Source organism: Amycolatopsis sp. NPDC033938 (genome assembly GCF_055575975.1).
Window position 1 is genome coordinate 22,238 of the sequence record NZ_JBVIRO010000002.1, and the last position, 115,343, is coordinate 137,580.

The 115,343-nt window shown below is 68.5% G+C and carries 76 protein-coding genes, 1 tRNA gene and 1 pseudogene (1 of these 78 cut by a window edge); 54 read left to right on the forward strand and 24 right to left on the reverse strand.

The annotated features are described in order from the left end of the window. Positions 1–141: 141 nt before the first annotated feature. The 3 genes from ACZ5ZX_RS06900 to ACZ5ZX_RS06910 are packed head-to-tail and all read left to right on the forward strand — an operon-like array spanning position 142 to position 9,190. Complete coding sequence (locus ACZ5ZX_RS06900; protein WP_465501079.1) at positions 142–1,725, forward strand: (2,3-dihydroxybenzoyl)adenylate synthase; 1,584 nt, start codon at positions 142–144, stop codon at positions 1,723–1,725. Next, positions 1,722–2,891 carry a cytochrome P450 gene (locus tag ACZ5ZX_RS06905; RefSeq protein ID WP_465501080.1) on the forward strand — a complete coding sequence of 390 codons (1,170 nt, stop codon included), beginning with the start codon at positions 1,722–1,724 and terminating at the stop codon, positions 2,889–2,891. The genes ACZ5ZX_RS06900 and ACZ5ZX_RS06905 overlap by 4 nt, the downstream gene beginning before the upstream one ends. A gap of 14 nt (positions 2,892–2,905) precedes the next feature. Beyond that, complete coding sequence (locus ACZ5ZX_RS06910; protein ID WP_465501081.1) at positions 2,906–9,190, forward strand: amino acid adenylation domain-containing protein; 6,285 nt, start codon at positions 2,906–2,908, stop codon at positions 9,188–9,190. A gap of 16 nt (positions 9,191–9,206) precedes the next feature. Here the strand turns inward: ACZ5ZX_RS06910 and ACZ5ZX_RS06915 are convergent, their stop codons facing one another. Together ACZ5ZX_RS06915 and ACZ5ZX_RS06920 are read right to left on the reverse strand one after the other, a co-directional pair. Continuing rightward, the gene (locus ACZ5ZX_RS06915; protein ID WP_465501082.1) at positions 9,207–9,644 is read right to left on the reverse strand and encodes a VOC family protein; all 438 of its coding nucleotides are present in this window, start codon (positions 9,642–9,644) and stop codon (positions 9,207–9,209) included. Between the two features lie 399 nt (positions 9,645–10,043). After that, a complete protein-coding gene (locus ACZ5ZX_RS06920) occupies positions 10,044–11,300 on the reverse strand; it encodes an HNH endonuclease signature motif containing protein (protein ID WP_465501083.1) in 1,257 nt (418 codons plus the stop codon). 477 nt (positions 11,301–11,777) lie between these two features. Here ACZ5ZX_RS06920 and ACZ5ZX_RS06925 point away from each other — a divergent pair, with 477 nt between their 5' ends. From ACZ5ZX_RS06925 to ACZ5ZX_RS06955, 7 genes are all read left to right on the forward strand, one after another. Next, a complete protein-coding gene (locus tag ACZ5ZX_RS06925; RefSeq protein ID WP_465501084.1) occupies positions 11,778–12,518 on the forward strand; it encodes a class I SAM-dependent methyltransferase in 741 nt (246 codons plus the stop codon). Next, a complete protein-coding gene (locus ACZ5ZX_RS06930) occupies positions 12,499–13,593 on the forward strand; it encodes a FecCD family ABC transporter permease (RefSeq protein ID WP_465501085.1) in 1,095 nt (364 codons plus the stop codon). Before ACZ5ZX_RS06925 ends, ACZ5ZX_RS06930 begins: the two co-directional genes overlap by 20 nt. Next, the gene (locus ACZ5ZX_RS06935) at positions 13,593–14,381 is read left to right on the forward strand and encodes an ABC transporter ATP-binding protein (RefSeq protein WP_465501086.1); all 789 of its coding nucleotides are present in this window, start codon (positions 13,593–13,595) and stop codon (positions 14,379–14,381) included. Before ACZ5ZX_RS06930 ends, ACZ5ZX_RS06935 begins: the two co-directional genes overlap by 1 nt. Continuing rightward, positions 14,378–15,361 (forward strand): ABC transporter substrate-binding protein, encoded by a 984-nt coding sequence (locus ACZ5ZX_RS06940; protein WP_465501087.1) that lies wholly within the window; start codon positions 14,378–14,380, stop codon positions 15,359–15,361. Before ACZ5ZX_RS06935 ends, ACZ5ZX_RS06940 begins: the two co-directional genes overlap by 4 nt. Before the next feature lie 5 nt (positions 15,362–15,366). Beyond that, complete coding sequence (locus tag ACZ5ZX_RS06945) at positions 15,367–16,425, forward strand: cysteine synthase family protein (protein WP_465501088.1); 1,059 nt, start codon at positions 15,367–15,369, stop codon at positions 16,423–16,425. Beyond that, positions 16,422–17,612: an ATP-grasp domain-containing protein gene (locus tag ACZ5ZX_RS06950; RefSeq protein WP_465501089.1), complete on the forward strand. Its 1,191-nt coding sequence runs from the start codon at positions 16,422–16,424 to the stop codon at positions 17,610–17,612. The genes ACZ5ZX_RS06945 and ACZ5ZX_RS06950 overlap by 4 nt, the downstream gene beginning before the upstream one ends. Positions 17,613–17,678: 66 nt before the next feature. Next, the gene (locus ACZ5ZX_RS06955; RefSeq protein WP_465501090.1) at positions 17,679–18,593 is read left to right on the forward strand and encodes an SDR family NAD(P)-dependent oxidoreductase; all 915 of its coding nucleotides are present in this window, start codon (positions 17,679–17,681) and stop codon (positions 18,591–18,593) included. 2 nt (positions 18,594–18,595) lie between these two features. Here the strand turns inward: ACZ5ZX_RS06955 and ACZ5ZX_RS06960 are convergent, their stop codons facing one another. Together ACZ5ZX_RS06960 and ACZ5ZX_RS06965 are read right to left on the reverse strand one after the other, a co-directional pair. Next, positions 18,596–19,189 (reverse strand): hypothetical protein, encoded by a 594-nt coding sequence (locus tag ACZ5ZX_RS06960; RefSeq protein WP_465501091.1) that lies wholly within the window; start codon positions 19,187–19,189, stop codon positions 18,596–18,598. Between the two features lie 55 nt (positions 19,190–19,244). After that, complete coding sequence (locus tag ACZ5ZX_RS06965; RefSeq protein WP_465501092.1) at positions 19,245–19,862, reverse strand: TetR/AcrR family transcriptional regulator; 618 nt, start codon at positions 19,860–19,862, stop codon at positions 19,245–19,247. A 94-nt stretch (positions 19,863–19,956) separates the two neighbouring features. Here ACZ5ZX_RS06965 and ACZ5ZX_RS06970 point away from each other — a divergent pair, with 94 nt between their 5' ends. Continuing rightward, positions 19,957–20,661, forward strand: a complete 705-nt coding sequence (locus tag ACZ5ZX_RS06970) for an SDR family NAD(P)-dependent oxidoreductase (protein ID WP_465501093.1) — start codon at positions 19,957–19,959, stop codon at positions 20,659–20,661. Positions 20,662–20,882: 221 nt separating this feature from the next. Here ACZ5ZX_RS06970 and ACZ5ZX_RS06975 read toward each other — a convergent pair whose 3' ends face one another. The 3 genes from ACZ5ZX_RS06975 to ACZ5ZX_RS06985 are packed head-to-tail and all read right to left on the reverse strand — an operon-like array spanning position 20,883 to position 23,070. Beyond that, positions 20,883–22,148, reverse strand: a complete 1,266-nt coding sequence (locus ACZ5ZX_RS06975) for a WXG100 family type VII secretion target (protein ID WP_465501094.1) — start codon at positions 22,146–22,148, stop codon at positions 20,883–20,885. Continuing rightward, the gene (locus ACZ5ZX_RS06980) at positions 22,145–22,447 is read right to left on the reverse strand and encodes a hypothetical protein (RefSeq protein ID WP_465501095.1); all 303 of its coding nucleotides are present in this window, start codon (positions 22,445–22,447) and stop codon (positions 22,145–22,147) included. Before ACZ5ZX_RS06980 ends, ACZ5ZX_RS06975 begins: the two co-directional genes overlap by 4 nt. Positions 22,448–22,473: 26 nt before the next feature. Further along, entirely contained in the window at positions 22,474–23,070 is a 597-nt protein-coding gene (locus ACZ5ZX_RS06985; protein WP_465501096.1) for a YbaB/EbfC family nucleoid-associated protein, read from the reverse strand. A gap of 288 nt (positions 23,071–23,358) precedes the next feature. Here ACZ5ZX_RS06985 and ACZ5ZX_RS06990 point away from each other — a divergent pair, with 288 nt between their 5' ends. From ACZ5ZX_RS06990 to ACZ5ZX_RS07010, 5 genes are all read left to right on the forward strand, one after another. Then, positions 23,359–23,850 carry a GNAT family N-acetyltransferase gene (locus ACZ5ZX_RS06990; RefSeq protein ID WP_465501097.1) on the forward strand — a complete coding sequence of 164 codons (492 nt, stop codon included), beginning with the start codon at positions 23,359–23,361 and terminating at the stop codon, positions 23,848–23,850. A gap of 209 nt (positions 23,851–24,059) precedes the next feature. Further along, entirely contained in the window at positions 24,060–24,656 is a 597-nt protein-coding gene (locus ACZ5ZX_RS06995; protein ID WP_465501098.1) for a toll/interleukin-1 receptor domain-containing protein, read from the forward strand. Continuing rightward, positions 24,653–26,278 carry a KGGVGR-motif variant AAA ATPase gene (locus tag ACZ5ZX_RS07000; protein ID WP_465501099.1) on the forward strand — a complete coding sequence of 542 codons (1,626 nt, stop codon included), beginning with the start codon at positions 24,653–24,655 and terminating at the stop codon, positions 26,276–26,278. Before ACZ5ZX_RS06995 ends, ACZ5ZX_RS07000 begins: the two co-directional genes overlap by 4 nt. Continuing rightward, positions 26,217–26,900 (forward strand): hypothetical protein, encoded by a 684-nt coding sequence (locus ACZ5ZX_RS07005; protein WP_465501100.1) that lies wholly within the window; start codon positions 26,217–26,219, stop codon positions 26,898–26,900. Before ACZ5ZX_RS07000 ends, ACZ5ZX_RS07005 begins: the two co-directional genes overlap by 62 nt. Beyond that, positions 26,897–29,992 carry an ATP-binding protein gene (locus ACZ5ZX_RS07010; RefSeq protein ID WP_465501101.1) on the forward strand — a complete coding sequence of 1,032 codons (3,096 nt, stop codon included), beginning with the start codon at positions 26,897–26,899 and terminating at the stop codon, positions 29,990–29,992. Before ACZ5ZX_RS07005 ends, ACZ5ZX_RS07010 begins: the two co-directional genes overlap by 4 nt. Before the next feature lie 43 nt (positions 29,993–30,035). Here the strand turns inward: ACZ5ZX_RS07010 and ACZ5ZX_RS07015 are convergent, their stop codons facing one another. After that, positions 30,036–30,917, reverse strand: a complete 882-nt coding sequence (locus tag ACZ5ZX_RS07015; RefSeq protein ID WP_465501102.1) for a hypothetical protein — start codon at positions 30,915–30,917, stop codon at positions 30,036–30,038. A gap of 238 nt (positions 30,918–31,155) precedes the next feature. Here ACZ5ZX_RS07015 and ACZ5ZX_RS07020 point away from each other — a divergent pair, with 238 nt between their 5' ends. After that, positions 31,156–31,335, forward strand: a complete 180-nt coding sequence (locus ACZ5ZX_RS07020; RefSeq protein WP_465501103.1) for a hypothetical protein — start codon at positions 31,156–31,158, stop codon at positions 31,333–31,335. Positions 31,336–31,425: 90 nt separating this feature from the next. Further along, positions 31,426–32,604 carry a helix-turn-helix domain-containing protein gene (locus ACZ5ZX_RS07025; protein WP_465501104.1) on the forward strand — a complete coding sequence of 393 codons (1,179 nt, stop codon included), beginning with the start codon at positions 31,426–31,428 and terminating at the stop codon, positions 32,602–32,604. Here ACZ5ZX_RS07025 and ACZ5ZX_RS07030 read toward each other — a convergent pair. Beyond that, positions 32,590–35,517, reverse strand: a complete 2,928-nt coding sequence (locus ACZ5ZX_RS07030) for an AfsR/SARP family transcriptional regulator (protein ID WP_465501105.1) — start codon at positions 35,515–35,517, stop codon at positions 32,590–32,592. The genes ACZ5ZX_RS07025 and ACZ5ZX_RS07030 overlap by 15 nt on opposite strands. 145 nt (positions 35,518–35,662) lie before the next feature. On the opposite strand from ACZ5ZX_RS07030, the gene ACZ5ZX_RS07035 reads away from it, so the two are divergent. Both ACZ5ZX_RS07035 and ACZ5ZX_RS07040 read left to right on the forward strand, forming a co-directional pair. Continuing rightward, a complete protein-coding gene (locus tag ACZ5ZX_RS07035) occupies positions 35,663–36,322 on the forward strand; it encodes a vWA domain-containing protein (protein WP_465501106.1) in 660 nt (219 codons plus the stop codon). Further along, positions 36,319–37,206, forward strand: coding sequence for a hypothetical protein (locus ACZ5ZX_RS07040; protein WP_465501107.1), 888 nt, complete (start codon positions 36,319–36,321; stop codon positions 37,204–37,206). Before ACZ5ZX_RS07035 ends, ACZ5ZX_RS07040 begins: the two co-directional genes overlap by 4 nt. Here the strand turns inward: ACZ5ZX_RS07040 and ACZ5ZX_RS07045 are convergent. Next, positions 37,179–37,481, reverse strand: a pseudogene (locus ACZ5ZX_RS07045) (hypothetical protein); the annotation flags it as partial. The gene ACZ5ZX_RS07040 and the pseudogene ACZ5ZX_RS07045 sit on opposite strands and share 28 nt — an antisense overlap. Before the next feature lie 224 nt (positions 37,482–37,705). Continuing rightward, positions 37,706–38,362 carry an SRPBCC family protein gene (locus tag ACZ5ZX_RS07050; protein WP_465501108.1) on the reverse strand — a complete coding sequence of 219 codons (657 nt, stop codon included), beginning with the start codon at positions 38,360–38,362 and terminating at the stop codon, positions 37,706–37,708. Between the two features lie 260 nt (positions 38,363–38,622). Here ACZ5ZX_RS07050 and fabG point away from each other — a divergent pair, with 260 nt between their 5' ends. Continuing rightward, positions 38,623–39,321 (forward strand): 3-oxoacyl-ACP reductase FabG, encoded by a 699-nt coding sequence (gene fabG / locus ACZ5ZX_RS07055; RefSeq protein WP_465501109.1) that lies wholly within the window; start codon positions 38,623–38,625, stop codon positions 39,319–39,321. On the opposite strand, the gene ACZ5ZX_RS07060 is transcribed toward fabG, so the two are convergent. Further along, entirely contained in the window at positions 39,315–39,746 is a 432-nt protein-coding gene (locus ACZ5ZX_RS07060) for a MaoC/PaaZ C-terminal domain-containing protein (RefSeq protein ID WP_465501110.1), read from the reverse strand. The genes fabG and ACZ5ZX_RS07060 overlap by 7 nt on opposite strands. After that, a complete protein-coding gene (locus tag ACZ5ZX_RS07065; RefSeq protein ID WP_465501111.1) occupies positions 39,743–40,186 on the reverse strand; it encodes an FAS1-like dehydratase domain-containing protein in 444 nt (147 codons plus the stop codon). Before ACZ5ZX_RS07065 ends, ACZ5ZX_RS07060 begins: the two co-directional genes overlap by 4 nt. 609 nt (positions 40,187–40,795) lie before the next feature. On the opposite strand from ACZ5ZX_RS07065, the gene sbnB reads away from it, so the two are divergent. The 14 genes from sbnB to ACZ5ZX_RS07135 all read left to right on the forward strand — a co-directional run bounded on the left by sbnB (position 40,796) and on the right by ACZ5ZX_RS07135 (position 79,278). Then, positions 40,796–41,818, forward strand: a complete 1,023-nt coding sequence (gene sbnB, locus ACZ5ZX_RS07070; protein ID WP_465501112.1) for a 2,3-diaminopropionate biosynthesis protein SbnB — start codon at positions 40,796–40,798, stop codon at positions 41,816–41,818. A 54-nt stretch (positions 41,819–41,872) separates the two neighbouring features. Further along, complete coding sequence (sbnA, locus tag ACZ5ZX_RS07075) at positions 41,873–42,820, forward strand: 2,3-diaminopropionate biosynthesis protein SbnA (RefSeq protein WP_465501113.1); 948 nt, start codon at positions 41,873–41,875, stop codon at positions 42,818–42,820. Between the two features lie 338 nt (positions 42,821–43,158). Then, positions 43,159–45,867, forward strand: coding sequence for an aldehyde dehydrogenase family protein (locus ACZ5ZX_RS07080; protein ID WP_465501114.1), 2,709 nt, complete (start codon positions 43,159–43,161; stop codon positions 45,865–45,867). Between the two features lie 28 nt (positions 45,868–45,895). Next, complete coding sequence (locus tag ACZ5ZX_RS07085) at positions 45,896–47,608, forward strand: thiamine pyrophosphate-binding protein (RefSeq protein WP_465501115.1); 1,713 nt, start codon at positions 45,896–45,898, stop codon at positions 47,606–47,608. A 43-nt stretch (positions 47,609–47,651) separates the two neighbouring features. Continuing rightward, the gene (fabF, locus tag ACZ5ZX_RS07090; protein WP_465501116.1) at positions 47,652–48,914 is read left to right on the forward strand and encodes a beta-ketoacyl-ACP synthase II; all 1,263 of its coding nucleotides are present in this window, start codon (positions 47,652–47,654) and stop codon (positions 48,912–48,914) included. A 77-nt stretch (positions 48,915–48,991) separates the two neighbouring features. Next, the gene (locus ACZ5ZX_RS07095) at positions 48,992–60,088 is read left to right on the forward strand and encodes an amino acid adenylation domain-containing protein (RefSeq protein ID WP_465501117.1); all 11,097 of its coding nucleotides are present in this window, start codon (positions 48,992–48,994) and stop codon (positions 60,086–60,088) included. 5 nt (positions 60,089–60,093) lie between these two features. Beyond that, entirely contained in the window at positions 60,094–71,082 is a 10,989-nt protein-coding gene (locus ACZ5ZX_RS07100; protein WP_465501118.1) for a non-ribosomal peptide synthetase, read from the forward strand. Further along, a complete protein-coding gene (locus ACZ5ZX_RS07105; RefSeq protein ID WP_465501119.1) occupies positions 71,079–75,005 on the forward strand; it encodes an amino acid adenylation domain-containing protein in 3,927 nt (1,308 codons plus the stop codon). Before ACZ5ZX_RS07100 ends, ACZ5ZX_RS07105 begins: the two co-directional genes overlap by 4 nt. Beyond that, positions 75,002–75,211, forward strand: coding sequence for an MbtH family protein (locus tag ACZ5ZX_RS07110; protein ID WP_465501120.1), 210 nt, complete (start codon positions 75,002–75,004; stop codon positions 75,209–75,211). The genes ACZ5ZX_RS07105 and ACZ5ZX_RS07110 overlap by 4 nt, the downstream gene beginning before the upstream one ends. Before the next feature lie 28 nt (positions 75,212–75,239). Further along, positions 75,240–76,013, forward strand: coding sequence for a thioesterase II family protein (locus tag ACZ5ZX_RS07115; RefSeq protein WP_465501121.1), 774 nt, complete (start codon positions 75,240–75,242; stop codon positions 76,011–76,013). 8 nt (positions 76,014–76,021) lie between these two features. After that, entirely contained in the window at positions 76,022–76,846 is an 825-nt protein-coding gene (fabI, locus tag ACZ5ZX_RS07120) for an enoyl-ACP reductase FabI (RefSeq protein WP_465501122.1), read from the forward strand. Then, complete coding sequence (locus ACZ5ZX_RS07125) at positions 76,843–77,433, forward strand: hypothetical protein (protein ID WP_465501123.1); 591 nt, start codon at positions 76,843–76,845, stop codon at positions 77,431–77,433. Before fabI ends, ACZ5ZX_RS07125 begins: the two co-directional genes overlap by 4 nt. Beyond that, entirely contained in the window at positions 77,420–78,484 is a 1,065-nt protein-coding gene (locus ACZ5ZX_RS07130) for an ATP-binding cassette domain-containing protein (protein ID WP_465501124.1), read from the forward strand. Before ACZ5ZX_RS07125 ends, ACZ5ZX_RS07130 begins: the two co-directional genes overlap by 14 nt. Beyond that, positions 78,481–79,278, forward strand: a complete 798-nt coding sequence (locus ACZ5ZX_RS07135) for an ABC transporter permease (protein ID WP_465501125.1) — start codon at positions 78,481–78,483, stop codon at positions 79,276–79,278. The genes ACZ5ZX_RS07130 and ACZ5ZX_RS07135 overlap by 4 nt, the downstream gene beginning before the upstream one ends. 67 nt (positions 79,279–79,345) lie before the next feature. On the opposite strand, the gene ACZ5ZX_RS07140 is transcribed toward ACZ5ZX_RS07135, so the two are convergent. Then, positions 79,346–79,564: a hypothetical protein gene (locus ACZ5ZX_RS07140; RefSeq protein ID WP_465501126.1), complete on the reverse strand. Its 219-nt coding sequence runs from the start codon at positions 79,562–79,564 to the stop codon at positions 79,346–79,348. Positions 79,565–79,596: 32 nt separating this feature from the next. Further along, positions 79,597–79,935 carry a hypothetical protein gene (locus tag ACZ5ZX_RS07145; protein ID WP_465501127.1) on the reverse strand — a complete coding sequence of 113 codons (339 nt, stop codon included), beginning with the start codon at positions 79,933–79,935 and terminating at the stop codon, positions 79,597–79,599. A gap of 166 nt (positions 79,936–80,101) precedes the next feature. On the opposite strand from ACZ5ZX_RS07145, the gene ACZ5ZX_RS07150 reads away from it, so the two are divergent. Together ACZ5ZX_RS07150 and ACZ5ZX_RS07155 are read left to right on the forward strand one after the other, a co-directional pair. Further along, entirely contained in the window at positions 80,102–81,310 is a 1,209-nt protein-coding gene (locus ACZ5ZX_RS07150) for a sensor histidine kinase (RefSeq protein ID WP_465501128.1), read from the forward strand. Next, entirely contained in the window at positions 81,307–81,972 is a 666-nt protein-coding gene (locus ACZ5ZX_RS07155; RefSeq protein ID WP_465501129.1) for a response regulator, read from the forward strand. Before ACZ5ZX_RS07150 ends, ACZ5ZX_RS07155 begins: the two co-directional genes overlap by 4 nt. Positions 81,973–81,979: 7 nt before the next feature. Here the strand turns inward: ACZ5ZX_RS07155 and ACZ5ZX_RS07160 are convergent, their stop codons facing one another. Then, positions 81,980–83,149, reverse strand: a complete 1,170-nt coding sequence (locus ACZ5ZX_RS07160; protein WP_465501130.1) for a PucR family transcriptional regulator — start codon at positions 83,147–83,149, stop codon at positions 81,980–81,982. 567 nt (positions 83,150–83,716) lie between these two features. Here ACZ5ZX_RS07160 and ACZ5ZX_RS07165 point away from each other — a divergent pair. The 6 genes from ACZ5ZX_RS07165 (at position 83,717) to ACZ5ZX_RS07190 (ending at position 94,580) form a co-directional block, all read left to right on the forward strand. After that, the gene (locus ACZ5ZX_RS07165) at positions 83,717–84,412 is read left to right on the forward strand and encodes a helix-turn-helix domain-containing protein (protein ID WP_465501131.1); all 696 of its coding nucleotides are present in this window, start codon (positions 83,717–83,719) and stop codon (positions 84,410–84,412) included. Positions 84,413–84,732: 320 nt separating this feature from the next. After that, positions 84,733–87,432 carry a helix-turn-helix transcriptional regulator gene (locus tag ACZ5ZX_RS07170; protein ID WP_465501132.1) on the forward strand — a complete coding sequence of 900 codons (2,700 nt, stop codon included), beginning with the start codon at positions 84,733–84,735 and terminating at the stop codon, positions 87,430–87,432. Beyond that, entirely contained in the window at positions 87,429–89,963 is a 2,535-nt protein-coding gene (locus tag ACZ5ZX_RS07175; RefSeq protein WP_465501133.1) for an AAA family ATPase, read from the forward strand. The genes ACZ5ZX_RS07170 and ACZ5ZX_RS07175 overlap by 4 nt, the downstream gene beginning before the upstream one ends. Then, positions 89,897–92,638: an AAA family ATPase gene (locus tag ACZ5ZX_RS07180; RefSeq protein ID WP_465501134.1), complete on the forward strand. Its 2,742-nt coding sequence runs from the start codon at positions 89,897–89,899 to the stop codon at positions 92,636–92,638. The genes ACZ5ZX_RS07175 and ACZ5ZX_RS07180 overlap by 67 nt, the downstream gene beginning before the upstream one ends. Positions 92,639–92,850: 212 nt before the next feature. Next, positions 92,851–93,624 carry a helix-turn-helix domain-containing protein gene (locus tag ACZ5ZX_RS07185; RefSeq protein ID WP_465501135.1) on the forward strand — a complete coding sequence of 258 codons (774 nt, stop codon included), beginning with the start codon at positions 92,851–92,853 and terminating at the stop codon, positions 93,622–93,624. A gap of 47 nt (positions 93,625–93,671) precedes the next feature. Continuing rightward, positions 93,672–94,580 carry a sterol desaturase family protein gene (locus ACZ5ZX_RS07190; RefSeq protein WP_037319987.1) on the forward strand — a complete coding sequence of 303 codons (909 nt, stop codon included), beginning with the start codon at positions 93,672–93,674 and terminating at the stop codon, positions 94,578–94,580. Between the two features lie 67 nt (positions 94,581–94,647). Here the strand turns inward: ACZ5ZX_RS07190 and ACZ5ZX_RS07195 are convergent, their stop codons facing one another. The 3 genes from ACZ5ZX_RS07195 to ACZ5ZX_RS07205 form a co-directional block, all read right to left on the reverse strand. Further along, positions 94,648–95,826 carry a serine hydrolase domain-containing protein gene (locus ACZ5ZX_RS07195; protein ID WP_465501136.1) on the reverse strand — a complete coding sequence of 393 codons (1,179 nt, stop codon included), beginning with the start codon at positions 95,824–95,826 and terminating at the stop codon, positions 94,648–94,650. Positions 95,827–95,858: 32 nt separating this feature from the next. Further along, a complete protein-coding gene (locus ACZ5ZX_RS07200; RefSeq protein ID WP_465501137.1) occupies positions 95,859–96,752 on the reverse strand; it encodes an alpha/beta hydrolase in 894 nt (297 codons plus the stop codon). Between the two features lie 186 nt (positions 96,753–96,938). Then, positions 96,939–97,011 (reverse strand) — tRNA-Arg (locus ACZ5ZX_RS07205). A 196-nt stretch (positions 97,012–97,207) separates the two neighbouring features. Between ACZ5ZX_RS07205 and ACZ5ZX_RS07210 the strand changes: the two genes are divergently transcribed. Both ACZ5ZX_RS07210 and ACZ5ZX_RS07215 read left to right on the forward strand, forming a co-directional pair. Beyond that, complete coding sequence (locus tag ACZ5ZX_RS07210) at positions 97,208–98,332, forward strand: epoxide hydrolase family protein (RefSeq protein WP_465501138.1); 1,125 nt, start codon at positions 97,208–97,210, stop codon at positions 98,330–98,332. 151 nt (positions 98,333–98,483) lie between these two features. After that, positions 98,484–99,401: a cation diffusion facilitator family transporter gene (locus tag ACZ5ZX_RS07215; RefSeq protein WP_465501139.1), complete on the forward strand. Its 918-nt coding sequence runs from the start codon at positions 98,484–98,486 to the stop codon at positions 99,399–99,401. 91 nt (positions 99,402–99,492) lie between these two features. Here the strand turns inward: ACZ5ZX_RS07215 and ACZ5ZX_RS07220 are convergent, their stop codons facing one another. From ACZ5ZX_RS07220 to ACZ5ZX_RS07230, 3 genes are all read right to left on the reverse strand, one after another. Next, on the reverse strand, positions 99,493–99,801 hold the full coding sequence (locus ACZ5ZX_RS07220; RefSeq protein WP_465501140.1) for a hypothetical protein: 309 nt from the start codon (positions 99,799–99,801) through the stop codon (positions 99,493–99,495). Between the two features lie 1,135 nt (positions 99,802–100,936). After that, positions 100,937–101,665 carry a DUF305 domain-containing protein gene (locus tag ACZ5ZX_RS07225; protein WP_465501141.1) on the reverse strand — a complete coding sequence of 243 codons (729 nt, stop codon included), beginning with the start codon at positions 101,663–101,665 and terminating at the stop codon, positions 100,937–100,939. Then, on the reverse strand, positions 101,662–102,447 hold the full coding sequence (locus ACZ5ZX_RS07230) for a DUF3105 domain-containing protein (RefSeq protein WP_465501622.1): 786 nt from the start codon (positions 102,445–102,447) through the stop codon (positions 101,662–101,664). The genes ACZ5ZX_RS07225 and ACZ5ZX_RS07230 overlap by 4 nt, the downstream gene beginning before the upstream one ends. Before the next feature lie 203 nt (positions 102,448–102,650). On the opposite strand from ACZ5ZX_RS07230, the gene argS reads away from it, so the two are divergent. From argS to rho, 6 genes are all read left to right on the forward strand, one after another. After that, complete coding sequence (gene argS / locus ACZ5ZX_RS07235) at positions 102,651–104,345, forward strand: arginine--tRNA ligase (protein ID WP_465501142.1); 1,695 nt, start codon at positions 102,651–102,653, stop codon at positions 104,343–104,345. 5 nt (positions 104,346–104,350) lie between these two features. Beyond that, on the forward strand, positions 104,351–105,784 hold the full coding sequence (lysA, locus tag ACZ5ZX_RS07240; protein ID WP_465501143.1) for a diaminopimelate decarboxylase: 1,434 nt from the start codon (positions 104,351–104,353) through the stop codon (positions 105,782–105,784). Positions 105,785–105,787: 3 nt separating this feature from the next. Further along, complete coding sequence (locus tag ACZ5ZX_RS07245; protein WP_465501144.1) at positions 105,788–107,098, forward strand: homoserine dehydrogenase; 1,311 nt, start codon at positions 105,788–105,790, stop codon at positions 107,096–107,098. Next, positions 107,095–108,156 carry a threonine synthase gene (gene thrC, locus ACZ5ZX_RS07250; protein ID WP_465501145.1) on the forward strand — a complete coding sequence of 354 codons (1,062 nt, stop codon included), beginning with the start codon at positions 107,095–107,097 and terminating at the stop codon, positions 108,154–108,156. The genes ACZ5ZX_RS07245 and thrC overlap by 4 nt, the downstream gene beginning before the upstream one ends. Next, positions 108,153–109,034, forward strand: coding sequence for a homoserine kinase (gene thrB, locus ACZ5ZX_RS07255; protein ID WP_465501146.1), 882 nt, complete (start codon positions 108,153–108,155; stop codon positions 109,032–109,034). The genes thrC and thrB overlap by 4 nt, the downstream gene beginning before the upstream one ends. Before the next feature lie 418 nt (positions 109,035–109,452). After that, complete coding sequence (rho, locus tag ACZ5ZX_RS07260) at positions 109,453–111,486, forward strand: transcription termination factor Rho (protein WP_465501147.1); 2,034 nt, start codon at positions 109,453–109,455, stop codon at positions 111,484–111,486. A 203-nt stretch (positions 111,487–111,689) separates the two neighbouring features. Here the strand turns inward: rho and ACZ5ZX_RS07265 are convergent, their stop codons facing one another. Further along, positions 111,690–112,235: a CHAP domain-containing protein gene (locus ACZ5ZX_RS07265; RefSeq protein ID WP_465501148.1), complete on the reverse strand. Its 546-nt coding sequence runs from the start codon at positions 112,233–112,235 to the stop codon at positions 111,690–111,692. A 223-nt stretch (positions 112,236–112,458) separates the two neighbouring features. On the opposite strand from ACZ5ZX_RS07265, the gene rpmE reads away from it, so the two are divergent. The 3 genes from rpmE (at position 112,459) to ACZ5ZX_RS07280 (ending at position 114,541) form a co-directional block, all read left to right on the forward strand. After that, complete coding sequence (gene rpmE / locus ACZ5ZX_RS07270) at positions 112,459–112,686, forward strand: 50S ribosomal protein L31 (protein ID WP_044852438.1); 228 nt, start codon at positions 112,459–112,461, stop codon at positions 112,684–112,686. 97 nt (positions 112,687–112,783) lie between these two features. Next, positions 112,784–113,854, forward strand: coding sequence for a peptide chain release factor 1 (gene prfA, locus ACZ5ZX_RS07275; protein ID WP_465501149.1), 1,071 nt, complete (start codon positions 112,784–112,786; stop codon positions 113,852–113,854). A gap of 6 nt (positions 113,855–113,860) precedes the next feature. Beyond that, positions 113,861–114,541, forward strand: coding sequence for a hypothetical protein (locus ACZ5ZX_RS07280; RefSeq protein WP_465501150.1), 681 nt, complete (start codon positions 113,861–113,863; stop codon positions 114,539–114,541). Between the two features lie 95 nt (positions 114,542–114,636). Here the strand turns inward: ACZ5ZX_RS07280 and ACZ5ZX_RS07285 are convergent, their stop codons facing one another. Beyond that, positions 114,637–115,343: the 3' portion of a hypothetical protein gene (locus tag ACZ5ZX_RS07285; RefSeq protein ID WP_465501151.1), read on the reverse strand. Its footprint extends 37 nt past the window's final position; the window shows 707 of its 744 coding nt (coding positions 38–744); its start codon lies off the right edge, out of view; it ends in the stop codon at positions 114,637–114,639.

Consider the following 115,343-nt stretch of genomic DNA (forward strand, 5'->3'; position numbering starts at 1 on the left):
GCCCGGTGGGCCGGGGGGGGGGTGGACGGTCCCGGGGTGTGGGTGTGGGCGTTGCGCTTTAACACCTCAACCCCCACCCCCCCACCACCCCGACCCACCCGCCACCGTCACTCACTCACTCACTCTCCGAAGGACCCGTTCATGGAAGGTTTCACCGGCTGGCCGGCCGAGTTCGCCGACCGCTACCGCGCCAAGGGGTACTGGCAGGGCCGTCTGCTCGGCGCGATCCTCACCGACGGCGCCGCGAAGTGGCCGGAGCGCGTCGCACTCGTCGACGGCGACCGCAAGTGGACTTATCGACAATTGGCCGCCTGGGCGGAGCAAGTGGCGGGAGGCCTCCACCGCAGGGGAATCGGCCGGGGCGACCGGGTCCTGGTCCACCTGCCGAACTTCGCCGAGTTCGTGGCGCTGGTCTTCGGCCTGTTCCGGGTCGGGGCCGTGCCCGTGCTGGCCCTTCCGCCGCACCGGGAGAACGAGATCACGCATCTGGCCGACCTCTCCGAAGCGGTCGCTTATGTCGCCCCGGACGTCCACGGCGGCTTCGACCATCGGCCGCTCGCGCGGAAGCTGACCGGGGTCGAGCACGTGTTCATCGTCGGGGAGCCTCAGGAGTTCACGGCGTTCCGGGAACTGGCCGGAGAGACCACTGTGGACATTCCGGAACCGGAACCCGGTGATGTCGCGGTCCTCCTGCTGTCCGGCGGGACCACCGGACTGCCGAAGCTGATCCCGCGCACCCACGACGACTACCACTACAACCTGCGCGCCAGCGCCGAAGCGGCCGGATTCGACGGCGGGACCCGGTATCTCGCCGCGTTGCCCGCCGCGCACAACTTCGCCTTCGCCTGTCCCGGCGTCCTCGGCACATTTTGGGCGGGCGGCACGGTGGTGCTGACCACGACGGCCGATCCCGAGACGACCTTCGGGTTGATCGAGCGCGAGAAGATCACCGCCACCGCGCTCGTACCGCCGCTGGTCCTGGTCTGGCTGGACGCGGCGGAGGAGAGCGGCGTCCGGCTGAGCAGCCTGCGGCTGGTCCAGGCGGGCGGCGCCCGGCTCAAGGACGAGGCCGCGCGCCGGGTCCGCACCGGTCTGGATTGCAGGCTCCAGCAGGTGTACGGGATGGCCGAGGGGCTGCTCAACTACACCGGTCTCGACGATCCCGAAGAGCTGATCACCGGCACCCAGGGGCGTCCGCTCAGCCCGGACGACGAGGTCCGCGTGGTCGATCGCGACGGGAACCCGGTCGCCGACGGCGAGGTCGGGGAACTGCAGGTCCGCAGCCCGTACACGATCCGCGGCTACTACCGGGCCGCCGACCACAACAAGAAGTCGTTCACCGAGGACGGTTTCTATCGTTCCGGCGACCTCGTCCGGCGGCTGCCCGGCGGTGAACTCGTCGTCGAAGGGCGAGTGAAGGACGTGATCAACCGCGGCGGCGACAAGGTCCCGGTCGAGGAGGTCGAGAACCTGCTGCTGACCCACCCCGGCGTGCACGACGTCGCGATCGTCGGCGTCCCCGACGACGTGATGGGCGAACGCACCTGCGCCTTCGTCATCCCCAAGGGCACCCCGCCCACCAGACGCGATCTCGTGGCGCATCTGACCGGACTCGGCGTGGCCGCGTTCAAGATTCCGGACAGGGTCCGCGTCGTCGAGTCCTTTCCCCGCACCGGCCTCGGCAAGGTCGATCGCGCCGCACTCGGACAGGAGGTCCGCTCATGACGCCGTTCGACTATCCCTTCAACACCTTCACCGGGCTGGAACTCGCGGACGGCTACACCGACGCCCGCGACCGGCCGGGACTGACCAGGGTGCGACTACCGCTCGGCGAGCCCGCCTGGCTGGTGACCCGGTACGAGGAGGCCAAACAGGTCCTCGCCGACCGTCGTTTCAGCCGGGCGGAGGCCCACCGGCGTGACGCGCCGCGCACGCTGTCCCGTATCCCCGGCGGGATCGTGACCATGGACCCACCGGAACTGACGAGGATCCGGGGGCTGGCGGTGAAGACGTTCACCCCGCAGCGGGTCGAACGGCTCCGGCCGCATGTCCGGCGGCTGGCGAACGAGCTGATCGACCTGATGGAGGACGTCGGCGCGCCCGCGGATCTGGTCAAGGACTTCTCCCTGCCCATCCCGATTTCGGTGATCTGCGAACTGCTCGGGGTGCCGGCGCGCGATCACGAACGGTTCCGGCTGTGGAACGACGCCCTGCTCGCCACCGATCTCCCGCCGGAAGAGGTGCAGCGCAACCTCGGCGAGCTGGCAGGCTACTTCACGCGGCTCATCGCGGCGCGCCGGGAAGCACCGACCGAGGATCTGATCTCGGCGCTGGTCGAGGCGTGCGACGCCGACGACGAACTGTCCGAAAAGGACCTCATTCTGCTGTGTGTCGCGCTGCTCGTCGCCGGCTACGAGGCGACGGCGTCGCAGATCCCGAACTTCCTCCATGTCCTGCTGCGGAACCCGGAGCAGCTCGCGCGTCTGCGCGCCGATCCGGAGCTGATCCCGGACGCGGTCGAGGAGCTGCTCAGGTTCGTCCCGCTGGCGTCGAGCGCGATGTTCGCGCATTACCCGTCCGAGGATGTCGAAGTCGGGGAAACGCTGGTACGCCGGGGAGAGCCGGTGCTCGTGTCGATCGGCGCGGCCAATCGGGACGCCGCGCGGTTCCCCGCACCGGAAGAGCTCGACCTGGACCGGAACGCCCAAGGACATCTGGCCTTCGGCTACGGGATCCACCACTGCGTGGGCGCGCCGCTCGGCCGGATCGAACTGCAGGAAGCCCTGCGGGCTCTGCTGACCCGGCTGCCGGGCCTGCGGCAGGCGGGCGAGATCGAATGGAAGACCGCGACGTTCTTCCGCGGGCCGCTGACCATGCCCGTCACCTGGTGAGAAAGGACTTCTCCGTGTCTTTCGAAGCTCTGCGCGGGCAGGTCGCCGAACTGCTCGAACTGGACGAGATCGGCGCCGACGACAACCTGATCGAGCTGGGGATGGACTCGATCACGATGATGCGGCTGGCAGGCGGCTGGCGGAAGGCCGGGAAGAACGTCAAGTTCGCCGACCTGGTGACCACGCCGACCCTTTCGGCGTGGGAAAAACTCCTCGCCGACGAGACTCCCGAACCCGAACCGGCACGCCGGTCCACTGTGGATGAATCGGGTACTTTCCCGCTGGCGCTGATGCAGCACGCCTACTGGGTCGGCCGGGAGCCGGGGCAGCGGCTCGGCGGGGTCGCGGCGCACTTCTACCACGAATTCGACGGCGTCGGCGTGGAGCCGGACAGGCTGGAGCAGGCGGTGCGCGCCGTGCTCGCGCGGCACGGGATGCTGCGGGTGGTGATCAACGACGACGGCACCCAGCGGATCGCCGAACCGGGTGGCTGGCCGGGTCTGCGGGTCCACGACTTCCGTGACGCCACCGACCTGTCCGTGCTGGACGATCTTCGCGATCGGCTGTCCCATCGCCGGATGGACATCGGCGCGGGCGAGGTGTTCGACGTCCAATTGTCGCTGCTGCCGGAAGGCCGCACGCGGACGCACGTCAACCTCGACATGGTCGCGGCCGACGCGCTGAGCCTGCGGGTCCTGCTCGCCGACCTCGCCCGTGCCTACCGGGGCGAGCCGTTGCCGCCGCTGGAGTACAGCTACCCGCGTTACCTGGCCGAGCGCCGCCGGGCGGGAGCTGGGGCGGAGTACTGGCGGGACCGGTTGCCGACCCTGCCGGGCGCCCCGCAGCTGCCGGTCGCCGGGCAGCTCGGCGAGACCGCCCGGGTGACCCGGCACCACCGGAAGCTGACCGCGGACGACGTCCGGACCTTGGAGAACGGCGCCCGGCGGAACGGGCTGACCACCGCCATGGCGCTGGCCGCGGTGTTCGCCGAGACACTGACGGCGTGGAGCGCCGAGCCCCGGTTCCTGCTCAACCTGCCGCTGTTCGACCGCGATCCGCTGCACGCGGACGTGGACGCCCTCGTCGGCGACTTCACGTCGTCGGTCCTGCTGGAGTGGGACGGAAGCGTGCCGGGCACCTTCGCCGAACGGGCACGGCGGCTGCAGGACCGGTTCCACACCGACGTCGCCTACACCGGCTACTCGGGTGTCGAGGTGCTGCGCGATCTTTCGCGGGCGCACGGGGAACAGGTGCTCGCGCCGGTGGTCTATACCAGCGCGCTCGGGCTGGGCGAGTTGTTCTCCCGCGACGTCCGCGAGTGTTTCGGTGACGCCGTCTGGATCATCTCGCAGGGGCCGCAGGTGTGGCTGGACGCGCAGGTCACCGAACTCGACGGCGGTCTGCTGGTGAACTGGGACGTCCGCGAGGACGCGTTCGTCCCCGGTGTCCCGCAGGCGATGTTCGACGCCTACGGCCGGTTGCTCGACCGGCTGCTCGCCGGTTCCGAGGCCTGGTCGGAGCCGGTACCGCCGTTGCTGCCGTCGTCTCAGGCCGAGGTGCGCGCGGTCGCCAACGACACCACGATCGAGCGGCCCGCGCATACGCTGCACGAACCGTTCTTCTCGCTCGCCGAGGCGAATCCCGGCGCTCCCGCGTTGTGGTGGGAGACCGATGGAGTCATGACTTACGGTGAACTTTCCGCGCGGGCGCTGGAGGTCGCGGGGTATCTGCGTTCTTGCGGAGCCGAGGCCGGTGACCTCGTGGCGATCTCGTTGCCCAAGGGGCCGGAGCAGGTCGTCGCGGTGCTCGGGGTGCTCGCGGCGGGCTGCGCGTATGTGCCGATCGGGGTGGGCCAGCCGCCCGCGCGCCGCGAACGCATTCTCTCGTCGGCGGGCGTCCGGTTCGCACTCGACTCGCTCCCTTCGTCCGGGGATCCCTTGGCGAGACCCGAGTTCGGCGCGGAACTCGCGTATGTCATCTACACCTCCGGCTCGACCGGGGAGCCGAAGGGCGTCGAGATCTCACATCGTGCTGCGGCGAACACGATCGACGACCTCAACGCCCGCTTCGAGATCGGCGCGGAGGATCGCACGCTGGCGTTGTCCGCGCTGGAATTCGACCTCTCCGTGTACGACATCTTCGGTCCGCTGTCGGCGGGTGGCGCGGTGATCTGCCCGCGTGACACCGGCCGCCGGGACGCGACCGTCTGGGCGGAGCTGGCGCGGCGGCATCACGCGACGGTGCTCAACTGCGTCCCCGCCCTGCTGGACATGCTGATGCTGGTGACCGACAAGCTGCCACTGCGAGTGGTGCTGCTCGGCGGCGACCGCGTCACCACGGATCTTCCCGGCAGGCTCGCCGCCCGCGCGCCGGGCTGCCGGTTCGCCGGTCTCGGCGGGACGACGGAGACCGCGATCCACTCGACGGTGCTCGAAGTCGAGGCCGTCGATCCACAGTGGACTTGCGTACCGTATGGGACACCGCTGGACAACGTCGTCTGCCGCGTGGTGGACGGCCTCGGCCGGGACAGGCCGGATTGGGTTCCCGGCGAGTTGTGGATCGGCGGCGCCGGTGTCGCGCTCGGCTACCGGGGCGATCCGGACCGCACGGCGGATCGCTTCGTCGAGGTCGACGGCACACGCTGGTATCGCACGGGTGACCTCGCCCGGTACCTGCCGGACGGCACGCTGGACTTCCTCGGCCGCGCCGATCATCAGGTCAAGCTTCGCGGGCACCGGATCGAATTGGGTGAGATCGAAGCCGCGGTCACCGAACACCCCGAGGCGTCCCAAGCCGTCGCCGTCGTGACCGAGGACGGGCGGCTGGCCGTCGCGGTGGTCGGTACTCCGGAGGGGCTCACGGACTTCCTCGCGCGACGGCTGCCCACGCCGATGCTGCCGGACGTCGTCGTCACGCTCGACGCGTTTCCCCTGACCGCAAACGGAAAGATCGATCGCACGGCGTTACGGCGGATGCTGGCCGAGCACCGCGACGAGCGTTCGGTCACCGCCCCGGAAGGTGAGATCGAACGACTGGTCGCCGCCGCGTGGGCCGAGATCCTGCCCGGGTCCGAGATCGGCCGCGAGCACGATTTCTTCGCGCTGGGCGGGGATTCGCTGCTGGCCACGCGGTTGATCGGCAGACTGCGCTCCGACGGCCTGAGCGGGGTTTCGCTGAGCGCGTTGTTCGCCGCCCCGGTTCTGGCGGACTTCGCGGCTTCTCTCGCGCTCGACAAGTCCACTGTAGACAGCGGAGTGCTGGTCGCGGACCCGGCGAACCGGCACGAACCGTTCCCGCCGACACCGGTGCAACGCGCCTACTGGCTCGGCCGCGACAGCGGGTTCACCCTCGGCGGTATCGGCTGTCATTTCTATCGTGAGTACGACGTCGACGATCTTGACGTCCCACGGCTGGAGATCGCGCTCGACAAGCTGATCCGGCGGCACGAAATGCTCCGCGCGATCTTCGACGAGCACGGTGATCAGCGGATCTTGCCGGAAGTGCCGTGGCTGCCGGTGGAAGTGACCGACGAGCCGCCAGAGGCACTGCGGGAGTCGTTGTCGCACCAGGTGTTCGACCCGTCTTCCTGGCCGCTCTTCACGGTTCGCGGGGTACGGCGAGGTACCCGGACCAGGCTCGCGATCGGCATGGACAACCTGGTGCTCGACGCGTTGAGCATCCTCACCTTCTACGCCGAACTTTCCGCCCTGTACGAGAACCCGGACGTCGAGCTGCCGCCTGTCGACATGTCGTTCCGCGATTACGTTCTCTCCACGCCACCACCGTCCGAGGCCGCGGAACGGTATTGGAACGAGCAGCTGCCGACGCTGCCGCCCGCGCCGCAATTGCCGCTGGCCAAGGAACCGGCCGAGGTCGGCGTTCCGCGCTTCAGCCGTCGCGCCGCCGTCATCGAGGCAGGCCGGTGGTCGAGGATCACCGATCTGGCACGCGAGCACGGCGTGACCCCGTCCGCGGTACTGCTGAGCGCGTTCTCCGAGGTGGTCGGCCGGTGGAGCGCCCGCGCCGACCTCACCCTGAACCTCACGCTGTTCGACCGCCGCGAGGTGCATCCGGACATCGGCCGGGTGATGGGCGACTTCACGTCGCTGCTGCTCGTCGGTTACCGGCCCGAGCGCGGCGACGGCTGGCTGGATCGCGTCCGCCGCGTGCAGGAGGAACTGTGGGCGGCGCTGGACCACCGCGACGTCTCGGCGGTACACCTGCGGCGAGAACTCGCGCGGACCACTGGTGATGCCGAGATCGTCATGCCGGTGGTGTTCACGAGCGCGCTCGGCTTCGCCACCGCCGATACCGGCGGGTTGTTCGCCGATCAGGTCTGGGGTGTCTCGCAGACGCCGCAGGTGTGGCTCGACCATCAGGTCACCGAGGTCGACGGCGGGATCGCGATCAACTGGGACGCCGTCGACGAACTGTTCCCGCCGGGGCTGCTCGACGCGATGTTCGAGGCGTACCTGAAGCTCATCGACCTGCTGGCGACCGAGGACTGGCGTGCCCCGGTGGCGGAGCTGCTGCCCGCCGCGCAGGCGTCGGTGCGGGCGGCGGTCAACGCCACGGAAGGCCCGCTGCCGGACCGCGCCCTGCACGCCGACTTCTTCCGGCAAGCCGCTTCGGACCCCGGCAGGGTCGCGCTGGTGGGGAGCCTGACGTACGGCGAACTGGCGGAACGCGCCCTGCGGATGGCGTCGGCGCTGATCGCCCAGGGCGCGAAGCCCGGCGACCGGATCGCGGTCGTCCTGCCGAAGGGCCCGGAGCAGATCGTCGCCGTGCTCGGCGTGCTCGCCGCGGGCTGCGCGTACGTGCCGATCGGCGTCGACCAGCCGCCCGCCAGGCGCAACCGCATCCTGAAGCTGGCGGACGCCCGGCTGGCGATCACCGATGACACGTCGCGGGCCGGCACGGCCGTCGCCGTCGTGCCGTCGGCCGCGATGTCGTTCGCGCCGCTTTCCACCCCGGCGGTCCCCGATCCCGACGAGCTGGCGTACGTGATCTTCACGTCGGGCTCGACCGGCGAGCCGAAGGGCGTCGAGATCACCCATCGGGCGGCGTTGAACACCATCGACGACATCAACGCACGCTTCGACGTCGGCCGGGACGACCGGGTGCTCGCGGTGTCCGCGCTGGACTTCGACCTGTCGGTGTACGACGTGTTCGGCCTGCTGTCGGCGGGTGGCGCCATCGTCACGATCGACGAGGACGCTCGCCGCGACGCGCGGCGCTGGCACGAGCTGGTGACCGAGCACGGGGTGACGATCTGGAACACCGTGCCCGCGCTGCTGGACATGTTGCTGGTCGTGGCGCCTTCGGTGCCTTCGCTGCGGCTCGTGCTGGTCTCCGGCGACTGGGTCGGCCTCGATCTGCCCGGCCGGGCCGGCGACCTCCGGTTCGTCGCCTTGGGCGGGGCCACCGAGGCGTCGATCTGGTCGAACTTCACCGAGGTGACCGAGGTCGATCCGGACTGGCGCTCCATTCCGTACGGGAAACCGTTGCGCAACCAGGCTTTCCGGGTGGTCGACGAGTTTGGCCGCGACTGCCCGGACTGGGTGCCCGGCGAACTGTGGATCGGCGGCGCCGGGGTCGCCCGCGGCTATCGCGGCGCCCCGGACCTGACCGCCGACCGGTTCGTCGAGGTCGGCGGCGCGCGCTGGTACCGGACCGGCGACCTCGGCCGATACCGGCCCGACGGCACCCTGGAGTTCCTGGGACGGCGGGATCAGCAGGTGAAGATCCGCGGCTACCGTATCGAGCTGGGCGAAGTCGAGGCCGCACTGCTCGAAGCCCCCGGCGTCACGCAAGCCGTCGCCGCCGTCCACGGCACGGGCGCGGACCGGCGACTCGTCGCGGTGATCACCGGAGAGTCCGATGTGGACGCTGTGCTCGCCGACGCCGGTACCCGGCTGCCCGCGCACATGGTCCCGGACAGGCTCGTCGTGGTGGACCGGATCCCGTTGAGCGCCAATGGAAAACTCGACCGGGCCGCGGTTGCCTCGCTGGCGGCACCGGCTCCTGTCGAGGCCACGGAGATGCCGCGAGGGGAGTGGGAACAGGCGGTGGCGGCACTGTGGCGGGAACTGCTGGGGGTCGAGACCGTCGGACGGCGGCAGAACTTCTTCACGCTCGGCGGGGACAGCCTGCGCGCGACCCGGATGCTGGAGACGGTGCGGCAGCGATACGACGTCGTGCTGCCGCTGCGGTCGCTGTTCGCTGCGCCCACGGTGGAGGGCGTCGCGCGGGAGCTGGCGGCCCTGGTGCCGGAGGAGTCGGAGGAGGGAAGCCTCTGACGCCTCCGGCTCGACGTCAGTTCTTCTTCAGCTCCTCGGCGAGCATCACGAGGATGCCGCTGGGACCGCGGAGGTAGGTGAGCTTGTAGATATCCTCGTAGGTGGCCACGCCGCGAAGCGGATGGCATCCGTGTTTCGCGGCTACCTCAAGAGCTTTGTCGATGTCGTCGACCGAGAAGGCGACGCGGTGCATGCCGATCTCGTTGGGACGGGTCGGCTCCGTCTCGATCGCGTCGGGGTGGATGTACTCGAAGAGCTCAAGGCGGCCGTTGCCGTCCGGAGTCTGGAGCATCGCGATTTTGGCGTGGTTGCCGACCAGGCCGACGGCGGTGTCGGTCCACTCACCGCTGACCGTGTCACGGCCGATGACCGTGAGGCCGAGGTCGGCGAAAAAGGAGATCGCTGCTTCGAGGTCGTGAACGGTGATGCCGACGTTCTCGAGTTTGATGGGCATGTGCCGCATGTTAGCGAGCCAGGCCGATCGGGTCCGGTGATGCGCTGGAACTCGATCGAACAAGTCCGGTGTGTGAGCGTGGCTACGGTGGGGCTGGTCCTCTGTTTGGGAGCGGCCGTTGGGTGAGCGTGGCATGCCAGGCTCCTCAAGCCCAACACTGAGCTCTCAGGGCCCGCCGCGTTTGACTTGTTGGGGCGTCTGGTCGAGGCCGCTGGTTCCCGCTGTGTCGCGAAAGCGACTTTCGCGACATGAGAAGCAGCGGGGGCGGCAACACAGTGTCCATAAAGGATGCCCGATTTCGCATCGTCCGAATAGGGGCGTGTGGCTCGGTACTGGTCTGTGGGCATGCCGAGGGGCCCGTCGCCGGTGTGGCTGGCGGGCTCCTCGGGTCATGCAGGGTTAAGCGGCGCGATGCAGGGTGTTGCGCCGGGGTCTTCGTAACGGATCCAAATACTGGGGTGGTGTGAACTCCGGTAGCCCGTCGGGAGCCATGCGGACTTCCCAATCCCCGTGGTGGATCAGCCGGTGATGAAAACCGCAGAGCAGGGTGAGATTCCGTAGATCAGTGGGGCCGCCATCGGCCCAGTGATCGATGTGGTGGGCGTGGCAGCGCTTCGGCTGCCGGTGACAGCCCGGGAACGCGCAGCCCCGGTCCCGGATGTTCAACGCCCGGCGTTGCCCGGGGGTGACGAACCGTCGCAGCCGCCCCATATCGAGGGGTTCCCCAGAGGCGCTGAGAACGACCGGCAACATCAGGCAATCACAGGCGGCCAGTCGGGCTTCGCGGGCGGTCATCTGGCCGACGAAATCCAGGCACGCGGTCCCGATCCCGGTCTTGAGTTCGTCGAGCCCGATGGTGACGTGGAGCAGGGTGCGGTACCCGCTGGTGCCGGGCTGGTCCGGGCAGGCGATCGCCAAATCCAAAATCTCGGCAAAGGCGTCACCCTGGCGCTCCGCCTTGGTGCGCGGGTCGGCCTGGCCGAACTCATCGACCGGGCGTGGCTTGGCGTACGCGTCGAGCACGGCTGCGGTGCGGGCACCCAGCTCGTCGTCGAGGAGGCCGGTGAGTTTCCAGAAACCGTCCTTGCGGCGTTCCAGGCTGACTTCCCGTGTGGGCTGGGCGGGTTCGGGATCCTTCGGCTCCTTGCCATCCGGGTCGAGCCAGCCCAGCAGGTTCCCCTCGGCCTTCCCGAGCTGTTTCGGCCCTGCCTCCCGGGCAAGATCAGCCAGGATCTTCTCCGCGTACTCCCGGTCCCCTGGGGCCGTATCCGCCGGGATCTTCTTCAGAATCTCGAGGATCTGATCGATCCGATGCTCCCCGATCACACCCTCAGCAGCCGCCGCCGCGGTCGCCGGAGCGAACGCCGGGATCTCGGTGCCATCAAGTGCGCGGGTCGGGTTCAGCGCGATCGCGCGCCGCACGATCGCGCCCGCCTCACCCCGGGTCAACCCCGCCACATCAGCAAGCCACGACGCCGTCGAACCGTAGCCATACAAATCTTTCGGGCCACGAGACTCGATCTCCGCCACAAACCGCCCCAACGCGGCGGAGGCGATCCGGATCACCTGCAGAGTGTGCTGCACGCCATGGGCAAGCTCCAGCCTGCCGGCACGCCACAACTCCTGCGGGAGTTCAGGAAGAAAAGTCTCGGACACCTCTCAATAATACCAAACAATGCTCGAACAGGTGTTCGTAATTTTACGCAACAATGAACCAGGTTCATTGACCACTGAAGAGTGATATCACCAGGTAAACACGGCTACCGTGCGAAGCTCCGCATTTAGCCGACTAAATGCGACGAGAGGGTGACGTGACACCGCACCCGCGTGCTCAGAACCGGAACTCGCGTGCATGGAGCCGAAACACCGAGCGCGGGCTCCAAGCAGGCGAGTTACGTGTTCGGGCACCCCAGCACCCCAGCACCCCAGCACCCCAGCACCCCGGCACCCCGGCACCCCGGCGAACAGGACCGCCCCGCTCACCCGACGACACCTTGGCTCACAGCGGTGCACACAGCGTGGCCAACCGACCGCCCGTGATCACTCCACGAGAAAGGTCGGAACGCCGGGAACCGAGGACCACCTCTCGACGACTTGTGGGGCTGAATCATGCGGCCGGGCGAGCGGAGAGAGATGCACTGGTACGAGGACGACGACCTGTGGGTCGGCTTCGCGGACGTGATGTTCCCGCCCAGCCGGGCCGACGAGGCCGAACGCCTGATGGCCACGTCACCGCTGCTCAAGGTCACCGACGGTACGAAGGTGCTCGATCTGGCCTGCGGCCCGGCGATCCACGTCGTGCCGCTGGCGAAGAAGGGTGCCGACGTGGCGGGCGTCGACCTCAGTCCGGCCATGCTCGAACGCGCGCGTGAGGCCTGCGAGAACGCGGGAGTCGCCGCGAAACTGATCCAGGCCGACATGCTCGAGTACGTCGAGCCGGGCGCGTACGACCTGATCATCAACATGTACACGTCGTTCGGCTACTTCACCGAGCCCGGCGACAACCTCACGGTGCTGCGTAACGCCTTCACCAGCCTCGCGCCCGGCGGCAGGCTGCTGATCGACGTGCTCGGCAAGGAGGTGCTGGCCGGTTGGGTCGGCCGCCCGCAGGCGGTCGACATCGACGGCGGGACGGTGTTCATGCGCGACACCATTCTCGACGACTGGACCCGGCTCAGGACCGACTGGACGCTGGTCCGCGGCGGCGAAGCCAGGCAGGCGTCGATCCTGTCCTTCCTCTACAGTGCCGCGGAACTGAAGACGCTGTTCGAGACGGCGGGCTTCACCGGCGTCGAGTGCTTCGGTGACTTCGACGGCTCGCCCTACGATGATCACGCGCGCCGCCTGATCGTGCGTGGTGAACGTGACGGCTGAGTCTCTCCGCCTCTTCGCGGAGCCCGACGACGAGACCGCCCGTTCGCTCCGGCTCACCGGCCCGGTGATCCTGCTGGCCGCGGCGCTCCTGCTGTCCCTGATCGCGGGCATCGCGCTCGGCCCGACCACCGTCGCCCTCCCGGATGTGCTGCGCTACCTGGGAAAGGCGATCACCGGCGGCACCATTTCCGCCGACGAGGTCACCGGGTACTCGATCGTCTGGCAGGTCCGCACCCCGCGCGTGCTGCTCGCGGCCGTGGTCGGGGCGGGGCTCGCGGTGGTCGGGGTCGCGGTACAGGCGCTGGTGCGCAACGCCCTCGCCGATCCGTTCGTGCTCGGGATCTCCTCCGGCGCTTCGGTCGGTGCCGCCGCGGTCGTGGTGTTCGGCCTGTTCGCCGGACTCGGCGTGCTGGCGCTGTCGACGGCGGCGTTCCTCGGGGCACTGTGCGCGACAGCGCTGGTCTACCTCGCCGCCCGCAGCAAATTCGGGTTGACACCGCTGCGTCTCGTGCTTACCGGGGTCGCGCTCACCTACGCCTTCCAGGCGGTGATGAGCGTGCTCGTCTACCTCTCGCCGAACGGTCAGGCCGCGCAGACCGTGCTGTTCTGGCTGCTCGGCAGCCTCGGCGCGGCGACCTGGGCGTCCTTGCCGCTGGCCGCGCTCGGGGTGGTGGTCGCGATCGTGGTCCTGCTGCGTTACGGCACCGCGCTCGACGTCCTGTCGATGGGCGACGAGACCGCGATGAGCCTCGGCACCGACGCCGCCGCGTTGCGCCGCTGGCTTTTCCTGCTCACCGCGATCGTCACCGGGTTGCTGGTGGCGGTGAGCGGATCGATCGGGTTCGTCGGGCTGGTGCTGCCGCATGTGGTGCGGATGGTCGCCGGTTCGGGGCACCGCCGTGTGCTCGCGCTCGCGCCGCTGGTGGGCGCGGTCTTCCTGGTGTGGGTCGATCTGCTCGCCCGCACCCTCGTCGCGCCGGAGGAACTGCCGCTCGGCGTGATCACCGCGCTGATCGGAGTCCCGGTGTTCCTCGTGGTGATGCGGCGCCGCGGCTACGCGTTCGGGGGCCGCTGATGTTGTCGCTGCGTGAACTGTCGGTCGAGGTGGCCGGGTCGACGTTGATCCGCGCGCTGAACCTGGACGTCGGCGCGGGCGAGGTCGTTGGCCTGCTCGGGCCCAACGGCAGCGGCAAGTCGACCGCGTTGCGCTGCGTCTACCGGGCCTTGGCGCCGTCCGGCGGTGCGGTCCTGCTCGACGGCGCCGACCTCGCGGAACAGGGCCTGCGCGACACCGCACGCCGGATCGCCGCGCTCACCCAGGACAGCCGCGCGGATCTGGACTTCACCGTCGAGGAGGTCGTCGCGCTCGGCCGCTCACCGCATCAGCGCGGCAATCTCCGGCTCTCGGCTCGCGAACGCGCGTTGTGCCGGGAAGCGTTGCGGCGCCTGGACATCACCCACCTGGCCCAGCGCAGCGTGCTGACGCTCTCGGGCGGTGAGCGCCAGCGGGCCCTGGTGGCGAGGGCGCTCGTCCAGGAGCCCGAGGTGCTCGTCCTCGACGAGCCGACCAACCATCTCGACGTCCGCCACCAGGTGGAACTGCTCAAGTTCCTGCGTGACTGCGGGCTCACCGTGCTCGTCGCGCTGCACGATCTGAACCTCGCCGCCGCCGTCTGTCACCGGATCGCGTTACTGCACGACGGCTCCCTTGCCGCCTGCGGCACCCCGGCCGAGGTGCTCACACCCGAAACGGTCCGCGCGGTGTTCGGCGTCGAGGTCACCCAGGTGACCCATCCCGTGACCGGTGCGCTCCAGCTGCTTTACGACCTTCCCGCCGAAGAAACCGAGGGGATCTCACGATGAAGCCGTCCAGGGTGACCGCGCTCTTCGCCGCGGCACTGCTTTTGAGTGCCTGCGGTGCCCAGGTCGAGGCCGGACCGGCCGCGGCAGCGCAGGCCACGGTGACCAACTGCGGCGCGCAGGTCACCTTCCCGGCGCCGCAGCGTCCGGTGGCCTACGACGTCTCCGGTGCCGAGAAGATGTTCGCGCTCGGCCTCGCCGGCCGGATGCGGGGTTACGTCATGAACTCGCTCGGCGACCCGTCGATCGCCGGATCACCGTGGAAGGACGATTACGCGCGGGTCGAACGGCTCGGCACCTCGCGGATCACCCGCGAGATCCTCGTCAACGCCAAGGCCGACTGGGTGATCGCGGGCTGGAACTCGGGGTTCAGCGAAGAACGGGGGATCACCCCGAAGCTGCTCGACCAGGTCGGCATCCGCAGCTATCTGCACACCGAGACCTGTTGGGAATATCCCACCGCGAAGGCCGAGGTGACCCCGCTGGAGGCGCTCTACACCGATCTGCGCAACCTCGGCGACATCTTCGGCGTCCGGCAGCGGGCCGACGAACTGGTCGCGGAACTCAAGGGACGCTTCGACAAGGTCCGCGCCGGGACGCCGAAGACCCCACCCGCCAAGGTGTTCGTCTACGACTCCGGCACCGACCAGCCGTTCACCTCCGGGAAACACGCCGCTCCCAACGACATCATCGACGCGGCGGGCGGTACGAACGTCTTCCTCGACCTCCAGGACGGCTGGGGCAGCGTCGGCTGGGAAGCGGTGGTGAAGGCCGAGCCCGAGGTGATCGTCGTCGTGGACTACGCCGATCAGCCCGCCCAGGACAAGATCGCCTTCGTCAAATCCGCCCCTCAGCTGAAGAACACGCCGGCGGTGCGGGACAACCGGTTCCACGTCATCTCCTACGGCGACCTCGTGAGCGGCCCGCGTAACGCGCGAGGCGCCGAGTCGCTGGCCGCCTACCTGCGCTCGATCGGCCGGTGACCGCGATGCCCGTCGAGACGGTCCCACTGGTTCACGAGCACGTCACGGACGCGATCAAGACCCCGGCACTGATCCGGCTCGCGCCCAACGTCGTACTCCTCCGGTTCGAAACCCTCAAGGTCTACGCGGCGCTCGGCGCGGTCCGCTCGCTGCTCGCCGACGGCATCGTCCGAAAAGGACAGACGCTGATCGACAGTTCCAGCGGGATCTACGCGCTCGCGCTGGCGATGGCTTGTCACCGCCACGGTCTGCGCTGCCATATCGTCGCGTCCACCACCGTCGATCTCACCATGCGTTCCCAGCTGGAGATCCTGGGCGCGACGGTGGACCAGATGCCGCCGTCGGAGGACCTCCGGCTCGACCAGCGGCGCCGCGTGGCGCGGGTACGAGAACTGCTGGAGCGTCATCCGGACATGCACTGGATGCGCCAATACCACGATCCTGTGCACTACCTGGGCTACGGCGAAGTCGCCGACCTCGTCGCCCGCGCGTTGCCGTCCGGGCCGCTGGCCGTCGTCGGCAGTGTCGGCACCGGCGCCTCGACCGGCGGGATCGCGCGGTCGCTGCGCGAACGTGATCCGGACGTCCGCCTGACCGGGGTCCAGCCGTTCGGCAGCGTCACCTTCGGCAGCGAACGGTTCACCGATCCGGACGCGATCATCGCGGGGATCGGTTCGGCCATCCCGTTCGACAACGTCGATCACGAACTGTACGACCGGATCCACTGGCTGGACTTCGTGCACGCGATGGCCGCGACCGTCGGCCTGATGCGCGAACACGCCGTGTTCGCCGGGCTCTCCACCGGCGCGGCGTACCTCGTCGCCGGCTGGGAGGCCGCCCGGAATCCGGACCGGACCCATGTCGTGATCGGCGCCGACACCGGACATCGTTACACGGCAAGGGTCTTCGCCCGGCATCGAGAGGCACTCGACCCGGCGGGCCTCGCGCCGCGCGAGATCGCGTCACTGGACGACCTGACACCGCCGTGGGCGGCGATGGACTGGCGCCGCCGCCGATTCGGGATACCCACACAGCCGCTGTACGGGAAGGAGCGGGCGTCATGAGCGTCGTCCTGTTGGAAGCACTCACCTTCGGCCTTGGCAGGCTGGCCGACGCGGCGGCGGAGGCCGGGCGGAAGCTGGTGCTGTTCACCGGAAACCGGGACATCTACCGCTACGAACTCGGCGCGCTCGCCCCGGGCAGGGTCGAGGTCGTCGACATCGACACCACCGACATCACCGCTTGTGAAGCCGCGTTGCGTGCCATCCCGGACCTCGCCGGGATCATCAACTCGACCGACACCTGGGCACTGCCGGGCGCGGAACTCACCGCCCGGCTCGGCCTGCCCGGCCCCGACGCGGCGGCCGTCCGTGTGCTGCGGGACAAGGGCGCGGTGCGCGATCTGCTGTACGAACACGGGCTCACCCGCGGCCGTCCGGTACCGGTCATGGTCGCCGAAGAGCTCGGGTTTCCTTTGGTGGTCAAGGATTCCTCGGGAACGTCGTCACGCGGAGTATGGCTCGTGCGCGACGCGGCCGAACTCGAGCGAGCCAGGCTGGAAGCGAAGGACACGCCGCTCAAGGGGCATCTGATCGCCGAGCCCTACTTCGCCGGGCCGCTGTACAGCGCGGAAACCGTCACCTGGCAAGGACGGACCCGGCTGCTCGGGATCCTCTCCCGTCAGTTGTCGCCGGAACCCGTGCGCCGCGAGGAGGCCGCCGCGTTCCCGGTGGCCTTCCCGCACCCCGAGCGAGCCGAACTGGCCGGCTGGATCGGCCAGGTGCTCAAGGCCGCCGGACACGAACAAGGCTTCGCGCACACCGAATTCGTCCTCACCGCCGACGGGCCGGAGGTGGTCGAGATCAACATCCGGATCGGCGGGGCGATGGTCGGTGAGGCGCTGTGCCGGTCGCTGGGCACCAACGTCTATTCCGCGATGATCTCGATGGCGCTCGGTGAGGAACCCGCGTTGCTCACCCAGAACCTCGGCGAGGGGCCGGGCATCGGGTTCGTCCTGTCCTACCCGGCCACGGAAGGCGTGCTGAAGGGCTGGTCGGGGCTCGACCGGCTGTCCGGCCTGCCCGGCGCGCCGGAGTGGTATCCGACGGCGAGCCCCGGTGACGAGCTCCGGCACCTCACGGATCAGCGGTCCTGTACCGGGATCGTGCTGGCCGAAGGGCCGACGGCGGAGCTCGCCCTGCATCGCGCGCTCGCCGCGGCGGGCGGGATCACCCCGGAGATCGGTTCTTGAGAGTTCTCTCAGATGGATAGTTCTACTTTCTGTTTCGGGAAGTAAAACTATCCATCTGGAGGGACTGTGGGCGAGGCAGTGGGCAGGCGCGCGGTGCTCGGCGGCGCGGCGGCGGCCGGTGTGGCGATGCTGGCCGCGAATACCGCGACGGCGCAGGAGGCCCAGCGAAGCAAGGGACGGTTCGCGGGCAAGGTCGTGATCATCACCGGGGCGACCTCGGGGATCGGCAGGGCGGCGGCCCTCGCCTTCGCCGCGGCGGGCGCGAAAGTCGGCTTCTGCGGCAGGCGCGAAGAACTCGGCCGAGAGGTCGAGCGGGAGATCCGGCGAGCGGGCGGGGAAGCGACCTACCTCAAGGCGGATGTCCGGGTGCCCGAACAGGTCCAGGCGTTCGTGGACGAGGTCGCCCGCCGGTACGGCAGGCTCGACATCGCGTTCAACAACGCCGGGATCCACCTTGGCAAACCGCTGCACGAGATCACGATCGACGAATGGGAGGACGTCCAGCGCACCAACGCGCGCGGCGTGTTCCTTTCGATCAAGTACGAGGTGCCGCATCTGCTGAAGGCGGGTGGCGGGGTGATCGTCTGCACCGCGTCCGCGCAGGCCGAACAGACCAGGCCGGGGCACGCCGCCTACACGTCGAGCAAACGCGCCGTGCAGGGTTTGGTGCGCGCGGCCGCGCTGGACTACGGCGCCAAGGGGATCCGGGTGCTGGCGATCGACCCTGGTACGACCGACACCCGGCTGGTGCGCCCGCCGGGTATCCCGGACGACCAGTGGGCGCGGTTCAAGCAGGCCTGGGGCCCGCTGAACGTCCATGGCCTGCCGAGGATGGGGGAGGCCACGGAGATCGCTTCGGCCGTGCTCGCGCTGGCGTCAGCGGACTTCGCCTATCTGACCGGGACTTCCGTTCTCGTGGACGGCGGGCTGAACACCGGGCGGCCGATGGTGATGCCGCCCGGGTTCACCCCGCCCGGCTGAGGTCAGGCGGGAACACACTTCTTGGCGGCCGCGGCGGCGGCCATCAGCTCCTGGGTCTCGATCTTGAGTGACGGCATCAGATCAGGAGTTTCCGAGAGCGGCTTCTGGGTGGCGTTCATCGCCTCGATCGCGGCGTCCATGGCCGCCCGGTTCCCGGAGTTCTCCAGTCGCTGCTTCCCGGCGGCCGCCGCGTCCCTCGCCGCGGTGTAGCGGTCCACAAGGGACTTCCGCACCGCGTCACCGCCGGGAATCGGCGACGGGGGCAGCGTGGTCAGCTCGTCGACGGCCTTGCCCGCGAATCCGGCGCGGATTCCGAGCTCTTCCTTCAGCGAGGCGCGGGTCACGTCGGTCTCCGACGGCTGTTTGGTCGCGTAGTCGTTGCTGGCCTTCAGGAAGCCGTACACCGCGCCGCACACCCCGTCGAGCCACGCGACGGTCTTGGTGTCCGGCGCGGCGGGCGAAGCCGGTCCCGACGCCGCGGCCGAGGACGGCGGCGTGACGGTGACCGTGGCCGGTGCCGCCGTCGGCTCGCCGGAACAGGCCGCCGTCGTGAACAGGGCCCCCACCAGGGCAACAAGCAGCAGTTTCGTCTTCATCGAATCTCCCCTCTCGCGGGAAACACGTTCCGGAGGGGCTGGGGGTTGCCTGCTTTCAGTCGCAATTTCCCATGAGCCGCGCCAGCTCTTCGCGGCCCAGCGGCGGTTCCGGCAACGGGCTCGCGGCGGAAGTGCGCATCCCGTCGAAAAGCAGGGCGAGATGGCGGCGCCAGACCTCCGGCCGGACGTGGCCGGTCGCCTCCACGGTGCGCGCGATTCCCCAGGTCACGAAGGCCATGTCCTCGAGGGTGAAGTCGGGGCGCAGCGCCCCGCTCTCCTTGGCGCGGTCGACGACGCGGGTCATCAGTTCGTACCCGCGTTCGTGATCGCCGGTCTGCGGCGGCCGGGTGGAAGCCAGCTCGTTGTAGCCGCGATCGGCCGCCTGCAGCTCGCAGATCCGTTCCACGAAAGACGTCAACCCGGCCCACGCGTCGTCGAGGCTCAGCGCGTGTTCGGCGATGCTCACGACGGTCTCGGTCCGGTCGGCGAACACCGCGCTCACCAGATCCGCGCGCCGGGGGAAGTGGTTGTAGAGCGTGCCGATGCTGACCCCGGCGGTCTTGGCGATCTCTTCGAGCGCGACGTCGAGGCCGCGCGTCGCGTAGAGCCCCCTGGCGGCCTCGACCAGCAGGTCCCGGTTGCGCTGGGCGTCCTTCCGCAGGGGTTTGGGCATGACGACATCCTAGCCAAGTTGAAGGTGGCCTCAAGTTGTGTGTACCTTCGAACAAGTTGAGGTCACCCTCAACTTGACCCTTCTGGGAGGACACATGACCAAGACGCTCGCGATCTTCGGCGCCGGACCGGTGCTGGGGCTCTCGCTCGCCCGCCGCTTCGGCCGCGAGGGCTTCCGCGTCGCCCTCGTCGCGCGGACCACCGAAAACCTCGACGCGCTCGTCGCCGAACTCGACCGTGACGGCATCGAAGCGAGCGGGTTCGTCGCCGACGTCTACGAACCCGCTCAGATCGCGACCGCCGTCGCCGCCATCGGCCGGATCGACGCGGTCGCCTTCAACCCCGGCGGCGGGAACATGGGCGAGGGCATCGCGCCGGTGCTCGACGTCGATCCGGACAACCTGCGGCTGATCCTCGACCGGTTCGTGGTGTCCGCGGTGGCGCTGGTGCGGGCCGTGCTGCCGGCCATGACCGAACGCGGCGACGGCGCGATCCTGTTCACCGCCGGGCAATCCGGGCTGCACCCGGCGCCGTTCCTCGGCAACGCGGGGATGGCACAGGCCGCGCTGCGGAACTACTTCCACAACCTGAACTCGGTGCTCGCCGAGAAGGGCGTCTACGTGGGAGCGGTCAATGTCGGCGCGCTGATCGAGGGCAGCGTTCCACATCGGACGCTGACGGCGGGCCCGCTGGATTTCGAACCCGAGGTGATCCACCCGGACGTCTTCGCCGAGGCCTTCTGGAAGCTCTACGCCACCCGCGAGGCTCCCGAAACACTGGTCGGTTCGTTCGGGAGGTGATCGGCGCGGATTGCGTAGGTCTCGATCTCGACCTTCATCTTCGGGTAGAGCAACGCCGATACCTCGACTGCCGGGGCGAGCCGCACATCATCGAAGGTGCTCACCGACGCGCGCACCGCCCGGCTGTAGCCCGAATCTGCTCGGTGTCGAGCGAGACGAGAGAGAAAGCCCAGCGCGGGAGTCCTGTGTGGACATCCGCGCCGGGCTCGGCGCCTATCGGGTCACTTGTCGCCCTCAGGTGGCTTTTCGTTCGCGGCCGGAGGGATGTTCTTCGTTAGCTCGACGATGGTCTTCCCGGCCATGCCCGACGCGCCGTAAGTCGGGTCGCTGAGCACCTTGACCGTCTTCTCGAGAGCGTCCGCGACCTTGGGGTACTTCCTGTGTAGGTCGCCGATCGGGAAGGCGTTCCAGTAGTCGAATTTCCCCAGAATGGCTTCTCGGTCTTCTTTGGACAGCTTCTCCAGCGACTTCGTCAGCTTCTCGCGCACGACCCTGAGTGGCATGTCACTGAGCTTCTCCGGCTTGCCGCCCGGTGGAACCTCGGGCTTCCCGCCGTCCGGAGTGCCGTCGGCCGGTTTGCCGGGCGGGCCTTCGATCGGCTTCTTGCCGCCGGGCATCGGGTGCGCGCCGGGGTTGGGCTTGGGTTTCGGCTGGGGCAGCTTGACCTTGCCGCCACTGAGCGTCAGCTTGACGACATCGTCGGCCGCCCCGCGCGTCTTGGCGAGAATCTTGATCATCTCGCCGAGCCTCTTGGCGCAGTCGGCGATGGCTTTGGCGATCTTGGCGATCGCCACGCCGACCGTGGTCATGATGGAGGTGATCGCCGCGATGATCGAACCACCGAAAGTGACGGGCGCGAGCGCCACCGCCACGATCGCGGCCTTGAGGATGCCCGCCAAAGTCATGGCGATGATGTCGCGGACGATCCCGCGGACGGCGCCGATGATGGCACCTGCAATCCCCATCTGCTTGCCGGCGAGATTCAGGTACTCCGACAGCGCGTCGATCTGGGCGGTGACGCCCTCCATGTCGGAGCGGAAGCGGTCGGCGGCCTCGCCGTCCCACTGCTCCATGAACCTCTTGGTGGCGGCCGCGTGGTCGTCCGACCACTCCTTCACGGCCTTGCCCTCGTTGTAGATCGCCGTCTTGGCCGCCTCGATGCCCTTCGGGTCACCCAGCAGGAAGTCCAGTGGCCAGCGGAAGATGACGATGTGCTCGATCAGCCAGCCGATCCCGGCGGTGAGCAACGACCCGATCGGATCGACGACCATGCCGAGGATTTCGATCGCCATCCCGGCCGAGGCCAGGCCGACGCTGAGCTGGTCGCCGGAGTCGACGGCTTTTTTCAGCGCGAACGCCGAATCGAAGAAGCCCGCTCCCGCGGTGTCGCCGCTGCCCGCTAGGAAGTTGTTCTTCTCGTCCTTGAAGTCTTCGGCCTTGGTGCCGCTGCCGTTCCCGAAGTCGCCCCTGTGGTACTCGTCGCTCACTTGACCTTCACCTCCTCGATGCCTTCGCCCGCCGTGTTGATCAGCTTCTCCGTTTCCGCTTCATTGGCGTCGTACTTCTTCGCGGCCTCGCGCACCCTGTCGGAGAACTCCTTCACGTTTTCCGAATACTTGTTCAGGTGGTCCCGCGCCTTCCCGCAGTGCATGCTCGCGCCGGCACCGTAGATCTGGCCGCCGAAGATGCCGAAGATGCCGGGATCCGCCACACAGCTGCCCACCATGTCGGCGCTCTTCCGCAGCGCGTCCTCGAGCTTGTCGAGGTGACTGGCGAACTCTGTCATGGCCTCTGTCTTGACACCGAATCCGCTCACCAGGGGCTCATTTCCTCGTCGTCGGGAGTGGCAGACCGCCGGGGCCGGGGTGCCGGGGGGTTCGGCGGCTGGGCGGGACGGCCCGTGTGCGGTGGCGGCGGGAAGCCCGACGGCGGAGGAGGTCGGTACCCGGTCGGTGGCGGCGGCGTCCGGTAGCCGGCCTGCGAACGTGGGTCCTCGTCGTGTGCCTCCGGGGCCCACTTGTTCTGTTCGGGGTTCTCCGGGGCGCCTTCTTCTTCCTCCACCTTCGGCAGGAAGGTGCGGACCAACTGGGCGGCTTCGTCCTCGCCGTTGATCTCGGTGTACGACTCCGTGACCTTCTCGACGGTCTGGCGCTGCGCCTGCCGCACGGTCTGCATGACGAGCGAGGAGAGCCGGGCAGGTCCCAGTGAGGTCGCCCGGTTGCCGAACTCGATGGCGCTGAGCGAGCCGTTGGCCTCGACCGTCACCTTCACCGAGCCGTCGGGGGATTGCACCGTGGACGCCGAGGCGGTGAACGCCGCAGTCAGAGCCTTGGCTTTCTCTTCGAGTTTCTTAGCCTCTCGCTCCAGAAGGAGAGCGAAGTCCTCACCTGCATCGAAATTGGGTTGCATGCGTCGCCTTGGCTCGGTTCGGATCGGGCACGAAGGGTGGGGTTCGCCAGCGGTCGGCACATGCTTGCCGAAGCCGCCGCGGAACACCCTAACTTCCACCTCGGGAAGGTAGACCAGTCGGTTCCGGTCCGCAGCGAACCCCCGCGAAGCTTCCGCGATCGGCCGCAAGCTGGTTCGCTTCGTATCGGTACCACCGTGTGGGAACCCGGACAACCCCACTGATCAGAGACTGCCCGAAAGGTCCTCCGGAGGCGGCCGATCAGGCCAAAGGCGCGGGAAGGGAGCGGGATGGGAATCGAATCGGTCGTGCGGAACGCCCGACGAGACGACGTCATGGCCATCTGCCGTTTCGGAGAGGAGCACGTCCGGGCCCACTACGCGCCGTTGATCGGTGCGGAGGCCGCGGACAAGCAGGTCCGGATGTGGTGGCACGAGACGAACGTCGGCGGGGCTGTGGCCCGTGGTTGGGTCGTGGTCGCCGAGGACGGCGGGCGGCTGGTCGGTGTCGGGCAGCGCGGAAGCGACGGCGACGACCACGTGATCTACAAACTCTACGTGCACCCCGCGCATCGTGGTGGCGGGTTGGGGCCGCGGCTGCTCGACGCTCTCATCGACCAGCTGCCCCCGGACGCCGAGCGGCTGTACATCGAGCATTTCATGGCCAACGAGCGCGCAGGTGCCTTCTATGAGCGCGAGGGCTTCACGGTGGAGCGGATTGAGCAGAGTGTCACCGGAGACCCCGGTCTCGGCGTGGTCTGGCGTGCCCGGAACCTTCGCTAGCGAAGCCATGTTGCCCGCCGGACCGACGCGGCCCTGGGCGGGGCGATCCTCGGAAGCCCGCTGGGCATCACGACGACGTCAACCAGGTCGGCCACGCCGCGTCAGACTTGATCGACTGTCCACTTTTTATCATTTTTTTGGACGGTTTCGCAATTTTGGCAACTTATTTTTCTGGCGTCGCGGCATTTGACTTGCTTATGATCGATCGCGTGTCCGATTACAAGTATGACGTGTTCATCAGTTACAGTCGGCACGGAAGTGCGCCGAAATGGCTGCTCAACCACTTCTATCCGAAGCTCGAGGAATACCTCATCGATGAGATTTACCCGAGTCCGAAGATCTTTCTCGACAAGGGTATGTCGCGAGGTGTCGTTTGGTCTCCGGAGTTGAAGTCCGCCTTGCGGTACAGCAAGATCATGATCGCCGTGCTTTCCGCGCCCTACTTCGGCTCGAACTGGTGTATGGCCGAATGGAGAAGTATGGCGGCCCGCGAGAAAATGCTCGGACTGGCCAGTGATGATCGCCCGCAGGGACTGATCTACCCCGTTCGCTACTCGGACTCGGTGCATTTCGAAAACGAGGGCCGCCTGCGGTCATGGTGGGACTTCAAGGGGCTCGATGGCGCGGACAGGGCGTTTCACGGAAGCAAGGACTGGCACGCGTTCCAGTTGAAGGTCCGGGATTGCGCCCGGGACCTCGCCGAGCTGTTGCGGCAGGTGCCGCCCTGGCAGCCCGACTGGCCCATCATCAAGGAGCCGAACCCCGTGCTGGTCCCGCCGCCGCCCATTCCGAGGTTCGACCCATGACCAGTACCGGCACCGTCGTCACCTTCTATTCCTATAAGGGCGGCGTGGGGCGCAGCTTCACGTTGGCCAACGTGGCGGTGCTGCTGGCACGCTGGGGCTACCGGGTACTCGCCGTCGACTGGGATCTGGAGGCACCCGGCCTTCAGCACTACTTCGGCCCATTGTTGCGCCGGCGGCCGAAAGGCGGCGTGATCGATCTCGCGTATGACTTCCTCAACGGTGCCAAGGCGCCGTCGGCTCACGCGGTCCGGGTCAACATCGATGCCGGTCATCTCGCGCTGCTCGCCGCCGGACGGGACGACGACGACTATTCCCGACGAGTCCAAGGCATCAACTGGGAGGATCTGTACGCGCGGGGTTTCGCCGACTTCCTCGAGCGGTGCAGGGCCAAGTGGATCGGTGACTACGACTTCGTCCTCATCGACAGTCGCACCGGGATCTCGGACATCGCCGGGATCTGTACCGCCCATCTGCCGGACCGTCTCGTGGTGGTGTTCACCGCCAACCAGCAGAGCATCGATGGCGCGGTCAGGATCGCGAAACAGGCGAACGCCGCGCGAGACCGGTTGCCCTACGACCGTCCGCCGCACTTCGTGCTTCCGATCCTCTCTCGGCTGGACAACCGGGTGGAGTACGAGCGAGCCGAGTTTTGGCGGCAGCAGGCCGCGGAATCGACGGCTGTCCTGTTCAACAACTGGCTCGACAAGAATGTGACGCAGCAACTGATGCTGCGCCACACGACCGTGCCCTACGTCTCGTACTGGAGCTTCGGCGAGCAACTACCGGTCCACGAGGAGAAGACACCTTCTTCGGACCAGATCTCGTTCGCACTCGAGACGGTGGCAGCGATCATCGCGCAGCAGTTCGATCGAACTGATCTGCTCGCGGACAACCGGGATGCCTACGTCGCGGTGGCACGGACGCACCAGCAGTCGTACAGCCTGGATCTGTTGGTGTCGGTGCCCAGGCTCGAATCGCGCGTCGCCGACGAGCTGATCAGGACCATGGCGGCACTCGGACTCCGGGTGGACCGGTCACAGTCCGGCGATCTGGAGTTCGAGCAAAGCAGCTTCCCGGCAAAGCACCTGTGTCTCGTCGTGGACGGCACGTTGAGTCGTTGGCAGGCGGTGGAGGCGGAGCGGTTTCTCCGGCAGACCCTGGACGCCGACGGTGACCGGCAGCTGTTCTGCGTGCTCACCAGCCGGACCGATCCCGAAGCCCTGCCGCCGTTCCTTCTCAACCTGCGGCTCTTCAGGCTGGGCGAGAAGTTGCTGCCGCTCCAGGTAGCACGGCAACTGCATGCCATCGTCACCGAGGAACCACCGGGTCGCGACAGTTCGGACCTCGCCACTCTCGAAGACGTCGCCGCCGTGCTGCGCACGGTCCCGGTCGAGGTATCGCATCCCGGTCGCTGGGTGCTCATCGAGCAGACCGTCGATGACCTGGCCGCCGCACTGCGCAGCGACGATCTGCGATTGCTCAAGGACCTGACGGTGGATCTGGCCCAGCTGAACCAAGTTCGCTCGACTGGTGATCGCGTCACGGCTTCGGATGGTCTGCATGCCCGGATCGCTGACCTGCTCGATCGGGTCGACCGCCGGATCAGAGTTTCGACCAAGTGAGGGAGAGGGAATGCCGGAGAAATATGAACCCTATGCGCGCGCGGCTCTGTTCGTGCTGATGCTCAATCGCGGAGAAATGACCAATCCAGACCTCAAGAACGAGCACGGGGTCGACCTCAAGCCCGTCGGCAGGGAGAAGCTGATCAAGGCCGGCCTGCTGGAGACCGAGATGGGCAAGCGGCCCTACGTCCACCGGATCACCCCCGCCGGAAAGGACTGGTGCGAACGGGCACTCGCCGACCTCGAACCTCCGGAGCGGTCCAGCGGTCTTGTCCGGATCGGCTTCGAGTTCCTGCGGCACCTTGCCCGTTATGCGCGGAAGCGCGGCATCTCGATCGCCGATCTGATCGCCGGAGACGAGACTCTCGAAGAGCTGATCCGCCGCGTTTACCGGGAACTCGCGCCCAGGCCTAATGCGCAGGTTCGCTTGGCGCATCTTCGTCCCAAGCTTGATGGGGCGGAGCGGGAAGAGGTGGATCAGACCCTGCTCGCCATGATGAAGACCAGTCCCGTCCACCTCTCCCCGGACTCCGACCGACGGAGTCTCACCGATGCCGACCGTGCCGCGGCCATCCGGATCGGCACCGAGGACAAACACTTCGTGGCGATCGAGGAAATATGAACGAGGACCAGCAACTGCAAGCGCTCGCCGCGGTCCGGTTCAACTCCGCCGAGACACCGGACGATGTCTGGGGTGATTCGCCGTTCCACGTCGAGGGCTTGCACACTCGCGTTAAAGCCCGGATCCGTGCGAGCGTCGCCGACGCCAAGAACAGCCGGGGATCGAGCCCCCTCGGGCTCACGATGACAGGGCAGAAAGGTGCCGGTAAGACCCACCTGCTCGGCGGGGTCCGGCGAACCGTCCAGGACGAGGAGGGCTATTTCTTCCTGATCGAAATCTCGACCGGACCCGCGTTCTGGGACGACGTTGTGCGGGCCATGCGCAGCGAGCTACTGCGGAAGGGAGCCGACTCCCAGCTCCAGCTGACCAACCTGCTGCGGCGGCTGTGCACCTTGGCGAAACCGCCCGAGCCGGTGGTGAACGCGGTGCTGGGGCACACGCCGGTCACCGTCGAGGCCGTCAACGGATTCCTCGGCGCGCTGCGACCGGTCGACACTCAGGTCGCCGTTGAGTGTGCCGACACGATTCGTGCGCTGGTGTTGTACGGGGCAGCCGATATCGAATTGGCCGATATCGGCAAGGACTACCTGTCCGGCGCGGCGGACGACGACAAGAAGCGGAAGGCTCGCCGGGCGTGGGGTCTACCGGTCGAGGCCAAGCCGTCTCTCGAGCTGGCCGCGGAGATCTCCCGGGTACTCGCGCTCACCGGCCCGAGCGTGGCCGCGATCGACCAGCTCGACTCGCTGATCAACAAGGCGATCGACGAACCTCCGGTCGAAAACAGCGAGCTGTCGCTCATCGCGGACGGCTTGATCCAGTTGCGGCAGCGGGCCCGGCGAACGGTGACCATCGTCGCCTGCTTGCCGACCACATGGGAATTGCTGTGCGGTGCGGCCACTGATTCGTTCGACGATCGCTTCACCGACACACCGCAACTCGGGGTTATCACGGATCCGGAACTCGCGCGGACACTGGTTGAGAAGTGGCTCGGCGTGATCTACCGGCGCATCGACTTCACTCCACCTCAGCCGGTCTGGCCCGTGGCCGCGGCGACGTTCGCCGAGCCCTGGCCGGGTTACACCCCGAGACAGCTGCTCCGGCGCATCCAGAAACACGCTGAAGCGTGTCTTCACGGCAGGATCCGCGAACTCACTTCGTTCGAGGACAAGCCGCGTGAAGCTGTCGAGCAGGAGCCACGGCCACCGGCGGAGCCTGGCATCGAACTGGACTACTTCACCGACTTCGACCGCAGGTTCGCCGAGCTGCGTGAGAGCACCGACGTCGACGCCATCCTGAACTATCACACCGAAGACGAGGTGATGCCGGACCTGATGCAGGCCGCGTTGCGGTGCTGGATCACCGAAGTCGGAAACGACGACCGGGCGTGGGAGACCGAGCCGCCGGACGGCGGCGGGAACCTGCACGTCAGTCTGTTGCGGGTGCTGAACGAGGAAGGGGATGTCAAGGAACGGTGGATGTTCCGCGTGTTCGGACCGAGCCAGCACGGCAACCGCGTGCTGCGGCGGATGCGGGATGCGAGGAAGGCAGCCGGGATCGGTGACGGCGCGCGCAACCGACACCTGGTGCTGGTTCACCACGGACTCGGCGGCTGGACCGGAAACGTGACGAACAGGGAGTTCAAACAGATCGAGCGCAACGGCGGCTTCCGGGTCGAGATCAGCAAGGACGACGTCAAGACGTTCTGGGCTCTGAGCCAGCTGCTCACCGAGCAGAGTTACCGGCTCTTGAACTGGCTCGTCGCCAGGAAACCGGCCAGCCGGACGACCCTGCTGCGGAAGCTCTTGCCTGATCAGGGAAAGCCACACGGCAACCAGCGGGAAACCCGTCCTCCGCCGCCGAAACCCGCTAGCGAGGACGAAATCACCCTCGGCGCGGACAACGAGATCCGCATCGAACTCGAGTCCCTCCGCAAACACGCCGTCATCTTCGCCGGCTCCGGTTCCGGAAAGACCGTGCTGCTGCGCCGGATCGTCGAGGAATGCGCGCTACGGGGGGTCTCGGCCATCGTGCTCGACCCGAACAATGACCTCGCACGGCTCGGTGACGCGTGGCCGGACCCGCCGGATGACTGGGGGCCTGGCGACGAGGAAAGCGCCGCCGAGTATCTCGCCGGTACCGAAGTCGTCGTCTGGACTCCGGGACGGGCCAGCGGGCGGCCGCTCAGTTTCCACCCGCTGCCGGACTTCGCCGGGGTACGTGACGACGCCGACGAGTTCACCGCCGCTGTCGAGGCCGCCGTTGCGCGGCTGGTGCCGTACGCCAGGGTCGCCGGTGGCACGAAGGCCGCAGTTCGCGGGAAGGCCGTGCTGAGGGAGGCCCTGACGCACTACGCGCGGAAGGAGTCACGCAGCTTGTCCGGCTTTGTCGATGTCCTCGCGGATTTGCCGGAGGGTGTCAGCCGGCTCAGCACCGCCACCAAGATGGCGGCGGACCTCGCCGAGACCCTGCGGGCGGCCATGGTCAACGATCCATTGCTCGGCGGCACCGGTTCGCCGGTCGATCCGGCGACCTTGCTCACCCCGGCGCCCGGCAGGCGGGCGCGTGTCTCGGTGATCAGTTTCATCGGCCTGCCGTCGGAGGCACAGCGTCAGGGATTCGTCAGCCAGCTCCAGCTGGAGGTGTTCGCGTGGATCAAGCACAACCCGGCGGGGGACCGGCCGCTGGGCGGGTTGTTCGTGATGGACGAAGCGCAGACGATCGCACCGTCCGGGGCGTGGACGGCGAGCACCCAGAGCACGATCATGCTCGCTTCGCAGGCTCGAAAGTACGGGCTTGGTCTTGTGCTCGCGACCCAAGCGCCGAAGGGGTTGCACAACCAGATCACCGGCAACGCCACGACGCAGTTCTTCGGCCGGTTGAACAGTCCGGCTCAAGTGGCCGCCGCGAATGACATGGCGCGGGCCAAGGGAAGTGCCGTCGGGGACATTTCGCTGCTCGAACGCGGAGAGTTCTACGTCACCGGAGAGACTTTTGGCTTCCGCCGCCTGCAGGCGCCTCTCTGCTTGAGCTACCACCCGTCCAGCCCACTGCGGTTGGAGGAAGTGCTCGACAGGGCCCGCGACTCCCGATGACGTGAAGGCCGCGTCCCGAAACGGGACGCGGCCTTCACGCTGATCATCCGGCGGTGGCCGTCAGCACGGAGTCGATCCGCTGCCAGAGTGCGGTGAACAACTCCTCCCGAGTCAGCGTCCGCGGCTCGGTTCGGTCTCGGCCGAACACCGACTGGTCGTGCAGTTCCAGCTTGGCCACGCCGGTTTCGGTGTCATAGATCGGGCGGGCCCAGCCGTTTGTGCACGCGCTCGTGGCGTCATGCAAACCGACGACGAAGTTCAACGTTTCGTCACCGCCGATGCCGCCGCGCTGGACGTCCAGCGCGTAGACGATGTCGCCCGCCCTCTCGATCCGCAGAGCGATCCGTTCATCACCGTGATGCGTGGTGCCGGCGAACCCGCGGCCGCGCAACCTCGGGATCGCCGCGGCGAACTGCTCACCCAAGTAGCGCAGAGCTGCCTCCTGTTCGATGTACCGGCTGAAGGTGACCGGTACCGCCGTGGGCGGTCCGATCTCCCGTGCCCGGGTCACCACGTCCGCGAGCCTGCCTCGTTCCCACCCGGCAGCCTCCGCCCGCTCGACGCGGCCGGCCAGCTCCTCGATCAAGTGTTCACCACTGCGCAGGTAGGACACGTGCGGGTGCAGCAGCTCCGGTGGCACGACGACATCGTCGGCCAGTACCGGGAGCACGTGCCGGTCGCCGGTCGCGACCGCGCGCAGCATGGCTGTGGTGAAGTCGTCAAGGGCCGAGATGACCGGGACGAAGAACCGGATATGGGCGTCGGGGAGATCGCCCGCACTCTTGCGGGCCCACCACTCGTGGGTTCGCTCGGGGTCGTGCAGGACGGTCAGACCTCGCTGCCGGCTCGCGTCCTCCAGTTCGCGGGTAGCTGACTGCCGGTCTTCGGCGAACGATATCGCCAGGTCATAGCTCGGGGTCTCCATGGGCGCGCCTTTCTGCTCTTAACCGGCTTACCGCCGGTCTCCTCGGTCGGATCGGCGCAGCATCGACCTGGCGTGTGGACCAGACGTGAACAAGGCGTGGATGCCTGTACCCCGTTGCCCACTGGTTTCGGGCAACGGTCAACTCCTTGTCGGCGAATCCCTGATCACGAATCCTGGTTACAGGGCGCGGAAATTACGGAAAGCGCTCAATCAACCACCTTCCCATGGAGGATTCGTCATGTACAAGAAGCTTGCTGAATACGGTGCTCACGTCCTCGCGATCTGCGCCGTCCTGGCGTTGTCGATGCTCGGTTCCACCGCGGCGTACGAGGGTGATGACGGCGGAACGCCGCCGCCCAGCACCGTCACATCGGCGCCGTCGACCGTCGACTCCGACGGCAATCCCTGGCACGGATGAGCTTGGCGCGCCGGGCCGGCAGACGTCGGCCCGGCAATTGCGCCGCTCCCATCGGAATGATGTACTCGAAAACTCGGAATGGAGGTCGGCGTGGCCGAAACATTCGGTACGTTGCTGCGGGAAAAACGGAAGGCCGCCGGTATCTCGATGAGTCAACTCGCGAAGCGGGTCAACTACAGCAAGAGCTACCTGAGCAAGATCGAAAATGATCTCAAGCCCCCGAACGCGACGCTCGCTCGTATCTGCGACGCTGTCTTGGACGCCGACGGCGACTTGATCGAGTCGGCGCACTCCGCGCGGGCCGGGGCCCTCGGGCGTCGTCAGGTGCTGGCCGGCGCGGGAGCAGTGCTCGGCGTCGTCCTGGCCGGCGGGCCACGCCCGATCCTCGACGAGAGCGTGGTCAACGGCCTGCGCACGTCGTTCGAGCAACTGCGCGGGCTCGGTATGCAGACCAGCCCGACGGTGGTCCTCGAACCGCTCGTCACCCAGACGCACACGGTCCACACGATCGCCCTCGGGAACCCCGAACCCGTCCGGTCCCAGTTGCTACTGCTCGCCGCTCGCATGGCTGAGTACGTCGGGTGGATGAGCCAGGAAGCCGGGAACGAACCGGACGCGCTGTCGTGGACACGGCACGCCGCGGAGCTGGCCCGGGCAGGCGGAGACCGGGAGATCGCGAGTTACGCGTTCGTCCGTGAAGCAGGGCTGGCCTTGTACCGCCAAGACCCTGTCAGCACGATCGATCTCGCCCGGCAGGCCCAGCGGCTGGGCCGGCCCGGAACGCGGACGTTCGGCCTCGCGGCACGGCGGGAGGCCCAGGGACACGCGCTGGCCGGTGACCGGGACGCCTTCGAGCGCGCGCTGGACCGTGCAGGTGAAACGTTGTTCTCGCACACCGCTGATTACCCCGTGCTCGGTTCGACCGTGTCGAATCCGCTGGCGCTCGCTCGTGGTTGGTCGCTGGCCGACCTTGGCCGGGCCGGCGGTGCGGCGGCCATCCTGGACATCGAGGTTCCGAAGGTGTCGTTGTCCAACCGCCGGTCGCGGGCCCGGTTCGGGGTACGCCGGTCACTCGCCCACGCGCTGAACGGGGAAATCGACGAGAGCTGCCGGACGTTGCCGGAGACGCTCGACGACGCGGCGCGCGTCGATTCGGCGACGGTGCGGACCGACCTCCGGGAGCTGTCGAGGTGCCTGAGCCGGTGGCGCGGCCACCACACGGTCAGGGAGATCTACCCGGAGCTGAGTCGGGTGCTACACCGGCGCTGAGCAGGCGCACTCCAGCAGCGCGCGGGCATGCCTGGTTTCATCGGCCTCCGGAAGCCCGAGTGCGGCGAACTCGCTTTCCGCCGCGGCCCAATGGGAGAGGGCACCCTCGTGGTCGTTCATCGCGTGCCGGGTCTCGGCGATGCCGAGGTGCGCCCGGGCACGATACGCACGATTCCCGTTGCCGTCGGCCAAATCCAGCGCCGCTTCGCAGGCGGTCAGCGCCTCGTGCCGCGCACCGCGGGCGAGAGCGGTGGCGCCACGGTCGAGGTAGAGCTGGGTCAGCAGGTCCGCGTCCGGCACGGCCGACGCCACCACCCTGGCCCGTTCGTGGTAGCGCACCGCTTCGGTGAGCTGGCCGCGCTGCCGGTGCACGTTGCCGATGTTGTTCAACGCGTAGGCCTCGACGCAGTGGTCGCCCACTTCGGCCGCGTGGCCGTGAGCGCTGGTGTAGCTGGTCAATGCTTCGGAGAAGAGCCCGAGTTTCTCCTGCACGGATCCGAGGTTGTTCAGGACGTGCGCCACCCCTTGGACGTGACCGATCTCGGTCAGGATCCGGACCGAGGACTCGTGCTGGCGCAGCGCGAGGTCGAGGTCGCCGCGTAATTCGTTGAGATAGCCGAGCATGCTCAACGCGTGAGCTTCGCCGCGCTGGTCGTCGGTCTGCTCGTACTTGGCCAGTGCGGCGGTGAGGTGCGCCATGGACTGGTCATGTCTGCCGAGTTCCATCATGGGGATGGCGAGGGCGCACAACGTCGCCGCTTCGCCGCGCACGTCACCGAGGCGCCGCCACTTCGGCAACGCTTTCGAGGCCAGCTCCACCGCCTCCACGTGCTGCCCGCACCGGTCGCGCGCGGTGGCCAGACGAAGCAGCACGTGTGCTTGGCCGTAATCGTTTCCCAGGTCCGCGGAGACCGTCCGCCAGGCGAGTTCGAGCGTGTCGATCCAGTCCTCCAACTGGTTCGACGTGTTGAAGTAGCGCCACAGCAGTACGGCCGATCGCCAGGTGTGTTCGGGCAGGCCGTTCGTTGCCGCGTAACGGATCGCGGCGACGAGGTTGTCCCGTTCGACGGCGATCCACCGCAAACCTGCGTCCGCGTCGACGAACCCGGGTGCCGCCAGGCCGGTGTGGTCCACCGTGGGCAGCTGCGCGCGGTCGAACGGGTAGGCGGCGCCGACCGCGGCCGCCAGCGTCACCAGGTAGAAGTCGAGCAGCCGCGCCAACGCGGTCGCCCGGTCCGGCTGCTGCTCACCTGCCGCGAACTCCTTGAGTGGATCCAGCATTCGGTACCGCTCCAGTGCGGTCTCCTCCACGAGACTCACCTCGTGCAGGTCATCGAGTAGCTGCCGTGCCTCACCGACTTCGCATCCGGCGAGTGCCGCACCACCGGCGACACCGACATCAGGACCGGGAAGGTGGCCGAGTAGGCGTAACAGAGCGCGTTGCCGGTCGCCGAGTTGCCGATAGGACGCCCGGATGGCGGCCGTGCCGTCGGCCTCACCCCACGGCCCGTTCTCCTCGAGCAGCCTCAGCAAATGCTCCAGGGGCCACCGGTCGTGCCGCCGGAACATCGCGGCGGTCACGCGGATGGGCATCGGCAGGTGGCCGCACCTGGCGACCACTGCGGCGACTCCGGCCGCGCGGCCACGCAGCCGTGCCGGGCCGACCAGCGCGTGGAACAGTTCGGCTGCTTCGTCCGGCGGCAGCGGGGAGAGCCGGACCGGTTCTCCGGAATCGGTGTCTCCCATCCGTCGGCTGGTGACCACGGCAAGGCAACCGTCCGCCTCCGGTAACAGCGGTCGTACCTGCTCCGGCGTAGCCGCGTTGTCCAAGACCACCAGTGTGCGCGTGCCGTACAGTGTCGTCTGGTAGAGCGTGACTTTCCGCCCGACCGTGGCCGGAATCTGCTCGACGGGCACACCCAGTTCGATCAGCAGCTCGGTGAGCGCCTCCGACACGCTCGTGGCGGGAAGGCCTGGCGTGAAGCCGTTCAGCCGGGCCATGATCTGCCCGTCGGGGAACCGGGGGCGCAGCCGATGTGCCGCTTCGAGGGCCAGACCGGTCTTGCCCGCGCCCGGCGCACCACTGACCCAGATCGCTCGGGTGCCGGACGCCGCGGCCTTCTCGATCGTCGCCAGCTCGGCGGCGCGGCCGGTGAACTCACCAGGCCGGGACGGCAGCGAGCTCGGCGGTTCACCTTGCTCTGCTCGCGCGGCGAGGTTTCGCAGCACAGTGCCAGGCTCGACGTCGTGCTCGGCGAGCGCGGCGCGGGTGGTACGGAAGACGCGTAGCGCCGCCATCCGGTCGCCCCCGGCGAGCAGCGCGCGCATGAGAAGCTCAGCGTACTTTTGGTTTGCCGGATCGGAGTGGACCAGTGGACGCAGCCGATCGCGGGCCGAGCGGTGGTCGCCGGTGGTCAGTTCCAGCTCCGCAAGGTCACCGACGATGTCGGTGCGGCTTTCGTCGGGGAAGAGCACCTCTGTGCCGCCCACCCGGTCGATGTCGATGTCCTCGAGGAATCGCCCGCGCCACAGTCCCACGGCCTCCCGCAGCAATTCGATGGCCCGGTGTGGATCGCTGGCCCGCACCTGACCGGCTTCGGCGCGTAGCCGCTCGAATCGAACGGTGTCCAGCTGGTTTTCGCCGAGTCGCAGGAGGTAGCCGGTGGCAGTCGTCTCGATGCTGACGTCGCCCGAGTCCTGTAGCACGTCGCGCAACCGTTTTATATAGGAGCGCACCAAATTCGGCCGGGTTTCGCGGCCGGCCCAGACAATCTGGGCGAGCCGGGAAGGGGATACCGGTCGGTTGGCGTGAAGGAGAAGCACGACGAGGACGAAACGCTGCTGCTGGTCCCCCAGTGAGACGGGTCTGCCGTCGTGCCACGCCTCCAGCGGGCCGAGCATCCGAAACTCCATTTGGCCTCCCGGATGCACCTTGGTGGGTGCAATCGCCCTTGCGCAATCGCCCTTCCGGGTTCGGTCGGTGCGCTTTTCTTCCACGTTCGATGCACACCTGTCGGACAAACTCCGCCGACCGACTCGAGGTGTGAAGGAGTGACTGGTGGAGTCCGACGTGTTGCCGTGTTATGTGGTCTGTGACCTATCGCTTTCGATGACCGATCATTTCGGTGCGCTGAACGCCGGATTGCGTGAATTCCGCGGGGGGATCCACGCTGATTCGTCAGTCGCGGAGCGGGTGCTCTGTTGCGTGGTGGGCTTCGCGGAGACGGCATATGAGGTGCAACCGCTCTATCTGATGGACGACCTCGCCCAACTGCCGGAACAAGGTGAGTCTGTCGGAACTGGTTTTGGGTCTGCGTTCACCTTTCTACGGAAGGCCATCGCCGTTGACGTGCGCGCCCTCGAGGCCCACCGACTGCGGGTGCACCGTCCGCTGATGTTCTTCCTGTCCGACGGCTGCGCGACCGACCCGACGACCTGGCCCGCCGCGTTCGCCGCGTTGACGGACCCGGCCTGGGCGAGTCGGCCTCGGGTGGTGGCCTTCGGCGTGGGCGACGCCGACGAGGACACACTCGGCCGGATCGGTACGTTCCGCACGTTCCTGGCCCGTGATGGTGTAAGGCTGGGCCCCGCGATGATCGCGTCGGTGATGCGGGCGCTCCCCGGTACGGACCGCGCCCGGAGCGTGCACGATCTGTCCACTTCCCGTCTACACGCCGCTCGCACCATGTCTCGAAACGAGAAGGGGGCAGGGTTATGAGCAGGCATGCGCAGCTCATCCAGGAATTGAAGTCACTCCGCAAGGGGCGTGGTTTGCTGGCGGGCAGGATCGAGGAGCGGGTCGGTCCGACCTTGCGATCCGCGTGCGCGGTAGCGGATGGTGACGGGCTTACGGTCATCAGGAACAAGGTCACGGCCCGGCTGGTCGAGCTGGCGGAGCAACTGCCGGATGACCTGCGTCTGGCTGCGCTGGCGGCGTTCGCGATCTACGCGGACGCGGACCAGCCGCTCTATAAGGATCGCCTCCGGTGGACGGCGACGCGGGTGGACCGCGAACCGCGTACGGTACGTCGCCGGGTGGACGAGGCGATCATGATGCTCGCCGACCTGGCCACGGCAGGCGAAAAAGGCGCCGAGCGAATGGCCAGTTGGCACACGACGGATCTGAACGTGGCGGTGGTACTGAGCGGTCCGCGTCCGGAGGTATTCGAGAACCACCGCGTCACCGCCGGGCAGGACGGCCTGCGTGAGCTGGATCTGTCGATCTCGGTATCACCCGACGAAGCAACGCTGTTCCACGGCGGCAAACTCACCACCACTCACCACGGTGGCGTCCGCCTGGTGCTGCCGAAACCATTGTCCCGAGGCGAGTCCCACGAGTTCGCCATGCTGTTCCATCCGCAACGGCTGAGCGGGCAACTGACGTACGTCCCGAGCAGGATGTGCGAGCGATTCGACCTCAGAATCCGCTTCGGCGAAGCACCCGAGGGGGTTTTCAAGCTCGACGGAGTGTTCCAGGAGGAGCTCGCCCGTCGCGACTATCGGGGTGAACGCTGCCGGCCAAACCCGACGGACGAGATACACCTCCGCTTCGGCACGCTCACCCCGGGCCTGGCCTACGGAGCATGCTGGGACCGGTCGTGACGGTCCCGGAATCTCCCACTCGAGGAGATTCCGTACGAGGGCCCGTCGAGCCGGCGATCGACTTGACGCTGGCCGCGCAGGCGGATTACGACGAGGTCCGGAAAACGGTCCTCCTCGATGACCATGTGCACGTGAGCCCGCATGATCGGGTGATCGAGCCAGGCGAGTTCGACGATGTGATCGGGATCGGTGAAGAACGTGCGCAACGGACCCTCGACGTTGCCACCGGCGATCTTCGAGCCCCGCCCGACCCGACGTTTCAGCGTGCGGATGATCACGCGAGGCAAGGTCATGAATGGTGACTGGGTGACGTGGCACCGCACTCGCGTGCCCAGAGCCGGATCTCGCGTGCTTGAAGCCGGGACACTCGAGTGCGGGTTCCAGGCACGCGAGTTACGCGTCTGAGCACGCGAGTTACGCCTTCGCTCTGCCCGCCACCCCGGCGAACGGGCCGCTCACCATCACGACACGTTTGGCTTCCCCTCGATAACCCGAGCGGTCAGCGGCACGGATCGGACTCGGCCGCGGTCTTGAGGTCCTTCAGCCAGATTTCGAGGCCTTGGCCGAGCATCTCGGTGGAGGCGGGCACGTCCTTGTCCACCTGGGGTCCGGTGTGGCTCTCTTCGGTGCGGACGACGACCCCGCCCGGGACCTTGACGAAGTTCCAGACGTGCACGCCGTCGATATGCGTTCCGCCGGGGCCGTCGAGCGGGCCGGTCCAGCGGATGCATTTGCCGGGCTGGAGTTGCCGCACGGTGGAGACGATGACGACGTCGCCGGGCGGGTAGGGGGTGCCGGGCGGGACGGGGATGGTCCACTGGAATTGGGAGTGCTTGCGCAGCGGGCCGTGGTCCAGGCGCTTCATGGTGATGGGGATGACCGGGTTCTGCCAGGACGGCCACGCTTCCACGTCGGTCTGCAGATTCCAGATGGTGCGTAGCGGCGCCTTGATGAACGTCTCGGTCCGATAGCGCACCTTGGCCGCCGGGTCGATGCCTTTGCCTTGGCAGGTAAGCGAAGCCGGTCTGCTGTCGTGAGCGGGGGCGGCCTGCGCGGGCGTGGTGGTGCCGAGGATCCCGGCGATGGCCAGTGGTACCGCGAGCAGGGTGGCACGGGCGCCGGTCCGGCGACGGGAGGTCGAGTGGTTGCCGAGCATGGTTCTTCTCCTCTGTTGGTTACAAGTTCTAGCTGCAGTTAGAACCTATAGCGAAACGAGGGCGGGTGTCAACAGGGGGTGTGACCGTACTTGGGAGACCGGGCGCACCGCGTCGACCGAACCTTCCCGCGGCCCGGCCACGACATCGGGCCGCGAGTGATTGACCGGTCGGCGCGCTGTTGGTGACACTCGCCCGTAGTGCGGGAAATCCGGTGATGTCCGGCCACAGTGGACGGAGTCCGCGGCGAAAGGAGCTCGTCATGGGCCGATCGGTTCTGGTCACCGGCGGAAACCGGGGTATCGGGTTGGCGATCGCCCGGGATCTCGCGGGTCAGGGCCATCGGGTGGCCGTCACCCACCGCGGTTCCGGTGTGCCGGACGGCCTGTTCGGCGTCAAGGCGGACGTCACCGACTCCGCACAGATCGACGAGGCCTTCACGCTCGTGGAGGAGCATCAAGGCCCGGTCGAGATCTTGGTGTCGAACGCGGGCCTGACCGACGACACGCTGCTGGTGCGGATGAGCGAGGACCAGTTCGAACGGGTCGTCGACGCGAACCTGACCGGCGCCTATCGGGTCGCCAAACGCGCGGCCAGGGGCATGCTGCGCGGCAAATGGGGCCGGTTCGTGTTCATCTCCTCGGTCGTCGCGCTCAGCGGAGCGGCGGGCCAGGCGAACTACGCCGCCAGCAAGGCCGGGCTGATCGGCTTCTCGCGGTCGTTGGCGCGGGAGCTGGGCTCGCGTGCCATCACGTCGAACGTCGTCACGCCGGGATGCGTCCAGACCGACATGTTCGAAGAAGTCGGCGAGGAACGGAAGCAGCGGCTACTCGCCGAGATCCCGGCCGGCCGTTACGCGGACCCGGCCGAGATCGCCGCCGCGGTGCGCTTCCTCGCCTCGGAGGAAGCCTCCTACGTCAACGGCGCGGTGTTGGCCGTCGACGGCGGCCTCTGTCACTGAGTACCGGAAGGCGCCGTCAGGGGAAAGGCCACCACGGCTTCACCGCGGACCGACGTGGTGCCGTCACCGACCTTCACCGTGAGTGCGAGCCTGACCAGGCGTTCCCCTTCGCCGTCGGTCACTTTGAGCACGCGTCCGGTGCAGGTCGGCACGGAGCCGAGCGGGATGGGCGCGACGAACCTCGCCTGCAGTGAACGGATCCGGTCCGGGGAGGCCCAGTCGCCGACGAACCGGCCGAGGTAGGCCATCGCGAGCATTCCGTGCGCGATGACGTTTTCGTGTCCCGCCGCGATCGCGGCCGCCGGGTCGAGGTGGATCGCGTTGTCGTCACCGGAGGCCGCGGCGAACTCCGCGAGTTTCCCCGCGCTCACCCGTGGCGCCGACAGCGGCGGGATCTCCTCGCCTGCCGAGGGAAAGTCGTTCACGACGCCACCTCCGCCGGGGAGACCATGAGCACCTGGCGCAGGTCGGCCACCGGTTCGCCGGCGCGAGTGATCGCCGTTTCCTGCACGAGGAAGGTCCTGCCCAGCCGGGTGTAGAGGTCGGTGACCGTGGTGGCGAAGGTCAGTTCCTCGTTCGCGTGCACCGGCGCGTGATAGGTGAAGCGTTGCTCGGAGTGCATGACCCGCTCCACCGCGACGCCCAGCAATTCCAGTATGCCCTCACCCGGCCGGTCCAGCTCGGCGCTGAAAAGCAGCGTCGGCGGCAGCGGGAGATCCGGGTGCCCGGCGGCGCGAGCCGCCGCCAGGTCGTGGAAGACCGGGTCGTTCTCACCGATCACGAGGGCGAACCGGTGTACTCGATCCCGGTCGACTCCGGTGGTGAACGGCGGCAACCGCAGGCCGACGAACGTTTGCTCGATCACGGTCGAAATTCTAAATCCTTTCAACCGGAATGCACAGCGCCCGGCCGTGCCGCGCGGTCGAGATATCGGATTCCGATATTCGCGGTCACCAGGCCTCCGACTTCTTAGGAAACCGGCGCTCGTGAGCGGAGCCGGTGACTTGACTGTCGGATGTTTGCGCAATTCGCGCCGTTAGCGGAATATTTACCCGGGAGATGGTAGCGCTCTGTGATGACAGAAGGTGGGAGCGCTCTCCTGTTACCGGCGAATCCGTGCGGAAGATGCGGATCTTCGCACCCTCCGTCGAATACGGAGCGTGTAAACAGCATCAACGAGAGGCTCGGGTCGGATGACCCCGAAGTTCACCGAAGCGGAGTTCGGAAGTGACGCTGTGTGTATCAAACTGCCCGCGTCATCCCTTGGATGGGTGAATTTCGGCTACTGGCGAGGCGCTGCCGGTTCCGGTTCACTCGTGCTCGAGACGCCGCTTCGGCGAGGGCGGAACAACGCGGGCAAGGCCTGTCGACAGGGCGCGTCCGATCAAGAGCGGCGGGGCGGGCATTGTGCTGCGTTCCTCTTCTCGAATGGATTTTCGGACAGTGTGGAGGCATTCCTTTGAACTCGATTCCGGTGGAAGTCCCCGCCTTCGTAGTGGTGCCGGGTGTCCAGGTGCAGTGGGCTCTCGATGGCAAGGCGAAGGCGCTGACCTCGGTGGTGGAGAATGCCTATCGGCTGCACGGAGGCGGCGAAACGGTCAATCCGCCCTCGTATTTTCTGCGGTTCGATGACCGTCCCAACGCGCGCATAATCGCCTTGCCCGCGTCGCTGGGCGGAGCCGAGCCGGTCGACGGGATGAAGTGGATCTCCAGCTTTCCCGACAACCTGGAAAAGGGCATTCCGCGCGCCTCGGCCGTATTGGTACTGAACGACCCGGAGACCGGGTATCCCTTGGCCTGCATGGAGTCCTCGATCATCAGCGCGGCACGCACGGCCGCGTCCGCGGTACTGGCCGCCGAGGTGCTGAGCAAGGACCGGTCACGTCCGGCCAGGGTGGGCTTCCTCGGTGCCGGGCTGATCGCCAGGTACGTCCACCGATACCTGGTGGACACCGGCTGGTCCTTCGACGAGCTGGGCGTGCACGACCAGGTGCCGGAGTACGCGGCCGGTTTCCGTGACTATCTCGACCGGTCGGGGCCGGGCGGCGCCACCGCCGTCTACGAGACGAGCGAAGAGCTGATCCGGGCCAGCGAACTCATCGTGCTCACGACCACCGCGGCCGAGCCGTACCTCGGCGACCCGAGCTGGTTCGACCACCACCCTCTCGTGCTGCACATCTCCCTGCGCGACCTGTCGCCCGAGGTCATCGAGTCCTCGTTCAACGTGGTCGACGACGTCGAGCACTGCCTCAAGGCGAACACCTCCGTCCACCTGCTCGAGCAACGGCTGGAGCACCGCGACTTCCTCGGCGGCACGCTCCACGACGTACTCACCGGGAGCCTCTCGGTACCCCGTGACGAGACGGTGGTCTTCTCGCCGTTCGGTCTCGGCGTCCTGGATCTCGCCGTCGGCCGGTACGTCTATGGCGAACTCGAGACGGCGGGTCGCCTCACGCCGATCGACGGATTCTTCTCCGAACTCAGCCGTCATGGCTGAGAGGGCGCGAGGCGGACGTGGGTTCAGTGACGACTACAAGAGAAGGTGGCAGGGGTGACGCTCATTACTCGTGCGGAGGACTTCAACGCCAATGACCTCTACATCGATCTCGGGCACGCGCTGGGCCGGTCCCTGCATCTGAAGTGCGAGGGATTCAATTTCGCCGGTTCCATCAAGTTCAAGGCCGCGCAGGAAATGGTGAACGGAGCGGAGGACAGGGGACTGCTCGCGCCCGGTTCCACGCTCATCGAATCGTCCTCGGGAAACCTCGGTGTCGCGCTCAGCATGATCGCCGCGAGCCGGGGCTACGAATTCATCTGTGTCACCGATTCACGGTGCAACGAGACGATGCGCCTGCAGATGCTGGCTTTGGGCGCCGAGGTGCATGTCGTGACCGAGCCGGACGGCGAACGGGGTCTGGTCGGCGCGCGGATCGATCTCGTCCGCCGGTTGTGTGCGCGGAACACCGGCTATGTGTGGCTGAACCAGTACGGGAACCCGGACAACTGGGGTGCGCATTTCACCGGCACGGGGCCGGAGATCGCGAAACAGTTCCCCGACCTGGATGTGCTCTTCGTCGGTGCCGGGACGACCGGGACGCTGATGGGGTGTGCCCGCTATTTCCGGGAGTTCAGGCGGCAGACCAAGATCGTCGCGATCGACGTCGTCGGCTCGACGCTGTTCGGGGGGCCGTCGAAGCCCCGTGCCATTCCGGGGCTTGGCAACGGGATCCGCCCTGGCATCTTCGACGAGTCCTTGGTCGACGACGTGGTGGTGGTCGACGAGGTGGCCACCGTGCGCATGTGCCGCCGTCTGGCCGGAAAGGGGTTCCTGTTCGGCGGCTCCACCGGAACGGTGGTCGCGGGAGCGCTCTCCTGGCTGGACCGGTGGGACGGCGGGGACTTGGTGACGGTCGCGATTTCCCCGGATTTCGGAACACATTACCTCGGCACGGTGTACCGGAGTGAATGGGTGGAAGAGGTCTACGGCGACGTGGTTTGAGGCGACGCGCGCCGGATCGCGCGTACTGGTGGTCGTGATTGTTTCGGGTGGCTGAAGCTGCCCGAAACAATTGCGGCCATTGGCGTATTTCCGCATTTTTCGGTCCGTGTGATGAGTGGAAAAAATTGCGATAGGTGTCTTGACACCTCATCTCGGCTGTATTTATCCTCCTTTCGTGGGACGCCGGTAGGCAGTCCTCATCCGAAGGTCGTAGTTCTACGGAAGCAACGATCTCGCCGAAATCGATGTGGTGACGAAGGCCGGACTCGTGTCCTTTGCCCGCTCTGTTGCGAAGCGCCATCCACTGTCAGTACGAGGCATCGGGAGTCGAATTAGCCATGCTTGTCAACGAGCAAGATGAGGAGATCTCGTCGACCCGGGCAGTGCGGGATTGTTTCACCCTGGTCCACGTACTGCGCGAGCACGGCGTGTCCGAATCGGACCGTGTCGTCCTTTCGGCCGAAAACTCCGCCGAGTTCGTGCTGACCCTGTTCGCGCTGATGGAGCTGGGTGTCTCGGTCGGGCTGATCGACCGGAAGATCCCGGACGCGGAGTGTGCCCGGCTCGTCGCGGAGTCGGGTGCCCGCTGGTTCCTCTCCGACCACAGCCGGCTGGACGCCGCTTTCGGCGAGGTCGAGGAGGGCTGGCTGTCCCTCGCCCGGTTGAGCGCGCGTGCCAAGGCCCTCGATGAGGCGGGCGAGGAGATCGAGCGCGGTGACGAGCTGACCTTCGAGCGCTGGGCCGCCCGGCCGGACGCGCTGCTGGTGTGGAGCTCCGGCAGTTCGGGTGTGCCCAAGGGAATCTTCCGCGGCGGCGCGTCGGTGCTGAACAACGTGCGGCGCACTCACGAACGGATGGGCTACACGGCAGGCGACGTGCTGTTGCCGTTGCTGCCCTTCACCCACCAGTACGGGCTCTCCATGCTGCTGTTGTGGTGGCGGTCCGCCGCCACGTTGACCGTCGTGCCCAGCAATCGGATCGATCGGGCGCTGGAGACCATCGCCCGGCGCGGGGTGACCGTGGTGGACGCCGTCCCCGCCGCCTATCGCACCATGCTGCGGATGACGGAAGGGCGCCGGTCCATGGCGTCGTTCGTCGATTCGGTGCGGATGTGGTGCGTTGGCGGCGAACCACTCGGGGACGACCTGCGGCGGCGGTTCGCCGCCAGGGTCGGCAAGCCGTTGCTGGACGGTTACGGAAGCAGCGAGGCCGGCAACATCGCCCTAGCCGGCCCGGACTGCCCTGTCCATTGTGGACCTCCGTTGGCCGGTGTCGCCGTACGGGTGCTCGGCGAGAACGGCAAGCAGGTTCCGGCGGGCGTGGTCGGCGAGGTCGTCGTGCGCACCCCGGACCTGATGTCGGGGACGCTCGAACCCGGTGGTCTGGTGCGTCCGGTCGACCAGCTCGACTACCACACCGACGACATCGGCTTCCTGGACGAGGAAGGCAACCTGCGGGTGCTGGGCCGGAAGTCGGCGGTGCACCGGTTCGGGCACACCCTCTACCCGGACGCGATCGCGGACAAGCTCAGTGGCTGCGGTGCGCCGGTCCGGCTCGTCCCGGTGGAGAACGAGGCGCGGGGCACCCAGCTGGTACTGCTCGTCGCGGATCCGGCTGAGCAGCCTGCCGCGCACTGGCGCCGGGTCACGGGCAAGTTGCTCGCCGAGTACGAGCGGCCGAACCGGATCGTGGTGCTTCCGGAATTCCCGGTGAAGAGCAACGGAAAAGTGGATTTGCAGGCGATCAAGGACATGGCTTCGAGCGCGGTCGCGCTCGAAGGAGTGAAAGGATTCCGTTCAGTGGGACGTGTCGGTGCTTCCGCGGACGATCTGGCGTCGATCCCGTTCCCCGACCGGGTCGAGCGACTGGCCGCGGTGGTGGAGGTGTTGCGGAATCGGCGGTCCGAGGTGATCGAGGTGCTCACCGAGGTCTGCAACTACAAGACCGCCTACGGAGAGGTCGATGCCTCGATCGGCGCGCTGGAAGGCGCGGTGGCCGAAGTGGCGGAGCATGAGCCACGGGCGATCAGCCAGGTCGGCGTGCTGATGCCGTCGAACATCCCGCTCTACAGCTACGTTCTGTACCTCCTGATCCCCAGTCTCTACAGCGAGCGTGTGGTGTTCCGCCCGTCACGGCGGATCGACGACCAGACCCGGAAGCTGCATGAGCTGCTCTCCGGTGCGCACGGTCTGCCGATCGTGCTGGACGACAGTGAGCAGGCGGAGTTCCTCAACGGTGAGGGCGCCAGGTCCGACGTGCTGGTGTTCACCGGCACGTACAAGAACGCCGAAAAGATCCGGATGGGGCTGCGCCGCGATCAGCTGTTCCTCTACTTCGGACAGGGGGTCAACCCGTTCATCGTCGGCCCTGGCGCGGACCTTCCGAAGGCGGTCGACGGGTTGCTGCGGGTCCGCATGCTCAACTCCGGGCAGGATTGCTTCGGCCCGGACGTGGTTTTCGTGCACACCTCGATCAGCGCCCAGTTCTGCAATCTGCTCTGCCGGCGTGTCTCCGGCTTGCGCCATGGCCGGTTCGAGGATCCGCTCGCCGAGTACGGCTCGATGTTCTATCTGGACGCGTTCGACGCCTCGATGGAGTACCTGCGCAAGAACCGGGAGTTCCTCGCCGCGGGCGGCGATGTCAACTTCGTGGACAACCATCTCCGGCCGACCGTGCTGATCCGGCAGGCGGACACCAAGGTGAACCCGCCCGAGTTGTTCGCGCCGATCTTCAACGTGGTGCCGTTCACCTCACAGGAGTGGCTGCACGAGATGGTGGACCACCCGTACTTCGAGGAGCGGGCGATGGCGGCCACCGTGTTCGGCCGGATGCCGGAGACGGTGGAACTGCTCCGGCGGCGGCACACCGTCAGCGTCAACGAAACCCTGATCGAGGTGGAGAGCGGCAACAGCCCGTTCGGGGGAACCGGGATCAGGGCCAACTACGCCGCCATCGGCAAAAAGCGTTACGCGCAGCCGCTGTTGCTCAGCAAAGCGGTGGCCGACCACCTGTCCGAACCGGTCATCGCGACCGAGCAGATCGCTTGATCCGGCCACTGGACATCGGGAGCAGCACATGAGCACCGCATCGGAGCGAACGATCGAGGGTTGCTGGAAGGCGGCCGCCCTCGCACTCGGCGTGTCGGAGGTACGGTCCGTCTTCGGCTTGCCGGGTGACGATCTCGACGCATTGGGCGCGATGGCGGAGGCCGGTATCCGGTTCGTCCTGTGCCGCGATCAGCGCAACGCCGTGTTCATGGCCACCGGTTACGCCGTCCAGTCCGGCGAACTCGGCGTGGCGGTGCTGGGCAAGGGGCCCGCGGTGACCAACGCGCTGACCGGACTACTGGAGGCCCGCGGTTCGGCCGCGCCGGTGCTGGTGTTGTCCGGTGGCACTTCGGCCGACCGCCAGGGCAGCGGTTCGTTTCAAGAGCTTGATCAGCTTTCCGTGGTCCGGCCACTGGTGAAGTGGGCGGCGAGGGTGGATCACCCCGGCAGGCTGATCCCGATGCTTCGCCGCGCGATACTCGTCGCGCGCGGTGGCACCCCGGGTCCGGTGTACCTGGAACTGCCGGATCACCTGCTGACCGAGAAGATCCCGCTCCCGGCCGTGCTCACGGGAGCTGAGCCGGAACGTCCGGCCACGATCACGCTGGCCGGTGACTCGCCCGCGGTGGCGGCGTTCGGCGCCGCGGCCCGGCCGATTCTGCTGGTGGGCGGCGGGATGCGGCATCGCAACGGTGATCGCCGGGTGGAGCGGCTGGCCGAGGCCTTCGGTGCCGCGATCGCCTGTACCGCGAGCGGGCGTGGCGTGGTGGACGAGACGTCTTCCCTCTACTGTGGACTGTCCGGGTTGTACACGCCGGAGCCGCCTGGTCCCTTGTGGATGGACGCGGACTGCGTGCTCGCGCTGGGAAGCAGGCTGGAGGAGACGGCGACCTTCGGCTGGCCGGAGCGGATCGGCAAGGACGTCCCGGTGATCCAGGTCAACGTGGCCGAGGCGGAGCTGAGCGCCGAGTTCGACGGCCCGTCAGTGCTCGCCGACGCGGGCGCGGTGATCGACGCCCTGCTCACGAACGCGCCCGAAGACGCCGCAGCCACCGCGTGGACCGCGCGGGTCGGCGCGGTCCACCGCGAATTGCGTACGGCGCACCAGGATGCGCTGGTGAAGCTGCGCGCCGAGCCGGAACCGGCGATCGCCGAGCTGCTCGAGGCACTGGACACGGTGCTGCCCGGCGACCGGATCCTGGTGCAGGAGAACGGCTTGCAGGACATGTGGTCCTATCGATTCCCGCTTTACGCCTGTGACGGCGAGGCGAGCTCGGTGGTGCCTTCGGAGCAGACCAGCCTCGGTTTCGGTGCCGCCGCCGCCATCGGGGTGAAGGAGGCGGCGCCGGACCGGCCGGTGGTCGCCTTCGTCGGTGACGGGGCGTTCGGCCTGTTCGCCGCGGACCTGCCGACCGCGATGGGCCGGGGCGTGCTCTACGTGGTGCTGCGTAACGGCGGATACGGCTGGCTGCAGGCTCAGCTGGACCAGCGCGACCAGCCGATCCCCGGGACCTCTTTCGTGGATCAAGCGATGACCCGGGTCGGCGCGCCGGACCTGCCGGGACTGCGTCAGTTCACCGTGGCCGACAGGGAAACCCTCGTTTCCCAGGTGACAGAGGCGGCGAAGCTCTGCGCCGCCGGGGAAACCGTCGTGCTCAACATGCCCGTCCGCCTGGCGGACTCGATGTTCGGCGGCGCCAAGGCGGGCGGCGACTTTCCCGTGCTGCCGGGTCCGGCGTGACAGGCGAGGCGGCGGAGCAGTGGCCACCTACCGAAAGGAGCAGATGATGTCCGTTCCTGGCAACGAAGCGGGCCGGAAGGTCGTGATCACCGGCTGGGGCGCGGTGACCCCGGTCGGCCTCACCGCCGACGAGACCTGGCAGGCGCTGATCGCGGGGAAGAGCGGGATCGGCACGGTGACCTGTATCGAGGCCGATGATCTGCCGACGAATCTGGCCGGAGAGGTCACCGGATTCGACCCCAAGCGGTATCTGGAGCACAAACAGCTTCGACGCATGGACCCCTACGCGCAATACGCCTTCGCGGCGGCCAGCGAGTCGCTCCGCATGGCGAAGCTGGACATCGACGAGGAGAACGGCGCCCGCGTGGGCGCGCTGATCGGCAGCGGGTACGGGCCGATGAGCTCGCTGGTCAAACACGTGACCGAACTCGAAGGCAAGGGACCACGCGCGGTCAGCCCGTTCGCCCCGATCACCGGTGCGATCGACAGCGCGGCGGGCGAGATCAGCCTGGCGTTCGGGGTCATGGGGCCGACCAGGGCGATGAGCAGCGCGTGCGCTTCGGGCACCGACGCGATCGGGGAAGCCGCTCGCTGGATCCGCAGCGGTGTGGTGGACGCGGTGATCGCGGGCGGCGCCGAGCATGTGCTGACCCGGATCGACCTGGCCGGGAGCGGGAACGCCAAGGCGTTGTCCACCAGGACCGGGGAGCCCACCGAGGCGTCGCGGCCCTTCGACGCCGACCGGGACGGCTTCGTGATGAGCGCCGGTGCCGGAGTGCTGATCCTGGAATCGGCCGAACACGCGCTGGCCCGCGGCGCGACGGTGCTCGCCGAGGTGATCGGCTACGCGTCGACCTCGGACGCCCATCACTGGACCGCGCCGCATCCGGCGGGCCGCGGGGTGCGGGCGGCGATGCGCGGTGCGCTGGCGGACGCCGGGATTCCCGCGTCCGATGTGGACTACATCAACGCGCACGGCACCAGCACGCTACTGAACGACAAGTCCGAATTGGACTCGATCCGCGCGGTGTTCGCCGAACGGGCCGAGCAGATCCCGATCAGTTCCACCAAATCGATGACCGGCCACATGATCGGCGCCGCCGGCGCGGTGGAGGCGATGGTCGGCGCGATGGTGATCAACAACGGGATCGTGCCGCCGACGATCAACTGTCATCGGCCGATCGACGACAAGGTGAATTTCGTGCCGCACGAAGCGCAGCGGCACGACGTGGACGTGGTCATGAGCAACTCCTTCGGATTCGGCGGGCACAACGCCGTCGTCGTGCTGCGCCGCTGGACGCGGTAGCACGAACGGAACCGGCCTTCGCCGGTTCTCGGCAAGTGGTCGGTGAAACCGGAGAAGCGAGACGGAGAACAGTAGCGATGCAGGAAGCTCCACGAGGTCGACTTCGGCCGCTCTCGGCCGCCCAGCGCGGAATCTGGTACGCGCAGAAGCTGAACCCGGACAACCTTTTCGTGATGTCCGAGTACCTCGAGATCCACGGTGCGATCGAGGTGGAGCTGTTCGACGAGGCGCTGCGGCGTACCGCGCTCGAAGCGGAGACGGCACGGGTCCGGGTGGTCGAGGACGACGACGGGGTCTGGCAGTACCCGGTGGACCACGGGCCGTTGCTCAGCTTCGACTACCGCGGCCACGCCGACCCGTCGGCCGACGCGGAAGCCTGGATGCGGGAGAACCTCTACCGCGAGTTCGAACCGGACGTCCCGCTCGCGGTGGACGCGTTGTTCCAGGTCGCCGACGAGAAGTTCCTGTACTACCAGCGCACCCACCACCTGACCTCGGACGGCGTCAGCGGCCGGATCTTCGCCGGACGGCTGGCCGAGATCTACACCGCGCTGGTCTCGGGCACCGAGTACCGCGAGCCCTACTTCGCCTCCCTGGACGAATGCCTCGCCGACGAGGCGGAGTACCGGTCCTCGCCCGCCTTCGAACGCGATCGGCGGTACTGGTCGCAGCGGCTGGCCGATCGGCCGTCGCCGGTCGGGGTGACCGCCGGCAGCGCGCCGGCCAGTGCCCGCCCGGTGCGCCGCACCGCCTACCTCGACCCGGATCTGCTGGCCCGGCTGCGCACGGTGGCCAGGGCGCACGCGAGCAACTGGTCGGTCGCGCTGACCGCGGTCGTCGGCGTGTACCTGCACCTGCTCACCGGCGCGCGAGTGGTGCCCGTCGGGTTCCCGGTGGCGGCGCGCACGAGCAAGGTCCTCAAGAGCACCCCGGTCATGGCGTCGAACATTTTGGCGCTGGTACTGGACATCGACCCCGCGATCACCTTCGGCGAGGTCCTGCGCAGGACCACCCGAGAGGCCCGCGAGACGTTGAAACACCAGCGGTACCGGCAGGAGGACATCCTGCGGGACCTGAACCTGGTCGGCGGCGCGGACCAGCTGGCCGACGTCGTGGTCAACATCATGCCGTTCGACTACAACGTCACCTTCGGCGGACATCCCGTCACCGCGCACAACCTGTCCAACGGGGTCCTCGACAACATCGAGATCACCGCCTACGACCGGATGGACGGTGGCGGCGTCCGGATCGACTTCGACGGCAACGAGTCGCTGTACCGGGACGAGGAGATCGAGGCGCACCTTTCGGCCCTGCTGCGGCTGCTCGAAGCGCTGGTGGCCGAGCCGGACGTCCCGCTGTCCCGGTTCGATCTGGTCTCCGAGGCCGATCGGCACCGGATGCTCGTCGAGTGGAACGACACCGGGAAACCGGCGGAGTTCACCGACGTCGTGGAGCGGGTGCGGGAATTCGCCCGCCACACCCCGGACGCGGTCGCGGTGGTCGACGACGACGGCGAAACCACCTACGCCGAGCTGGTCGGGAAGGCGAGCGCGCTGTCCCGTGAGCTCCGCGCGGCAGGCGCGGGGCCGGACACGCTGGTCGCGCTGCCCACCGAACCGGGCGCCGGGTTCATCACGTCGGTCCTCGGCGTTTTCGGCGCGGGCGCGGCCTACGTGCCGATCGACGTCGACGCCCCGATCGCCCGGTCCGCCGCCCTCCTCCAAGACTGTGGCGCCCGGCTTGTGCTGTGCTCGCCGGCGCTGGCCGGATACGGCGAATCGCTCGTCGCGGAGGCCGGGCATGCCGCCGAGGTGGTGGTGACCGGTGGTTCCCGCGACGAGCTCACCGATCTGCTGCCCGTCCTCGGCGCCGGGGACGACCTGGCCTACGTACTGTTCACCTCCGGCTCCACCGGAAAGCCCAAGGGCGCCATGGTGCATCGCCGCGGCATGGTCAACCACCTGCTGGCCAAGGTGGACGACTGCGGGCTCACCGCGGACGACGTCATCGTGCAGAACGCGCCACTCACCTTCGACATCTCCATCTGGCAGATGCTCGCCGCGCTCGTCGCCGGCGGTCGCACCCGTGTCGTGCGCCGGGCGCTGGCCGTGGACCCGAAGGCTCTTTTCCGGCGCGTCGCCGAGGAAAAGGTCACCGTTCTCGAAGTGGTGCCGTCGCTGCTGCGCGCGGTGCTGGATGCCTGGGAGGCCGATGGGAGCCGGCTCGGGCTGCCGGAGTTGCGCTGGCTGCTGGTGACCGGTGAGGCGTTGCCCGCCGACCTGTGCGCGCGCTGGCTGGAGCGCTACCCGGACATCCCGATGATGAACGCCTACGGACCGACCGAATGCTCCGACGACGTCACGCACGCGGTGATCGACCGGCCGGAAATGGTCGGCACGGACGTCGTACCGATCGGCAAGGCACTGCGCAACACCCGGCTCTACGTCCTCGACGACCGGCTGCGGCCGGTGCCCATCGGCAGCCCTGGCGAGTTGTACGTCGGCGGGACCGGCGTCGGCCGCGGGTATCTGGCCGATCCGGCGCGGACGGCGGCGGTGTTCACGGCCGACCCGTACAGCCCGCGTCCTGGCGCCCGGATGTACCGCACGGGTGACTACGTGCGCGCCTTCCCGGACGGCGCCCTGGTGTTCCTGGAACGCCGCGACCATCAGGTGAAGATCCGGGGTCACCGGATCGAGCTCGGCGAGATCGAGTCGGTCCTGTCCCGCCATCCGGCCGTCGCCCAGCTCGCCGTCGTGGTCCGCGAAGACCGGCCGGGTGACAAGCGGTTGGTCGCCTACGTCGTGCCGCCACAGTCCGAAGTGGACACTGTCGACGGTTCGGAGCTGCGTGCCCACGCGGAGGCGGCGTTGCCCGCTTCCATGGTTCCCGCCGCGTTCGTCGTTCTTCCCGCGCTGCCACTCACCCCGAACGGCAAGCTGGACCGGAAAGCCCTGCCGTCCCCGGACTTCGGTGGTGTGGCGGACTCCGGCGGCCGCGCTCCGCGAGGTCCGGTCGAGGAGTTGCTCGTCGGGGTCTTCGCCGACGTACTGGGGCTCGACGACGGGCCGGGCGTCGACGACAGCTTCTTCGATCTGGGCGGGCATTCCCTGCTGGCCACCCGGTTGGTCAGCAAGGTGCGCTCGGCGCTCGACGTGGAGTTGTCGATCCGGTCGGTGTTCGAGGCGCCCACGGTCGCCGGGCTGGCCCGGCTGGTCGAGAACGCCGGACGCGCCCGGCTCAAGATCACCGCCAGGGAACGGCCCGAGGTGCCGCCGTTGTCCTTCGCCCAGCGGCGGCTGTGGTTCGTGAACCGGCTGGACGAGGCGGGCGGTGTCTACAACATCCCGCTGCCGTTGCGGCTCAAGGGAAACCTCGACGAGGCCGCGCTTCGCGCCGCGTTCGGGGATCTGCTCGCCCGGCACGAACCGCTGCGCACCCTGTTCCCCGAGGAGAACGGCGAACCGGGGCAGTTGCTGCTGGACGTCGAGGAAGCGGTATCCCGGTTGGCCGCGGCGACCACGACCGAGCGGGTGACCGAGGCCGCGCTGGACGAGAGGCTCGCTTCGGCCTCCTCCTGCCGGTTCGACCTGGGCACGGAGCCGCCGATCAAGGTCTGGCTGTTCGAACTGGCCGCCGACGAGCACGTCCTGCTCGTGGTGCTGCACCACATCGCCGGGGACGGCTGGTCGCTGGCGCCGTTGCTGCGTGATCTGGAGGTCGCCTACCGGGCCAGGCTCGCGGGCGACGCTCCTCGGCAGGCCCCGCTGCCGGTGCGGTACCTGGATTACACCTTGTGGCAGCGGGAAATGCTCGGCTCCGAGACGGATCCGGACAGTGTGCAGTCCGAGCAGATCCGGTACTGGCGGGATCGGCTGGCCGGGCTGCCGTCCGTGCTCGAACTGCCGGCCGACCGCCCGCGGCCTGCGGTGGCCTCCTACCGGGGCGGCCGGGTGCCTTGGGCGCTGGACGGCGACACCTACGCCCGGCTCACCGCGCTCGCCCGGCGGTCGCAGGTCAGTGTCTTCATGGTGCTGCAGGCGGCGGTTTCCGCGCTGTTGACCAGGATGGGCGCCGGTACCGACATCCCGATCGGCACTCCGGTCGCCGGTCGTACCGACGAGGCGTTGGACGATCTGGTCGGGTTCTTCGTGAACACGCTGGTGTTGCGGACGGACACCTCGGGCGAGCCGACGTTCCGTGAGTTGCTGGAGCGGGTGCGACAGACGGATCTGTCCGCCTACGCCCATCAGGACGTTCCGTTCGAGCGGCTGGTGGAGGTGCTCAACCCGGAGCGTTCGCTGGCCTGGCATCCGCTGTTCCAGGTGTTGCTGGTGCTGCAGAACACCCCCGAGCCTGAGCTGGACCTGCCCGGTCTCCGGCCGAGCCTCGAGCAGATGCGCACCACCGTGTCCAAATTCGACCTCTGGTTCGACATCGAGGAGACCCGGGACGACTCGGGTGTGCCGAACGGGCTGACCGGTTCCATCGAGTACGCCGCCGATTTGTTCGATCCCGAGACGGCCGACTCGCTCGGCGCCCGCCTGAGGCGGTTGCTCGCCGAGGTGGCCGACCATCCCGACGCCCCGATCGACGCGCTGGAGATCCTCGAACCCGCCGAGCGCGAACGGATCACCGTCGCGTGGAACGACACGGCGCGGGACTTCCCGCTGACCACGCTGACCGCATTGCTGGAGACCTCCTCGCTCCGGCACGGCGAGGCGACCGCCGTGGTCTGTGGAGAGGATTCGCTGACCCACGCCGAGCTGCACGAGCGGGCGAACCGGCTGGCCAGGGTGCTGGTGGACCGCGGCGTCGGTCCGGAGTCGCTGGTCGCGGTGGCGTTGCCGCGTTCGGCGGACGCGGTCGTGGCGTTGCTGGCGGTGCTGAAGGCGGGCGGGGCCTACCTGCCGGTGGACCCGGGCTATCCGGCGGAGCGGATCTCGTTCATGTTCGCCGACGCCGGGCCGGTGTGCGTGCTCACCGACTCGGTACTCGGCGCGCACCTTCCGCCGCTGCCCGAGCGAACCGCGCTGGTGGCGCTGGACGACCCCGCGCTGGCCGAGGAGCTGCGGCGACAGCCCGCGTCGACCTTGACCGACGCCGATCGTCGAGGCTCGGTGTCGCCGGGCAACCTCGCCTACGTCATCTACACGTCGGGTTCGACCGGTCTGCCCAAGGGCGTCACGATCGACCACCGCGGTGTGGTGGATCTGGTGTGCTGGGCGCTGGAGTATTTCCCGGCGGACCAGCTCGCCTCGGTGTTGCTGTCGACTTCGCTGAACTTCGACGTGTCGGTGTTCGAGCTGTTCGCCCCGCTGGCGGCAGGCGGCCGGGTCGAACTGGTGGAGAACCTGCCCGCGCTGCTGGAGCGGGGCGGTTGGTCCGGCGGTCTGGTCTCCGGTGTGCCGTCGGTGTTCGCGCAGGTGCTCGCCGCGGGGGTGGAACTGGACGCCCGCGCCGTGGTGCTGGCAGGCGAAGGCTTGCCGGCCAAGGTGTTCAACCAGGTGCGCAGGTCGGTTCCGGACGCGGAGATCGCGAACATCTACGGTCCGACCGAGGCGACGGTGTACTGCCTGGAGTGGCGGTCGGCGGGGGACGAGGAACTCACCCGGGCGGCGTTGACGGGCAAGCCGTTGTCGAACCACCAGGCCTACGTGCTGGACGCGGGGCTGCGTCCGGTCCCCGCCGGGGTGTCGGGCGAGTTGTACATCGCGGGCGCGGGCCTGGCCAGGGGCTACCTGGGTCGTCCCGGATTGACCGGCGAGCGGTTCGTGGCCAATCCCTTCGGTGCTCCGGGTTCGCGGATGTACCGCACCGGCGACCTGGTGCGGTGGACGACCGCGGGGGAAATCGACTACCTCGGTCGTGCCGATGATCAGGTGAAGGTGCGCGGGTTCCGGATCGAGCTGGGTGAGATCGAGTCCGTGCTGTCCCGCCATTCCGATGTGGACGGTGTCGCCGTCGTGGTGCGCGCGGACCGGCGTGGTGACAAGCAGCTGGTCGCCTATCTGACCGGTACCGGTCTCGACATGAACGATGTGGCCGACGTGCGGGCGTTCGCGGGTGCGTCGCTGCCGGGGTACATGGTTCCGGCGGCGTTCGTGGTGCTGGACGGCTTCCCGTTGAACGCCAACGGGAAGCTGGACCGGCGGGCCCTGCCGGATCCGGAGTTCGCCGTCGGCACGACCGGCGGGCGTGCTCCCGCCGACCACGTCGAAGAGACGCTGTGTTCGGTGTTCGCCGAGATACTCGGCCTGGAGACCGTCGGTGTCGAAGACGGTTTCTTCGACCTGGGCGGACATTCGCTGCTGGCCACGAGGTTGGTCAGCCTGGTGCGGTCCGTGCTGGAGGTGGAACTGCCGATCCGGTCGGTGTTCGAGGCGCCCACCCCCGCCGGGCTCGCCCGCACCGTCCGGCGAGCAGGCGCCGCGCGACGGGCGATCGAGGTCAGGCAGCGTCCGGAGCTCGTGCCGTTGTCGTTCGCGCAGCGGCGGCTGTGGTTCCTGAACCAGCTGGACCGGGCCGGGGGGATGTACAACATCCCGATCGCGGTGCGGCTGTCCGGCGAACTGGATCGCATGGCCCTGTTCGAAGCGATCACGGACGTCGTCGCCCGGCACGAAGCCCTGCGCACCGTCTTCCCCGACCAAAACGGTCAACCCGTCCAGGAAGTCCTCGAAGCCGCCGCCGCCGTACTGCAGCTGATCGAGGGGTTCACCGTGGACCCGGTCAGCGAAGCCGATCTGCCCGCCCGGCTGCGGACGGCCGCCGGCGCCTCCTTCGACCTGGCCGTGGACCTTCCGCTCAAGGCGTCCTTGTTCGAACTGAGTCCCACCGAACACGTGCTGGCGTTGGTGGTGCACCACATCGCCGGTGACGGCTGGTCGCTCACGCCGTTGCTGCGGGACCTGAGCGCCGCGTACCGGTCGCGGGTGGCTGGGCAGCATCCGCTGTTCGTGCCGCTGCCGGTCCAGTACGCGGACTACGCGTTGTGGCAGCGCGAGATGCTCGGGTCCGAAGTGGACGCCGACAGCGAGTTCGCCCGGCAGCTCGGCTTCTGGCAGGACCGGCTCGCCGGGATCCCGGACGCCATCGAACTGCCCTCGGACCGGCCACGGCCGGATATCGCCACGCATCGCGGGGCCGCCCTGTCCTGGCGGATCGGCGCGGAAGCGCACGCCGGAATGGCCGCGCTGGCGCGGAAGAACCAGGCGAGTGTGTTCATGGTGGTGCAGGCGGCGTTGTCCGCGCTGTTGTCGCGGCTCGGCGCGGGTACCGACATCCCGCTGGGGACGGTGGTCGCGGGCCGGACCGACCGGGCGGTGGACGAGCTGGTCGGGTTCTTCGTGAACACGCTGGTGCTGCGCACGGACACCGGCGGCGATCCGAGCTTCACCGAACTGCTGCACCGCGTCCGGCGTGACGACCTCGCCGCGTTCGCGCACCAGGATCTGCCGTTCGACCGGCTGGTGGAGATCCTCGACCCGGATCGATCGCTGGCAAGGCATCCGTTGTTCCAGGTGATGCTGGTGCTGCAGAACACCGACACGCCCGAGTTCGATCTCCCCGGCCTCACCTCGGCGGTGGAAGAGCTCGAAACCCGGCTGGCCAAGTTCGACCTGACCTTCGACCTCACCGAGACCTTCACCGGGGACGGCGCGCCGGACGGGATCGAAGGCGTCATCGAGTTCGCCACCGACCTGTTCGACGACCGGACGGTGGAGCTGCTCGGCCGCCGGTTGGCACGGCTGCTCACCGCCGTGACCGTGGATCCGGACGCGCCGCTGTCCCGGGTCGAACTCCTCGACGACGAGGAACGCCACAACCTCCTGTCCGCCTGGAACGGGACCGCCCCGGTCGCCGAGAGCGGGCACACCCTGCCCGAACTGTTCGAGGCGCAAGCCATGCGTACCCCGGACGCGTTCGCGGTGACCAGTGGCGGTGAGTCGTTGACCTACGCCGAGCTCAACGCGCGGGCGAACCGGCTCGCCCGGTTGCTCGCCGGACGCGGTGCCGGGCCGGAGTCGGTCGTCGCACTCGCCTTGCCGCGCTCGGCCGATCTGGTCGTCGCGTTGCTCGCGGTGCTCAAGGCGGGTGCCGCTTATCTGCCGATCGATCCGGACTATCCGGCCGACCGCATCGCGTATCTGCTCCTCGACGCCCGGCCGGTGCTCACCGTGACGACCTCGGAGGTGCGGACGGTCGCGTCGGACACGTCGCTGGTCGTCCTCGGCTCGGCCGCCACGGAGGCGGAGTTGTCGGAGCTGTCGGACGCCGACCTCGTCGACGCGGACCGCGTCGCGCCGCTGCGGCCGCAGCACCCGGCGTACATCATCTACACCTCCGGCTCGACCGGGAAGCCCAAGGGCGTGGTGATACCGCACCAGAACGTGGAACGCCTGTTCACCGCCACCGACCACTGGTTCCACTTCGGACAGTCTGACGTGTGGTGCCTGTTCCACTCCTACGCGTTCGACTTCTCGGTGTGGGAGCTGTGGGGGCCGCTGCTCCACGGCGGCCGCCTCGTGGTGGTGCCCTTCGACATCAGCCGGTCGCCGGAACAGTTCCTGCGGCTGCTGGGCGAGCAGCGGGTCACCGTGCTCAACCAGACACCGTCGGCGTTCTACCAGCTCATCGCCGCCGACGCCGCCGAACCCGGCACCGGCCTCGCCCTGCGGTACGTGATCTTCGGTGGCGAGGCCTTGGACCTCGGCAGGCTCGCGTCGTGGTACGCCCGCCACGCCGACGACGCCCCGGTGCTGGTCAACATGTACGGCATCACCGAGACGACCGTGCACGTCAGTTACGTGCCCCTGCGGGCCGAGGACGCCGAGCCGGGCAACGGCAGCTTGATCGGGGTGGGGATCGGAGATCTCCGGCTGTACGTCCTGGACGATCACCTCAACCTGGTGCCGCCGGGTACGGCCGGTGAGCTTTACGTCGCCGGTGCCGGTTTGGCCAGGGGTTACCTCGGCCAGAGGCCGCTCACCGCGACGCGGTTCGTGGCCGATCCCTTCGGTGCCAACGGAACCCGGATGTACCGCACGGGCGACGTGGTGCGGTGGCGGGCCGACGGACAGCTCGAATTCGTCGGCCGCGCGGACGATCAGGTCAAGATCCGCGGGTTCCGCATCGAACTCGGCGAGATCGAATCCGCGCTGGCCGCGTTGCCCTCGGTCGCCGACGCGGTGGTGATCGTCCGCGAGGACCGAGCCGGGGAAAAGCGGCTCATCGGTTACGTGACCCCGGAAAGCGCGGCGGGTCCCGATCTGCTGCGGGCCGGGCTGCGCGAGACACTGCCCGAGTACATGATCCCGGCCGCGTTCGTCGCACTGGACCGATTCCCGTTGACGGTCAACGGAAAACTCGACCGCAAGGCGTTGCCCGCCCCGGACTTCGCCGCGGTGTCGTCCGGGCAGGCGCCTGCCACCGACCGCGAGGAAGCACTGTGCGGCGTGTTCGCCGACGTACTCGGTCTGGACACCGTGGGGGTGGACGACAGCTTCTTCGACCTCGGCGGCGACAGCATCGTCTCCATCCAGCTGGTGAGCCGGGCCCGTGCGGCCGGGCTGGTCTTCACACCGCGGGACGTGTTCGAACACAAGACGGTGGCCGGGCTGGCCGCGGTGGCCGGGACACTCGAAGAGAGGAGTCTGGTCGCGGCGGAAGACGGGGTGGGTGAGCTGCCGCTGACTCCGGTCATGCACTGGTTCCTGGCGGCGGGCGGTCCGGTGGACGGCTTCAACCAGGCGAAGCTGGTCAATGTGCCGTCCGAGCTGGGCTGGGAACGGCTGCTCGGCGCGATCCAGGCGCTGCTGGATCACCACGACGTTCTCCGGTCACGTCTGCGGGGCGACGACGAGGACACCTGGGCCTTGGAGGTATCCGAGCCGGGGACCGTCCTGGCCGAGGACTGCGTGCACCGGGTCGGCATCACGGGTCTCACCGCCGAGGACCGCGCCACGGTGCTCGTCCGGGAAGCGGACGCCGCGCGTGCGCGACTGGCGCCGCGAGAGGGCCGCATGGTGCGGTTCGTCTGGTTCGACGCCGGCGCGGACGAGGCCGGGCGACTGCTCGTCCTCGCCCATCACCTGGTGGTGGACGGGGTGTCCTGGCGGATCCTGATGCCGGATCTCGCTTCCGCCTGGCAGGCACTGGCCGAGGGCGGAAAGCCTGCTCCGGAACCGGTATGGACCTCGTACCGGGGCTGGTCGCGGTCGCTCACCGAGGCCTCGCGGGCTCCGGAGCGGGTGGCGCAGCTGCCGTTCTGGGCGGCCACCCTCGACGGACCCGACCCGATGATGGGCCGCCGCGCGCTGGACCCCGGCCGCGACACGGTCGGCGGAGCAGGCTCTATCGGCGTCACGCTTTCCGTCGAGGACACCGCGCCGCTGCTCACCACGGTTCCGGCGGCGTTCCGCGCCGGCGTCAACGACGTACTGCTGACCGCGCTCGCCCTCGCGGTCGGGCACTGGCGGCAGCGGCGCGGGCTGGGCGAGGACGGCTCGGTACTGATCGAAGTCGAGGGGCACGGCCGGGAAGAGGTGCTCCCGGGGGTGGAACTGTCCCGCACGGTGGGCTGGTTCACCAGTCTCTACCCGGTGCGGCTCGACCCCGGCCGGATCGGCTGGGACGAGGTGCGTGCCGGTTCCACCCGGATCGGGGACGCCCTCAAGCGGATCAAGGAGCAGCTGCGGGAAGTACCGGAGAACGGACTGGGATTCGGTCTGCTGCGGTACCTGAACCCGGTCACCCGTGACCGGCTCGCGGCCCTGGGCGCGCCACAGATCGCCTTCAACTACCTCGGCCGGTTCGAAACCTCCGCGCCGGGCGAGGCACAGCTGTGGCTGGCCGATTCGGAAACCGAGGAACTCACCGCGGTCGGCGACGACGGGCTGCCGTTGGTGCACGTCCTGGAGATCAACGCGGTCACCGAGGACACCGCGGACGGCCCGCGGTTCAGCGCGTCGCTGACGTGGCCGGGAGAACTGCTGGACGAATCCGAGGTCACCGAACTCGGGGATCTCTGGCTCGAGGCGTTGCGGGCGCTCGCCGCCCAGGACGCCGGGCACGGTGGGTTCACCCCGTCGGACCTGTCGTTGGTGGAGCTGAGCCAGGAGGACATCGACCTCCTGGAAGACGAGGAAAACGAGTACGAGGGCGAGGGCTAGACGCTATGCCGGGAAAGAAGAAAGTGGCCATCGAAGACGTCCTGCCGCTGACCTCGCTGCAGGAGGGAATGCTCTTCCACGCCCTCTACGACCGGGACGCATTGGACGTCTACACGGTCCAGGTACTCATCGAGCTCACCGGTGCGGTGAACACCGGCACACTGCGCGCGGCCGCGTCGGAACTGGTGCGGCGGCACGCGAACCTGCGGGTCGGCTTCCGGCACAAGGGGCTGGACAACCCGGTCCAGGTGGTTCGCCGCGAGGTCACGGTGCCGTGGCGCGAGGTCGATCTGACCGGGCACGACGACCCGGAAGCCGAGTTCGCCGCCGCGGCCGCTGCCGAACGGACGCACCGCTTCGACATGAGCAGGGCACCGCTGGTGCGGTTCGTGCTGTTCCGGCTCCCCGGCGGGGTGTTCCGGCTTTCGCTGACACTGCACCACATCCTGGTCGACGGCTGGTCGATGCCGGTACTGCTGGAAGAGTTGTTCGAGCTCTACGAGCGCGGTGGCAGCCAGGCCGGAATGCCGCGGGTGACACCGTTCCGTGACTACCTCGGCTGGCTGAAGAGGCAGGACGACGAGGCCGCGCTGACCGCGTTCGGCACCGCGTTGGCCGGGCTGGAAGAGCCCACGCTCGTCGGTGCCGACGCGCACGGCCACGACTCGGCCATCCCGGAGACCGTTTCCGTGGAGCTGTCCGAGGAGCTGACGGAGCGTCTGTCCACTGTGGTCAGGAGCCGCGGCTGGACGGTGAACACGGTCGCTCAGGTGGCGTGGGGTTTGGTGCTGGGCCGCTTGCTGGGTCGTTCGGATGTGGTGTTCGGCGGCACGGTGTCGGGTCGCCCGCCGGAGTTGCCCGGGGTGGAGCGGATGGTGGGGTTGTTCATCAACACGCTTCCGGTCCGGGTGGCTTGGGAGCCGGGGCAGTCGCTGGCCGGGTTGCTGGATGTGGTGCAGCGACGGCAGTCCGAGCTGCTCGCTCATCAGCAGATCGGGCTGGTCGAGGTGCAGCAGCGGCTCGGGCTGGGCGAGCTGTTCGACACCGCGTTGGTGTTCGAGAACTATCCGGTGGACGCGGAGACCGCGCCGGAGGTGTCCGGCGGGGTGCGGATCACCGATCTGGAGGTCCTGGACGCCTCGCATTACCCGATCAGTGTGCTGGGACTGCCCGGCGAGCGGCTGACCTTCCGCCTCAAATACCGGCCGGACGTGCTGAAGCCGTCCTTGGTCGCCAGGCTGGCGGGCTGGCTGGAACGGCTGCTGCGGGCGGTGGCCGAAGAGCCGGACCGCGCGATCGACACGGTCGAGTCGATCTCCCCGGCGGATCGCGAACTGGTGCTGCGGGAGTGGAACGCGACGGCGCGTCCGCGCCGTAATGCCACGTTGCCGGAGTTGCTGGCGGAGCGGGCGGTACGCACACCTGACGCGCTCGCGGTGATCGCCGAAGACGCCACGTTGACCTACGCCGGACTGCACACGCGGGCGAACCGGTTGGCGCGGATGCTGATCGCGCGAGGGGCCGGGCCGGAGCGGCTGGTGGCGGTGGCCCTGCCCAGGTCGGCAGAACTGATGGTGACGCTGGTGGCGGCGCTGCACACGGGTGCGGCGTATCTGCCGGTGGACCCGGGTCTGCCGGCGGAGCGGATCGCCACGATGCTGGGCGACGCGACGCCAGTTTGCGTGGTCACCGACACCGCGTCCGCCGCCGTGTTGCCGGAGGGGCTGCCGCTGCTCCTGCTCGACGATTCCGCGGTGCGCGCGGAGCGGGACGCCATGCCGGGCGAACCGGTGACCGATGCCGAGCGGAGTGCCCCGCTCAGCCCCGACGGGCTGGCCTACGTGCTCTTCACCTCCGGCTCTACCGGCAAGCCCAAGGGCGTCGGGGTGTCGCATTCCGCGATCGTCAACCGGTTGGAGGCGGCGAAGGACGAGTACCTGCTGACAGCCGATGACCGGGTGCTGCAGAAGGCCCCGTTGAGTTTCGACGTGTCGGTCCGGGAGATCTTCTGGCCGCTGGTCGCCGGTGCGGTGCTGGTGGTGGCCCGGCCGGAGGGGCACAAGGACCCCGCTTACCTGGCCAGGGTGATCCGCGAGCAGCGGGTGACCGTGGCCCATTTCGTACCGTCGATGCTGGAGGTGTTCCTCACCGAACCCGGTGCCGCCGCTTGCCGGGGAGTACTGCGCTGCGTCATCGCCGGCGGAGAGGCCCTGTCTCCGGCCACAAAGGACGCTTGTCTCGATCTGCTGGGCGTCGAGCTGCAGAATCTGTACGGGCCCGCCGAGGCCGCGGTCGACGTCACCTATTGGGTTTGCGAGCGCGATTCGGCCGAGGTGCCGATCGGCAGGCCGTTGTGGAACACGCAGGCCTATGTGCTGGACGCGAATTTGGCACCGGTGCCACCGGGGGTGCCGGGGGAGCTGTACCTGGCGGGCGATCAGCTCGCCCGTGGCTACGCGGGCCGCCCGGGGTTGACCGGCGAGCGGTTCGTGGCCAATCCGTTCGGCCCCGCGGGTTCACGGATGTATCGCACCGGGGATCTGGCCCGGTGGACCGAATACGGCGCGGTCGACTACCTGGGCCGGGTCGACGATCAGGTGAAGATCCGGGGGCAGCGGATCGAGCTGGGCGAGATCCAGTCGGTGCTGGCCCGCCACGCCGAGGTGGCTCAGGTCGCGGTGATCGTGCGTGAGGACCGGCCGGGAGACCAGCGGCTGGTCGCCTATGTCGTCCCGTCGCCGGGATGCGCGCCGAGTCCGGCCGCGTTGACCGAGTTCGCCGCCGCGGCGTTGCCCGCGTACATGGTGCCGGCCGCGTTCGTCGCGCTCGAAGCGCTTCCGGTGAGCCTCAACGGAAAACTCGACCGGCGTGCGCTGCCCGCCCCCGATCTCGCCGGCGCGCCGGGTGCCGGGAGCCGTCCTCCGCGGGGACAGGTCGAAGAGCTGGTCGCCGCGGCGTTCGCCGAGACACTGGGCCTCGACGAGGTGGGGGCCCACGACAGCTTCTTCGATCTGGGCGGGCATTCCCTGCTGGCGACCCGGCTGGTGAGCAAGGTGCGGACGGCGTTGGACGTCGAACTGTCCATCCGTTCGGTGTTCGACGCCCCCACGGTCGCGGGGCTGGCCCGCGAAGTGGAGTCCGCGCAAGGCGCCCGGCACGGGCTCGGGGTGATGGCGCGGCCGGAGGTGCTGCCGTTGTCCTTCGCCCAGCAGCGGCTGTGGTTCCTGAACCGGCTGGACGAGGCGGGAGAGAACTACCACCTCCCGATCGCCCTGAGGCTCACCGGCGAACTGGACGTCGCGGTTCTGCGGGCTTCGCTCGGCGACGTGATCGCCCGGCACGAGTCCCTCCGCACCGTTTTCCCCGAGGTCGACGGCGAACCCCGGCAGCGGGTGCTGGACGCGGACGAGGCGCGGTCCCTGCTCGCCGGGCAATGGCTGGACACCGAGACCGACGAGAAAGCACTGTCCGGGGTCCTCAGTGGACTTTCCGCCCGCGAATTCGACCTCGCTGTCGAACTGCCGATCCGGGCTTCCGTACTGCGCCTCGGCGCGGACGAGCAGGTGCTGCTGCTGGTGCTGCACCACATCGCCGGGGACGGCTGGTCGTTCACCCCGTTGCTGCGGGACCTGGAGCGCGCCTACCGTGCCCGCCTGGACGGCGGGACTCCCGAGTACACCGCGCTTCCGGTGCAATACGCGGATTACACCCTGTGGCAGCGCGGGCTGCTCGGGACCGAGGACGACGGTGCCAGCGTCGCCGCCCGCCAGGTGCGTTTCTGGCGCGAGCAACTCGACGACGCGCCGGCGGTGCTGGCGCTGCCGACGGACCGGCCGCGGCCCGCGGTGCCCTCGTCCCGGGGAGACCGGGTGGAGCTGCGGCTCGGCGGCGTCCTGCACGAGCGGCTGCTCACCGTCGCGCGGGAGAGCGCGACCAGCGTGTTCATGGTGTTGCAGGCGGCGGTTTCCGCGCTGCTGACCAGGATGGGCGCGGGTACGGACATCCCGCTGGGCACAGTGGTCGCCGGTCGTACCGACGAGGCGCTGGAAGACCTGGTCGGGTTCTTCGTGAACACGCTGGTGCTGCGGACCGACACCTCGGGCGAGCCGACCTTTCGCGAGTTGCTGGAACGCGTACGGCAGACCGACCTGTCCGCCTACGCCCATCAGGACATGCCGTTCGAGCGGCTGGTGGAGGTGCTCAACCCGGAGCGTTCGCTGGCCTGGCATCCCTTGTTCCAGGTGATGTTGACGGTGCAGAACGCGCCGGAGCCCGACCTGGACCTGCCGGGGCTGGACATCGCGATCGAAGACACCTCGACCGAGGCCGTCAAATTCGACCTCACCTTCGACCTCCGGGAATCGTTCGACCCCGACGGTCGGCCGGACGGGATCGAGGGCGGCATCGAATACGCCTCCGATCTGTTCGACCGCGGCACCGTCGAGGCGCTGGGACACCGGTTGGCCCGGCTGCTGGACGCGGTGCTCGCCGAACCGGGCACCCGCGTCGGCGAGGTGGACCTGCTCGACGCCGCCGAGCGGGAGCGGGAGCTGGTGATCTGGAACAGCGACGAGGCACCGCTTTCCGGACGGTCCATTGTGGAGCAGTTCGAGGATCGGGTCGCCCTCGTACCGGACGCGCCCGCCGTCGTCTCCGACACCGAGGTCCTGAGTTACCGGGAGCTGGACGCGCTGGCCAATCGGTGGGCGCATCGGCTGATCGCGGCCGGGGTCGGCACGGAGACGCCGGTGGCGTTGCTGCTTGACCGCTCTCCCGAGTTGGTCGCCGCGGTGCTCGGGGTGCTCAAAGCAGGCGGGGTCTATGTCCCGCTGCACGATTCGTATCCGGTGGAGCGGCTCAACCTCATCCTCGTCGACTCGGCGGCCCCGGTGCTGATCACCGACCGGGCGGACTTGCCCGCCGGGCTCGCGGTGCCGGGGCAGGTGCTGCGCGACCCGGGCGAAGGTCCGGACCACGCGCCGGACCGGGAGATCGAGCTGGATCAGCTGGCGTACCTGATGTACACCTCCGGATCCACCGGGCGGCCCAAGGGCGTCGGCATCACTCACTTCAACGTGGTGGAGTTCGCGACGGACCGGTGCTTCTCCGCCAAAGCGCACCAGCGGGTACTGCTGCACTCCTCACCCGCCTTCGATGCCACCACGTACGAGCTGTGGGCACCCCTGCTGGGCGGCGGAACCCTCGTCGTGGCACCGGCCGGTGAGCTGGACCTCCCGACGCTGGAGCGGGTGGTCGCCGACCACGGGGTCACCGCGTTGCTGTTGACCGCGGGGCTGTTCCGGCTGGTGGCCGAGGAGGCACCGGCCTGCCTCCGCGGCTTGCGCGAGGTGTGGACGGGCGGCGACGTGGTCCCGGCGGGCGCGGTGGCCCGGGTGCGCGAGCACTGCCCCGATCTGTCCATTGTGGACGCCTACGGCCCCACCGAGGCCACCGTCGCCGCCACCCGGCATCTCCTGCGGCCCGACGAGCCCGTGCCCGCGGTGATGCCGATCGGCGCACCGTTGGACAACGTCCGCGCCTATGTCCTGGACCGGCGTCTTGGGCTGGTACCGCAGGGTGTCCCCGGGGAGTTGTACATCGCCGGTGCCGGGCTCGGGCGTGGCTACCACGGCAGGGCCGGGTTGACCGCGGAACGGTTCGTGGCCAATCCGTACTGCGCGGCGGGTTCCCGGATGTACCGCACCGGCGACCTGGTGCGACGGCGGGCGGACGGGGCACTGGAGTTCATCGGCCGTGCCGACGACCAGGTCAAGCTGCGCGGGTTCCGGATCGAGCCCGGTGAGATCGAGGCGACCCTGACCACGCATCCGGAGGTGGCGCAGGCGTTGGTGCTGATCCGGGAGGACCGGCTCGGGGACAAGCAACTGGTCGCCTACGTGGTCGGCACCGGACTGGACGAGACCGGACTACGTGCCTTCGTGGCCGCTCTGGTGCCGGCGTACATGGTTCCCGCCGCGTTCGTCGTGCTGGACACCCTTCCCCTCACCGTGAACGGCAAGGTGGACCGCAAGGCGTTGCCCGCGCCGGAATTCGCGGGCACCTCCGGTGGGCGAGCGCCGCGAACCCGCACCGAGGAGGTCCTGTGCTCGGTGTTCGCGGAGGTGCTCGGCCTCGACGGCGTCGGGGTGGACGCCGGATTCTTCGACCTGGGTGGGCATTCTCTGCTGGCCACGAGGCTGGTGAGCCGGATCCGGTCCGCCTTGGCCGTCGAGGTGCCGATCCGGGCGGTGTTCGAAGCACCCACCCCGGCCGGCCTGGCCAGGATCGTGGACGAGTCCGCGACGGCGCGGGTGGCGCTGGCGCCGCGGGAACGGCCGGAGGTCATGCCACTGTCGTTCGCGCAGCGACGGCTGTGGTTCCTGGACCAGCTGGACGAGGCAGGCGGGCTGTACAACATCCCGATCGCCCTGCGACTGTCCGGTGAGCTGGACACCGGGGCACTGACCGACGCACTCGCCGACGTGGTGACGCGGCACGAGTCCCTGCGCACGGTGTTCCCCACCGCCGACGGTCAGCCGAGTCAGCGGATTCTCGATACCGAGACGACACGCGAGCTGATGGCTTCGGCCATCGTCAGTGCGACCGTCACCGAAGCCGAGGTCGGCGAGCGGTTGACCGAGGCCTCGGGTTGCCGGTTCGACCTCGGCCGGGAACTGCCGGTCAAGGTGTGGCTGTTCCGGCTGGCCGAGGACCGGCATGTGCTGTTGCTCGTGGTGCACCACATCGCGGGTGACGGCTGGTCGTTCACCCCGCTGATGCGGGACCTCGGCGCCGCGTACCGCGCCAGGATCGCCGGTGCGGCACCGGAGTTCGCGCCGTTGCCGGTGCAGTACGCCGATTACACCCTCTGGCAGCGGGAGTTCCTCGGGTCCGAAGAGGACCCGGAGAGCGGGTTCGCCCGCCAGCTCGACTTCTGGCGGGAACGGCTGGCCGGTTTGCCGGACGCGCTGGAACTGCCCGCCGACCGGAGCAGGCCCGAGGTGGCCCGCCACGGTGCCGGGAGTGTCGGCTGGCGGTTGGACGCCCGCACCCACCGTCGGCTCGCGGAGCTGGCCAAGCAACACCGGGCGAGTGTGTTCATGACGCTGCAGGCGGGGATTTCGGCCCTGCTGTCGCGGCTCGGCGCCGGTACCGACATTCCACTCGGGACGGTCGTGGCCGGGCGGACCGACCGGGCACTGGAGGAACTGGTCGGGTTCTTCGTGAACACACTGGTGCTGCGCACCGACACCGCCGGCGATCCGTCCTTCACCGATCTCGTGCACCGAGTGCGCCAAGACGACCTGGCCGTGTTCGCCAACCAGGATCTGCCCTTCGACCGGCTGGTGGAGATCCTCAAACCGGACCGGTCGCTGGCGCGGCATCCCCTTTTCCAGGTGATGCTGGCGGTGCAGAACACTCCGGACCCCGAACTGGACCTGCCGGGGTTGACCCTCGACCTGGCCGACTTCGACCTCGCCGGACAGGCCAAGTTCGATCTTTTCTTCAGTCTCAGCGAAACCTTCGACGACGACGGCGAAGCCGCCGGGATCGAGGGCACCATCGGCTTCACCACCGATCTGTTCGACAGCTCGACGGTGGAGGTGCTGGGCGAAAGGCTGGCACGGCTGCTCGACCAGGTCGCCGAGTACCCGGAGACGACACTCGGCCGGATCGACCTGCTCAGCCCCGCTGAGCGGAAGCGGCTCCTGGTGACCTGGAACGACACCGAGGTCCCGGCCCTCGGTCTGTCCATTGTGGATCGTTTCGAGCAGTGGGTGGCCAGGACGCCGGAGGCCGTCGCGGTCCGCTGGGACGGCGGCGGGGCACTGAGTTACCGGGAGCTGGACACGCTGGCCAACCGGTGGGCGCATCGGCTGATCGCGGCCGGGGTCGGCACCGAGACGCCGGTGGCGTTGCTGCTGGACCGCTCTCCCGAACTGATCGTCGCGGTGCTCGGAGTACTCAAGGCGGGCGGGAGCTACGTTCCGCTGCACGATTCATATCCGGTGGAGCGGCTCAACCTCATCCTCGACGAGGTGGCGGCCCCGGTGCTGATCACCGACCGGGAGCTCCCCGCGGACCTCATCGCACCGGGCTGCGTGCTCCGCGACCCCGGCGACGGTCCCGGCCACGCCCCCGGCCGGGCCATCGACCCGGACCAGCTGGCGTACCTGATGTACACGTCGGGTTCCACCGGGCGGCCCAAGGGCGTCGGGGTCACCCACGCCAACGTGGCGGAAATGGCCACCGACGGCTCCGTGACCGCCGGTGCGCACGAGCGGATGCTGCTGCATTCCTCGCACGCCTTCGACGGCGCCACCTACGAGCTGTGGATCCCGCTGCTCGGTGGTGGCACGGTGGCCGTGGCGCCGCGAGGTGAGCTGGACATCCCGACCCTGGCGCGTATGGTCGCCGAGTACGAACTCACCGTGGTGCTGCTCATGGCCGGTCTGTTCCGGCTGGTCGCGGAGGAGGCGCCGGGAAGCCTCGCCGGGGTACGCGAGCTGTGGCTGGGCGGCGACGCGGTTCCGGCGGCCGCGGTGACCCGGGTACGCGAGCACTGTCCCGAACTGACCATTGTGGACGCTTACGGACCCACCGAGACCACCGCTTTCGTCACGCGCTACTTCCTGCGGCCGGACGAGCCGGTGCCCGCCGTGGTGCCGATCGGTTCGCCGCGGGACAACACCCGCGTGTACGCGCTCGATCGCCATCTCGGGCTGGTGCCGCCGGGTGTCCCCGGTGAGCTGTACGTCGCGGGTGTGGGACTCGGCCGTGGCTATCACGGCCGGTACGGGGTCACCGCCGAGCGGTTCGTGGCCGATCCGTACGGGCCGCCGGGTTCGCGGATGTACCGCACCGGGGACCTCGTGCGCAGGCGGAGCGACGGGGTGCTGGAGTTCCTCGGCCGCGCCGACGACCAGGTGAAGGTGCGCGGGTTCCGGATCGAACTAGGGGAGATCGAAGCCGCGCTCACCGCGCATCCGCTGGTCGCACAGGCCTTCGTGCTGGTCCGCGAGGATCGGCCGGGAGACCGCCGGATCGTGGCGTACCTGGTCATGGAAGCCGAAGCGGCCATCGACGTCGTGCGTGAGCACGCCGCCGCCGCGCTGCCCGCTTACATGGTCCCCTCCGCGTTCGTGGTGCTGGACACGCTGCCGATCACGGTGAACGGCAAGGTGGACCGGAAGGCCTTGCCCGCGCCGGAACGCGAGGCGACCGTCGGGGACGGCGAGCCTGCCACCGCCACCGAGAAGGTGCTCGCCGCGGTGTTCGCCGACGTGCTCGGTCTGGACCGGGTCGGTGTCGAGGACAGCTTCTTCGACCTCGGCGGGGACAGCATCGTCTCCATCCAGCTGGTCAGCCGCGTCCGCAAGGCGGGCTTCGTGTTCACCGCGCGCGATGTGTTCGAACACAAGACCGTGCGCGCCCTCGCCGAGGTGGCCAAGCCGCTCGACGGGGACGAGCAGATCGCCGAGGACGGTGTCGGCGAGTTGCCGCTGACCCCGATCGTGGAGTGGCTGCGTGCGGGCGGCGGGGTGATCGACGGCTTCAACCAGTCGAAGCTGGTCCATGTCCCGGCCGAACTGACCGAACAGGACCTGGTCACCGCGTTCGCCGCGGTGCTGGACCACCATGACGCGCTGCGCATGCGGTTGACCAGGTACGACGACACGGCGGAATGGGCATTGGCCACCCAGCCCGAGGGATCGGTGTCCGCGGCCGGACTGGTGCGCCGGGTGGACGTGCGCGGAAGCACCGGGACCGAACTGGCCGAACTGGTGACCCGGCACAGCGAGCTGGCCCGGCGCGGACTGAACCCCGATCAGGGCCGGATGATCCGGCTGGTCTGGTTCGACGCCGGAGAGCATCCGGGGCTGCTCCTGGTGATGGCCCATCACCTGGTGGTGGACGAGGTTTCCTGGCAGATCCTGCTGCCCGACCTCGCCGAGGCCTGGGCCGCGGCGCGTGAGGGCACTCGGCCGGTGCTGGAGCCCGTGCGTACCTCGCTGCGCCGTTGGGCCCGTGTGCTCACCGAGGCTTCGGTGAGCGACAGGTGGACCGGCCAGCTGCGGTTCTGGCTGGACGTCGTCGACACCGCGCAGCCGGAATTCGGCTCCGGCCCGCTGGATCCGCGCCGGGACACCGTGGCCACCGCTCGGGTGGTGACCGTCGAACTGGGGTCGGATCGGACCGCCGAGCTGCTGACCACGGTCCCGGCCGCGTTCCGTGCCGGAGTGAACGACGTACTGCTGACCGGACTCGGGCTCGCCGTCCGGGAATGGCTGGCCGCCCGGGGAGAGAACCTGTCCGGGGCCTTGCTCGTGGACCTGGAGGGGCACGGGCGGCACGAAGAGCCGTTCGCGCCGGGAATGGACCTGTCCCGCACGGTCGGCTGGTTCACCGCGCTCCACCCGGTGCGACTCGACGTGGCGCCGCTGTCCTGGGCCGAGGTCACCGGCTCGGGACCGGCCGTCGGGCAGGCGCTCAAGCGGGTCAAGGAATCGCTGCGCGCGGTTCCCGACCACGGTCTCGGCTACGGGTTGCTCCGCTACCTCAACCCGGAGACCGCGGACAAGCTCGCCGCCTGCGCGCATCCGCTGATCGGGTTCAACTACCTGGGCCGGATGTCCACGGCCGGAGCGGGCAAGGCGCCGTGGACCCCGGTGCCGGACCTGCTCGCCGAGGGCACGGTCGGCGATGAATCGCTGCCCTTCGGCCACGTGCTGGAGATCAACGCGGTCACCGAGGACACGCCGGAGGGGCAGCGGCTGGTGGCGCATCTCGCCTGGCCGGCCGCGTTGCTCACCGACAGCGACGTCACCGAACTCGGCGAACTCTGGCGTGCCGCGCTGGGCGCGCTGGCGGATCATGCCCGCGCTCCCGAGGCGGGCGGGCTCACCCCGTCCGACGTCTCGATGGTGTCGCTGTCCCAGCACAAGATCGACCAACTCGAGGCGAAGCTGCGGAAGGCAGGGCGAAAGTCATGACACGATCCGAAATCGAGGACATTCTCCCGCTCTCGTCGTTGCAGCAGGGAATGCTCTTCCACGCGCTCTACGACACCGACGGACTGGACTTCTACACCGTCCAGCTCTACGTCGAGCTGTGTGGCGCTGTCGACGAGGTGGCCCTGCGCGCGGCCGCCGAGGCGCTGCTGCGCAGGCACGCCAATCTGCGCGCGGTGTTCGTCCACGACGGCCTTGACGAACCGGTGCAGGTGATCCGGGCCGGGGTCGAGCTGCCATGGGACGTCGTCGACCTGTCCACAGTGGACGAATCGGTGGCGGACGCGGAATTCGTCGCCCGCTACGACGCCGAACGGTTGCGGCGGTTCGCGCTGGACGAGGACGTGCTGGTGCGGTTCGTGCTGTTCCGGCTCCCCGGTGAGGTGTTCCGGCTTTCGCTGACCCTGCACCACATCCTGGTCGACGGCTGGTCGATGCCGGTACTGCTGGACGAGCTGTTCGAACTCTACGAGCGCGGCGGGAGCCCGGTGGGGATGCCGCGCGTGACACCCTTCCGTGACTATCTCGGCTGGCTGTCCGAACAGGACCATGACGCCGCGCTGGCCGCGTGGAACAGGGTGCTGGACGGGGGCCTGGAGCCTTCGCTGGTCGCTTCCGCCGACCGCGGCGGCGGCCTCGCGCCCCGCTCGTACACCGTGGCACTGTCCGAGGAGCTGACGGAGCGTCTGTCCACTGTGGCCAGGGGCCGGGGTTGGACGTTGAACACCGTTGTCCAGGTGGCGTGGGGTTTGGTGCTGGGCCGGTTGCTGGGGCGTTCGGATGTGGTGTTCGGCGGCACGGTGTCCGGTCGTCCCCCGGAATTGGCGGGCGTGGAGCGGATGGTCGGTCTGTTCATCAACACACTTCCGGTCCGGGTGGCTTGGGAACCGGGGCAGTCGCTGGCCGGGTTGCTGGACGCGGTCCAGCGGCGGCAGTCCGAGCTGCTCGCTCACCAGCACATCGGGCTGGCCGAGATCCAGCGGCAGGCCGGACGCGGCGATCTCTTCGACACCACGCTGGTCTTCGAGAGCTACCCGGTGGACGCGCTCGGCGACGAAGCCGCCGAACTGCCCGGCGGGGTGCGGGCGATCGGGATGGAAGGGCGTGACTCCACGCATTACGCGTTGACCGTGCTGGCGATCCCCGGCAGCGGGTTCAAGTTCCGCCTCGACTACCGGCCGGACGTGCTGGAGCCGGCGTTGGTCTCCCGGCTGGCCGGCTGGCTGGAACGCTTACTGGAAGGGGTGGCCCAGGAGCCGGACGCGCCGATCGGTGCGGTGGACCTGATCGCGCCGACAGAGCGGGATCGGGTGCTCTGGGAGTGGAACGCCACCCTCCACCCGCGGAATGACCGCACGCTGACGACGTCGCTCGCCGAGCAGGCGGCGAATACTCCGGACGCCGTCGCGGTGCTCGCCGAGGACCAGACGCTGAGCTACGCCGAACTGCACGCGCGGGCGAACCGGCTGGCGCGGTTGCTGATCGCGCGGGGCGCGGGTCCGGAGCGGCTGGTGGCGGTGGCGTTGCCGCGCTCGGCCGATCTGGTGGTGACGTTGCTGGCGGTGCTGAACGCGGGCGCGGCGTATCTGCCGGTGGACCCCGGGCTGCCCGCCGAGCGGATCGCCATGATGCTGGAGGATTCCAGGCCGGCGTGTGTGGTGACCGAAACCGCTTTCGTCGCCGCGTTACCGGAGGAGTCGCCGCTGCTGGTACTGGACGACCACGCGTTGCTCGTCGACTGGGACGGCGTTTCCGCCGAGCCGGTGACCGACGCGGAACGAGGCGCCCCGCTCACCCCGGACGGTCTGGCCTACGTGATCTACACCTCGGGCTCCACCGGGAAACCCAAGGGTGTCGGGGTGTCGCATTCGGCGATCGTCAACCGGCTGGAGTGGATGCAGGCCGAATACGGCCTGACCGCCGCGGATCGGGTACTGCAGAAGACACCGTTCGGTTTCGACGTGTCGGTGTGGGAGTTCTTCTGGCCACTGATGACGGGGGCGGGCCTGGTGGTGGCGCGGTCGGAGGGACACAAGGACCCCGCGTATCTGGCCAGGGTGATCCGCGAGCGGAGCGTGACGACCGTCCACTTCGTACCGTCGATGCTGGAGGTCTTCCTCGGCGAACCCACCGTCGCGGAGTGCCGGGGTGTACTGCGCCGGATCATCTGCAGCGGCGAGGCGCTGTCCCCGGCCGCCAAGGACGCTTGCCTCGATCTGCTGGACGCCGGACTGCACAACCTTTACGGCCCCACCGAAGCCGCCGTGGACGTGACCTACTGGGCCTGCCGTCGGCACGAGGCCGCGGTCCCGATCGGCAAGCCCGTCTGGAACACGCAAACCTTCGTGCTGGACGCGAATCTGCGGCCGGTCCCGCCGGGGGTTCCGGGGGAGCTGTACCTGGCGGGAGACCAGCTCGCCCGTGGTTATCTGGGGCGTGCCGGGCTCACCGCGGAACGGTTCGTGGCGAATCCGTACGGCCCGGCGGGTTCGCGGATGTATCGCACCGGGGATCTGGCCCGGTGGACGGAATACGGCGCGCTGCTCTATCTGGGCCGGGTCGACGATCAGGTGAAGATCCGGGGGCAGCGGATCGAGCTGGGTGAGATCCAGGCGGTGCTGGCCCGCCACGCCGAGGTGGCTCAGGTCGCGGTGATCGTGCGTGAGGATCGGCCAGGGGACCAGCGGCTGGTCGCCTATGTCGTCCCGTCGCAGAGCGCGGCTCCGAGTGCGGAGGCACTGACCGAGTTCGCCGCCGCGGCGTTGCCCGCGCATATGGTGCCGTCCGCGTTCGTCGCGCTCGAAGCGCTTCCGGTGAGCGTCAACGGCAAACTCGACCGGCGTGCGCTGCCGGCGCCGGAGGTCACCACGAGTACGGGCCGCGGTGCCCGGACGGTCACCGAAGACCTGCTCTGCCAGGCCTTCGCCAAGGTGCTCGACATCGAGCGGGTCAGTGCCGAAGACAGCTTCTTCGCCCTCGGCGGGCACTCGCTGCTGGCCACCCGGCTGGCCGGAACCGTGCGCTCGCTGCTCGGGACCGAACTGAGTGTGCGCACCGTCTTCGAGGCGCCGACGCCCGCCGCGCTCGCGCATCGGCTGGCGGGCGGTGAACCCGGTGGCGACGCGCTGGACGTACTGCTCCCGCTGCGCCGAGGCGGGGACGCCCCGCCGTTGTTCTGCGCGCCCCCGGCGGCCGGATTGTCCTGGTGCTACGCCGGATTGCTCGGGGAGCTGAATCCGGACATCCCGGTGTACGGGCTGCAGTCACGGGATCCGCGCGATCCGCTGGCCCCGGTCTCGCTCGCGGAGAAGGCGGCCGACTTCCTCGAACAGATCCGCGCGGTGCGGCCACAGGGCCCGTACCGCCTGCTCGGCTGGTCGGCCGGCGGCCACCTCGCCCACGAGATCGCGGTGCTGCTGCAGGAGAAAGGCGAGCAGGTCGACCTGCTGGTGGTCCTGGATTCCTACCCGGATCCGGGAATCGGCCCGGCGACCCGTGAGCGGATCTTCACCGACGCCTTCGGTGGCGTGGGACTCGGGCTTGCCGATCTCGACACCGAGCAGGGCAAGGAGAAGGTGCTCGCGGTGATCCGGCAGGAATTGGGTGGCCACGACTGGGTCACCGACGACGTGGCCGAGACCGTGCTGGAGAACTACCTCGCCAACACCGGCGCGATGCTGGCGCACCGCCTGCGGCCCTACCGGGGTGAGCTGATCCTCTTCAAGGCCGACGACCCGATGGGCAAACGCGACCCGGGGCGTTGGGCCCCTTACGTGGACGGACCGGTCACGGTGCACGAGACCGAGTGCGACCACGAGGAAATGACCCGTCGAGAAACGCTCGACGTCGTAGCCGCGGTGATCAACGAAGCCGTGGTCCGTGTGAAGGAGGAAGGAAAGCGATGACGAACCCCTTTGAGGACGCCGAGGGCTCCTACTACGTGCTGACCAACGACGAGAACCAGCACTCGCTGTGGCCGGGCTTCGCCGAGGTGCCCGCGGGCTGGGCCATCGCGTTCGGGGTGGCGGAAAGGCAGGCCTGCCTCGATTTCATCGAGCAGAACTGGACCGACATGCGACCGAAGAGCCTCATCGAAGCGATGAGCGCGTAACCGAGCCCGATGGAGGGGGTGGACGGCCATGGCCGACAAGGGAAACCTCCCGGCGTCCGACTGGATCCACACCGGCACGCCGAGACCGCACGCACGGACGAATCTGGTGTGCCTGCCGCACGCGGGAGGTTCGCCGAGCTTCTACCGCGAGTGGGGTGCCCGGCTGCCGGATGACATGGAGGTCCATGTCGTGCGGTATCCGGGCAGGGAGAATCGGCTGGCCGAACCGTGCGTCCTGGCCATGACCGAACTGGCGGACGCGGTCACCGAGGTGATCCGGCCGTTCTTCGACCGGCCGACCGTCCTTTTCGGACACAGCATGGGTGCCTCGCTGATGTACGAGGTGACCAAGCGGAGTGAGGCGGCGGGACGGTATCCCGCACTGCTGATCGCCTCCGGTCATCCCGCCCCGCACCGGCGCGCGCCGAAGAAGCTCTACCAGAGCAGTGACCAGGAGCTGATCGCCGATCTGCGCCGTCATTCGGGCACCGGTCACGCCGCGCTGGACGATCCCGATCTGCGGGACCTGCTCCTGCCCATGATCAGGGCGGACTACCGGCTCATCGAAACCTATGAACCCGGGGAGCTCGCCCCGGTGCGGGCGCCGCTCGCCGTTTTCCGTGGCGCGCGGGACGAGGACGTCAGCGAGGCGCAGGCGGAAGCCTGGGCGGAGGTGACGAAGAAAGGAGAACTGCGTGCGCATCGCGTCTTCGAGGGTCGTCACTTCTACCTGGCCGAGCACCAAGACGAGGTGCTGGCGGCGGTCGCCGCGGAAATCGGCTCACTGGACCAGTCGTATTAGGGGTTGAGATGGATTTGCTGAAGGACAAGAACATCCTGGTCACCGGGGTGCTCACCAACTCGTCCATCGCGTTCCACGTCGCGCGGATGGCGCAGGAACAGGGTGCCCGGGTGGTGCTGACCGGTTACGGACGGCTGAGGCTGGTGGAGCGGATGGCGCAGCGCCTGCCCCAGCCCGCGCCGGTGATCGAACTGGACGTGACCGACCCGGAACACCTCGCGCGGTTGCGGGAGCGGGTTTCCGAGCACGTCGGGCAGCTGGACGGGGTGCTGCATTCCATCGCCTTCGCACCGGCCGAGGCGATGGGCGGCAACTTCATGACCGCGCACTGGCAGGACGTCGCGCCGGCGTTCCAGATCTCCACCTACTCGATGCAGGCGATCGTGCGGGAGGTGCTGCCCATGCTCGGTCGCGGTTCCTCCGTCGTGGGCTTGGATTTCGACGCGTGCCGGGCTTTCGCCGAGTACGACTGGATGGGCGTCGCCAAGGCCGGGTTGGAGTCCTGCACGAGATATCTCGCCTCCTACCTCGGCGGCGCGGGGATCCGGGTGAACCTGGTCGCGGCGGGACCGCTGCGCACGATGGCCGCGAGGGCGATCAGCGCGGGCGGGGGCGAGGCCTTGCGGACCGAAGGCGAACGATGGGACGCCCGCGCGCCGCTCGGCTGGGACGACCAGGAATTCGATCCGGTCGCCAGGGCCTGTGTGGCGCTGCTGTCCGACTGGTTTCCCGCCACCACCGGAGAAATCGTGCACGTGGACGGTGGCGTCCACGCGATCGGTGACCGTCCGGGGACTCCGGCTCCCTCGCCACCGGTCGGCGCGTCGTCGTGACCCTCGCGGTTTGGATGGCGCAGGAGAGCGGGCAACGGAGCACGGTGCTCCTCGGCGTGATCGTGGCCTGCGAGATCGGCTTCTGGGTGATCCTCCTGGCCGGACTGGTGGCCAGGTATGTCCTGCGCCGTCCGGGCTTGGGCGGGGCTCTCCTGCTGTGCGTGCCGTTGGTGGACCTGGTGCTGATCACCGTGTCCGTGCTCGATCTGCGCACCGGGGGCACGGCGGGGTTGATGCACAGCCTCGCCGCGGTCTATCTCGGGTTGACCGTCGCTTTCGGACCGGAACTGGTGAGACGGGCCGACGACTGGTTCGCCCACCGCTTCGACAACGGACCGAAACCGGCTCGGTCGTCCGGAAAGGTCCGCGACCAATGGAGGATGTGGAGCCGGTGTCTCGCCGCGCTGATGATCTCCGTGGCGCTGACCCTGTGCCTGTACTTCTTGGCCCAACAGAGCGCGAACGCGCTGACGTTGTGGAACTTTCAGCTCCAGCTCGCGATGGTGACCGGGATCTGGCTGCTCGCGGGACCGATCCGCGTCACGCTCTTTCCCCCGGGAAAGGTGGGACAGCATGACCGCGGTTGACCTGGTCAAACGGGAAGAACGAACACGTGTCGGCTACGCCATCGAGGCAAGGGGCATCCGTAAACGGTTCGGCGATCATGTCGCGTTGGACGGCGTCGACCTGGTCGTCCCCCAAGGTGCGGTACTCGGTCTGCTCGGGCCGAACGGCGCCGGGAAGACCACGATGGTGCGAGTGCTGACCACGTTGCTGGAACCGGACGAGGGCACCGCCACCGTGGCGGGCTACGACGTGCGCACGGAGCCGAGGGACGTCCACCGGTCGATCGGCTTGTCCGGGCAGTACGCGGCGGTGGACGAAACCCTGACCGGTTACGAAAACCTGTATCTGGTGGGGAGGCTGTACGGTCTCAACCGCGCGCGGGCCGCGGAACGGGCGAGGGAACTGCTCGCCGGGTTCCGGCTCGAACACGCCGCCGATCGGCTGGCCAAGACCTACTCCGGCGGGATGCGACGGCGACTGGACCTGGCCGGCGCGCTGGTGGTGCGCCCACCGGTGGTCGTACTGGACGAGCCGACCACCGGACTGGACCCGCGTTCCCGGATCGACACCTGGGAGCTGGTAAGGGAACTGGTCACCGACGGAACCTCGGTCCTGCTCACCACGCAGTATCTGGAGGAGGCCGATCAGCTCGCGGACACCATCACGGTGATCGACTGCGGCCGGGTGATCGAACAGGGCACCGCCGACGAACTGAAGTCACGGACGGGCGGCGAAAAGCTGGAACTGGTGGTGTCTTCGGTCGCCGAATTGCCCGCACTGCGGGAGGCGCTCCAGGCGGTGGGGGCAGCGGAACCGGTCGTCGACGAGAACCTCCGTCGTGCGCACGTACTGGTGCACGCGGGTACGCGGGCGGTGGTCGAGACACTGAACAGGCTGGAGAGGCGAGGGGTAGGAGTGCTGGACGTGTCGCTGCACCGGCCCAGTCTGGACGACGTGTTCCTCAGCCTCACCGAACCCGGCACGGACTCGGAAACCCTTCCGCGGTCCGAAGAAGTCAAGGAAACGAAGCGGCGATGGTTCCGCGGCCGGAAGAACGAGGTCGGACGATGACCACTCTCGTCAAGGGAGTCACCGATAGCTACCTGATCGCCTGGCGCAACGTCCTGCACGTCCGCCGCAGCATGGACTGGCTTTTCGCCGCCGTGGTGCAGCCGATCATGTTCGTGCTGCTGTTCGGTTTCGTCTTCGGTGGCATGCTGGGCGGCGCCGCCTACCGTGAGTTCCTGCTGGCCGGGATCATCGCGCAGAGCCTCGCCTTCAATTCCGCGTTCACCGTGGTCGGGCTGGCCACGGATCTGGGCAAGGGGGTGATCGACCGGTTCCGGACGTTGCCCATGTCCAGGGCGGCCGTGATGGTCGGCCGCACGTTCTCGGACCTCGCGGTCAGTGTGGTCGCACTGCTGGTGATGTCGCTCTGCGGGCTGCTGATCGGCTGGCGGATCAGGGGCAGCGTGCTGGACGCGGCGCTGGCCTACCTGGTCCTGCTCGTGTTCGCGTTCGCGATGTCCTGGGTCGGCGCGCTCATCGGATTGCTGGCGCCGAGTGTGGAGGTGGCGCAGAGCGCGGGACTGATCTGGTTGACCCCACTGACTTTCGTCTCGTCCGGATTCGTACCGGCAGGCTCGATGCCGGGGCCGCTGCGCGTGGTCGCGGAATGGAATCCGATCACGGCGGTGATCAACGCGGCTCGCGGTCTGTTCGGCAACCCCACTTCGGTCGGGACGCCGTTGTCGTCCGGCTGGCCTGCGGAGAACGCGGCGATCTACGCGTTGCTGTGCTCCGCGGTCATCATCGCGATCTTCGTCCCGTTGAGCATGCGGGCTTATCGGCGGGTTTCCCGCTGAGGGTTTCTCCAGTACATGAAGGCCCTCTTCCTTGCGCTAGGCGCAAGGAAGGGGGCCTTCATGTACTTCACGACCGGCGCCGCTGTCCCGTCTTGGACATCGACCGGTACACGGCGGTGACCACGAAGAGGATCGCCCCGACGAGCGCGACGGTGGCCACGGCGTTCACCCAGACGGGCACCACGTCCGCGATCAGTTCCTGTTTGGCCAGGTTGGTCCCGGCGATGAGCACGGCGTAGATGTACCACGGCGCCCATTTTCCCTCGTTCTTCTTGCCTTCGCTCATGTTTTTCCTCATTTTTCGGATTGACGTCCGGTTCAGCACTTCTGCTCGATCGTGCGCGTGGCATCGGTCACGTCGGTGCCGTTGTTTCCGAGTAGTCCCTTGGCTGCCGCGATGACCGCTTTCAAGTCCTCGGAGCGGTTGGCTTCCGGAATGAACTGCTCGGCTTTCCGTACCGACGCCGAAAGGCTCACGCCTATTTGGCTCTTGACCGCCGGGTCGGCCGAAATCCAGGCCCGTGCGACGGTGCAGATGACTTCCTTCTGGTCGGCGGGCGGCTTGCTCTCTTCGCTGGTCGGCGCCGTCGAAGGGACCTTGCAGGAGCTCAGTATCAGCGCGCTCGCCGTTGCCGTGACCGCCAGTGCGATTCGCATCTTGTGATCCGCTCTTTCCTCGGCTGCCGGCAATCTCGGCAGTGTGGTGAACTGTCCTTCTCGACGATGGTCGGCGCGCTCTTCGCGCGCATCGGCGAAAGGAACTAAAGCCGCCTCATCAATTCGGAGGATGCGGCGAGATCCGGCGGGTGCTGGGATATGAAATGTGTTCGCCGAAACAAACCTCGCCGTGGCCCGGCTGCGGAACCTGCCCGAATGGCAGCAGGATTCGCTGATCGTCGCGAGTTCGGTCGCGGCGGGAATCCTGATGTACTCGATCGGCATGTCCCCGCTGTATGTGACCGGGGTCGCGGACCTGACGCCCGGCTGGTTGCGGCCCACGCTGTTCACCGCGATCTGCCTGGTCGAGTTGCTTCGGCGGCGGGCGCCCGCGTTCGCGTTGGCGGTCGGATGCGCGTTGGTCGCCGTCGACTGCTTTTTCGGGGTGAGTGTGCCGATGCTGACGGTGTTCGCCGACCTGCTGTACGCGGCGACGCTGTACGGATCGCGGCGGCTCAGCAAGGACATGATCCCGATGGCGGCCATGGGGGCGGTGGGCGCGGTCGTGGCGGCGCTGATCTTCGCGCCCGGCTGGCGGGAGACCGTCCTCGCCTGTCTCGTCGTGTTGCCGTTCGTCATGATCCCGGTGTGGTGGGCGGCGAAGATCCGCCAGCACCGCGAGATCGCGGACGCGGAACGCACGAACGCCGCGCAGGTGGTGCGGATCGGCGCACTCGACCGGACGGCCGCGGTGGCCGCGGAACGCGCGCGGATGGCGCGCGATCTGCATGACGTGATCGCCGGGGATCTGTCCGCGATCGCGATCCAGTCGGAGGCCGCGTTGTCGGCGAGAGGCGACGTCGAAACGGCGTGGACGGTACTCGCCGCGGTACGAGAGAGCAGTGTGCGCGCGCTGACGGAGATGCGCGCGATGATCGGGTTGCTGCGGGCGGACGGGGAGGCGCAGGACGAGGCGGCCGCGCCCGCCAGGTTGTCGGAGCTGGGGAAACTGATCGCCTCGGCGCGGGTGAGCGGGATGGAGATCGAGGTCAGCGTCGAGATCGACGAGTCGGTCTCGGTGCCGGCGGCGGTGGATCTGACCGCGTACCGGATCGCGCAGGAGGCACTGACCAACGCAATGAAACACGCTCCCCGAAGCACGGCGAAGGTGGAGATCCGCCACGTGGACGGCACGCTCACCGTCGAAGTGGAGAACGCGCTGACCGGACAGCCGGGGACCACCCGCGACACCGGAACCGGTCTGCTGAACATGCGCGAGCGCGCGGTCGCGGTCGGCGGTTCGTTCTTCGCCGGTCCTTCGGAGACGGGCTGGCTGGTGCGGGCGGTCCTGCCGGCCGCGGCGGTGGGCCCGTGACGATCGAGGTTCTGGTCGCCGACGACCATGGGACGGTACGAGCCGGGTTGGTGTTGATGCTCGACAACGCCGAAGGTGTCCGGGTGGTGGGAGAGGCGGCGAACGGAGCCGAGGCCGTCGCCCTCGCGAGGGAACTCCGTCCGGATGTGACCCTGATGGACATCCGGATGCCGGTGCTGGACGGCGTCGCGGCGACCAGGGTCCTGGTGTCCGAGGGCTTGTGCGAGGTGCTCGTGCTGACCACCTTCGACGTGGACGAGTACCTGTTCGAGGTCCTTCGCGCCGGAGCGGCGGGCTTTCTCCTGAAATCGGTCGACGCGGCGAGGCTCATCGAGGCCGTGCGGTCGGTGGCGTCCGGTGACGGGGTACTGGCGCCGCACAGCATCCGTAAGCTGATCGGCGCCTTCGCCGAGGAGAAGGAATCCGGCCCACCTCCCCGGGGCATGGCGAACCTGGACGAATTGACCGACCGGGAGCGGGAAGTGCTGGTCTGTCTCGGGGGAGGCCTGTCGAACGCGCAGATCGCCTCCCGGCTGGTCATCGGCGAGACGACGGTGAAGACCCACGTGTCCAAGGTGCTGGCCAAGCTGGGGCTGCATTCGCGAGTACAGGCCGCGATTCTCGCCCAGGAAGCGGGTTTCGCACTGCCGTGGACGGATTGACAAGTCCCTACCGCGCTGCCTGAGCCGGTTCGCCGCCGTTCCGGCGCCCGGTCGCGGTCGTGACCGCGTGGAGAGTGGCCGCGACGCCGAACATCTGGACGCCGGAACTGGTCATGGGGTCATGGCCGGTGAGTTCACGGATGCGGTCGATCCGGTAGTCCAGGGTGCTGCGATGGATGAACAGGTTCTTGGCGGCGGCGTTGCGGTTGAAATCGGACCGGACCAATGCGGTCAGGGTCTCGTACAGCGCCGGATGCGCGAGCAGCGGCTCGAGGACGGCGGACAGCGTGTCCGCCACCTCGTCCTCGTGCAGGACGGCGTACTCCAGGAGCACGTGCTCGAGCCGGTAAACCCGAGGTTCGCGCTGGGCGGCGCACACCAGGTCGAGGATGTCGGCCGCTTCACGGTGACCGTCGGGGATCTCCGTCCGTTCCCGTTCCGCCATGGCGATCCAGGCCTTCCCGGCGAAGAGCCGGACGAGGTCCTCGCCCAGCCGAGGGGTGTCCTGCAGACCACGGCAGGGGACCAGCGCGACAGTTCGGTTCTCGCCAGGCAGGACGAACGTGCCGTCGCCGCCCGCGGTCTGAAGCATGCGCACCGCGCGGGTGCCCGCGAGGTCCGGTGCGTGCCGGACGACCGCGATCACGTACCTGGCCGCGAGCCGCGATTCGAGGTCGGCGGGCAGTCGCCTGCCCGCGAGCAGGTCGGCCGCCGGATTCGGCGCCGCGCGTTCGGCGTGGCGTGCCGGTCCGCTCATCCGGGCACCGCTGACGCCGATGAAGAACTCCCGGGTGATTTGATTCGTCAGGCCGAGGATGCCGTTGATCGGCAACCGGTTCGTCGGACGAGCCCGTGCCAGTACCAGGTCGGTCACGGCGCCGGTGAGGTCGCTGAAGGAGGCGAGCACGTCTTCGAGCGGCAGCCCGCCGGCCGACCACGACTCCCCGGACAAGCGGAGCCTGGTCCGGCATTCGGCGGTCAGCTCCACCGGCTTGGAAAGCGCTTGCAGGTAGAGCGGCACGATCTCGGAGGCGACCCGTTCGGCTTGCCTGGCGAGCACGGCCGGGACCCGGCCCACGGCCAGCGCGACGATGCTGCCCGCTTCGTCCGGGCGGGGGGCAGGCCGTGGCCGCTCTTTCTCCTGTGCGGGGATATCGTCGGTGATGACCTCGAGCACAGGACCGCCTCCCTTTCGGATCGGTCGGGTCCCGTGAGTGGCGAGGACGGAATCGGAATCGTCCGTACCGCTCACGGGAAGAACAGCGGAAGAAGAGTTGCGAACCCGAAAATCGGCATGAATGGCAGGATTATTCGGGTGACCTGCTGTGGTGGTGCACGGTGAAGATTAATCACGTGTGATCGGACGGGTCAACGCGTCGCGGGCGGCGTGGGGTCAACCTTGTGGTCCGGATGGGCGCCGGGTTCGGTGTGGACGCGGTCGGTACGGGTGGCTGGTTCGGTCCGGTGAAGTGGTGAAGTGAGGACGGCCACTTCCCGGCGTGATGTCGACTTGCCGCCGCATGACGTATTGCGAAAGACGAATATGGGACGCTCTCGGCTCCCGGGCGCGCGGGGTTACCGGTCTTTGATGGCGGGCGTGTGGCGCGGAAGCGAATCTTCGCTCGTGAGCCGGTGAAATTGCCCGGCGATCGTTCCGGATTTTACCGAGGTTCCGCTTCGCGATGGCGATCGGCTTTCGGCGGGCATAATATGAACCGAGCCGATCGGCGCCAAGGGGGTAGCTATGGACTTGGCCGGATCCGAGGCGCTGAAGGCGCCGATGGAGCCAGTGGACCGTGTCGGTGAAGCTTGTGTGCTGATCGGTGTGCACTGCGGTCCGGAAGTGTCCGAAGACCGGTTGCGGGAGGAACTCGTCCGCGTCGCCGGTCCCGACTTGCTCGGCGTGGGCGCGGGCCCGCTCGGCTATGTGCTGATTCCGGCCGAAGACGACGAGGACGGCCTGCGACGCGCCGGAGAGCTGAGCCGTCGGCTGTCCTTTCCCGGCTGGTTTGCCGTGACCAGGAGGCATACCCGGTTCCAGGAGGGGAAACGGGAGGTCCGCGAGGTCGCGGCGATCGCCGTGGCCGCCGGGCGACCGCCCGGTCTGTACCTGAAGACCGATCTTCCGGTGGAGTACGCGGTCATCCGGCAGCCGTCGGTGCTGCGCGGGCTCGGTGAACTCATCGAGCCGATCGCCGACCGGCCCATATTGCGGGCAGCGGTGGCGGCATTGGCGACCGCGGACGGCAATCGCAGCAAGGCCGCCGTCGATATCGGGGTGCACCACAGCACGCTCGACTATCGCCTGCGTCAAATCCGTGAGCTGACCGGTTTGGACCCGACGAGCGCACGTGAGCTGTCGATCCTGTCGATCGCGTTGACCGCCCGCGCCGTCGCGCGCGGCGGCATTCTGGAAAGCGCGAAAATCCCCGTCTCCTGACCGGCGCGTTCCTTCTGGAGCACTCTTCGCGCGTGAGAGCGAGACGGCGGCGGCCGCGAAGACGATCTTGACCGTGTCGTCCGTCCCAAAATCGCATCGCCCTGCCCGTAATGAGTATTGTTTCCGGCAACGGGCCGTAAGGGAGCGACGATGCTGCGTTTTCACGAGAAGTCGCCCTGCCGAAGGGGTCGATTCATGAAAACGACTCATAAATTGCGGGAGAAAGGCAGGAATCGGACACTTCTCGGCTGGAGGACCGTTCCGGGGGAGCCGAGAGTATGACCGGTGGACCGGCTTTTCGCACGGGCGATAACTCTTTGGTGGGACGCGACGCGGAACTCGGCGCGATCCGCGCCGCGGCGGACGGCGCGCGTACTGCCGGGGCGCGGCTCGTGGTGGTCAGCGGCGCGGCCGGAATCGGCAAGACGGCTCTTCTGTCACTGGCCCGCGCCGAACTCGCCAACGGTGCCACTGTCCTGCACACCGCTTCGCGTCCTCCCTCGGAACCGTATGACGGAGTTCGAGAACTCTTCTCGGAACGGCACGATTTCCTGGCCGCGCTGGCCTCGGCGCCGCAGGACGGTTACGCCACCTTCGAGAACCTGACCCGGCTCACCGTCGGCGAACTGGCCGAGAGGCCGCTCGCGCTGTTCGTCGACGACGCCGAGCATTGCGACGAGAACACGCTGCGCTGGCTCGGCTTCCTGATCCGGCGGGCGGCCGGGCTCCCCCTGCTTCTCGTGCTGAGCCTGCGACCCGAGACCCAGGAGCGCTCCCCGGCGCTGGCGGCATTGGCCGGGCGGGACGTGACCACGACTGTGGACCTCGGCCCGCTCGGTGAGCCCGAAGTGGCCCTGCTCGTCGGCAGAAGGCTCGGCTGCCCGCCCGAGCAGCCGTTTCTCGACGTCTGCGTGGCACTCGGCGGGGATCATCCGCAGGTACTGCGCGTGCTGCTCGACGCGTTCGCACGGCACGGACTGTCGCCGGACGCCGCCGGCGCGCGGGCAGCCGTCGACATCGGCGGCGACGCGCTGGCCGTCGCCGCGACCGGCTGGCTGCGAGACCGGCCGGAGCCGGTGCGCCGGGTCGCGGCCGGGGCGGCCCTGCTCGGATCGACCGGGACGACCGTGCTCGGCGCACTGCTCGGCCTTTCCGCCATCGCGGTCGACGCGGCCGTCGCGACCTTGCGCGAACATCACGTCCTTCGGCCCGGCCAAGAGGGTTTCGCCCACGAGGCCGTATCGCAGGCGATCCTCGCCGAATTCTCGAGCGAGGAACTCGACGGGTTACGTGCCCACGGCGCTCGGCTGCTGCACTGCGAAGGACGGCCGCCGCGCGAGGTCGCCGATCTCCTCTCGCGACTGCCGGCGCTCGACGAACCGTGGATGTCCGCGACGCTGTGGGACGCCGCGGTCGACGCCGAGCGGTCCGGCGAACCCGAGGAAGCCGCCCGCTTGCTGAACCGTGCCCTCGCCTGCTCACCCGACGACGTGTCCACGACCCTCACCCTGGCCAGGGCGCTCACGGCGGTCGATCCGGAGTCCGCACGGGACCACCTCCTCCGGGTGATCGACCGGGTGGAAACCGCTCAGTCGCGGGCGACGGCCATGGGCTGGCTCGTCGAAGCCGCCTTGTCCGCTCCTCCGAGTTCCGCGGCCTATGAGCGGCTGGCGGAGGTCATCGACGCCGTATTGTCCACAAAGGATTCCGGACTGGCGGAGATCGATCCCGAACTGCGAGCCCGCGGGCAAAGCGTGGTGCTCATCGCGGGCCTCGGTGACGGGGCGACCGTCCGGTCGGCACTCGACCGGGCCCAGCTCATCGAGTCGCCCGGCGTCGGTCATCCGGCCAGCCGTTTCCTGCTCGGAAAGCTGAGCACCGCCGCCATTCTCGGGGGCAGGCCGGGGAGGGAGGTCCGGAGGATCGCCAGGGCCGCGCTCGCCAGTCCGCCGTCGGGTGGCGATCTCGACGAGGGCGTCATCGACGCGGCCTGCGCGCTGTACATGGCGGGGCGTCCGGGTGAGGCGCTTGCGGCGCTCGCCACCGCCCGGCCGTCCGACGCCGCCTGGCCGCGCTGCCACCAGGAGTCCCTGCGGACCTACATCCTGCTGGCCCTCGGTGATCTTCCCAGCGCGGTGGCCGCGGCGGCAGCGGCGACCGGGCTCGCGGCCGGCCGGGCGTGGACGTTGCCGCGGCTCGCCTCGGCCGAAGTCTTCGTGGCCCAGGGGCGGTTCGCGGCCGCCGAGGAGCAGCTGGACCTGGCGGACGAAGCCCCGGCGAGCTTCTGGGAACACCAGCAGAGCCTGCTGCTCAGAACCTTCTTGCGGTGCATGGACGGCGATCTCGACACCGCACTGCGCTGCCTCGTCCGGTGGCATGCCGATGATCAGCAGGATCGGGCAAACCCGATGGACACGGCTCGATGGGTGGTGCCGGCGGCGATGCTCGCCGAAGCGGGCAATCGGGCGACCGTCGAGGAACTCGTCCAGCCGCAACTGGCCGTCGCCGAGCGCTGGGGAACGCGCGAGGGGCGGGCACTCGCGATGCTGGTCAAGGGGGTACTGGCCACTGACGAGACCGGGCTCGACCTGCTCAGTGCCGCCGTTCTGCTGCTCAAGGAGAGCGAGTTCCGTTCGCAGCACATCCTCGCCGAATACGTCTACGGGCGAGCCTGCCATCAGGCGGGAGACGTCGTCGAGGCTCGCCGCCACCTGCGGGAGGCCATCGTCCTCGCCGTCCGCCACGGTTACGCCGCGCTCGGCAGGCAGGCACGGACGCTGCTCATCGCCGCGGGCGGCTGGATCAAGGAGCCGAACGGCGATCCCCTCGGCCTGCTGACGGCGAGCGAGCGACGGGTGGCCACGTACGCGGCCAAGGGGGCGAGCAACCGGGAGATCGCGAAGGCCCTGTTCGTCACGCTGCGGACGGTCGAGAGTCACCTCTCCAGCACCTACCGCAAGCTCGGCGTGCGGTCCCGGACCGAGCTCGCGATCCTGCTGAGCGGTCAGGCGACGTCATGACCGAGTCCGAGCACGCGATGCTTCGCACGGTCGTGGAGGACGTCCTCGCCGGGCAGGCGTCGGTGGTCCAGCTGACCGGTCCGCCCGGTTGCGGCCGCCTGGCCCTCATCGGGTCGGTGATGGCGTGCGCCCGGAAGGCCGGCATGAAAGTGCTTTACGCGAAGGTGCCGCCGCCGGAAGCCGGGATCCGGTACGCGGTCCCGGTCGAACTGCTCACCGCGCTGAACCCGGCCCAGGGGTGGGACCCGGACGGCACCGCGGACGCCCTCTGCGACGAGTTCGTCCGCGTCGCAGCGGAGTCACCCCTGACCCTCGTAGTGGACGACGTCCAATGGTGCGACGAGTACTCGATGGCATGGCTCTCGGCGCTGGTGCACCGGATGCGCCGGACTCCGTCGCTGATCGTCCTCGGCATGGTTCCGCTGGGGCTGCCCGCCGAATCCGCGCTGGCCGCGCTGTGGCTGCGCGCGGACACGAACGAGACGGCCTGGCATGTCGTGGAGCCGCCCCCACTTTCCCACGCCGCCTCGCGGCGGCTGCTGGAGTCGGCCGCCGGGGTCGCGCCGGACACCGGGTTCGTGGACGCCGTACAGCGCTACACCCGAGGCCTGCCCGCCTGCGTGAGTGTCACCGCCGACGCGGTGGCCCGGGGCGAATTCGGCGTCACCGTCGACGACCTCCCCGCCTTGGCCGCCTGGTCGGCGACCGAACTCGGTGACCGCGACGCCGCGCTGATCCGGGCGCTGCCCGAGCCACTGCTCGCCATGCTCCGCGCGGTCGTGCTGGGCCATGGGTGCTTCGGCACCGAGCTTCTCGCCCGCTTCGACGGGGTGCGGGGACCGATGCCCGAAGTCCTCCTGGATCGGCTTCGCGTGCTCGGTCTGGTGGCGCCCGGTGAGCCGCCCCGGCCGGGCCAGCCGTGGACCTCCGGCCGGGTACTCGCGCAGATGACCGCGGCCGAACGAGAGCGCCTGCGCGCCGACGCCGCCCTGGTCGGTTATCAGGCCGCGATGCCGGGGCACGCGCTGGCGCGGATTCTGCTCGACGCGCCCGTCGTCGGCGAACCGTGGGCGGTGCGAACACTGCGCGAGGCGGCCGAGCACTGTGGCGCCGAAGGCAGGCCTAAGGAAGCTGTCGGCTATCTCAGGAGGGCTCTCCACGAACCGATGGGAGCGCTGGACCGGGTGCGGCTCGAGCTGTTGATGGCGAGCCTCGAGGTGCGGTACGCGCCCGACGCGAGTGACCGCACGCTGACGAGGATCACCACCGGGCCAGGGCCGGACGAGATCGGTCCGCTCCGGGTCGAGGCGGCGGATCTGCTGCTCGCCAGGGGCAGCATCGAGACCATGGAGCAGGCCGTCATCGCCGCCGTCGCCCGCCCGGAACTCACCGAATGCGTTCGCGTCCAGCTCGGCGCGTTGCACTGGCTCGCGCTCGACGGGACCTACGAGGCGGGCTCGCCGGTCATCGAGGCCCCGCCACTGCCTGCCGATCCGGCCCAGCCCGCCGCCGCGGCGGCGCTGGCGTGGCAGCTCGCCTGCGGTGGCAGGGAAGCGGACCAGGCCAGGGAACTGGCACGAAGTGTGCTGGCCGCCGGTTTCGGCGAGGGAGTGCCGCTGAGTCCCCACATCGTCGCGAGCCGGGTCCTGCTCTCCACGGACGACGTCCTGGAGGCGGAAGCCGGGCTCGAAGCGGTCGTCCGGGTCGCCCAGCGCCGTCGTGCGGTCGCCGCCGTCGCCTGGACCAGGGTCATCTTGTCCATCCTCCACGGCCGTCAGGGCCGGGTCGCCGAGGCCAACGACGAATTCGACCGTGCCCTCGGCGAACTGCCACTGGAGCATTGGCATCCGACCGCCAGGCCGAAGATCCTCGCCCATCAGATCGGGCTGCGGTTGGAAAGCGGGCTCCTCGACGAAGCCGGGCGGCTGGCCGAGGCCGAACCGCCCGCCGGTGCGGAGTCCAGTGTCGGCTGGGCACAGCTGCTGCTCATCAAGGGGATCCTGCTGTTGCGCAACGGCAAGGCGAGGGAAGCGGCTGACCGCATCGTCGAGGCCGGACGGCTGCTGCTGGCCCGAGGCTGGACGAACCCGGCCATGTACGCCTGGCGTTCCTTCGCCGCTAGCGCGTACAGCGCCGTCGGCGACGACCGGGAGGCCGAGCGGCTGATCGGTGAAGAGCTCGAACTGGCCGGGCGATGGGGAGTGCCGAGCACTCTCGGCGGCACCCATCTCAACGCGGCGATGACCCTTCCCGCGCCCGGCCGGTCGCGGCATCTGGAAGCGGCGGTACGGCTGCTCGCCACCACCCCGCTGAAAAGCCGGTACGCGACGGCCGTTCTCATGCTGGCGGCGGAGCGGCAGGCGGCGGGAGAGCACCAGGATCTGGCGGCGCTGGTCGCCGAAGGCGGCACGCTGGCGTGGCGGCTGGGCTCGCGCGCCTTGGTCCAACAGGCGGAGGCACTGGGATGGCAGGCGGAACGACCGGACGTTCGGACACCCGCGACACCGCGGCCGGGCGGAGACCGGCGGTGAACGGCGCGGCGGCGCCCGGCCCGCGGCTGGTCGAACGGGACGGCGAACTCGGCAGGCTCGCGGCCGCCGCCCGGTCCGCGGCCGAGGGCGAAGGTTCGATGCTGGTGATCCGCGGCCCGATCGGGGTCGGCAAATCCGCCCTCCTGCAGGCCGTGACGCGGTTACCCGGCGTGGGAGACACCCTGGTGCTGCGCGCCCGCGCTTCCGCGTTGGAGCAGGACTACGCGTTCGGACTGGCGCGTCAGCTGGTGGACGCCGGGCAAGGCACGTTGGCTGCGCTGGAAGCGCTCGTGGAGGGCAGGAGTGCCGACTCACCGCTGACGATGCTCGTGGACGATCTCCACTGGGCCGACGACCCCTCGCTGCGCTGGCTCACCTCCCTGGCGCCGCGGCTGAGCGGGCTCCCGGTGCTCGTGGTGGTGACCGTCCGGGACGGCGATCCGCGTTCCGCCCGGCAGCCGGTGACCGAGATCATCGGCACGGCAGCCGCCGTGCTGCGCCCGGATCTCCTTTCCCCGCAAGGGATCCGCGAGTTCGCCGCCACCACGACGGACTGTGACGGCGAATTCGCCAAGGCGCTCCACGAGACCGTCGGCGGGAATCCGCTCTTCCTGAAGGCCGTGCTGCTCGGCTTCGCCCGTGCCGGTACCGCGGCCGGGAGCGCGTGTGCGGAACTGGTCCAAGGGCGTTGCCCCGCGCAGGTGCGCGAAGGTATGACAGCGTGTTTCCTCGAACTGCCCGAACCGATCCGCGCCGTGGCCGGTGCGATGAGCGTGCTCGGGGACACCGGGGACATCGCCATCGTCAGCCAGGTGGCCGGCGTCGACACGGTCACCGGTGCGGAAGCGGCGCGCGCCATGCGGCAGCTGGGAATCATGGCGAAGCGGCAGGAGACCGAGGGGTTGCACCTGCTGGTCCGCGAGACGATTCTGCGCGCGCTGACGATCGAAGAACGGGAGCGGCTGCACACCAGGGCCGCCACGGCGTTGCACGCTGACGGGTTCCCGGCCGAGCAGGTCGCCGCCCAGCTGATGCCGATCCCGTCACCGCAAGGCGATTTCGCCATCGCCGCACTGCGCGCCGCCGCGGACAGCGCCCAGCGCAAGGGCGCGCCGGAGGCCGCGGCCGGCTACCTGCGCCGCGCGTTGCTCGAAACCTCGGCACAGGGCGAGGACCGGGCGCGGCTGCTGGTCGAACTGGCGATGGTCGAACGAACGGTCGACGTCGGTGCGGCGATGCGGCATATCTATTACGCGGTACCGTTGCTGCGGGACATCCGCGACCGGGCGGCGGCGCTGACCCGGATCGCGCCGCCCATGCTGACCGACGCCCCGCCCGCGATCCGCGTCCTGATCACCGAGACCGCCGAAGAATTCGGTGACCGCGATCGAGAACTCGCGCTCGGACTCGAAGCGCGATCGCGTCACATCGGCTACACCGATCCCGCCGAACTCGCCGACTCCTTGCGACGGCTGTCCGGCCTCGGTGCCGAACCCGCCGTGGAGACCACGGCCGACCGTGAACTGCTGATCGTGCTGCTGTACGCGGCGATGCTCACCGCGGGCAAACCGGCCGACGAGATCGCCCGGCTTGGCGAACGGGTCCTCCAGCGCGAACCCGCGCTGTCCACGCATGTGCACACCGCGCTCCCGATGCTGGTGCTGACGATGACCACCGCGGGCGCGGTCAGCAGGATCGGTCCTTGGCTGGATCTCTCACTGGAGCACGCTCGCCGTCAGGGGAGCGCCACCGAGCAGGCTCTGATCCGGATCGAACAGGCGGGGGTGTCCTTGCGCACCGGACGGACCGGCGAGGCCAGGACAGCCATGCTCGAAGCCGACGGCCTCGCCGGGGCCGACTGGATCAGCCGATCGTCGTCGTGGAGCGCGGTCACGCTGGCGGCGGTGGCGATCAGGACGCAGGAGCCCCGGTTGGTCGCACTGGCGGACGACTACCGGGGCAGCGGGGGAAAACACTCCTTCGTGCAAGTCCGGCAGTGGGCGCGGGCGTCGCAAGCGCAAGCTCGCGGTGACCTGCCCACGGCACTTGAACAGTTCCTCGAATGCGGCCGCGCACTGGAACGATCGGGGTGGCGCAACCCGGAGCTGCTCCCTTGGCGCGCGGCGGCCGCCGAGACGGCCCACCGCCTCGGCGACCTGCGTACCGCGCGACAGCTCGCCGAGGAGTACCGCGCGCAGGCCGACGAGTGGCGAAGTCCCGTGACGATAGGCCGGGCGGAGCGGATTCTCGGCGAACTCACCGAAGGCGCGGACGGCGTGGCGATGCTGCGGGAAGCGGTCACCACACTGGAAGACTCGGTCAACCGCGTCGAATTGTCGATCGCCCTCACCGCACTCGGTTCCCGGTTGCTGGACAGCGACGCCAAACAGGCGGGGGTCATCCTGCGCCGAGGCCGTGAACTCGCGAAAGAATGCGGAGACCGCCCGTCCACCGCCCCCGCCACCCTCCTGGACTGGTCGTCGATGCTGTCGAAGGCGGAAGCCCGGGTGGCCCGGCTGGCCGGAGGTGGGCTCAGCAATCAGGAAATGGCCCAGCGGCTCGGAGTGAGCGTGCGCGCGGTCGAAAAGCACCTGACGAACACCTATCGCAAGCTGGGACTGCGCGGCAGGACCGAACTCGCGGAAACCATCGGCACCACCCAGCCCGCTTCGTGAGTGGTCCTTACCGCTCACGACACGACCACTGTCCAGGTCTTCCTCGCCGGAAGCGCACACTTTGCGGCGCGGCGGATGTGCGCGGCGCCGCACTGGTACAGCCACTCGCGAAATGCTGGGTGGGGATGTCCGGCCGACCGCTACTCTCGGCAACCTGCGGTGATTCACACAGGTCAACGCACCTTGGTGGGCGAAGGAATCGAGGTTGACCGATGTTGACTCGCCGGAGAACCTGGCAGGGACGGGCGATGCTCCGTCCCGGCATGCTGATCTACGCGGGTGAGATCGCCTCCGCGCACCGGCATCGGCACGCGGCGGTGCAGATCGTCGCCACCAGTGACGCGGTCGAGTTGCGCGACGCGTCGGGCGACCGGGCCCGCGGTGGCTCGATGGTGATTCCCGCCGGTGCGGACCACGAGATGGTCGGCGGCTCGGCCGGGCTGCTCGTGTTCGTCGACCCGGCCGGGGCCATCGGGCACGCGCTGACCGCGCGGGTGCGGCGAACCGGGCTGCCTGTCGACTCGGCCGCGGCATGGGCCGCCGCGGGCCTGGCACCACCCGACGTCGAATTGTCCTCTCTCGAACCAGCGCAGTGGGCGGACCGACTGCTCGGCGAGGTCGGGGGTGACATTCCGCCGCGCTCGGTGCACCCGGCGCTGCGCCAGGCGATGGCCCTGCTTCCGTCGATGCTCGACGGTGAGGCCGGACTCGCTCGGCTGTCCGCGGCCGTGGGCCTGTCGGCATCGCGGCTCGGACATCTGTTCGGCGAGGAACTCGGATTGCCGTTCCGCGCGTATGTGCGGTGGGCTCGGCTCCGGCGCGCGATCGATCACGCGCGTGCGGGTGGAACGCTGACCGCGGCGGCGCATGCCGCCGGGTTCGCCGACAGTGCCCATCTCACCCGGGTCAGCCACGAGATGTTCGGCCTGGCGCCCTCGCATCTGGTCGGCACGGTGCGCTGGTGTGAGCCGGATCGCGAGGGTTAGCGAGTTCGTTCAAGCCGCCGCACGCCTGTGGCCAGCAGGCTCGGGACATGCGAAAACTCGTGAGATACGGCTACGTGCCGTTCATGCTCCTTGCCGTCAACGGCGCCGGCGTCGCCATCGCCGCGGCCGGGGCTTCCAAGTTGTGGTTGGTCGGCCTGGTCTTGCTGGCCATCGCCGTGTCCTTCGCCGCCGAGCGCGTCCTGCCCTACCGGCAGGAGTGGAACGCGGCGCGTGGCGACGACCGGCGCGATGCCGTCCATGCGGCGGTCAACGAATCGCTCACCATCGCCAGTCTCGCCGTGGTGCCCGTGCTCACCGCGATCACGCCGTTCGACGGGATCTGGCCCGGCGAGTGGCCGTTCGTCGTGCAGGTGCTGGCCGCGATACTCGTGGCCGACCTCGGTATCACGCTGGTCCACCTGGCCAGCCACAAGATTCCGGCGCTGTGGCGGCTGCACGCGGTGCACCACAGCGTGAAACGCGCCTACGGGTTCAACGGGCTGATGAAACACCCACTGCACCAGACCCTGGAGACCGCCGTGGGATTCGCCCCGCTCATTCTCCTCGGCATGCCCACCAGCGTGGCCTACGCGGTCGCGCTCTGCGCCGTCGTGCAACTGTTACTGCAACACTCCAATGTGGACTATCGGGTCGGGCCGCTGCGTGTCGTGCTGGCGCTGAACCAGGCTCACCGCTTCCATCACCTCAAATGGGCGGGCGTCGGCGACGTCAACTTCGGACTGTTCACACTGCTGTGGGATCACCTGTTCCGCACCTACTCCTACGATCCCCAGCGTCAATTCACCAGCGACGACCTCGGTATGGCCGCGAAGCCCAACTACCCGGACGCCTACCTGGCCCAACTCGCCGAACCATTCCGCTCCAGCGGGGCCTGTACGTCCGACGACCTCGACGCGAAGGCGCCCACCGAACCGGCGGCATCCACTTCACACTGACCGCCCGCGTGAGCTCGCTGCAGACTGCCGCCTGCAGCGAGCTCACGGCGTTTACGCCTCAGTGAGGTCAGCCGCGGTCATCGCACATCGCGCGCTGCTTGAAGGTCGCCAGCGCACCGTCGATGGGGTGGGGCCGCGGATTCCCGGAGGAGTCCAGCTTGTTCCACCGAGCCAGGTTCACCGCGAAGGACGTCTGCCGCTTCCCATCGGCTCGGATCCAGGACTCCGACTGGGCTCCCCAGGTCGAGCCGTCGTGGCCCCAGAAGGTCCCGCAGCCCGGGATCTCGGCCTTGTGCAGCCCCAGGCCATAGTCGATCAGCTGCCCGTTCTGGGCGATGACCGGGACCGTGTGCTGCATCTGCGCCAGCGATGACCGGTTCACGATCTCACCAGCGAGCAGCTTGCCGAAGAAGCGGTTGAGGTCCTCGACAGTCGAGACCAGACCGGCTCCCATCATCACCCAGGACATGTTGTAGACGCTGTAGTCGCGCGGCGGGTCGACCAGGCCGAACAGCGCCTCGTACATCCGCGAGTGCGGTCCCTTGATCCACGGCCCGTCCGGAAACTCGGTGTGCCGGAGCCCGGCGCGCTCGATGACGTTGCGGGTGATGTACCTCTCCGCCGTCGTGCCGGTTACCCGCTCCAGGAGTTCGCCGAGCAACAGGTAGTTGGTGTTGGAGTACACCCCGGGAGTGCTCCCGGGCTCGCCGGTGGCGGGCGCCTTGACCCCCATCTCGATCAGGTCGGCCGTGCGGAACTGCTTGAACCGGTTGTCGTCCACGCTCTGCGCCGAGATATCCGGCAGTGAAGGCCACGCCTTGAACGACGGGTACGCGTAGGGGAGGTATTCGGCGAGGCCGCTGGTGTGGTTGATCAGCATCCGAACCGTGATCTTGTCGCCGCGCTCACCCGGCACCAGGTGCGGCAGGTAGCCGCCGATCGGTGCGTCGAGCCGGATCCGGCCCTGCTCGACCTGCTGCATGACCGCGGCGGCGACGAAGGTCTTGGTGATGCTGCCGACGCGCTGTCGCATATCTGCCCGGATAGGGCGGCCGGTCCGGACATCGGCGACCCCGGACGCGCCGCGCCAGGTCTGGCCCGCGTCGCGCACGTCGGCGTAGACGCCCGGCATTCCGGCGCGATGCACAGCGTCCAATGTGGACTGCAGTGCGGCGCGATCGAGGCGGGGCGCCGGGGCTGCCGCCGCCGTACTCGTACCGACGACCAGCGCGGCCACGCTTGCCATTACCACCAGTTGGATCTTCAAGACTCGTCCTCTCAATCGGCCAGGGCGCGGCGCACGGCCGCGGTGATTTCGGCGAACTGCCGCTGCGAGACGTCGGCGGGGATCGCCCCCGACCCGTGGAAGGTGCCGGGCCACTGGTGCAGCTCGACCGACACGCCCGCCTGCAGCAGCCGCAGCGCGTAAGTGATGGACTCGTCACGGTTCGGGTCGAACTCCGCGCTGGCGATGTAGGCCGGTGGCAGTCCGGACAGGTCGGTGGCCCGAGCCGGTGCGGCGTACTGCGTGGCGGGCGCGGAGCCCAGGTAGTACTCCCATGACCGGGCGACCTTGTCGCGATACAGCCAGGGCGTCTCGGTGAAGGTCCGGGCCGACCACGTCTCCAGCCGGTCATCGAGTCCGGGCTCGTTGAGCACCTGGAAGCGGATCGCGGGTCCCTGCTCGTCACGAGCCCGCAGCGCCACCGCGGCCGCGAGGTTCGCGCCCGCGCTGTGGCCTCCGACCGCGATCCGTTCCGGGTCGATACCGAGTTCGGCCGCGTTCTCGGCCGCCCAGGTCAGCACGGCGTAGACGTCGTCGAGGGCGGCCGGGTACCGGTGCTCGGGGGCCCGGCGGTAGCCCACCGAGATCACCACCGCGCCCGCCCCGTCGGCGATCCGGATCGCCAGCGGGTGCTCGGTGTCGAGGTCGCCCATGACATGTCCACCGCCGTGCGACCAGATGATCGCGCCCTGTGCCTGGAGAGGGCGATAGATCCGCACGGGCACGTCCGGATCGGCGGGCACCGTGCGGTCTTCGATCTCCATTCCGGTCGTCTCCGGTGCGGGCCGCGCGCCTGCCAGCTCGGAGTAGGTCTTGCGGTCGGCGACCGGGTCGGTCAGGTCGGCCCGCGGCAAGAACGGGATGAATGCTTCAAGTTCGGGATCCATGGCGACCATCCTTCTGGTCGCCACCCCCGGGATCGCCCGCCACGCGTCGGGCATTCCGCCGGGATCACGCGCCGATCGTCGCAATTCCCCCTGTCAGGGAGGCACTTGTCGCACAACAGCGCGAACAGCAAAAAAGGGAACAAGGCTCATCGGCCGCGGCCGATAATCTTGTTCCCGTTTTCAGTGTGCCCTCGGCAGGATTCGAACCTGCGACACCTGCCTCCGGAGGGCAGTGCTCTATCCCCTGAGCTACGAGGGCGTTGCCGCCTGGGCGACGTTGGAAGCTTAGCGCATCCCGTCCAGCGTCTTCGCGCGCGGTGGTCCTAAACGCGGCGGTGTCGTGTGGCGCGGGCGACGGAGACGCCTTATGTGCCTCTGACCAGCGCTTCCAGTCGCTGCGGAGAGGTCCCGTCAGCCGCTAGCGTTGGTGGGGACCAACGAACCGGGAGGACGTCGTGATCGAACCGTTCGAGGCGGCGATCCCCGAATCCGCCATCGCCGACCTGCGGGCGAGACTGCGTGCCACGCGCTGGCCCGAGTCCGCCACCGTCGACGACTGGACGCAGGGTGTCCCGCTGGAGTTCGCGCGGGAGCTGTGCCGGTACTGGGCCGAGGACTACGACTTCGGGCTGGCGAGCCGGGTCAACGCTTTCCCGGGTTTCAAGACCACTGTGGACGGTCTCGGGATCCACTTCCTGCACGTCCGTTCGCCGGAGCCGGACGCGACGCCGCTCGTGCTCACGCATGGCTGGCCGGGTTCGGTGGTCGAGTTCCTCGACGTGCTCGGACCGCTGACGGACCCTGTCGCGCACGGCGGTGATCCGGCGGACGCCTTCCACGTCGTGGCGCCGTCGCTGCCGGGGTTCGGCTGGAGCGACAAGCCGTCGTCGACGGGCTGGAACGTCGAGCGCATCGCCAGGGCCTGGGACGAACTGATGGGGCGGCTCGGCTACGAGCGCTACGTCGCGCAGGGCGGTGACTGGGGTGCCGGGGTGACGAACATGCTCGCCAAGCTCGTCCCCGAACGGCTGATCGGCGTCCACGTGAACATGGTGGGCGTCGCGTACGACGAGACCGTGCTCGGTGAGCCGACGGAGGCCGAAAAGAAGGCGATCGACGATCTGGCGCGGTTTCGCGCGGTCGGGTCCGCGTACGCGCAGCAGCAGGCCACGCGCCCGCAGACGCTCGGATACGGGCTCACCGACTCGCCGTCGGCGCAGGCGGCGTGGATCGCCGAGAAGTTCTGGGAGTGGACCGACAACGACGGCTCGCCGGAGACCGCGCTGTCCTGGCGGCAGATGCTCGACGCGATCTCCGTCTACTGGTTCACCGAGACCGCGGCGTCGTCGGCACGGATCTACTGGGAGAGCAAGGAGCGGGACGCCTCCCCGATCACGGTCCCGTCGGGGGTCTCGATCTTCCCCCACGAGATCCTTCGGCCCTCCCGGCGCTGGGCGGAGCTGCGCTACACCGATCTTCGCTGGTACGAGGTGCTGCACAAAGGCGGTCACTTCGCCGCGTTCGAGCAGCCTGAGGCCTTCGTCGGCCAGCTGAGGGGGTTCTTCCGCTCGCTTCGGTAGCGGTGCGTGTCGGTTTCAGGTTTCGGGAAGGCCCTCCTGGGGGATGGCTTCCTGGTGTGGCTTAAGACATGGTGAACTTAGGCTCACCTGTATTGCACATATGCGCATGTGACAATATATTCGGCCTGTCGACTTCACGAGAGGCGGAGCAATGGGTCACGGGCACGGGCATGGGACGGCGTCGCCGTCGAGCGCGTCAGGCCGCTACCTCAAGAGCTTGACGATCGCCCTGTTCATCGGCGCCGGCTTCATGGTCATGGAGTTCATCGTCGGGTTCGCCACCGGCTCGCTCGCGCTGATCTCCGACGCCGCGCACATGTTCACCGACGTCCTCGGGGTCGGCATGGCACTGGCGGCGATCATGCTGGCCCGGCGCAGCGGCCCGACCCACACCCGCACGTTCGGGTTCTACCGGGCCGAGGTGCTCGCGGCGCTGGGTAACGCGATCCTGTTGTTCGGCGTCGCCGGCTACGTCCTGTTCGAGGCCGTCGGCCGGATGAGCGACCCGCCCGCCGTGCCCGGCCTTCCCGTGCTGCTGGCCGCGGCCGCCGGTCTGGTCGCCAACATCGTGTCCTTCCTGATCCTGCGCAAAGGCGCCGAGGAGAGCATCAACGTCCGGGGCGCGTATCTCGAGGTCCTCGCCGACCTGATCGGTTCCGTCGGCGTACTGCTGAGCGGTGCGATCACGTTGCTGACCGGCTGGCGCTACGCGGACCCGATCATCGGTGTCGCGATCGGCCTGTTCGTCCTGCCCCGCACCTACGCCCTCGCCCGCCGTGCGCTGCGGATCCTGTTCCAGCACGCGCCGAAGGGGGTCGACGTCGCCGGGATCCAGACCGAACTGGGGGCGCTGAAGGGCGTCGAGGACGTCCACGACCTGCATGTCTGGACGCTGACCTCGGGGATGGAGGTCGCTTCGGCGCATCTCACCATCGCGCCGACCGTCGAGCAGTCCGCGGTACTGACCGAGGCGCAGAACCTCTTGGCGAACCGCTACTCGATCGAGCACGCGACCCTGCAGATCGAAGTGCCCCAATGCGCGCGGCGCTGCCGAGAACTCTCCTGGTAGGGCGCGTCGTGAGTGTTCAGGAGCAGGACTCCTGAACACTCACGACCGGCCGTTGCTCAGCCTTCTGCCGGGCTGGGCCGTCTCACGGGTTTCAGCAGGCCGAGCCGTTGGCCATGCGCAGGTAGTTCGAGTGGATCCAGACGTTGGACTGGCCGCCCCACAGGTTGCCCTTGCGCCAGTAGCCGGAGACCTGGGTCAGGAAAAGGCCCTGCCCCTGGCCGACCCACACCACGATATTGCGGTTCGGGTAGTCGTACGCGGGGACGCCGACGGTGGTGACGAAGCAGTCGGTGAGCACGGTGTCCGGCGCGGCCGAGGCGCTCGTTGTGCCGCTGGCGACCGCGGCCAGGGCCAGTGCGGCACCGGCGATCGCCTGCTTCGCGCGCTTCTTGGTTTCCAAGGAAATTCCCTTCAGATCGCATGGACTGTCTCAGGGAACGACTCGGGAGCCCGAGAAAGGGAATCATGAATGGACAACACGTAATTTCGACGGCGAATTCAAAGTATTCCGCCTGGCACGTGACCATGAATCCCGGAATGTCGATTCGAGGGCGCGTACGCCGAGGTCAGATCGATCCGTGACCGGTCGGCGGAACCTGCTTGTGACACACAAAAAATCCCACGTGCCCCCCAGTGGCATTCGCTGTGACCGTTTTCGGTGGACGGTCACGGCTTCCCCAGTCCGGCGAAACGCGCCGGAGCCCCTGACTTCGTTCCTTGTGCAGTTCGACGCTACTGGTGATTTATTGTCGGCCGCATCGGCCGAAAAGGTGAAGGCCCCCTTTGCGTGCAGCCGTTGTTGCTGGTGGTGCTGCTGAGGCTCGTGACGGCCGTCCGGGGCGGGTGAGGGGAACTTTGAGGGACCGTGAGTCCCTCAAGGAGAACCCGCATTTGGGTACCTACGCCTGACCTGCGCAAGGGTGGTTCCGCGGGCATCGTCGCCCCGTCTCGCCCCTTGATCACGACAGGCGGACCGGCGACCGAGCGGGGAAGATTCCGGACGCTCAACGGCCGAAATCTTCCCCACCCGGACCACCCCGGCAACCCGCACACGCTCCACACCAGTAGGTAAGCAAATGCAAGCCCCTCAAGGAGTCCTTCACGGCCCAGCCGCTACGGACCCACCCACCGTAGGTACCTGTTGAGAGGTAACTCAAATGTGGCGTGTCCTGAAGGACCCCGTTGGGACGTTGAAGGTCTCAAAGGGGTCCTTCAGGACATCACGCTTCGACGCTGGGCAGCGGGCCCCGGCCGCGCCATTTTTGCCTTACCCCTCAATAGCGCTGGGGGATGGCCGCTGGCGCGCCCGCTCGCGGGTGGAGGTGAATCCCTGACGCCCGGTTCTGATGCGCGTGAAGGCCCCCTTCCCTCGGCTCAGCAGAGGGAAGGGGGCCTTCACGCGCAAAGACGCCACCACAAAAGTCCCCTTAGTCACACTGGCCTCAGGTGCAACTTCCCCAAACCGGGCACGCTGGTCTCGAAATGTGTCCCTTGTGGACAGTCAAGAGCTGTCCGGTGACCGCCGGGGCCGAAGATCAGGGCGCCGGGAGAGGCTGGGCGCCGCGAGCCGCGAGCATGCGCGTGATCAGGTCCGCTTCCGCGCCCTGCGAGATCAGGATGCTCCTGACCAAGGCCTTCAGCGCGGGCAGGCCGGAATGCTGCTGCGCGTACTCCGCCATCGCCGTCCCGCCCTGGTGGTGGCGGAGCATCAGCTGCAGGAAGAAGACGTCCAGTTCCTTGCCCTGCAGCGAGCGCATCTTGGTCAGTTCGGCGGTGGTGGCCATACCGGGCATGAGGGATCCGCCGGACGGTGCCGTCCCCGGCTGCCCGTGCCCGGAATGACCGGGCATCGGCTCGGTCATCCAGGCCATGGTGGCGCCGGTCGCCTGCTCCGGCTGGTCCCAGAGCATGAGCCAGCCCTTCATCCGGCCGATCTGCTCGGTCTGCGTGCTCTGGATGTCGAACGCGAGCTGTACCACCTCGCGGTCGGTCGAATGGTCGCGTGCCCAGTTCGCCATGGTGACCGCTTGGAGGTGGTGCACCGACATGTCCTGGGCGAACCCGACCTCGACCGAACCGGCGGCGGGGGTGACGGCCGCCGGTTCGTCGTCGATCAACCGGACGAGGAACGCGCCGATGCCGAGGCCGAGGATGAGGACGACGACGAGCGAGGCCCCCACCACCAGCCATCGGCGGGCAGGGGAGGACGGTGCGTCATCCCCTGCCTCGTCGACGTGGTCGGGAGCGGAGTCCGCTTGACTCATTTCGAGGCGGGCGCGGACGGCGGGACCTGCGACTGCTGAGGTGCGTCCGGAGCGGTGCCCGCGGTGCCCTTGTAGTCCATGGGCTTGGCGTCGGGCCCGGGCGGAGCCGGGTCGAACGGCGGCTCGTCCTCCGGGGCGATCGAGGAGTCGCAGGAGGCGCCCAGTTCCGGGTACACGCCGTTCGGGTTGCTGCGCAGCGCCGCGATGAACTGGTCGATCCGCTCGTCGTCGGCGTTGTCCAGCTTCAGCTGGTGGCCCCACGACTGGAGCGAGATCGGCTTGTCCAGCCCGGGGTACGGCGACATCATCGTGTACGGCTTGCCTTCGACACGGACCTTGAGCAGGTCCAGTGCGCCCCCGGAGACCTGCTGCGGGTTGTAGGCGATCCAGACGGCGCCGTGCTCGAGACCGTGGACGAGCTTCTCGGTGCGGATCGCGTTCGGATAGACGACGCCACTGCACGAGGCCCAGCTGTCGTCGTGCGGGCCGCCGAAGGGCGGGGTCTTGTCGTAAGCCACCCGCTCGGTGGCCCTGACGTGCGCGCCGGCGGAGTAGTTCGCGGTGACGACCCCGGGGATGCGTTTGGAGGGATCCGGGTCCTGCTGCGAAGGCGCGAAGGCGGCCGCGGCTTCTTCACGGGTCTTCTGCTCGCGCTTCGGCGCCGAGGCGATCATGTAGTAGGTGACCACCGAGGCCGCCAGGGCGACGACCGCGACGACCGCGATGATCGTGCCCCAGGGCGTGCCCTTCTTGGACACGACGGAACTACGGGCGGCCTTCATGGCGTTCTTCGACGACGCGCCCTTTTTTCTGGTTGTCCCGTTAGCCATGGCTCCTGCGTTCTCCAAAGGGGGTGGTCCCTGCGCGGGCCAGTGTAGAGACCACGCGTCTGATCACAGTGAACAACCGCAAGATCACCGGCTTGGCTCACACCTTCCGGCGGTCGCTGCGAGTCCGGGACCTGCTGACACCTAGAATTCCGCGAGTGACTCCCGCAGCTCTCGCCGACCTGGTCCGTAACTCCGCCGTGCAGGTTCTCGCCGCGCGCGGCCTCGACGATTCCGTGCTGCCGGAGAAGGTGACGATCGAGCGTCCCCGCAACCCCGAGCACGGCGATTACGCGACCAACCTGGCGCTGCAGGTGGCGAAGAAGGCGGGCATGAAGCCCCGCGACTTCGCGGACGCGCTGGCCGAGGTCCTCGCCGCGGCCGACGGGATCGACTCGGCCGAGGTCGCCGGACCCGGTTTCCTCAATCTGCGGCTCGCCGCCGACGCGCAGGGCCAGATCGTCCAGCAGGTACTCGACGCCGGCGAGAAGTACGGCCTCGGTGACGCGATGGCCGGGGTCAAGATCAACCTCGAGTTCGTCTCGGCGAACCCGACCGGCCCGATCCACCTCGGCGGCACCCGCTGGGCCGCGGTCGGCGACGCGCTGGGCCGCGTGCTGGCCGCGCAGGGCGCGCTGGTCACCCGCGAGTACTACTTCAACGACCACGGCGCGCAGATCGACCGCTTCGTCCGCTCCCTGATCGCGGCCGCCAAGGGCGAGCCCGCCCCGGAGGACGGCTACGCGGGCGGCTACATCAACGACATCGCCGCCGAGGTCATCCGTCAGGAGCCGAGCGCGCTGTCGCTGCCGGACGACGAACGCGCCGAGACGTTCCGCCGGGTCGGCATCGAGCTGATGTTCACCGAGATCAAGCAGAGCCTCCACGATTTCGGCACCGACTTCGACGTCTATTTCCACGAGAACTCGCTGCACGAGTCCGGTGCGGTCGAGTCGTCGGTCCAGCAGTTGAAGGACTCCGGGAACCTCTATTTCGAGGACGGTGCCTGGTGGCTCAAGTCCAAGGAGCACGGCGACGACAAGGACCGTGTCGTCATCAAGAAGGACGGCAACCCGGCCTACATCGCCGGTGACCTCGCCTACTTCCAGGACAAGCGCAAGCGCGGGTTCGACCTCTGCATCTACATGCTCGGCGCGGACCACCACGGCTACATCGCCCGCCTCAAGGCCGCCGCGGCCGCCTTCGGTGACGACCCGGCCGTGGTCGAGGTGCTGATCGGCCAGATGGTCAACCTGGTCTCCGAGGGCAAGCCGGTCCGGATGAGCAAACGCGCGGGCACCGTGATCACCATGGAGGACCTGGTCGGCACGGTCGGGGTCGACGCGGCCCGCTACGAGCTGATCCGCTATTCGGTCGACTCCACTTTGGACATCGACCTCGATCTGCTGCGCAAGCATTCGAACGACAACCCGGTCTACTACGTCCAGTACGCCCACGCGCGGCTGGCCTCCTTGCAGCGCAACGCTTCCGATCTCGGTCTCCTGCCCGAAGTACGTTTTCCCGCTGAGGGCTCATCAACACAGTTCGATGGCGACGTCGACTTCGGTCTGCTTACGCTGCCTGCCGAGGGCGATCTGATCCGCACGATCGGCGAATTCCCGACCGTCCTCCGCCGAGCGGCGCAGCTGCGCGAACCGCACCGCGTCGCCCGGTACCTCGAAGAACTCGCCGGCGCCTATCACAAGTGGAACGCCGTCGGCCGGGTTCTTCCGAAGGGCGATGAGGAGACCACCCCCCTCACGTTCTCCCGGCTCGCGCTCTGTGAAGCGACCCGCCAGGTGCTGGCGAACGGCCTCACCGTGCTCGGTGTCTCTGCTCCGGAACGGATGTAAAACGAATGGCTCACCCCGCGGGCCCCCGCCACGCCGACGTCTACCCACACGCCGACGCCTCCGGTTTCCCGCCGTCGACTCCGGAGGAACTCGACAGGCTGTACCCGAAGGTCTGGCCTCGCAACACTTTTCGCGGCGGAGACGGTGTCGTGCGCATCGCCGGCGTCGACGTCCGCGAACTCGCCGAGAAGTACGGCACGCCGCTGTTCGTCGTCGACGAGGCGGACTTCAAGTCCCGTTGCGCCGACTACGCCGAGGCCTTCGACGACCCGGCGCTCGTGCACTACGCGTCCAAGGCGTTCCTGTCCATCGAGATCGCCCGCTGGGTGGCCGAGCAGGGACTGAGCCTGGACGTCTGCAGCGGCGGCGAACTCGCCGTGGCGCAGCGCGCGAACTTCCCCGCCGAGCGGATCACCTTCCACGGCAACAACAAATCGGTCGCCGAACTCGAAGCCGCCGTCGAGGCCGGTGTCGGCACGGTCGTGGTCGACTCCTACTACGAGATTGCGCGGCTCGCCGATGTCGCCGCCCGGCACGACATCGTCCAGAACGTGCTGATCCGGGTCACGGTCGGCGTCGAGGCGCATACCCACGAGTTCATCGCGACCGCGCACGAGGACCAGAAGTTCGGTTTCTCGCTGGCTTCCGGTGACGCGGCCGAGGCGGTGCGCCGGGTGCTCAACGCGCCGTCGCTCAAACTGATCGGCCTGCACAGCCACATCGGTTCGCAGATCTTCGACGCCGACGGTTTCGAGGTCGCGGCCCGCCGCGTGGTCGGTCTGCTGGCCGAACTCGCCAAGGAACACGGCACCGACCTGCTCGACCAGCTGGCGATCGTCGACCTCGGCGGTGGTTTCGGTATCGCCTACACCGACAAGGACAACCCGCCGCCGCCCGCGCAGATGATCACGCAGATCCGCGAGATCGTCCGCAAGGAATGCGAGTACGCGGGTCTTCCGGTGCCGAAGATCGCCGGGGAGCCGGGCCGCGCCATCGCCGGTCCCGGCACGATCACCCTGTACGAGGTCGGCACCATCAAGGACGTCTCGCTCGGCGACAAGGCCGCCCGGCGCTACGTCAGCGTGGACGGCGGGATGAGCGACAACATCCGCACCGCGCTCTACGACGCGGTGTACGACTGCCGTCTCGTTTCCCGCTCCGCCGACGACGACGGGGACGGCCAGGCCGCCGCCGCGCTGTCCCGGGTCGTGGGAAAACACTGTGAGTCCGGCGACATCGTCGTCCGGGACTGCTGGCTCCCCGACACTCTTGCTCCCGGCGACCTGCTCGCCGTGGCGGCCACCGGGGCGTACTGCTACTCGATGGCCAGCGGCTACAACCGGCAGCCGCGGCCCGCGGTGGTGGCCGTGCGCAATGGCAGCGCCCGGGTGCTGCTGCGGCGGGAGACGACGGACGACATGCTGCGCCTGGAGGTCTAGCAAGTGTCTACTGTGGACGGACGTGTGATCAGGGTCGCCCTGCTCGGTTGCGGGACGGTCGGTGGCGAGGTCGTCCGGCTGCTCACCGAGCAGGCCGACGAACTCGCCGCCAGGGCCGGTGCACGGGTGGAGCTGGCGGGTATCGCGGTCCGGCGCCCCGACAAGCACCCCGAGCTGCCGCCGGAACTGGTGACCTCCGATGTGACGAAGCTCGTCACCTCCGACGAGGTCGACGTGGTCGTCGAACTGGTCGGCGGGATCGAGCCGGTGCGGCAGTGGCTGCTCGACGCGCTCAAGGCCGGGAAATCCGTTGTCACGGCGAACAAAGCGCTGATGGCCGAACATTCCGCGGAATTGTTCGAGGCCGCCGACGCGTCCGGCGTGGACCTGTACTTCGAGGCGGCCGTGGCCGGGGCGATCCCGTTGCTGCGCCCGCTGCGCGAATCGCTGGCCGGTGACCGCATCACCCGCGTGATGGGCATCGTCAACGGCACCACCAACTTCATCCTCTCCGCGATGGACTCCACCGGCGCGGGCTACGCGGAAACGCTCGAAGAGGCCAGCAGGCTCGGATACGCCGAGGCGGACCCGACGGCCGACGTCGACGGCTACGACGCCGCCTCCAAGGCCGCGATCCTCGCCTCGCTCGCGTTCCACACCAGGGTCACCGCCTCCGACGTGCACCGTGAGGGCATCGCCGACGTCACCGCGTCGGACCTCGCCGCGGCGAAGGTACTGGGCCGCACGGTGAAACTGCTCGCCATCTGCGAGCGCGTCACCTCCGACGACGGCACCGAATCCGTTTCGGCGCGGGTGCATCCGGTGATGATCCCGCGCAACCACCAGCTCGCCGGGGTCGGCGGCGCGTACAACGCCGTCTACGTCGAGGCCGACGCCGCCGGTGAGCTGATGTTCTACGGTCAGGGCGCCGGTGGCGCGCCGACCGCGAGTGCCGTGCTCGGCGACCTCGTCGCGGTGGCTCGAAACCGGGTCGTCGGCGGCCGTGGCCCGCGCGAATCCGCGCACGCCGCGCTCCCGGTCAGGCCGATGGGCCAGACGCCGACGCGGTACCACGTCAGTCTCGACGTGGCCGATCGAGCGGGCGTCCTCGCCCAGGTGGCCCAGGCGTTCGCCGGGCACGGCGTCAGCATCGCCGCGGTGCGGCAGCGGGACGCCAACGACACGGCCAGCCTGGTCGTGGTCACCCATCTGGCGCCGGACGCGGCACTGCGGTCCACTGTGGACGACATTGCCAAGCTCGATGTGGTGAACCAGGTCGTCAGTGTGATGCGGGTGGAAGGCGAAGACCAGTGATTCCCCAACCATGGCCAGGAATCATCCAGGCCTACCCGGACCGGATCCCGGTCCCGTCCGGCGCGAAGGTGATCACCCTCGGCGAAGGCAACACCCCGTTGCTGCCCGCGCCGCACCTTTCGGAACTCACCGGCTGCGAGGTCTTCCTCAAGGTCGAAGGCGTGAACCCGACCGGGTCGTTCAAGGACCGCGGGATGACCGTCGCCATCACGCACGCGCTCGCCAGCGGGCTGCAGGCGGTCATCTGCGCCTCCACCGGCAACACCTCGGCCTCGGCCGCGGCCTACGCGGCGCGTGCCGGGCTCACCTGCGCGGTGCTGGTCCCGCAGGGCAAGATCGCGATGGGCAAACTCGCCCAGGCGGTCGTGCACGGCGCGCGGATCCTGCAGGTGGACGGCAACTTCGACGACTGTCTCGAACTGGCGCAGAAGACCGCGATCGACTATCCGGTCACCTTGGTCAACTCGGTCAACCCGGTGCGCATCGCGGGCCAGAAGTCGGCCGCGTTCGAAATCTGTGACGCACTCGGCCGGGCACCCGACATCCACTGTCTCCCGGTCGGCAACGCGGGCAACATCACCGCGTACTGGGCGGGCTATTCCGAGTACGCGGGCGACGGTGTGGTGAAGAACACCCCGCGGATGTTCGGTTTCCAGGCGGCGGGCGCCGCGCCGCTCGTGCACGGCGAGCCGGTGGCCGATCCGGACACCATCGCGACCGCGATCCGCATCGGCAGCCCCGCTTCCTGGGACGGCGCGATGAAGGCGAAGAACGCCTCCGCCGGTCTGTTCGAAGCGATCACCGACGAGAAGATCCTCGAGGCGTACCGGCTGCTCGCCCGCAAGGAGGGCGTGTTCGTCGAGCCCGCCTCGGCGACCAGCGTCGCGGGCCTGCTCGCCACGGCCGCCGACGGCCGCCTGCCGAAGGGGTCCACCGTCGTGTGCACCGTCACCGGGCACGGCCTCAAGGACCCGGCCACGGCGCTCGAGGGCAACGTCGAGGTCGAGCCGCTCGCCGTCGACCCGACCGCCGTCGCCGCCGCGCTGGACCTGCGATGACGCTGCTCAAGGTCAAGGTCCCGGCGTCGTCGGCGAACCTCGGTCCGGGCTTCGACACGCTGGGCCTGGCGCTGGCGTTGTACGACCGGGTCGAACTCCGGATCACCGACGCCGGGCTCAAGATCGAAGTGATCGACGACGGCGCCGGGGACGTGGAAGATGTCCCGACCGACGAAACGCACCTGGTCGTACGGGCTTTCCGGCGAGGCTGCGAACATCTCGGCCTCCGCCCGCCCGGCCTGCATCTGCGGTGTTTCAACGCCATCCCGCACGCCCGCGGCCTCGGTTCGTCGGCGTCCGCCGTCGTCACCGGTGTCGCGGCCGCGTACGCGCTGGCTGAGAAGGCTTTGGACGACGACGCGCTGCAGCTGGCGGCCGCGTTCGAGGGACACGCCGACAACGCCGCGGCGAGCCTGCTGGGCGGTTTCGTGGTCGCTTGGCAGGAGGGCGGACGGTTCCGCGCCGAACGGCTCCAGCCGCATCACGACGTCCGGCCCGTGGTGGCGATCCCGGCGTTGCGTTCCTCGACGGACGCGACGCGCGGGCTGCTGCCCGACCAGGTCCCGCACGCCGACGCGGCGTTCACCGCGGGCCGCGCGGCACTCGCGGTCCACGCGCTCACCGCACGCCCGGATCTGTTGCTCTCCGCGACCGAAGATCGGCTCCATCAGCATTACCGCGCGTCCGCGTACCCGGCGAGCAGTGAGCTGGTGCGCGCGCTGCGGGCCGAAGGGGTGGCCGCGGCCATTTCCGGTGCTGGTCCGACCGTGCTCGCGCTGACCACCGACGGAATACTCCCCGCCGGTGTCGACGTTACATCTTTCGACGTCACCGAGCTGCCGATCGATCCGGGCGGCGTTCAGGTTGCGGCTCAGTAAAGCCTCGGTCACGTGCAGGAGCGCCATCCCGCCACGCGGGGGGTGGTTGTTGCACCCGGCGGTGGCGCGGTCTACCCTCGGGGGCGTTCGATCACCGTGCGTTTCCGCACCCGGTGCCGGTCCAGGTGACCAGTGACATCCCTGGCCCGCATCCTTCGTTGATCCGCCAGTTCCGTACTCCGTCTGGCAAGCGGGAGTGGCGGATGGACGCAGGCGGGTTCCCGGTTCCGGCGGTGCCGAATTCCGCTTCCTCCGTTTGGAGGACGCAAACCCCTGTGCTGGAGGCCTTCTAGCTGTGTTCAACACGGCCGAGGAGCTGATCGCCCGTATTGGGGGCCAGATACGCCGTTTCGCAATCGGACGCGAACGGCGGTCCGCTGATCCACCTGGAGGCGTGGATCGGTCAGGAAGGACATTTGTGAGCAACACCGATCTTTTGAGCGACGTCGAAGGTGGCGCCGCCGAGTCGAACGGCGTCGTCGCTCCCAAGCGCACGGTCGGCGGATTGACCGGCAAGACCGTCGCCGAACTGCGCTCGATCGCTGGGGACCTTGGCATCGGCGAGACCACGGGTATGCGTAAGGGCGACCTGATCGCGGCCATCCGCGAGCGCCAGGGCAAGACCAAGCGCAAGTCCCCCGCCGCGGCGAGCGAAACGCTTCCGCTCGAGGGGATCGATGCACCACGAAAGGCTCCGAAGGCCGAAGCGCCCAAGGCGGCCCCGAAGCAGGAGGCCCCCAAGGCCGAAGCGCCGAAGGCGGAAGCCGCCCCGGCCGAAGCCCCGCGCGTCGAGAAGGCGGAGAAGGTCTCGGAGAACGGCTCCGCGCCGGCCGCCGAGCGGCCCGCGCAGCAGGAGACCGGCCAGCAGGACGGCCAGCCGCAGCAGGAAGAGGGCGGCCGTAGCCGCCGTCGTCGCGGCTCCAACCGCGCCGCGGGTTCGCCCGACCAGGGTGGTCAGCCGCGTGAACGCGGTGAACAGCGTGAGCGTGGCGAGCAGCGTGAGCGCGGTGACCGCAACGAGCGCGGCGACCGTGGTGAACGTGGCGACCGCGGTGAGCAGGGCGGTAACCGTCAGGGCAACCGGGACGGCGGCCGTGACGGCAACCGGGAGAACCGGGGTCAGGACAACCGGGGCCAGCGCAACCAGCAGAGCGGCCAGGACAACAGCCAGCGCCAGGGCCAGGGCCCGCAGAGCGACGACGACGAGGAAGGCGGCCGTCGCGGCCGTCGCTTCCGCGACCGTCGCCGCCGGGGTTCCGGCGGTGGCCGCGAACAGGGCGGCTCGCCCGACACCGAGATCCGCGAGGACGACGTCCTGCTGCCCGTCGCGGGTATCCTCGACGTGCTCGACAACTACGCCTTCGTGCGTACCTCGGGTTACCTCGCCGGGCCGAACGACGTGTACGTCTCGCTTTCGCTGGTCCGCAAGTACGGCCTGCGCCGCGGTGACGCCATCACCGGTGTCGTGCGCCAGCCGCGTGACGGCGAGCAGCAGCGGCAGAAGTTCAACCCGCTGGTGCGCGTCGACTCGATCAACGGCCTGGAGCCGGACGAGGCCAAGCGCCGTCCCGACTTCACCAAGCTGACGCCGCTGTACCCGAACGAGCGGCTGCGCCTCGAGACCGAGTCGCACAAGCTCACCACCCGCGTCATCGACCTGGTGATGCCGGTCGGCAAGGGGCAGCGTGCGCTGATCGTGTCGCCGCCGAAGGCCGGTAAGACCACGATCATGCAGGACATCGCGAACGCGATCTCCACGAACAACCCCGAGTGCCACCTGATGGTCGTCCTCGTCGACGAGCGTCCGGAAGAGGTCACCGACATGCAGCGGTCGGTGAAGGGAGAGGTCATCGCCTCGACCTTCGACCGTCCGCCGTCCGACCACACGTCGGTCGCGGAGCTGTCGATCGAGCGGGCGAAGCGCCTGGTCGAGATGGGCCACGACGTCGTCGTGCTGCTCGACTCGATCACCCGCCTCGGCCGTGCGTACAACCTCGCGGCCCCGGCTTCCGGCCGGATCCTCTCCGGTGGTGTCGACTCGACCGCGCTCTTCCCGCCGAAGCGTTTCCTCGGCGCGGCGCGCAACATCGAGAACGGCGGCTCGCTCACGATCTTCGCCACGGCGATGGTCGAGACCGGGTCCACCGGTGACACGGTCATCTTCGAGGAGTTCAAGGGCACCGGTAACGCGGAGCTCAAGCTCGACCGGAAGATCGCCGAGCGCCGGGTGTTCCCCGCGGTGGACGTCAACCCGTCCGGTACCCGCAAGGAAGACCTGCTGCTCTCGCCGGACGAGCTCGCGGTCACCCACAAGCTGCACCGGGTGCTGCACGCGCTGGACTCGCAGCAGGCCATAGACCTGCTCATCTCGCGACTGCGCAAGACGAAGACCAACATCGAGTTCCTCATGCAGGTCTCGAAGACGGCCCTCGGCTCGAACGACGACGACTGATCTTCGGTCGCCTTCGGTACCACCGCTTTGCGATGAAGGGGCCTTTCCTGGCGAATTTCGCCAGGAAAGGCCCCTTCATCACATCCTGGGGAGGGCCCCTTGCGGGGCGGCACGGATGTTCTCAGCGCCTCGCTTGGGACGATCACCGTCTCAAGCGAGGCGCCCGCGACCCGCGAAGCCGTACCACTCACGAGACCGAAGGCTCAGCGGTGCGGCACAGCGGCGGGGGTCCAGCCGCGGTAGTTGTTGAAGTAGTTCACGCTCGAAGCGTGGCCGATCTTGCCGCCGATGCTGGAGGCGTAGATCCCGCCGGAGCCGTCGGCGATGCCGACGTGGCCCCACTGGCTGATGTTCCAGTAGACGAAGGCGCCCTTCGGCGGCGTGCCGGTCGTGTGCTTCGGGCTCGCGCCGTTCCAGTGCGCGTTGGCCGAGGCCCAGACGCCGGTGGTGCCGTAGGCGTTCTCGACGGCCTTCTCGCAGAGGCCCTGGTATGCGGTGGAGCCGGCGTGGTTCTTGAACCACTGGACGGCGCCGGCGGGCGTGCCGTCCCCGGCGCCCTGGATCGAGAGGTCGCCCTCGGGCACCGTGGTGAAGGTGCCTGCCGCCGGGTTGATGTCGGCCGCGGTGATGGTGGTGCCCGCGTCGGGAGCGGCCGGAGCGGCTCCGGCGACCGGTGCCACGGCGAGGGCCGCGATGGCCAAGGCTGCGACGGACGCCAGCTTCGCCACCTTGGCAAGGATGGTGCGCATGTTCAGTACCTCCTGTTGAGGAATTACCAACATGAGGACCTTCGCGTGGGTAGGTACAAATTTCGTACAACTCACCGTCGATAGTTGATAACTCAACGTGTTGGAATATGCCGGGGGAGGGGTGCGTTAACCTCACTGCCAGCGCGTCTGGCAAAATCATCCGCTGAAGTCCGGCACCGGTTCACCCCGCACTGGGGACCCGGGGCCAACGAGAGAGGACACCATGAAGAGCGGTATTCACCCCGAGTACGTGGTCACGAACGTGGACTGCGACTGCGGTAACACCTTCACCACGCGCAGCACCAAGACCTCCGGCAAGCTCCACGTCGAGATCTGCTCGAACTGCCACCCGTTCTACACCGGCAAGCAGAAGCTCATGGACACCGGCGGCCGCGTCGCGCGCTTCGAGGCTCGCTACGGCAAGCGCAAGAAGGCCGAAGACGCCAAGTAGCTTGAACGACGGCGCCTACCCGCATGTCCGGGTAGGCGCCGTTTTTCATGGTTTCGCAGGCGTTCGCCTTGTCCGACGGCCGTAGAGAGGTGGAGTGGTGGATTCGAGTTCGCTGAAGGGTCTGCTCGAGGAGCACGCCCAGCTGGAGAAGCAGCTGGCCGACCCGTCCGTGCACGCCGACCAGGCGAGGGCACGCAAGCTCGGCCGCCGCTACGCGGAGCTGAGCCCGGTCGTGAAGACGATCCGCGAGCTCGACTCCGCCCGTGAAGACCTCGAAGCGGCGAAGGAGCTCGCTTCGGAAGACGCCGCCTTCGCGGCCGAGGCCGAGGAGATCACCGCCAAGATCCCCGCGCTCGAGGCCAGGCTCTCCGAACTTCTCGTGCCGCGGGACCCGTACGACGGTTCCGACGTGGTCATGGAGATCAAATCGGGTGAAGGCGGCGAGGAGTCGGCGCTGTTCGCCGGCGACCTGCTGCGCATGTACCTGCGCTACGCCGAACGTCACGGCTGGAAGGCCGAGGTCCTCGACTCGGTCGACTCGGACCTCGGCGGTTTCAAGGACGTCACCGTGTCCATCAAGAGCCGCTCGGCCGACGTCGACGGCGTCTGGGCCCGGCTGAAGTTCGAGGGCGGGGTGCACCGCGTGCAGCGCGTGCCCGCCACCGAATCACAGGGCCGCATCCACACCTCGGCCTCCGGCGTGCTCATCTACCCCGAACCCGAGGACGTCGAGGTCGAGATCGACCCGAACGACCTGCGGATCGACGTCTACCGCTCGTCCGGCCCCGGTGGCCAGAGCGTGAACACGACCGACTCGGCGGTGCGGATCACGCATATCCCGACCGGCGTGGTCGTCTCGTGCCAGAACGAGAAGTCGCAGATCCAGAACCGGGCCCGCGCCCTGCAGGTGCTGCAGGCCCGCCTCCAGGCGATCGCCGAGGAAGAGGCCGCCGCGAAGGCCTCGGACGCGCGCCGCTCGCAGGTTCGCACCGTCGACCGCTCCGAGCGGATCCGCACCTACAACTTCGCCGAGAACCGCATCGCCGACCACCGGGTCAACTACAAGGCCTACAACCTGGACCAGGTACTCGACGGCGACCTCGACAACGTGCTGGACGCGCTCATCACCGCGGACCGCGAAGAACGACTCGCCGCCCACGGCGGTTGACCTTCGGTGTCGGGCGACATCTTCCTCGACACCGCCGAGCCGTCCCACCCGGATTTCTGGTGGAACGCCTCGAGCGGGGTGATCGGCTGGGTCATCGACGTGCTCATCGAGCACGTGACCGATCCCGGGCTGAAGGCCGAGCTGGTCGAGTACCGGGGCTTCACCCTGTTCGGTGTCAGCGCGTTCGGGGAGCGGGCGCCGGAACTCATCCGGGTGCTGCGCACCGAGCTGTACACGGCGGCCGAAAGCGCGGTCGCCGCCGGTGAGCTGGCCGACTGGATGCTTCCGCGTATCGCCGAACTGGCCCGGTACGCGGACTGGTGGGCCGAGCTGAGCTGGGATTCCGCCGAACCCATGCCGGGACGATCACCGCTCGGATACTTCCTGTTCTACGAAGAGCGGCTGCCGGAGTCTTGGTGGATCGCACCGAGGGAACTGGTGCTGTGGGTACTGGATGTGTTGCTGGAGAACGCTTCCTCGCCCGGCCTCGCGGCGAAACTCGGTCAGCTGCGTGAGGCGAAACAAGTCCTTTTGGCGACGCTTCTGTTCGACGAGGAGCAGCTCGCGGAGGTACTCGCGATCCTTCGATGGCGGCTCCGGCCCGCGGCCGAGCGGACGTTCACCGATCAGCGGCGTACCGATGTGGAACGTCTGGCCTCGCTCGCCGTCAAGTGGAAGTCCCGCTGACGACTTGCTGGCGTGAGGTACATGATGGCCCCCTTCCTTGCGCCTAAGCGCAAGGAAGGGGGCCATCATGTACTGGGGAAGGTGTGAATCGCCACTCACGACCAACCCGGCTCGGTGGAGAACGGGTCGTCTTCCAGTCCGGTGTGGATGGCCCGGACCGACATGCCGACGTGAGAGAGGCGTTCGGTCACCTCGTTCGTGACCCTGCTGAGTGCCTCTTCGCCGCTTTCTCCAGCGGCGGCCGGGAAAGCCGACATCAGCACCGCTTCGCACGGTCCCGCGTCCGTGTTGATCCGGACCAGCGACGCCGCGAGGTCGGTCGCCGGTCGGCCGCAAAGCTCGACAGCCAGCCGCAGGTCCCCGGTGGGGACGTAAAGATGTACCCGCGAAATGACGTCGGTCTCCTCGCGCGGAGTGAAATCGTGCCGGGGGACGTAGGCGGGTTCACGCGGATCGGTGCCGCCGACGCTCGCCATGAGCGAATAAAGCGTGTAGCCGTCGGTTTCGGTGTCGTAAGCGTCGTAACTTCCGTATTGGCCGGTTTCCGGCGTGCCGTGGATTTCGAAGAATTCCGCGTTGAGCCCGAAGTGAAAAAGCGCCGGTAGTACGGCACGGTGCAGGGTGTCGGCGAGCTCCTCGCCGTCCGCGGGCGGGGTGCGATAACCGACGGAGACCGCGTAACCCCTCCGGCCGCCTTCCGGGTCCGCGCGGCAGATCTCCAGCTCGGTGGCCTCGAACTCGCCGATGAGACGGTCGCCCAGCGCGGCCGCCGTCGCGAAATCGTCGGTATCGATATTCGCGG

Coding starts and splice junctions, on each gene's coding strand:
- ACZ5ZX_RS07135 (WP_465501125.1), top strand. CDS start 78,481: ATGACCACTCTCGTCAAGGGAGTCACCGATAGCTACCTGATCGCCTGG.
- ACZ5ZX_RS07200 (WP_465501137.1), bottom strand. CDS start 96,752: ATGGATCCCGAACTTGAAGCATTCATCCCGTTCTTGCCGCGGGCCGAC.
- ACZ5ZX_RS06925 (WP_465501084.1), top strand. CDS start 11,778: ATGCACTGGTACGAGGACGACGACCTGTGGGTCGGCTTCGCGGACGTG.
- ACZ5ZX_RS06980 (WP_465501095.1), bottom strand. CDS start 22,447: ATGACAGAGTTCGCCAGTCACCTCGACAAGCTCGAGGACGCGCTGCGG.
- ACZ5ZX_RS06935 (WP_465501086.1), top strand. CDS start 13,593: ATGTTGTCGCTGCGTGAACTGTCGGTCGAGGTGGCCGGGTCGACGTTG.
- ACZ5ZX_RS07175 (WP_465501133.1), top strand. CDS start 87,429: ATGACCGAGTCCGAGCACGCGATGCTTCGCACGGTCGTGGAGGACGTC.
- ACZ5ZX_RS07010 (WP_465501101.1), top strand. CDS start 26,897: ATGAACGAGGACCAGCAACTGCAAGCGCTCGCCGCGGTCCGGTTCAAC.
- ACZ5ZX_RS07195 (WP_465501136.1), bottom strand. CDS start 95,826: ATGGCAAGCGTGGCCGCGCTGGTCGTCGGTACGAGTACGGCGGCGGCA.
- ACZ5ZX_RS07115 (WP_465501121.1), top strand. CDS start 75,240: ATGGCCGACAAGGGAAACCTCCCGGCGTCCGACTGGATCCACACCGGC.
- ACZ5ZX_RS06940 (WP_465501087.1), top strand. CDS start 14,378: ATGAAGCCGTCCAGGGTGACCGCGCTCTTCGCCGCGGCACTGCTTTTG.
- ACZ5ZX_RS07265 (WP_465501148.1), bottom strand. CDS start 112,235: ATGCGCACCATCCTTGCCAAGGTGGCGAAGCTGGCGTCCGTCGCAGCC.
- rpmE (WP_044852438.1), top strand. CDS start 112,459: ATGAAGAGCGGTATTCACCCCGAGTACGTGGTCACGAACGTGGACTGC.
- ACZ5ZX_RS07095 (WP_465501117.1), top strand. CDS start 48,992: ATGCAGGAAGCTCCACGAGGTCGACTTCGGCCGCTCTCGGCCGCCCAG.
- ACZ5ZX_RS07230 (WP_465501622.1), bottom strand. CDS start 102,447: ATGAAGGCCGCCCGTAGTTCCGTCGTGTCCAAGAAGGGCACGCCCTGG.
- ACZ5ZX_RS07140 (WP_465501126.1), bottom strand. CDS start 79,564: ATGAGCGAAGGCAAGAAGAACGAGGGAAAATGGGCGCCGTGGTACATC.
- ACZ5ZX_RS07100 (WP_465501118.1), top strand. CDS start 60,094: ATGCCGGGAAAGAAGAAAGTGGCCATCGAAGACGTCCTGCCGCTGACC.
- ACZ5ZX_RS07145 (WP_465501127.1), bottom strand. CDS start 79,935: ATGCGAATCGCACTGGCGGTCACGGCAACGGCGAGCGCGCTGATACTG.
- ACZ5ZX_RS07085 (WP_465501115.1), top strand. CDS start 45,896: ATGAGCACCGCATCGGAGCGAACGATCGAGGGTTGCTGGAAGGCGGCC.
- fabF (WP_465501116.1), top strand. CDS start 47,652: ATGATGTCCGTTCCTGGCAACGAAGCGGGCCGGAAGGTCGTGATCACC.
- ACZ5ZX_RS07215 (WP_465501139.1), top strand. CDS start 98,484: ATGGGTCACGGGCACGGGCATGGGACGGCGTCGCCGTCGAGCGCGTCA.
- thrB (WP_465501146.1), top strand. CDS start 108,153: ATGACGCTGCTCAAGGTCAAGGTCCCGGCGTCGTCGGCGAACCTCGGT.
- ACZ5ZX_RS07015 (WP_465501102.1), bottom strand. CDS start 30,917: ATGGAGACCCCGAGCTATGACCTGGCGATATCGTTCGCCGAAGACCGG.
- ACZ5ZX_RS07005 (WP_465501100.1), top strand. CDS start 26,217: ATGCCCGGATCGCTGACCTGCTCGATCGGGTCGACCGCCGGATCAGAG.
- ACZ5ZX_RS06985 (WP_465501096.1), bottom strand. CDS start 23,070: ATGCAACCCAATTTCGATGCAGGTGAGGACTTCGCTCTCCTTCTGGAG.
- ACZ5ZX_RS07000 (WP_465501099.1), top strand. CDS start 24,653: ATGACCAGTACCGGCACCGTCGTCACCTTCTATTCCTATAAGGGCGGC.
- ACZ5ZX_RS07185 (WP_465501135.1), top strand. CDS start 92,851: ATGTTGACTCGCCGGAGAACCTGGCAGGGACGGGCGATGCTCCGTCCC.
- fabI (WP_465501122.1), top strand. CDS start 76,022: ATGGATTTGCTGAAGGACAAGAACATCCTGGTCACCGGGGTGCTCACC.
- ACZ5ZX_RS06900 (WP_465501079.1), top strand. CDS start 142: ATGGAAGGTTTCACCGGCTGGCCGGCCGAGTTCGCCGACCGCTACCGC.
- ACZ5ZX_RS07080 (WP_465501114.1), top strand. CDS start 43,159: ATGCTTGTCAACGAGCAAGATGAGGAGATCTCGTCGACCCGGGCAGTG.
- ACZ5ZX_RS06990 (WP_465501097.1), top strand. CDS start 23,359: ATGGGAATCGAATCGGTCGTGCGGAACGCCCGACGAGACGACGTCATG.
- ACZ5ZX_RS07190 (WP_037319987.1), top strand. CDS start 93,672: ATGCGAAAACTCGTGAGATACGGCTACGTGCCGTTCATGCTCCTTGCC.
- lysA (WP_465501143.1), top strand. CDS start 104,351: ATGGCTCACCCCGCGGGCCCCCGCCACGCCGACGTCTACCCACACGCC.
- ACZ5ZX_RS07040 (WP_465501107.1), top strand. CDS start 36,319: ATGAGCAGGCATGCGCAGCTCATCCAGGAATTGAAGTCACTCCGCAAG.
- ACZ5ZX_RS07180 (WP_465501134.1), top strand. CDS start 89,897: ATGGCAGGCGGAACGACCGGACGTTCGGACACCCGCGACACCGCGGCC.
- ACZ5ZX_RS06970 (WP_465501093.1), top strand. CDS start 19,957: ATGACCAAGACGCTCGCGATCTTCGGCGCCGGACCGGTGCTGGGGCTC.
- ACZ5ZX_RS06950 (WP_465501089.1), top strand. CDS start 16,422: ATGAGCGTCGTCCTGTTGGAAGCACTCACCTTCGGCCTTGGCAGGCTG.
- ACZ5ZX_RS07130 (WP_465501124.1), top strand. CDS start 77,420: ATGACCGCGGTTGACCTGGTCAAACGGGAAGAACGAACACGTGTCGGC.
- ACZ5ZX_RS06945 (WP_465501088.1), top strand. CDS start 15,367: ATGCCCGTCGAGACGGTCCCACTGGTTCACGAGCACGTCACGGACGCG.
- ACZ5ZX_RS07105 (WP_465501119.1), top strand. CDS start 71,079: ATGACACGATCCGAAATCGAGGACATTCTCCCGCTCTCGTCGTTGCAG.
- ACZ5ZX_RS07225 (WP_465501141.1), bottom strand. CDS start 101,665: ATGAGTCAAGCGGACTCCGCTCCCGACCACGTCGACGAGGCAGGGGAT.
- ACZ5ZX_RS07050 (WP_465501108.1), bottom strand. CDS start 38,362: ATGCTCGGCAACCACTCGACCTCCCGTCGCCGGACCGGCGCCCGTGCC.
- ACZ5ZX_RS07165 (WP_465501131.1), top strand. CDS start 83,717: ATGGACTTGGCCGGATCCGAGGCGCTGAAGGCGCCGATGGAGCCAGTG.
- ACZ5ZX_RS06960 (WP_465501091.1), bottom strand. CDS start 19,189: ATGAAGACGAAACTGCTGCTTGTTGCCCTGGTGGGGGCCCTGTTCACG.
- ACZ5ZX_RS07110 (WP_465501120.1), top strand. CDS start 75,002: ATGACGAACCCCTTTGAGGACGCCGAGGGCTCCTACTACGTGCTGACC.
- fabG (WP_465501109.1), top strand. CDS start 38,623: ATGGGCCGATCGGTTCTGGTCACCGGCGGAAACCGGGGTATCGGGTTG.
- ACZ5ZX_RS06915 (WP_465501082.1), bottom strand. CDS start 9,644: ATGCCCATCAAACTCGAGAACGTCGGCATCACCGTTCACGACCTCGAA.
- ACZ5ZX_RS07030 (WP_465501105.1), bottom strand. CDS start 35,517: ATGGAGTTTCGGATGCTCGGCCCGCTGGAGGCGTGGCACGACGGCAGA.
- ACZ5ZX_RS06965 (WP_465501092.1), bottom strand. CDS start 19,862: ATGCCCAAACCCCTGCGGAAGGACGCCCAGCGCAACCGGGACCTGCTG.
- ACZ5ZX_RS07020 (WP_465501103.1), top strand. CDS start 31,156: ATGTACAAGAAGCTTGCTGAATACGGTGCTCACGTCCTCGCGATCTGC.
- ACZ5ZX_RS06905 (WP_465501080.1), top strand. CDS start 1,722: ATGACGCCGTTCGACTATCCCTTCAACACCTTCACCGGGCTGGAACTC.